Source organism: Deinococcus radiopugnans ATCC 19172 (assembly GCF_006335125.1).
GTDB lineage: Bacteria > Deinococcota > Deinococci > Deinococcales > Deinococcaceae > Deinococcus > Deinococcus radiopugnans.
Window position 1 is genome coordinate 115,344 of record NZ_VDMO01000007.1, and the last position, 81,960, is coordinate 197,303.

Here is an 81,960-nt window from a genome sequence, read left to right on the forward strand (position 1 = left end):
CAGCCGAACAAGAAGCTGGCGATCTATGCCGAGGGCAAGACGCTGCCCGCCGGGACGCTGGAAAGCGATATCGAGGCCTTGCAGAAAAACTGCCAGGGCAAGGGCCGCTGCGACGTGCAGGTCAACACCCAGCACGGCATCATGCGCGGCACGCTGATCGAGAAGAAGCCTTACAAGTTCAGCGGCTGGCACTTCGAGGGGCATCTGGCGTTTCCGCCCAAGGCCTGAACTGCCCTGTCGTGAACGGCGCCGCTCTCCTCCTGATGAACCGGGAAGAGGGCGGCGCTTTCGTATGTCCTTCAGCGTCAGGCAGGCTAGCCGGTGACCAGCTCGCCCCACTGGCCCAGCACCAGGTAGATGATCCAGCCGGTAATGGCGACGTACAGCCACACCGGAACGGTCCAGCGCACCCAGGCGCGGTGCCTGTTGAAGTAGGGCAGGGCGGCGGGCGCGTCGATGTTGTTCAGGTTCCCGGCCCGCTTCAGGCCGTTCCAGGCATTCCACAGCGCCACCAGCGCCAGCGGCAGGTTGGCGGCGGCCAGGATGATGTGGCTGATCAGCAGGATGTAGTACGCCGGTTTCCAGGCTGCCGGCCCGGTGAAGACCTTCTCGTAGCCCAGGCCCAGGCGGGTCAGGTACAGCACCAGAAAGACTGTGGCCAGCGCGCTGGCCGTGAGCATGGCGCGCATGTGCCACACACGCCGGCCCGTGCGAATGAAGTACACGCCCGTACACAGGGCGATCCCGCTCAGAACGATCATGATGACCGCCCACTCGTTGATGATTGGTGCCATATCGCCGGGCAGTCTAGGGCCAGGGTGGGGGGCAGGATGGCCCGGTGTGCAGGGTCAGCAGTGGGGCCAGGGAAGATACGTGGTGCGGGCGTGGCACCGATCCGCCTCCCACTGCCCCTGGTCCGTCCAGCTCTGGCGCCGCCCAATCCCCACCGGGGGACAATCCGCCGCCAGTACAGGCGGGTAGAATGCGAGCTGTCATTCGCCGCCCGGTTTCTGAGCGCTCTATGCGTGGTGGGACCGGGGGGCAAGGGAAGGTGAGGAGTTGAGCAGAACGCTGACTGCCCCGCGCACGCTGCCGGGGGTGTGGTTGCCCCGGCTGGCCTGGGGGGCGCTGGCCTACAACGTATTGGTGATCCTGTGGGGCGCGGTGGTGCGCCTGACCGGGGCCGGGGCCGGTTGCGGGGACCACTGGCCGCTGTGCAACGGCGTGGTGGTGCCGCAGAATCCGACGCTGCATACGGTGATCGAATTCAGCCACCGCCTGACCAGCGGCGCCAGCGGCCTGCTGGCCATCGCCCTGGTCGGGCTGGCCTTTCTGGTCACGCGGCCCGGCCACCCGGCGCGCTTCGGCGCGGTGCTGAGCCTGGGCCTGATCGTTCTGGAAGGGCTGGTGGGCGGCGTGCAGGTGCTGCTGGGCCTGACCGCCCAGAGCACCGATCCGGCGCGCGGCTTCGTGCAGGGCATTCACCTGGCCAACACCTTCTTGTTGCTGGGGGCGCTGCTGCTCACGGCGCTGTGGGCGTCCGGCGCACCCCGGCTGCGGCTGCGCGGGCAGGGGCTGGCCGGCCTGTGGAGCTTCACTGGCCTGGGGCTGGTGCTGGCGCTGGGCATGGCCGGGGCCGTGACGGCACTGGGCGACCTGCTGTTCCTCCCGGCCGACGGCACGCCCATCGACACGGTGCGGCGCGACTTCGCGGCCACGGCGGGCGTGATCGAGAACCTGCGCGTCGTTCATCCCATGCTGGCGGTGCTGACGGCGGCCTTTCTGGTGTGGCTGGGCCTGTTCCTGCGCCGCGAACGGCCCTCGGCCCAGGTCAACCGCTGGAGCGTGACGCTGTGGGGGGTGCTGGCCCTGCAGATGGTGGCGGGCTTCGCCAACGTGGCCTTCAAGGCCCCGGCGTGGATGCAGCTCACGCACCTGCTGCTGGCCTGCGCCCTGTGGCTGGCCGCCGTGCTGCTGACCTACCACGCGCTGACGGCGCTGCGGGCCACGCGTCCGGCCCCGGCGGGGGTGGCGGCGTGACCACCACCGGACTGTCGGGAACGCCGGTGCGGGCCACCTGGCGCGACTATCTGGCGCTGACCAAACCCAAGGTCATCTCGCTGCTGCTGTGGACCACCGTGACGGCCATGTTCATGGCGGCGCGCGGCTGGCCGGGGCTGTGGCTGCTGGTGGTGGTCAGTCTCGCCGGATTCATGTCCGCCGGGTCGGCGGGCGTGTTCAACATGATCATCGACCGCGACATCGATCTCAAGATGGCGCGCACCGCCAAGCGGCCCACCACCAGCGGGCTGATCAGCTCCCGCGACGCGGCCATTTTCGGGACCACCTTGCAGGTGCTGTCGTTCGTTCTGCTGTGGGTCTGGGGCTCTCCGCTGGCCGCCTGGATGAGCCTGGCGGGCTTCGTCACCTACGTGGTGATCTATTCCATGCTGCTCAAGCGGCACACCTGGCACAACATCGTGCTGGGCGGGGCCGCCGGGTGCTTTCCGCCGCTGGTGGGCTGGGCCGCCGTCACCGGGGACCTGAACCTGTTCGCGTGGTTCCTGTTCGCCATCATCTTCTTCTGGACGCCGGTGCATTTCTGGGCGCTGGCCCTGATGATCAAAGACGAGTACCGCGAGGTGGGCATTCCCATGCTGCCGGTGGTGCACGGCGACAAGCTGACCGTGGCGCAGATCGGCCTGTACGCCATCTACACGGTGGTGCTGTCGCTGATGCCCGCGCTGCTGCACGAGGTCGGCGCCATCTACGTGATCAGTGCGGCGGCGCTGGGCGGCTGGCTGCTGGTGCTGTCGTGGCGGCTGTACAAGCACATCTTTGCGGGCCACAAGGTCGAGCGGAAGGTGGCCGTGCCGCTGTACCTGTACTCAATGCTGTATCTGGCGATCCTGTTCGTGATGGGCGCCGTGGACCGGATCGTCTTCGCACATCTGGGCTGATCCGTCCATCCGGGCTCAGGCGCCCGTTACAGGCCGGGCCGCGCGGGCGCCTCACAGGACGGGCAAAAGGGCCTGTTTCTGCGGCGTCGCAAGGACACTTGCCCACCCTGAGGTCTGCTTAGATGGGGGGGGCGCTTGACCGTTCGGTCAGCCTCGCTGGGTTCCGGGGACGTGGGCGCGGCAGCAAACGCCCAATCTGCCGCGTGAGGCGTTAAACTGCCAGGGAATCAAAGTAGACAGCATGGACAAGCACAGGACTCACGGCGTCAGGGTCGCAACACAGGATCCAGGGCAAAGGATAAGGAGCGGAAGTTGAATACCATACACCGTCACAGCGGCCAGTCTCAGGGGGAGCACCCGCCTCACGGGCAGTCAGGGACAGCGGCCAGGGAGAGTCTGCGGCGCAAGCTGAGCATCGGCCTTGTGGCCAGCCTGGGAGCGACGCTGCTCAGCGGCTGCGGCTCGCAACAGCTGGTGACCTTCGGGGATATGGCGTCGGGCTTCAACCGCGAAGTCGCGTTCATGAGCATCTTCGCCATCGCCCTGTCGGTCATTATTTTCGTGGCCGTGTCCTACGCGCTGTTCTTCACCGTCAACAAGTTCCGTGAAGACAAGAATACGGACGCCCCGGCGCAGTTTCACGGCAACAACCGTCTGGAACTGATTCTGGTGGTGGTGCCGGTCGTCATCGTGATGTTCCTGGCCGTGCTGACGGTTCGCAGCATGGCGATCCTCAACCCCGTGGCCGAGCAGACCACCAAGATCGACGTGCTGGGCCGTCAGTTCTGGTGGAATTTCTCGTACCCCGAGACCAAGGCCGACGCGGGCGGCGACGTGACCAACGGCAACGAGATGGTCATGCCGACCAAGCAGCCGGTGGCCCTGACCATCACCAGCGGTGACGTGATCCACGGCTTCTGGGCGCCCAACATCGGGGGACAGCGCGCGGCCATGCCCGGCGCCCTCAAGACCTGGAACGTGGACACCGACCGCGCCGCCGTGTATCAGGGCAACTGCACGCAGCTGTGCGGCGGCAGCCACGCCAACATGCGCTACAAGGTCGTGGCGCTGGACCAGGAGCGGTACACCACCTTCCTGGCCGCCGCCAAGGCCTACCGCGCGCCTGAACCCGCCGAGGGCAGCGCCGAGGCGCGCGGCTACGAGCTGTTCATGAAGGGCAACCCCGCCACCGGCGCGCTGGCGTGCGCCGCCTGTCACCGCGTGCAGGGCACCACGGCGGCCGGAGCGGCTGGCCCTGACCTGAGCTTCTTCGGCACCCGCCGCACGCTGGGCGCGGGCATGTGGGAAGCCATGACCCCCGAGCACTGGGAAGCCCCCGACGCCAAGGCCCACCTGCACGCCTGGATCAAGCACAGCCCCAAGGTCAAGCCCGGCAGCCTGATGCCCACCTACGACGGCAGCGAGTACGAGGTCAACGGCAAGCTGGTCAAGGGCGGCGTCCTGACCGACGAGCAGATCGACGACGTGGCCGCGTACCTGCGCACCCTCAAGTTGCCCGAAGAGGCCGACTACTGGAACAACACGCCCGTCTACGGTTCATCGGACGCGGCTGAGAATGCCCCCACGCCACTGGCCAAGACTTCTAGCCCCACACCGGGAGGTAAGCAGTGACCATTCAGGCTCCACAGCAGGTTCCCAGTCACGCCCCCTCCGCGCGGCCCAGCGCCTGGGAAGTCCTCAAGGACTACATGATGACCACCGATCATAAAAAGATCGGGACCCTGTACATCCTGACCAGCATCATCGGTTTTGCCATTGCGGGCTTTCTGGCCGTCGCCATCCGCATTCAGCTGGCGGTGCCGGACAACACCTTCCTGATCGGCACCACCTACAACCAGGTGCTGACCCTGCACGCCGCGCTGATGCTCTTTTTCTTCCTGATTCCGATTGGCCTGTTCGGCTTCGGCAACTGGTTCCTGCCGCTGCAACTCGGGGTGCGGGACGTGGCGCTGCCGCGCATCAACACCTTTGCGGTGTGGCTGTTCATCTTCTCGCTGATCCTGGTGATCACAGGTCTCGCCAACGGCGGCGCCCCCAGCGTCGGCTGGACGTTCTATTACCCGCTGTCGGTGGACGCCAACCAGCCCGGCGTGTCGGTGCTGATGGTGGCGCTGACCCTCAACGGCATCGCCTCGCTGCTGGGGAGCGCCAACTTCGCGGCCACCATCGTCAACATGCGCGCCCCCGGCATGAGCCTGTGGAAAATGCCCATCTTCGTGTGGGCGATCTTCTCCACCTCGATCCTGCAGCTGATCTCGCTGGGCGGCCTGACGGCGGCGGCGCTGGTCACCTTCCTGGAAATCAAGCTGGGCCTGAGCATGTTCAACCCCGGCATCGGCGGCGTGCCGGTGATGTTCCAGCAGTTCTTCTGGTTCTACTCGCACCCTGCCGTGTACGTGATGCTGCTGCCCTACCTGGGCATCGGTGCGGAAATCGCCTCCACCATGGCCCGCAAGCCGCTTTTCGGCTACCGCGTGATGGTGTACTCGCTGCTGGGCATCGTGCTGGTCTCGCTGCTGGTGTGGGCGCACCACATGTTCGCCGTGGGCCTGCCCGAGTCGTGGCAGATCGCCTTCATGATCGCCACCATGATTGTGGCCGTACCCACCGGGGTCAAGATCTTTAACCTGATCGGCACGCTGTACGGCGGGCGCATCATCATGAAGACGCCCACCTACTGGCTGGTCGGCTTTATCTTCAACTTCCTGATCGGGGGGATCACCGGCGTGTCGCTGGGCATGATTCCCTTCGACTACCACGTCACCATGTCGTACTACGTGGTGGCCCACTTCCACAACGTGATGATGTTCGGCACGGCGTTCCTGGCGATGGGCGGGCTGTACTACTGGTGGCCCAAGATGACCGGGCGCTTCATGGACGAGAAGCTGGGCATGTGGCACTTCTGGCTTTTCATGGTGGGCTCGTGGATGACCTTCCTGCCGCAGTACATCCTGGGCCTGCTGGGCATGCCGCGCCGCTACTACACCTACCCTGCCGGCAACTTCGCCTGGACCGAACTGAACTTCGTCTCCACGCTGGGCGCGCTGACGCTGCTGGCCGGGGGCGCGGTGTGGTTCTGGAACATGTACATCACCGCCAAGAAGCCCGCCACCGCGTCCAACAACCCCTGGGGCGGCTACACGCTGGAATGGACGTCGTCCAGCCCGCCCGCCGCGTACAACTTCGCCCACGAGTTCCCCACCACCTTCCCCACCGAGCGCCCGCTGTACGACTGGGAGAAGAACGGCGACACCCTGACCCCGGTGGACCCCAAGACCATCCACCTGCCACAGGACAGCATCTGGCCCTTCGTGACCGCCGTGGGTCTGCTGCTGATGGGCTACGGCCTGAGCTTCGGCTGGTTCACCAACTACACCCCGGCGGGCGGCCTGCAGCCCTTCTTCGAGGCCGCGCCCAGCCACGTCTTCGCCAGCCTGGTGCTGTACCTCAGCTTCCCGGTGTTCCTGTGGGGCCTGTTCAAGTGGGCCGGAACGCGTGAGTACGCCGTGCCCGTCGCGCACCACCACCTGACCAAGTACGACAACGGCTTCATGGGCATGGCGTGGTTCATCATCTCCGAAATCGGCCTGTTCGGCGTGCTGATCGCCGGGTACGTGTATCTGCGCGTCAGCGGTCTGGCCGAGCCGCCCGCCCTGCGTCCCAACGTGTGGCTGGCCGCGCTGAACACCCTGATTCTGGTGTCGTCCTCGTTCGTGATTCACCGCGCCGAGCAGGACAACCACCACGGCAAGGTCACGCGCTTCCGCCTGGGCCTGTTCGTGACGCTGCTGCTGGGCGCCGCCTTCATGCTGTTCCAGGTCTACGAGTTCTCGCTGTTCGGCTTCGAGAGCGACTGGAAACAGAACCTGTGGCAGTCGTGCTTCTTCATCATCGTCGGCCTGCACGGTCTGCACATCCTGATCGGCGGCACGGGCGTGGCGCTGCCGTACTACCAGGCCATGACCGGCAAGATGGACAAGTACAACCACGGTTCGATCACGCCCGCCAGCCTGTACTGGCACCTGGTGGACGTGGTGTGGCTGCTCATTGTGGCGATCTTCTACGCCTGGTAGTCAGGCGCAAGAAGACTGAAGCTGAGGGGGCGGGAAAGGCAGCAATGCTTTCCCGCCCCCTCTTTTCGTCCCCCACCCTTTCGCTTCTGCTGGGGACACGTCGCCCGCCCGCCGCGCCCTAGCCTGAGCGCATGAAGTGGCTGACGGGCATCTTGTTGGGAATCGCGGTGGTGCTGGGCGGTCTGCTGTTCGCGCGGCAGGCCAATCCCGGCGTGACGGGGGGCACGGCGCTGGATCACCCGGTGCCCCTGCCCGCGCTGAAACTGGTGGACGATCGGGGCGAGGCCACGACGCTGGCCCACGGCGACGGGCGCCTGCGGCTGATCTTCTACGGCTTCGTGCGCTGTCCCGACGTCTGCCCGGCCACGCTGGCGAGTCTGAAGAACAGTTACGAGGAGCTGACGCCGCCGCAGCAGCAAAAGCTCCAGATTCAGTTCATCACGGTGGATCCCACCTTCGACACGCCGGAGGTGGTGCGGGCCTACCTGAACCGTTTCGAGCCGGCCTTTACCGGGCTGACAGGCAAAGCCGACACCATCGACGCGGCGGCCAGGGCCATGTTCGTGGCGAACGTCAAGCCCCAGCCGGCCATGGAGATGGACCACAGCGCTCACCTGGCGGCCCCGGCAGGTTCGGGGGCGGACAATGCCCAGGCCGCCGGCGCGGGAGCCGGTGAAGCGGCCCGCATCCACGGCGATCAGGTCAGCGTGGTGGACCCGCAGGGGCAGTTCGTGCGGGTCTACAGCAATCTGGACGTGATCGGCGGCGCGTTGCAGCAGGATTTGCCGGGACTGATCCGCAAGTACGGCGGGTCTTGAACCCTGCAGGCAGCGTCGCGCGGGCGGCGTCAGGGTGGCGCGGGATCAGGCTCTGCTATGCTGCTCCGCGCGGGGGAATGTTCGGCCGCGCCGCCCGCTCTTTCGGGAGTGGGGGTGAGGAAAGTCCGGGCACCGCAGGGCAGGATGCCAGCTAACGGCTGGTCGGCGAGTCAAGTGCCCGCGTCGCGCGCCTGCGCGTGGGTGGCGGCGAAGCCGAAGGACAGTGCCACAGAAACCAGACCGCCAGCATCCATTCAAGGCCGGGCGTGGGCCGGAAGCTGGTCAGGGTGAAACGGTGCGGTAAGAGCGCACCAGGCCGCAGGGAGACCTCGCGGCGTCTGGTAAACCCCATCCGGTGCAAGACCCGATAGCGCGCGAGGAACGGCCCGTTCCAGTGACCGCCAGGATGGTCGCAACGAGGCGCGGCGGCGACGCCCGCCCCAGAGAGATGGCCGAACAGTCACCCTCAGAAGTGATGGACAGAACCCGGCTTACAGTTCCCCCGCACCACCCGCCGCCCCTTCCTCTGCTGAAGGGGCGGCTTCCTTGGCCGATTTGGGGCCGCCCACCAGCTTCAGCCCGATCAGCGCGGCGATCAGCAGCGCGATCATGATCAGCCGCGCGGGGCTGAGGCTCTCGCCGAACAGCGCCGTGCCCATGAACACCGCCCCCACCGCGCCAATGCCCGTCCAGATGGCGTAGGCGGTGCCCAGCGGAATGGTCTTCAAGGCCCGCGCCAGAAAGTCGAAGCTGAGGTAGGCGCAGACCAGAAACACGTAGAAGAACAGCGGCTGGGTCTGCTCCAGCTTCAGCGCGGTGGCGAAGCCGATTTCCATCAGCCCGCCCAGGATCAGCCAGTGCCAGCCGGTCATGGCAGCACCCGCAGCCCGATGATCAGCGCCACCACCACGCCCAGCAGCCCCAGCCGCAGCGGCGTGGCCGATTCGCGAAAATAGACGATGCCCACCAGCGCCGTGCCCACCGCCCCGATGCCGGTCCACACCGCGTAGACCGTGCCCAGCGGCAGGGTTTCCAGCGCCCGGCTCATCAGCTGGAAGCTGGCGATGGCGAACAGCAGGAAAAATGCGCTGGGCCACTTCTTTTTAAAGCCGTCGCTGAGTTGCAGACAGGTGGTAAAGCCGATCTCACACAGGCCGGCCAGCAGCAGGGCAGTCCATCCCACAGAGGTCTCCTTCGCGTTTTTAGCACAGCTGTGCTAAACGCGTGGACTAGAAATATCATATGGGGGCTGTTATCGCAACAGTGTGCTAAAACGATTCTGTATGCCCCGAATCGTCGACCACGATCAGCGCCGCGCCGAACTGACGGCGGCGGTCTGGAGCCTGATTCGCGAGCAGGGGCTGGCGGGGGTGACCATTCGCAACCTGTCGCAACGCAGCGGCTGGTCCAGCGGGGCCATTCGCCATTACCTGCCCAATCGCGAGGCCATCCTGGGCTTTGCCGCCGGGCAGATCGGCGAGCGGGCCTGGGAGCGCGTGCAGTCGGTGCCGGCCAGCGACGATCCCTTCCAGGACTTCCTGAACCGGCTGGAAGTGACCCTGCCGCTGGACGAGGCCGGCCGCGTGTGGCTGGAGGTGTGGCTGGCCTTCGTGGGCGCGGCGGTCAGCGATCAGGACTTCGCCGATGCCCAGGGCGTGCTGTACCGCGACCTGAACACCATTTTTGTGGAGGCGTTCGAGCAGTTCGCCCGTCACGGCTGGTTGCCCGCGCACACGCCGCAGGCGGCGGCCACCGAGATTCACGCCCTGCTGGACGGCCTGAGCGTGCATCTGCTGCTGCACCAGATCAACCCCGCACAGGCCCGCACGACGCTGGAAGCAGCCCTGTCCCGCATGCTGATCCGGCCGGAACCTTCAGCCTGAGTGCCGGGCGTCCAGCGCCGCCAGCACAAATCCCGCGATCAGCAGCACGCCGCCTATCGGGGTCACCGCGCCCAGCCACTTCACGCCGGTCAGCGCCAGGATGTACAGCGTGCCGCTGAAGATGACGGCCCCGGCCAGCAGCAGCGCGGGCGCGCGGCGTTGCTCGGGGCGGGTGCCCAGCACCAGCAGCGCCAGCGCGGCGTACATCTGGTAACGCACCCCCGTCTCGAAATTGGTCAGCAGCTCCGGCGTCAGCCTGGCTTTCAGCGCGTGGGCGGCGAAGGCCCCCAGGGCCACTCCCAGTGCGGCCAGGATGGCCCCGGTGGGGAAGGCAGGGAGGGAGGCGGCAGAGGGGGCGGAACGGCTCAGGCGCATGGCCCCAGCTTAGGGGGAAAGGTGTGGGGTTTTGTCCTGCGCGGTGGGGCAGGGGGGTGCGGCCCAGATTCTGCCTGCTGACCCCTCTGAAAGTGCTAATTTGCTGTCCGTTACGGGATTCTCTGCCCTGCATTCCGCTGCGTACGCCATCCACCAGAAGACCCACCGGGGGAAGTGGGTGGGAAAAGCGGGCAACATCTGGGGAAATCAGGGGGAATTGGTGGGAACAGGTGGTAATTCGTGGGAGGGCTTGTTACACTCCTGCGTACAACCTGAAGCCTTTCTTTATGTGCCTTTCAGGTTGAAAGGCGGGCGTGCCCTCTACCTGCGTCTTGTGGGAGCGGGTGGGAAAAGCCGCCAAAGGAGAGGAAGAAGATTTGCCGTTCGGAGAGTACCCCTACACCATCGACGACAAGGGCCGCGTGGTCATGCCCCCCGCCTTTCGGGAATTCGTCGAGGACGGCATGATTCTGACGCGCGGGATGGAAGGTTGCCTGTACGTCTTTCCGCTGGCGAGCTGGCGACGGGTGGAAGAACAGCTTGAAGGGCTGCCGCTGACTGACGCCGAATCCCGCGCCTTTGTCCGCTTCTTCTACTCGGGGGCCAGCAAGGCGCGGCTGGACAACCAGAGCCGCGTTTCCGTGCCCCAGCCCCTGCGGACCTTTGCGGCGCTGGACGGCGACGTCGTCGTGGCGGGCGCGCCAGGCCGCCTGGAACTGTGGACCCCGGCCCGCTGGGACGCGGCCATCAGCGCCGTGCAGGACCATCCCCCCAAACCCGACCTCCTCATCAATTTCGTGGCGTGATTCGCATGAACAACACTGCACCCGATTCCTCCAGCGACTCCCCGCCCACCCCTGTGGCCCTGACCCATGTGCCCGTGCTGGCCGCCGAGGTCCTGGACGCCCTGAATCCGGCTCCCGGCAAGATGTTTGTGGACGGCACGCTGGGCGGCGCGGGCCACACCCGGCTGCTGCTCGCGGCGGGGGCCCGCGTGTACGGCATCGATCAGGACCCCTTTGCGCTGGACCGCGCCCGCGAGGCCGGTCTGGACGGACTGACGGTGCTGCAGGGCAATTACCGCGACATGGGGGCGCTGCTTGCCGGGGCAGGCGTGAGCGAGGTGGACGGGGTGCTGCTCGACATCGGCGTCAGCTCGTTTCAGCTGGACGACACGGACCGCGGCTTCTCGTACCACAGCGAGGCCCCGCTGGACATGCGCATGAGCCAGTCCGGGGAAAGTGCCGCCGAGGTGGTCAACACCTATCCCGAAGCCGAGCTGGCCTCGATCATCTACGAGTACGGCGAGGACCGCCTGTCGCGCCGGATCGCGCGCGGCATCGTGTACGCCCGCGAGAAGGCGCCGATTGAAACCACCGTGCAACTGGCCGAGATCGTCAAGCGGGCCTACCCCGGCTTCAGCAAGGGCATCCACCCGGCGCGGCGCACCTTCCAGGCCCTGCGGATCCACGTCAACGATGAACTGGGCGCGCTGCGCGACGGCCTGAGCGCCGCTGAGGCGCTGCTGCGTCCTGGCGGGCGGCTGGCTGTGATCAGCTTCCACTCGCTGGAAGACCGCATCGTGAAGCGTTTTCTGCTGGGCAGCGCGGCCCTGCGCCCGCTGACCAAGCGCCCGGTGATCGCCGCGGAAGACGAGCAGGCCAGCAACCCGCGCGCCCGCAGCGCCAAGCTGCGCAGCGCCGAGAAGCTGGACCCGGAGGTGACGGCGTGAGTGCCCTGCGCCCAAGGGTGCGCAGCCTCGACCTGACCGAGGCCACCTGGCGGGGCCGGGCCGTCCGCTACGTGCTGATCTACCTGGCCCTGGCGCTGGCCCTGGTGGGGGCGCGCTACTTCACCCAGGACATTCGCCCGGCCCTGCGCGCCGTTCAGGAGCGTGAGGCGACGCTGCTGACCCAGCGCAACGATCTGGCGGTGCAGGTTCAGACGCTGGAGAACCCGCAGCGCATTCGGGACTGGGCCTTCGCCAACGGCATGGTCCGCTTCGCCGAGGCCCCCAAGGAATCCCAGGCGATCCTGCCGCTGCCGCCGCCGGGCTTGAAAGACGCGGCGGCTACGCCAAAGCCAGCCGCGCCCGGTTTCGCTCCGCCTGCCCCTACATCCAGCCCGGTTCAGCCGCCCCGTCCCCCAGCCCAGCCCGACAACACCGTGGAGGTGAGAACGCAGTGGAGGTAAAGATTCGCAACCGCTCCCGTCTGATGCAGGTGGTGGCGACCGTGCTGTTCCTGTCACTGGTGTGGGCCTACGCGCAACTGGAGTGGAACGTGCCCAGCAGCGTGGGCCGCAGCCTGGTGCAGTCGCGCGGCACGATCACGTCCAGCGACGGCAAGGTGCTGGCCCAGAGCGTGGACGGCAAGCGCGTGTACCCGCAGGGCCACCTGGCCGGGCAGGTGCTGGGCATGATGGGCACCACCGACGGTCTGGAAGGCCTGGAGTACGCCTATGACCGCAGTCTGGCCTCGGGGCAGGACCTGCGCCTGACCATCAACACCAGCGTTCAGGCCGCCGCCGAATCCGCGCTGCGCAAGGCCATTCCGGAGCACGAGGCCGAGTACGGCTCGGTGGTGGTCATGGAGACCCGCACCGGACGCGTGCTGGCGGCGGCCAGTTACCCGGCCTTCGATCCCAACCACTGGCGCGACTACAGCCTGGATGCCCGGCGCAATCGCCCCTTCCTGGACGTGTACGAGCCGGGTTCGGTGATCAAAGGGCTGGTGGTGGCCGCCGCGATCAACGAGGGCCTGACCACCCCCAAGACTGTCTACGAGACGCCCATGAACCGCCACGTCGGTGGGCGCTGGGGCAGCGTCATCCACGACGCGGTGGACCATCCCAGCACCCTGACCACCAAACAGATCCTGCGTTACAGCAGCAACGTGGGCATGAGCCACATCGTGGAGAAGTTCGGGTCCGACAAGCTGCGCGCCTACTTCACGCAGTACGGCTTCGGCAGCTACCCGGACATGCCGGTGGTGCCCGCTGCCACCGGACAGCTGCAGCCGCTGCGCAAGTGGGACGATCTGGTGCGCGTGACCAACGCCTTCGGCCAGGGCATGAGTGCCACCACGCTGCAACTGGCCTCGGCCTACAACGCGCTGGCCAACGACGGTCTGTACCTCCCGCCCCAGCTGGTGGAGGGCGTGGCCGGCCCGGCCGAAAAGCGCGAGATCGTGCGTCCCGAGGTGGCCCGCACCACCCGCACCATGCTGCAGGCGGTCATTGAGGAGGGGATTCCGCATCAGGCCGGCATCAAGGGCTACGCATTGGGCGGCAAGACCGGCACGGCCCAGGTCGTCGTTGACGGGCGGTACTCCTCGACCATCTACAACAGCGTGTTCACCGGCTTCTATCCGGTAGACGCCCCGCAAATTACGGTGGTGGCGATGGCCCACGGCGCGAAGCTGAGCTATCACGGGTCCATGCTGGCCGCGCCCGTGTTCCGCGAAATCATGAAGGACGTGCTGTCGACCTGGGGTGCGGCCCCCCGCATTGAGGCCCCCAAGGCCGCGGAAAACGAAAAGTAGCAGATCCAGAAGCCCGCAGCGTGTCCTTCCTGAGCCTCTGCTGAGAGCTTGATGCGCTGCGGCGACGCTTTTGTCCGCAAGGCGCAGGGCCGTTCAGTTGCCCGCTCTGTCAACCGTGGCGCAACTCATGTTTCAGCGAGAAAACCTCGGCCCCGCCTCTCGAAATGCCCTGGCACGAGCCTCTCGTCCTCCTAAAGGATGAGGGGAGCGGCGAGGGATTGAACGCTCTCTCATTCTTTGGGCAATTTAGCCAACGGGGTTTTTAGGCCGTTTTGAATTGAGTCAAAAAATTTAATCTGGATTTGTGAGACCAGGGACAGGTCCGGCTCATATCCTGACGATGTTGTCCCTCTAGGCTCACCTCCAAGGTCGGGGGCGTCTTGACGACTGCCCACAGACTTAACCACAAATCATTTCTGAACTGCGCCTGGCCCGGTGGGCCGCGCACTGGACGCGGGCCGCACCACCGCCCATGCCCCAAGGAGAACATATGGTTTCAAAACTCAACCGCTGGACCTTCGGCGTTTTGTTCGGCATTGCGGGCCTGGCCTGCGCGACTCCCGCCCTTCCGGCCAGCTCGGTGGCCAGCGACGCCGTGCGTCAGGCCATGGTGGTGACGCCGCCGCCCGCCCCCGTGGTTCAGCGCGCCGCGGCTCCGGCGGCGCGTCCACAGCCCACCGCGCAGGCCCAGGCGGCGCAGGCCCGGGCCGCCGCCGTCGCTCAGGCCCAGCGGCCCCAGGCTCAGCCCGCGCCCGCCGCTCCCGTGGCCGCCCTCACCGCGCGGGGCCGCTCGGCCATCGTCCGGGCCACGGCCTACAACAGCCTGGCGGGACAGACCGACAGCACGCCGTTTATCACGGCCACCGGCACCCGCACCCGCCCCGGCGTCGTGGCCCTGAGCCGCGACATGCTGCGCCTGTTCCCCTACGGCACCCGCATCACCATCGAGGACCTGAGCGGGCGCTACAACAACCTGCTGCGCGGCCGCACCTTTATCGTCGAGGACACCATGGCCGCCCGCAAGACCGGCAGCCTGGACATCTGGATGAGCACCCGCAGCCAGGCCATCAACTTCGGGGCTCGGCAGGTGCGGATCACGGCGCTTCGCTGAACATCGTCACCGCCTGAGCGTCAGGCGGAACCCACCCGAGTCGTCCATCTGGGCGACTCTTTTTTGGTTGCCGGCCCGTCCTCTGGCGGTTCCGGCCAGGATGCGTCTGCTATCCTCCGCTTCGCATGTCCCGCCCCCAGCCGTCCGCCGCCCTGCCTGCCCAGCCCGGTACGGCGGCGCTGGCGTGGTCCATCGCGCGGGCGCACCTGTCGCGGCGGCGCACCCAGAATCTGCTGACCATCGGGGGAATCGCGGTGGGCGTGATGGCCCTGATCGCCGCCCTGAGCCTGACCAACGGCTTTACCCGCGCGTTGGTGGACGCCACCCTGCGCGCCACCCCGCACCTGAGCCTGAACTCGTTCAGTCCTGGGGGGCGTGACCCCGAACTGGAAAAAGCCATTGAGGCCGACCCACGTGTGGCGGCCTTCACGCCTTTTCTGGCCGACAAGGGACTGCTGACCCGTCCGGCGGGCCTGGGCAACCGCGCGGGCGTGGACTTCGCCACCCTGTTCGGCGTGACGCCGGCCGCGGCCCAGGTGCTGCAACTGCCGCCGGGTCAGAATGAACTGCTGGCCACCCTGGGGCCGGGGGAGATCCTCCTGGGCTCGGCCCTGGCCCGCAGCATCGGCGGCTTTACCGGCGACGAGGTGCGGCTGCTCAACAGCACCCAGCGCCGGGGCAGCTTCACGGTCAAGGGCGTGTTCACCACCGGCAATTACCTGATCGACAGTGCCTACGCCTTTACCAGTCTGGCGACGCTGCAGAAGCTGCAGGACACCACCAACATCACGGGCTACCAGTTGCGCCTGACCGATCCCAATTTGGCCCCGGACGTCGGCGCCGACCTGACCCGGCCCCGTGCCTACAGCCCCCTGCCCTGGCAGAGCGTCTACGGCACGCTGCTGGATCAGCTGGCCCTGCAGAAGAAGGTCATCGGCTTCGTGGTCTTTCTGATCGTGATTGTCGCGGCCTTCGGTATTGCCAACGTTCTGACGCTGGCGGTGTTTGAGAAGACGCAAGAAATCGCCATCCTGCGCGCCATTGGGGCGACCCGCGGGCTGATCACGCGCATTTTCCTGCTGGAAGGGCTGGTGCTGGGACTGGGCGGCCTGCTGCTGGGGAACCTGCTGGGCCTGGGCATCAGCGCGTATTTCACCGTGCGGCCCTTCCAGATTCCCGGTGACCTGTATTTCATCACCTCGCTGCCGGTGGAAGTGCGCTGGACGGATCTGCTGGGCGTCAACGCCGTGGGCCTGATCACCACGCTGCTGGCCGCCCTGATCCCCGCGCGCCGCGCCGCCAGCATCGAACCGGCGCGGATTATTCGCTAGGCGGGGGCGGGGCCGCAGGCCGGAACAGCCTTTACCCCCGCACCTCTGCCGCCAGGTTCAGCGCCGCCTTCTTCAGGGTGACGGCGCCGCCGCCCGACGCCAGAATCTCGCCGGTGTTGCCATCCACCACCCTTGCCACCGCGCGACTCGCGCCGCTGCCATCGGGTTCCACCACCAGTTCCAGCCGCTGCCCCGGCCCCAGGTTCTGCGCGGCGTAGTTCAGCACCCAGTCGCCCCAGTTGACGTTCTCGGGCTTCGGGGCGTTGGCTTTCGCCTCCTGCTTTTCGCGGTAGGCCTGGGTCTTCTGATCGACGTGGGTGCGGATGACCTCGTAACGTTCGGGAGCGCTCAGGGTGCCCATCGGCACCTCACGCCCGTTTTCGGGGTGGTAGACGGTGGCGTCGGCGTCTAATTTCTTCACGACGCTTGCCATGATCCGCACCTCGGCGGCGGGCAGCTCCCACGGTGGGGTGTCGTCACCCTCGGTCGGCTGGGGCATGACGCCTTCCACCAGCTGGGCCACCACGCGCTGCTGTTCCGGCTCCAGCTCGGTAACAATCTTGGCGGCAGCCTTGAAGGTGCGGGCCTGGGCCTCGTTCCTGGGCTGAATGCCCAGCGGATCCAGGACCTTCGCCACGTCCGCCGCCTCCATCAGTCGCCCGGCCTGCGGCGGCGTGAAGCCCCAGCGGTCTTGCAGGTACGCTTCGAAGGAGTCGTACCCGGCGCGGAAGAATTCATTGTCGCGGATCTCGCTCAGCGCCTGTCCGGTGCGGCGGAAATCACGCAGGCCGTCGCGCACAGTGGTTTCCAGGGCGGTCAGGCGGGCTTTCTGGTGGGGTTCAAGCTGTTCAGGCATGGAATGTCCTCTGATGAATGGATTTCGTGTTGTTCCTATCGTAGTGACAGAAGATGAACGCCGTGACTGCGCGGGTGACGCCCGTCTTCTGGCGGTCGCGGCTTATGATAGGGGCAGCGCCCGCGAGGGCAAGGAGGCAATCAACAATGGCTACCGACAAGGCGATGAACCTGTTTGACGCGCGTGACACCCTGACCACCCACAGCGGGCAGAAACTCTACTTCTACAACCTCAACAAGTTTGAGGGGCAGGGCCACGACATTTCCAGGCTGCCCGTGAGCATCAAGGTGCTGCTGGAAAGCGTGCTGCGCGAGGCCAACGACTACGACGTGCGCCGCGAGGACGTGCTGACCGTGGCGGGCTGGAGCCCCACGAACGAGGAGGTGGAAATTCCCTTCAAGCCCGCCCGCGTGATCCTGCAGGACTTCACGGGCGTGCCCGCCGTCGTCGATCTGGCGGCCATGCGCTCGGCGATGGTGGCGATGGGCGGCGATCCCAACAAGATCAACCCCCTGATTCCCGTCGATCTGGTGATTGACCACTCGGTGCAGGTCGACGAGTTCGGCACCGAGTTCGCGCTGGCGAACAACATGGCCATCGAGTTCGAGCGCAACCGCGAGCGCTACGAGTTCCTGCGCTGGGGCCAGCAGGCCTTCGACAACTTCGGCGTGGTGCCTCCGGCCAGCGGCATCGTTCACCAGGTCAACCTGGAATACCTCGCCAAGGGCGTGCAGAGCCGCCCGGAAGACGACGGCGTTGTGGTCTACCCCGACAGCCTCGTCGGCACGGATTCCCACACCACCATGATCAACGGCCTGGGCATCGTGGGCTGGGGCGTCGGCGGCATCGAGGCCGAGGCGGTCATGCTGGGCCAGCCCATCTACATGCTGATGCCCGAAGTGGTGGGCTTCAAGATCACCGGCCGGATGCCGGAAGGGGCCACCGCCACCGATCTGGCGCTGCGCGTGACCGAGATGCTGCGCGAGAAGGGCGTGGTGGGCAAGTTCGTGGAGTTCTACGGCGCAGGCCTGAGCAACATGACCCTGCCCGACCGCGCCACCATTGCCAACATGGCCCCGGAGTACGGCGCGACCATGGGCTTTTTCCCGGTGGACGACGAGGCGCTGCGTTACCTGCGCCGCACCGGCCGCCTGGAAGACGAGATCGAGCTGGTGGAGGCGTACTACAAGGCGCAGAACATGTTCCGCACCGACGAGACGCCGGACCCCGTGTTCACCGACACCATCGAGCTGGATCTGGGCACCATCGTTCCCAGCCTGGCCGGCCCCAAGCGCCCGCAGGACCGCGTGAACCTGAACGACATGCACACGGTGTTCGCCGAGGCGCTGACGGCCCCCGTCAAGGCGCGCGGCTTCGAGCTGCCCGCCGACAAGCTGGACGCGCAGGGCCAGATCACCGGCACTGACATGAAGATCGGCCACGGCGCGGTCACGCTGGCGTCCATCACCTCCTGCACCAACACCAGCAACCCCAGCGTGCTGATCGCCGCCGGGCTGGTGGCCAAGAAGGCCGTGGAGCAGGGCCTGACCGTCAAGCCCTGGGTCAAGACCTCGCTGGCCCCCGGCAGCCGCGTGGTGACCGACTACCTGGAAAACGCGGGCCTGCAGACGTACCTGGATCAGATCGGCTTCAACACCGTCGGCTACGGCTGCATGACCTGCATCGGCAACAGCGGGCCGCTGCCCGAGCCCGTAATCGAGGCCATCAACGGCGGCGATCTGGTGGCGGCCAGCGTCCTGAGCGGCAACCGCAACTTCGAGGGCCGCATCAACCCGCACATCAAGGCCAACTACCTGGCCTCGCCGCCCCTGGTGGTGGCCTACGCGCTGGCCGGCACGGTGGTCAACGACATCGTGAACGAGCCCATCGGCACGGGCAAGGACGGCCAGCCGGTGTATCTGCGCGACGTGTGGCCCAGCAACGCCGAGATTCAGGACATCATGGATCAGGCGATCAACGCCGAGATGTTCAAGAAGGTCTACGACGGCATCGAGAAGAGCAACGCCGAGTGGAACGCCATTCCCGTCTCCGAGGGCGCGCTGTACGACTGGAACCCGGAGAGCACCTACATCCAGAACCCGCCGTTCTTCGACGCGCTGGCGGGCGGCCCCAGCGAGATCGTGTCCATCGAGGGTGCGCGTGTGCTGGTCAAGGTGGGCGACAGCGTGACCACCGATCACATCTCGCCCGCCGGCAGCTTCAAGGCCGATACCCCCGCCGGCAAGTACCTGACCGACCGGGGCATCCGCCCGGTGGACTTCAACAGCTACGGCAGCCGCCGGGGCAATGACCGCATCATGACGCGCGGCACCTTTGCCAACATTCGCCTGAAGAACCAGCTGGCCCCCGGCACCGAGGGCGGCTTTACCACCGACTTCACCACCGGCAACGTGACCAGCATCTACGACGCCGCGCAGAACTACAAGGCCAGCAACATTCCGCTGTTCGTGCTGGCGGGCAAGGACTACGGCATGGGCAGCAGCCGCGACTGGGCCGCCAAGGGCACCATGCTGCTGGGCGTCAAGGCCGTGCTGGCCGAGAGCTTCGAGCGCATCCACCGCAGCAATCTGGTGGGCATGGGCGTGCTGCCGCTGCAATACAAGAATGGCGACACCGCCGAGTCCTTGGGCATCATGGGCGACGAGCTGATCGACGTCGTGTTACCCGCCGACCTCAAGCCGCGCCAGGACGTGACCCTGCGCGTGGACAAGGACGGCGTGACCCGCGAGATCACCGTGCAGTGCCGCATCGATACCCCCGTGGAAATCGACTACTACAAGAACGGCGGCATCCTGCAAACCGTGTTGAGGAGCATTCTGGAGCGGAGCAAGGGCGAAGTTAAGGCGTAAGCACGTAAGAGGGAAAGGTCAGATGCCGTAACGGTTGGCGTCTGACCTTTTCTAATTCTCTAGAGTATTTGTCAAAAGAGCTGTTTCCTTTTGACCGAATGGAGTGAGTGAATTTCAACGAGCAGTCGGGAGAGTGGAGGCATCAGAAGTCTTCTTTTCTGATGCTGCAATTCGGACAACTGCTCTAGAAATCGGCTTATCCCGAATAAGACTCACCGACACAAGACGTAAGGGATTCGAACCCTTTAGTCGCAACCAGCTAGGAGTGCCTGATCCGTAGACACTGTATTCGCGCAGCCCGCGGCCTCAACGGCGACTCCTACATTCAACCACTCTATCAACGTCCGATTTGAAAATATCGGATATGTGGGACAAAAGCCGAAGCTATCCAAGGCCGAAGCCCATGCTTGGGCGCGGTGGGGTCAGAGGCGGGCTGGGGTGTGTGGGGCGGCTGAAGACTCGTCCCCTCATACACGTCGTCCAGTGTCAACTCCACGTCAACACAGGGCAGCCGCAGCACTCCAGCCTCCTCGACGTACTGTTCACCCCAGCCCTCGCCCTGGCGGGTATACAACCGGGCAGCGCGGGTGGCCGTGTCGACCATCAGATACCCCTGAAGACTGGGCAACGCCGTGTACTCGGAGAGTTTCTGGCCCCGGTCTACCACTTGCGTGCTCTGGCTCAACACCTCGACGATAAAGCATGGACTGCTGGCGTCGCGGGCGTCATCGGCCATGTCCTCGCAGGTCAGCACGACATCGGGATAGTCATAGCGCGTGCCTCTGGCCTGGATTCGCACGCGCATATCACTGGCGTAGACCTTGCACCCCTGCCGCAGCGCGGGACGGTGCAGGGCGGCAATCAGGTTGGTGCCGATCAGCCCGTGCCGGCTCAGTGCGCCCGCCTGGGCATTCGGGGTGTCCTTCCCGTGCAGGGCCTAAACGAAGCCGTTCACATCCTCACGCTTGAACGGGCTGTGTTCCTCCGTGCGCAGGTATTCTGCCTCGCTGATCTTCTGGAGGGCCGAGCCGGTCATGGGATGAGTCTCCTTCCTTCCCGAACATGCGAAAGGGCGGCCCGTAATGATGGGGCCGCCCTCTTTCTGGTTACTTGCTCTATCGCGTCTGCGTCTGCCCGGTTGCGGGCGAGTCCACCTGACCGCCCACCGGCAGAGGCATATCCGGCTGCTTGCGAATGCGAATCAGCATGATGATGCTCACGATAATCAGCGGAATGCTGATGATCTGCGTTTCGGTGAACAGGCCGATGCCCGCCTTGTCCAGCCCCTGGCTCAGGTACACGTTGGGCAGCAGGGGGTTGAGGCGGAAGGTTTCTTCCCACCCGGCGCGCAGGATGCTGTACCACAGCCAGAACTGCCAGAAGGTCCAGCCCGGCTTGTGCGAACGCAGCCAGTAGTACGAGGCGACGGCCAGGATGATGCCGATGATCACGCCGTACAGCTGGGTGAAATGCACCGGGGCGGTCATGACCATCTGGCCGCCGATGTTCTGGCAGTACTGCGACAGGTCCAGATCGGGGTTGGGGTTGGGCTGGCACATGCCGTTGTGGAAGGCCCGCGCGCTGTCCGGCCAGCGGTAGCCGACGGCCCAGTTCGTCACGCGGCCCACCGTGTCGGTGCCGTTCATGATGTTGCCCAGCCGCCCGCCGATCACGCCAAAGGCCACTCCCGGCACGCACAGGTCCGCGTACTGGTAGAAGTTGAGCTTGTAGCGCCGGGTGTAGTAGATCAGCACCAGGATGCCGCCGATCAGGCCGCCGTGAATGGAGATGCCGCCCGAGCGCAGGTTGATGATGTCCAGCAGGATGCGCGGAAAGGGCGTGCCCGCGAACTGTCCCCAGGAGGTCAGCACGAAGACCAGCCGCGCGCCGACCAGCCCCCAGATGATCATCCACAGGATCATGTCGCTGAAGAGGTTGGCGTTCAGGCCGCGCTGCCGGGCCATGCGTGTGCCGAGCCACGCGCCGATCACGATGCCCAGCGTGATCAGCACGCCGTACCAGGCAATCGTGAAGGTACCGATTTGAAGGAAGACAGGATTCATAAGACGGCGCTAGTTTAAGCCTTTTGCAGCGTGAGAGATGCCCAGGCGTGGCGCAGACCTCCCAGAAGGGTCAGCGAACAGCCGGTTGACGCGGCCAGAAAAAGCCCTCTCCGCCGGGGAGAGGGTGGGGGAGAGGAACATCACAGGCCCAGCGCGGGGGCTTCTTCCTCTTCGGGCGGTGGCAGGCGGAAGGCCCGCGAGAGCAGCACGCTCAGCTCGAACAGCACGTACAGCGGCACGGCCACCAGCATCATGTTGGTGGGGTCCGGCGTGGGCGTGATGACGGCGGCGGCCACCATGATGGCCACCAGCGCGAAGCGCCAGCCCTTGCGCAGCATCACGTGGTTTACGATGCCGATGCGGGTCAGGATGATCGCCAGGATGGGCATCTCGAAGGCCACCCCAAACGCCACCAGAAAGGTGGTGACCGTGCCGATGTACTGGCCCAGCCCCAGAATCGGCGTCACCGCTCCGGCCAGGAACTCCACCAGAAACGGAACCATGGTGGGCAGCACCAGCTTGTAGCCGAAGATCCCCCCGCCCAGAAAGGACAGCCCCGCCCCGACGATGAAGGGCACGGCCCAGCGCCGCTCGCTGGGATACAAGCCCGGCGCGATAAAGCCCCAGACCTGCCCCAAAATGAAGGGCAGCGCCAGCCCCAGCCCGGCCCAGAACGCTAGGCTCAGGCTCAGCAGCAGCGGCTCGGTCAGGGTGTAGGTCACCACCTGCACCTTGCCGGCGGTGTACAGCTCCGAATATTGCAGCGGCCCCTTGACCCAGTCGATCAGTTGCACGCGGTAGACGAAGGCCACCGACATCCCGATGACCAGGAAAATCACGCTGATGACCAGCCGCTTTCTCAGTTCATCCAGGTGATCGAACAGGGGAGCGCTTTTCAGGTCTGTGCTGGGGGCGGTTTTGGGGGACATGGCGTGACCCCTCCCTTACGCGCGGCGGTTGCCGGCGCTCTCGCGTTCGCGCTCGGTGGGCATCGGTGCGCCGGTCACGGGATCGATCTGGCGCGAGGACACGTCGGTGATGGGGCGGACGACTTCGTCAGCGTCGGTCTTGGCCGTCTCACGCTTGAACTCCTTGATGCCCTGGCCCAGGCCCTTGCCCAGTTGCGGCAGTTTGCTGGCCCCGAAGACCAGGGCGATCACGACGATAATCAGAATAATTTCCAGGGGACCCATAATGCGTACTCCTTTGCGTGCCGGGCGGTGGCCGGGCGTGTCTTGCGGTTGAAGGGGATGGAGGGGCGTGGAGGGGTGGGCGGCAAACACATGGGGCGGACGGTGAACCGGTCCCGCTCTGCTTTGTAGATATGCGGGGCCGGGCCGGGCGGATTGCCTATTAAACCTTAATGACGGGCGAGCAAGTGACGGCCAAGGCGCAATCCAGGCAGCCCAGACGCGCCGGTCAGATGCTCCAGCCGCCGTCCACCCGCAGTTCCTGGCCGGTGATGTAGGCGGCCTCGTTCGTCGCCAGAAAGGCAATCGCCGCCGCCACCTCGTTCGGCTGCCCGAAGCGGCGGGCGGGAATCCGGGCCGTCAGCTTGTCGGCGTCACCGGGATCACGGTTCAGGGCCTTCAGGCGGTCCGTGGCCGTGTAGCCAGGCGCGACGGTGTTGCAGGTCACGCCGTCACTCGCCACCTCCAGCGCCAGCGTCCGCAGGTAATTGGTCACGGCGGCGCGCATGGCGTTGCTCACCGGCAGCGTGGGCGAGGGCCGGCCCACCGTCAGGCTGGTCACGGCGATGATGCGGCCCCACTGACGCCCGCGCATGCCAGCCAGTACCCCATTCGCCAGCCGCACGGTGCTGAGGAAGGTGGTGTCGTAGCCGGCCTGCCACGCCTCTTCACTGACCTCACTGGGTTTCCCCGGAGGGGGGCCGCCGGCGTTGCTGACCAGAATGTCCACCTCGCCCGCGGCCTGCACGGCAGCTGTTACACCCTCCTGGGTGCTGACATCGGCCACCACCCAGCGCGCCCCGAGGGCGTCCGCCGCCGCCTTGAGGGCCTGTTCGTGCCGCGCAGCAATCGTGACCCGCGCGCCCAGCCGGACCAGATCGTGCGCCGCCGCCAGCCCGATGCCCCTGCTGCCGCCCGTCACCAGGGCACGTTTGCCGTCCAGCCTGAACAACGTCATGGGGGCAGGCTACACCTGCGCGGCCCCTGCGAGAGCGGGCGCGGCCCCGCACCAACCCTTACCCTGTTTCCCATGCTGCCTCTGATCGTCGTTGCCACCCCCGCCGAGGCCGAGCGCCTGCTGGACCTGAACGCCCGCGTGGTGGTGTCCGGGGTGGGGGTGGTGGCCGCCGCCCTGGCGACGGCGCGCGCGCTGGCAGAACAGGAGGCCAGGCTGGTGATCAGCGCCGGCATTGGCGGGGCCTACCCAGCGTCGGGGCTGCGGTCCGGCGATCTGGCGGTTTCAGCCGAAATTGTTCAGGCGGACCTGGGGGCCTGGGACGGCGAACGCTTTCTGGACTTCGGCGGGCTGGGCCTGTCCATCCTTCCAGACTCGCCCCATGCCGGACGCTTTGTTACCTGGGCCTCTGCCCCCGAAGTCGCGCGGCGTGCGGAGGCCCACCTGGGACCGATGCTCACGTTGAACAGCGTGACAGGCAGCGCGCAGTCTGCCGCCGCGCTGGAACGCCGTTTCCCCGGCGCCCTCACCGAGGGCATGGAGGGTGCGGGCGTGGCCCACGCCGCGCTGCTGGCCGGCGTGCCCGTGCTGGAGGTGCGCGGCGTGAGCAACGCGGTAGGCCCGCGTGACCGTGCGTCCTGGCGGATTCCACAGGCGCTCGCCGCCACCCGGCGGGGCGTGGCGGCGGCGTTGGAAGTCTGGGAGGAGCGGAAAGGGTAGAGGCCCGCTCTAACTGTTCAGCGAGAGCTTGCCGCTGGTGGAGTTGGCCGCGTTGCCGGGAAAGTTGACCTTCACGTTCACGGTGGTCCCGGCCGGCGTGGCGGGATCGATGTTGATCCAGTGGCTGACCAGCACCGGGGGCGTGGGCTGCGGATCGACGGCGCGCACCAGCACGCGCCCCTGCGCGGGCACGAAGACGCACCAACCTTCAGGGGTGGTGGTAAAGGCGCGCACCGGCAGGATGCTCTGCAGGGTCATGTCGGCGTTGGTGGCCCAGTACTCGACCAGCAGGCTGGCGTGCTCGCGTCCGATATCGGCCTGATCCAGATCCAGCTGGACCTCCACGCTGTCGGGCATGCCCTCGACCAGATTGGTCCAGCCGGGGACGACAAAACGGTTGCTGGCAGCGCTCTTGAACTGTTGAGGGGTGGTCGCGTCGGTCATGGGTCTAGCCTAGCGGATTGGCCGCCCTCCCGGTGCCACCCCCGCATTCATCTCCGGACGATCAGTCGGCGTAGGTGCGAACCGTGCGGATCAGCGCCCGCACCGCCAGATAGCCCACCACGAAGAACAGCAGCGGCGTGACGTTCAGGGTAACCTCGGCGTCCTTTTCGGGTTCCAGGGGATTTTGCTTGCGGTACTTGATCATACGGCCAGGGTACGACACGGGGCTGTGTGGGTGTTGGCAAGGGTGCTTACCCAGTATTCAGGTCAGCCGTCCGGTCCAGGTGAACGCGGTCACGGCGCCGTGGTTCGCGTGAGAGTAGAACGGCTCTGTGACTTCTTCCTCCACCTCCTCCACCATGCGCGCCCTGAGCAAACTGAAGCCCGAACCCGGCATCTGGCTGACTGAAACCGATGTTCCGACGCCCGGCCCCAACGATCTGCTGATCCGCGTCAAGAAGAGCAGCATCTGTGGCACCGACGTCCACATCTACAAGTGGGACGAGTGGGCCAGCCGCACCGTGCCCACGCCGATGGTGGTGGGCCACGAGTACGTGGGCGTGGTGGCCGGCATGGGTTCGGAGGTCAGCGGCTTTCAGATCGGTGACCGGGTGAGCGGCGAGGGCCACATCACCTGCGGACACTGCCGCAACTGCCGCGCGGGCCGCCGCCACCTGTGCCGCAACACCCAGGGCGTGGGCGTCCAGCGTCCCGGCTCGTTTGCCGAGTATCTGGTGCTGCCGGCCTTCAACGCCTTCAAGCTGCCCGACGACATCTCCGACGATCTGGCCGCCATCTTCGATCCCTTCGGCAATGCCGTCCACACCGCCCTGAAGTTCGACCTGGTGGGCGAGGACGTGCTGATCACCGGGGCCGGGCCGATTGGCGTGATGGCCGCCGCCGTCGCCAAGCATGTCGGCGCGCGCCACGTGGTGATCACTGACGTGAACGAGTACCGCCTGGAGCTGGCGCGCCAGATGGGCGTGACCCGCGCCGTGAACGTGGCCGAAGAAGACCTGTGGACGGTGGCGCAGAGTGAACTGGGCATGACCGAGGGCTTCGACGTGGGCCTGGAGATGAGCGGCTCCGGCGCGGCCTTCGCCCAGATGGTCAAGTTGATGAATCACGGCGGCAAGATCGCCCTGCTGGGCATTCCGGCGGGCCGCGTGGACATCGACTGGGACAGCGTGATCTTCAAGATGCTGACGGTGCAGGGCATCTACGGGCGCGAGATGTTCGAGACCTGGTACAAGATGGTGGCGTTGATCCAGTCCGGCCTGGATCTGACCCCGGTCATCACCCACCATTACGGCATCGCCGACTTCCAGCAGGGCTTCGACGCCATGCTGGGCGGCCAAAGCGGCAAGGTCATTCTGGACTGGGGCGTCTGAGGTGACGGTGGGGGACGTTTCCCCTCAAGCGGCGGCTTCGGTGCGCAGGGCAGGCGATCATATTGCTGCGCTCACGCGTTATCCTGCCCCCATGACTTTCCAGCAGGCACAGACTCAGGCATGGTGGCCCGGCAGCTGACCGGGTGACCTTTCCTTTTGTGCCGTGTAACCCACAGGCCGCGCCCGGAGAACCTCCCGGCGCGGCTTTTTTGTTTTCCCTGCTTTTCGGAGGACCGAACCATGACCCTGCAAACACCCAGACAACGCATCCTGACCGGTGACCGCCCCACCGGGCCGCTGCACATCGGCCATCTGGCCGGATCACTCCGCAACCGCGTGGCCCTGCAACACCAGTACGAGACCTACGTGCTGCTGGCCGACGTGCAGGCGCTGACCGACAACTTCGAGAACCCGCAGAAAGTCCGCAGCAACGTCATGGAGGTGGCGCTCGACTACTTGGCGGTAGGCCTAGATCCGGACATCTGCACCTTCGTCATCCAGTCCCAGCTGCCCGAAATTGCCGAATTGACGGTGTTTTACCTGAATCTGGTCACCGTCGCCCACCTGCGCCAGAACCCCACCGTCAAGGCCGAGATCACGCAGAAGGGCTACGGCGAGTCGGTGCCCGCCGGATTCTTCGTGTACCCGGTGTCACAAGCTGCCGACATCACGGCGTTCGGCGCCCATCTGGTGCCGGTGGGCGAGGATCAGCTGCCCATGATCGAGCAGACCCGCGAGATCGTCCGCCGCTTCAATCATCTGTACGCACCCGTCTTGACCGAGCCGCAGGCGCTGGTGGGTCAGGCCGCCCGCCTGCCCGGTCTCGACGGCGGCGGCAAGATGAGCAAGTCGCTGAACAACGCCATCTTCCTCTCGGACAGCGCCGACACGGTGGCCCGCAAGGTGCGCGGCATGTACACCGATCCGGGCCACCTGCGGGCCGAAGACCCCGGACGGGTGGAGGGCAACCCGGTGTTCGCCTATCTGGACGCCTTTGACCCCGATGTCGTGGGCCTGGAGGCCATGAAAGACCACTACCGCCGGGGCGGGCTGGGCGACGTGAAGGTCAAGCGTCACCTGACGGACGTGCTGGAGGCGACGCTGGCCCCCATCCGCGAACGCCGCGCCGACTTTGCCCGTGACCTGCCGCAGGTGCGGGAGGTGGTGCGCCTGGGCACCGAGCGGGGGCGTGAGGTGGCGGCTGAAACGATGAACGCCGTGCGCGGGGCGATGGGGCTGGATTACTTCTGATACGGATTCCGTCTGTTTCGTTGACAAACCGGGAGGGCACCGGTTTGCCAACTCCACGCCCGGAACCCGTCCTGCTCCTTCTCGCTTCGCTCGGATTTCCATCGTTTTTGCAAACGATTCAATCGGAGTACGTATGAGCGCGGGCACCCTGTCCGAGAACCTCCGCCGCCACCCGCACCGCCCGCGTGATCTCGTCCTGCGGCAGGTAGGGAAGGGGCGGGCGGTCTTCCGGCACGGCCAGGGCCACGGCTGGATTGGCCGGCAGGTGCAGAAAGCCGCACGGCACGTCGCCCTGGCCCCGCGCCGTCAGCCAGTGGCGGGCGCGGTACATCACGAAATTGCAGAGGTACAGGCCCGCCGTGTTGCTGATGTGGCCGGGAATGCCTGCCGCCTGCCATGCGCTGAGCAGGGGGCGCAGCGGCAGGGTGGACAGGTACGCCGGGGGTGCGTCGTCGTGCGGATGGGCGGGCGCGTCGCGGTAGGTGTTCCCGGCATTGTCCGGAATGTTGAAGTCCATGACGTTCAGCGCCACCCGCTCCAGCGTGACCTGGGGCCGCCCCGCCGCCAGTCCGGTCAGCAACACCGCGCCGGGTTGGTGCCGCTCCAGCAGCGCCTCCAGCGCCTCGCCCGCCGAGTGCGGCTCTACGGGCAGCAGGGCCGAGACGACGTGCATTCCGCCCACTTCCAGGCCGTCCAAGGCCGCCGCCGCCCGCGCGCTGGGGTTGTCGGGATGCGTGTGGAACGGCTCGAATCCGGTCAGCAGCAACTTGGGCATGGCTGGAATGATAGCCCCGCCGCGTCTTTGAGCGACAATGGCCCATGCCTGCCATTGCCGTTCATGCCGTGATCACCCCCAGACCCGAACACGTCGAGGCCGTGCTGACCGAGATGCGGGGCATGGTGCAGCACAGCCGCCAGGAACCCGGCTGCCTGCGCTATGACCTGCTGCGTCAGGACGACGGCGGCACCGTGCGCCTGCACGTGCAGGAGCGGTACCGCGACATGGCCGCCGTGCAGGCTCACCGTGACTCGGCGCACTACCAGGCGTACCGGGCCAAAGCCGGAGACTGGTTCCAGGCGGCCCCGGTGGTGACCGTGCTGGAAGAGGTGGACGTGGCCTGAGGCTGTCCCGGAGCCTTCGCTACCTTCGCCCGGCGGCCCCACCGCTATGCTTGACCCCTATGCCTGAGCTGCCGGAAGTCGAGACCACGCGCCGCAAGATCGAGCCGCTGCTGCGCGGGCGCGTCATCGCCAACGTCGAACACGACGCGCCGCACAAGTACCGCGACACCCATCTGGCGGTGGGACGGCGGGTCACGGGGCTGTCCCGGCGCGGCAAGTACCTGATGCTGCAACTGGCGGCGGCGGACGCGGCGGAGGCTGACCCCCACGATCTGGAATTCATCGTCCACCTGGGCATGACTGGGGGCTTTCGCCTGGAACGCGGAGGGCACACCCGCGTGACCCTGACCCTGGAGCCGGACGACGGCGGGGACGGCCAGCAACTGTTCTTCAACGATCCGCGCCGTTTCGGCAAGATGGCGGTGGTGCGTCCTGGCGACTACGCGGGCATGCCCACCCTGGCCGCGATGGGGCCGGAGCCGCTCTCCGACGACTTTGGCGAGGCCGACTTCGTGCGGCTGGCCCGTGAGGCGGGCGCGGTCAAGCCGTGGCTGCTCTCGCAGAAGCCGGTCAGCGGCGTGGGCAACATCTACGCCGACGAGAGCCTGTGGCAGGCCCAGATTCACCCGGCCCAGACCCGCCTGACCACCGCAGAGGGGAAACGCCTCTACGCGGCCATCCGCGAGGTTATGGCAAAGGCCGTGGAGGCAGGCGGCAGCAGCCTGGGCAGCGGCGTGGGCAATTATCGCCAGCACGACGGCATCTCGGGGCTGTTCCAGCACGAGCACCACGTCTACGGCAAGGACGGGCAGCCCTGCCCTCGCTGCGGCACGGACATTGCCAAGACCGTGCTGGCGCAGCGGGGAACGCATTTTTGCCCGAAGTGTCAGGTGCTCAGGGAGCGGTCTAAAGGTCAAACCGTCTAACGGTCTAACCGCAAAAAGATTATGTCCTACGTAGTTTTCAGCGGTCAGACGTTTAGACTTTCGACGGTTTGACGCGCCGCAGGCGCACCCCAGGAGCTTCCATGACCGATCTCACTTCCCTGCGAATTTCCTACACCCGCGACGCGCTGCGGCGGGCAGACCTGCAAGATGATCCGCTGGCCCAGTTTCAGGGCTGGTTTGCCGAGGCGCAGCGGGCCGGGTTGCCCGAACCCTACGCCCTGTCCCTGGCGACGGCGGACGCTTCGGGGCGGCCGGGCGTCCGCACGGTGCTGCTGCGCGGCGCGGATGAGCGCGGGCTGACCTTTTACACCAATTTCGAGTCCCACAAGGGCCATGACCTGAGCGCCAACCCGCAGGCGGAACTGCTGTTCTACTGGGCCGAACTGGAGCGGCAGGTGCGGGCCTACGGTTCCATCACCCGCGTGCCGGATGCCGAGGCCGACGACTACTTCCACGTGCGCCCGCGCGACAGTCAACTGGCCGCCCACGCCAGCGATCCGCAGAGCGCGCCGATTGAGAACCGTGAAGCGCTGGAGGCCAAATTTGCCGCCCTGCACGAACGCTTTCCCGAAGGCCAGCCGGTGCCCCGCCCGGAGTTCTGGGGCGGCTACCGCGTGACCGTGCAGGAATGGGAATTCTGGCAGGGCCGCCCCAACCGCATGCATGACCGCTTCCGCTACACGCGGCAGGACGGGGGCTGGAAGATTGAGCGCCTGATGCCGTGACGCCTTCGGCGTGGTCTAAAGGTCTAACCGAAAAAAGAATTGCTGCAACGTGATTCGCTGACCCCTCTCCCCCTGTGGAAGAGGGGCCTGGCGAAGCAAGAGGGTGGGGGGCCACCCAGCACCCTCGAAGCCCACCAAGACCCTTCCAAAAAAGCGGCGCGGGACGCAGCTCTACACCGCCTCCCGCGCACCGCATCCTGCTTCCCGCTTTACCCCGTCTGCCCGAACTGCATCCGGAACACGAACTTGGTCACGTCCGTCTTGAGGTTGTCGATCATGTCGTTGAACATGTTGGTGGCCTCGAACTTGTACTCGGTGAAGGGATCGCGCTGGCCGTAGCCGCGCAGGCCGATGCCCTGCCTCAGCACGTCCATGCCGTGCAGGTGCTCCTTCCAGTGCTGATCCACCGTCTGCAGCAGCACGTAGCGGGCCAAGCTGTTGAGCATGGTGGGGCTCAGCTCGTCCTTGCGGGCGTCGAAGCTGTCGGCCACCGCGCTCAGCATGGTGTTCTGGGCGTCGGCGGGCGACATGCCGCGTAAGGATTCGAAGTCGAAGCCTTCCAGCTGCGGCACGGCGTCCAGAATGGCAGCCTGGAGGCCCTCAATGTCCCAGGTGTCGGCGTTGGCCTCGATGGGCAGGTAGGTGGCGAGCTGCATGTCCACGAAGTCGGCGATCATGCCCTCGGTGGACTCCTCGACGGCCTCGTCCGGCCCCAGCAGCACCTCGCGGCGCTGGGCGTACACGGTGTCGCGCTGCTTGCTCATCACGTTGTCGAATTCCAGCAGCTGCTTGCGCGTGCTGAAATTGCGGTCTTCCACGCGGGCCTGCGCCTTTTCGATGGCCCCCGTGACCATCTTGGCCTCGATGGGCTGGGTGTCGTCCATGCCCAGGCGATCCATCATGGCGACGACGCGCTCGTTGGCGAACAGGCGCATCAGGTCGTCCTCGAACGACACGTAGAAGCGGCTGCTGCCGGGATCGCCCTGCCGCCCGGCGCGGCCGCGCAACTGGTTGTCGATGCGGCGCGACTCGTGGCGCTCGGTGCCGATAATGTGCAGGCCGCCCAGCTGCTGCACGCGCTCGTGGTCCGCCACCGTTTCCGAGTGAAGCTGCTGGGCCTGCCGGATAAAGTCCTCGGTCATGCCGGGAATTCGCATGCCGATTTCCACCGTCTGGGGGTCCTGACGGCTCAGGGCGGTGATGAACGCCTCGACTTCCGGCACGTAGCGGTTCAGTCCCAGGCTCTGCTCGATGCTGGCCCCGATGATCGACTCGGCGTCGCCGCCCAGCTTGATGTCGGTGCCGCGCCCGGCCATGTTGGTGGCAATCGTGACGGTCCCGCTGCGCCCGGCCTGCGCGATGATGCTGGCCTCCTGGGCCTCGAACTTGGCGTTCAGCACCGAATGTTTGACCCCCGCCGCCGTCAGCAGTTCGCTGAGCTGCTCGCTGGTCACGATCGAGGCGGTGCCGATCAGCACCGGGCGGCCCGTGGCGTGCATTTCCTTGACCTCTTCCACCACCGCGTTGTACTTGCCCAGCTTGCTGCGGTACACCAGATCCTCGGCGTCCTTGCGGATCACGTCACGGTTGGTGGGGATCACCAGCACGTCGGAGCCGTAGATGTCCAGGAATTCCTTTTCCTCGGTCTTGGCGGTGCCGGTCATGCCGGAAAATTTGTTGTACAGGCGGAAGAAATTCTGGTAGGTAATCGTGGCCAGCGTCTGGTTCTCGTTCTCGATCTTGACGCCTTCCTTGGCCTCGATGGCCTGGTGCAGCCCCTCGCCGTAGCGGCGGCCCGGCATGCTGCGCCCGGTGAACTCGTCGATGATGATGACCTCGCCCTCGGCGTTGACGATGTAATCCTTCTCGCGGTGGTACAGCTCATGGGCGCGCACCGCCTGGGTGATCATGTGCGCCTTGTCCATGTTCTCGGGGCTGAACAGGTCGGGGATGCTCAGCAACCGCTCGATCTTGGCGATGCCGCTCTCGTTCATGTGAACCTGCTTGGTCTTCTCGTCGATGGTGTAGTCGCCCGTCGCCTCGGCACGCTCGCCGGGCACGGCCGGTTCACCCTTCTGCAGGCGGCGGATCAGCTTGGCGTAGACGTAATACAGGTCGGTGGCCTTCTCGGCGGCCCCCGAGATGATCAGCGGCGTGCGGGCCTCGTCGATCAGGATCGAGTCCACCTCGTCCACGATGGCGAAGTTCAGCGGGTGTTCGGCGCGCAGCGACAGCGCCTCGCGGCTCTGGGCCATGTTGTCGCGCAGGTAGTCGAAGCCCAGTTCGCTGTTGGTGACGTAGGTGATGTCGCAGGCGTAGGCGGCCTGCTTCTGGGCGGGCTGCAGCTCACGGCTCGCCAGCCCCACGGTCAGGCCCAGGGTGCGGTACAGCAGGCCCATCTCGTCGGCACCGACGCGCGCCAGGTAATCGTTGACCGTGACCAGGTGGCAGCCGCGCCCCTCCAGCGCGTTCAGCGCCAGCGCCAGCGTAGCCACCAGCGTCTTGCCCTCGCCGGTGCGCATCTCGGCGATGCGGCCCTTGTGCAGCGCGTAGCCGCCGATCAACTGCACGTCGTAGTGGCGCTTGCCGATGGAGCGGCGTCCGGCCTCGCGGATCAGGGCGAAGGCGGGCACCACCACGTCGTCCAGGGACTCGCCGCCCTCCTGCACCCGGCGGCGCAGCTCACTGAAGGCGGCGGCGAGGTCTTCCACCCCCATCATCTCTTCTTCCAGCGCGTTGACCGGCTGCACGATGGTTTTCACGATCTGCTGCACGTCGCGTTGGTTGTTATCGAATAGTTTATTGAGGACACGGAACATGACGAGCAAGTATACCGCCCCGAGACTGACCGTGAGCTCACAAGTTCACAGAAGGGCGCGTAAGCAACCTGAGCGCGGCAGACTCACGGTTCAGGGGTGATGCTGCCGGGCGGCGGGGGCCGGGTAAACCTCCTCTAAAGGCCGCGCTCTCCGCCTCTGTCGGCCACCATGCAAAGCTGTCGGGTGAAGTCGGTCACAGTGGGCTCAGGCATGGGGCCGCCGCTGTGGGTTCGGCGCAGCCCCCACCATCCAGGAGGGAACACGTATGTCCAACCGCAGCATTTCCAACTTTCTGACCATCGCGGGCCTGTCGTCCATTCTGGCCTCCATCGCCATCTGGGCCACCCAGGGCGGCACCGACAAGACCCACGAGGAAAAGTCGCACGGCGAGCGCTTCGGCATCTTTGTGGGCTTGTGGGCGCCCACCTTCTTCGTGCTGGCGAACAAGTACAACGAAGCCGCCGTGCAGGAAGGCGAGTAAACGCTCACCCGATGGGCTGAGCCGCTGGACGTCAGCCCACACGTTCACTTGAGGCCCGCCAGATGCAGCTCCGTCTGTTGGCGGGCCTCATCCTATGGGTCAGGGGTTCATGCCCCTCCGGGAAACAGGCAGGGAACAGATGGCCCCGAGTGTGCTGGGACTGGCCACGCTCCGCCCCGCCCGGCAGCCGGAGCGGTTCAGGCCAGTGCCGGGCGCCGCTGGAAACCCAGTTGAATCTCGGTGGGGCGAAAGCCGACGCGTTCGTACAGGTGCTGGGCGTGGTAACCGGGATCGGCCACGATGACCAGCGTGCGCGTGCCCAGCGTCTGTCTCGCCCACTCGCCTGCCGTGTGCACCAGCGTGCCGGCCAGCCCGCGTGACCGGGCCTCCGGGTGTGTTTCCACGCTCTGATACCGGGCCACGCCCTGCCCGGCGTCAAATATGCCCAGCCCTGAGAGCATCCTTCCCGAGTCGTCGAAAGCCCCCCAGACCGCGCCCCGTCCGGCAGCCTGCGCGGCGCGGTAGGCGGCCAGTTTGCGGGTGGCGAAATCGCGGTAGCTGTCGTGTGCCAGCGGCGCGGGATCGGCGGCGTTGACGGCCAGCCGCAGGGTCAGGGCGGCCTCCCAGTCGGCGTCGCCCTCCAGTGGGCGCAGGTGGGCATCGTGGTTGAGGCGGCGCGGCGGTACGGTTTGCGTGGTGGTCAGCACGGTGTCCCGGTGAACCTCGAAGCCCGCCGCCTCGAACGCCTCGGCATTTCCTGCTTCGCCGTCCGCCGTATCTACCCCAAAGGCGCGGTGCGTGGCGCCGGGAAACTCGGCCTCGAACGCCGCAAGCCACCGTTCCAGATCGCCCGATGCGGGCGGACGCGGCATCAGCAGGAAGTTGCCCCACCAGAACGTCGGGTTGTTCGGCGAGCGGATCACGGTGCGTTGGGGCGTGCGCGAGATAGCCGCGCCCTCCTGACGGCGCAGCGCCAGATCGGTGTGGTAGGCCAGGGAGGGGGACATGCCGCGAGGCTAGCGCCAGTCGCCGCCCCAGGGCCATCGGCCGGACGGCCTAGCGCCGGTCAGTTGCGGCAATCCCGCCCGGTGATGCCGCAGGGCTCGCGTGGGGTCCACGGAGCGTCCAGCACGCGCTCTGCCAACTGCATGGCGAAGTCGGCGGTGTCCTGCACCAGCGCCGGATCGAGCGTCCGGTCGCCGGGGGCATGGTAGTGGTCGTCCAGCCCCCGGTGAAAGAAGACGCCGCGGACACCCCAGCGCAGGAATGAAACATGGTCGCTGCTGCCCCCCAGCTCACGGGTGCGCCCGAAGGTCTCGCGGCTGGGCAGCGGATCGTCCTCGAACACGCGCACGCCGGGCCGCAGTTGGCGGGCCAGCGCCAGCACTTCGGCGTTGCCCGCCAGACCCAGCGGCTCGGCGGCCACCCCCACCATGTCGAGGTTGAACATGGCGCGGGTCTCGCGGATGGGGTAGGCCGGGTCACGCGCGAAGGCGCGGCTGCCGTACAGCCCGTCTTCCTCGGCGTCGAACAGCACGAACCAGGCCTGTTCTGCCAGCGGCAGGGTGGCCGCCCGACGTGCCGTCGCCAAAACGGCCAGCACGCCGCTGGCGTTGTCGTTGGCCCCTGGCGAGCCGTTCACGCTGTCCAGATGCGCCCCGAAGACGATCTGTGGCGCGGCGTTCACACGGGCGGCAATCAGGTTGTGGCCGGTGACGCGGCGAAACTCGACGCTGGAGGTGACGGTGGCCGTCTGTCCGGCCCGCGCCAGCACCCGCTTTCCGTCCGCAGCGCTGAGCTGCACGATGGGCAGGGGGGTGGCGGGCACCCGCTGCACCTGCAGGGTGTCGCAGTCCTGGACCAGCACCAGACCCAGTGCCCCGGCTCTCAGGGCCCGGTCCACCAGATCGCTCCAGGTCACGTCGTCTCCGGCCCAGCCGGTGCAGGTGGCCAGCGCGATCTGAGCGCGCAGGCCCAGCGCCTCCATGCGCTCGGTGGACGTCCCCGCAGGAACGCGCACCAGACGGCCGGTCTGCTCGCCGCCGCCCGCCCCGTACAGGGCGGCGGCGGGGACCACCAGCTGGCCAACCTGCACGGTGCCGCCTCCATCGAAAGGGCGATCCAGCGTCACGGGTTGCCGGGTCACGCGGTAGCCCAGGGCGTTGAACTGTGCGGTCAGCCACTCGGCTGCAGCGTCATGGGGGGGCGTGCCCACGGGGCGTGGGCCGAAGCCTTGCAGGGTGGCCCAGTCCTGCGTCACGGTGCGCGCCGTGGCCGCCGGCTGCGCTGCCGGGTTGCGGGGTCGGGTCACGGCCCACCACCCTCCGCCGATCAGCAGGGCGGCCAGCGACAGCAACAGCGCCCACTTCCACGGCGGCGCGGCAGGTTTGGTGGGCAGGCGGCGACGTCGGGCGTACATATGGGCAAAATACGAGAGCGGAACTACGGAAGTTTCCCCTGGAGATACAAACGGTCGGCCCCTGAAATCGGGTAGAAATCTAATCGTCGTTGGAATTTCGAGGCGTCAGCGGGGTGGCAGGAGCGACGCTGACCCGAAGTTGCAGGTCTGGCAGATAGAGCCGGACGTACCGCAGCAGCGCCCCGATAAAAAGCGTGACGCCGAGCATTTCCATCCCTTCTTCGATAACAATCAAACCTTGATTCAAGAAGTTCTGTGTTCCCGCATTACTTACGACTTTTGCTTCGAGAACTTCCATTCCTAAAGCACCCACTATATAAATCGCTCCAGCCAAGATGATACGGTTTCGGATCGTGGCTGGAAGCTGCCGCATAAACTGCAGGAATGCTAAACCCACAACCAGAGTCAGGGTGCCGTAAGGTATCACCCACGCATAAAACAGAATGCCGTCTGTTTTCACTATACTATTCACAATATTCGCGGTACGCTCATGTAGACCAGCTGCCTCGTCTAGGGCCAAGAAGCCAAAGATGAGTGTCAATGCCCTCCAGGCTGAAGCGTCAGCACTTTTGATTTGTCTTCTAGCCCCGGAGATGACGCCTAAGATTAGGGTAGCTAACATCAGAAGCAGGGCCGAAAAAGCGGCTGGAATATTGCTTTCGCCATTTAGATTGAAAAGCCCCCAAAACATATCCCGTCCTAAAAACTTTGGTAGGTAAAGCATGCTCATCTGAAATATAAATCCCATCAAAATCAGAAAAACAGAGACGCTTAACAATGTGCCAATTACACGACGCTCACACAGTATCCAGTTTAATGAGGCCGGAGAAGATGCATTATCAGTATACCTACGAATTTTCCCGGCCTGCATCTCTCGAGTAGTCGGATTTTCAATCATGCGGCGCCTCTTTTTCAGAATGTCTTTCTGACATTTAATTGGACAAGAATCATAAAAAATAAGATTCTTGAATGAATGGCGGAAAACGCTCCCAGAGAAACACCAATCGTATGTGAGATAGTCAACACCGTACCACCCACCGTAAGACAGAGTTGTGCTCACAGATTATTATTCCTTCATGAGCCAGCAATAGCGGGGGCTTCCCGCAGCCAGAGCCTGCCCTGTGCCCCCTGCCGCTGTCATTTGCGCCGCGCCCGGCTACACTGCAGGGTGATGAGTGCCAGGCCCCCCGCAGCAACCCGTAATTTTTCGATCATCGCCCATGTGGATCACGGCAAATCCACGCTGGCCGACCGCATTTTGGAGCGGCTGGGCGCGATGGGGGAGCGCGACAAGCGCGACCAGACCCTGGACACGCTGGAGCTGGAGCGCGAGCGCGGCATCACCATCAAGTCCACCCCGATCCGGCTGGAATACACCCGTCCCCTGCTCGAGGATGGTACGGGCGGCGAAACCTACGTGCTGAACCTGATCGACACTCCCGGCCACGTGGATTTCAACTACGAGGTCTCCCGCTCCCTGGCCGCCTGCGAGGGCGTGCTGCTGCTGGTGGACGCCTCGCAGGGCGTGGAGGCCCAGACCATCGTCAACGCGTACCTCGCCATCGACAACAACCTGGAAATCGTGCCGGTGATCAACAAGATCGACCTGCCCGCCGCCGATCCGGAAGGTGCTGCGAAAGAGCTGGAAGAGGTTATCGGCATTCCAGCGGGAGACGCTGTGTTCGCCTCGGCCAAGGCGGGCATCGGCATCGACGAGATTCTGGAAGCGGTGGTGGCGCGCATTCCGCCGCCGCCCGGCGATCCCGAGGCCCCGCTCAAGGCCCTGATCTTCGACTCGTTCTTCGATGCCTACCAGGGGGTGATCCTGTTCGTGCGCGTGCTGGAAGGCCGCATCAGCGCCAAGGACCAGATCACGCTAATGAACGCGGGCAAGTCCTTCGACGTGGACAAGGTGGGCACCTTCACGCCGGGACTGGTGGTGGGCGAGGAACTTCAGGCCGGGGCCGTGGGCTGGGTGGCCGCAGGCATCAAGGACATTCAGGACGCGCAGGTGGGCGACACCCTGACCGGCCGGGACCGCCGGACGCCCGAGGCCTTCCCCGGCTTCAAGCCCGCGCAGCCGGTGGTGTTCTCGGGCCTGTACCCCACCGACACCGAGGACTACCGCAAATTGCGCGACGCGCTGGAAAAGCTCAAACTCAACGACGCGGCCTTTTCCTTCGATCCTGAAACGTCCGAGGCGCTGGGCTTCGGCTTCCGCTGCGGGTTCCTGGGCCTGCTGCACGCCGAGATCATTCAAGAACGCCTGGAACGCGAGTACGATCTCGACCTCATCGCCACCGCGCCTGCCGTGGTGTACCGCGTCACCCTGACCAACGGCGACGTGTTCGAGACCCAGAACCCGGCAGAGTTTCCCACCCGTGACCGGATCACGACGGTGGAGGAACCGTACATCAAGCTCTCGGTGATGCTGCCCGAGGATTACGTGGGGGCGGTGATGGGCCTGTTGCAGGAGCGGCGCGGCTCGATGGTGACCATGAACTACCTGGGCAAACGCGTGGAGCTGGTGTACGAGGTGCCCTTCGCCGAGATCCTGTACGACTTCCACGACCGCCTCAAGAGCATCTCGCGCGGCTACGCCAGCATGGATTACGAGCAGCTGGGCTACCGCGAGGGCGACCTGCGCAAGGTGGACATTCTGGTCAACAACGAGGTCATCGACGCGCTGGCCGTGATCGTCCACGAGAGCCGGGCCTACGCGCTGGGGCGCAAGATCGTGGACAAGATGGCCGAAGTCATTCCGCGCCAGATGTTCCCGGTGCCGGTGCAGGCCACCATCGGCGCCAAGATCATCGCCCGCGCCACCGTCAAGGCGTACCGCAAGGACGTGCTGGCCAAGTGCTACGGCGGCGACATCTCGCGCAAGAAGAAGCTGCTGAACAAGCAGAAGAAGGGCCGCGCCCGCATGAAGCAGATCGGCACGGTGGAGGTGCCGCAGGAGGCCTTCCTGGCGGTGCTGAGCACCGACGAGTAGCGCTGAACCGCCGGTCACGGCTCAACCCCCAGACGCCAGGCCCAGGTGCTGGCGTTTGTGCTGCCTACACCCCGCACCCCGTTTCCAGCGGTGTGGCCGTCAGCCCTCTGGCGGGCGTCCACTCGTTGACGGTGTAGGACGAGCCCTCGTAGTACGCGCCGTACAGGATCAGTTCCATGCGTCCGTCGCCGTTCAGGTCGGCGATGCCCGCGAGGCGGGACAGGGTGGCCAGCGGGCGCGTCTCCATGCTGTCATTCGCCTTCACAGGCGTCTGCGGCGCGACGTCCGCGCCCAGCGTCACGGTCAGCACCTGCCCGCGTACCACGTGCCGCAGCAGCACGATGCTGTAGTCGCCCGGCTGGCCGATGGGCGGGGGGAAGATGCCCTCCCGACCGGCATAGGAGGTGGCCTCAATAATCACTTCCTGCGTACCGTCGCCGTCGAGGTCGCTGCGGGTCAGGCCCACAACCTGCACATTGGGATTCTTCAGGCCGCGCCGCAGCAGTTCCGTGCGGACGATCTGCCGGTAGGTCTCGTTGCCGACCGGCAGCGCGGTGACGGGCCGGGGCCGGGCGTTCAGGGCCGCCGCGGTGAACAGTTGAAACTGACCCGAGGTCCGCGCGGGGTTGACCGGCACGGCGGAGGCATCCGCGCACGGCTCCCCGAAAGATGCGGGTCTGCCGCCTACGACGGCGACGGCAGGGCCGCCCAGACTGCGGCGCAGGTATTTTTCCTTTCCCTTCAGGTTTGGCAGCGTTCCGGCCACCGTCCGCCAGCGCCCGCCCGCCGCCGCGCCCAGCAGCTGCGGCGTGTCGTCGCCCGGCGCCTGGACCAGCACCGGGAAAAAGCCGCTGGGCGCAGCGGCCTGACCTCCCGCGCCGGTGGCCACCAGCGCGCCGCCCAGCAGCAGGGTCCGCAGGAAAGAACGCATCATGCTTCAGCGTATCCCTCTGGGGCCAAGGGCGGAAAGCGCGGCGTGTCCCGGAAGCTCAGAGCTGCAACGCGGCGTCCAGCGCGGCGCGGGTGCGGCCCAGGTAGCCGCTGCCGAACATGTTGACGTGGGCCAGCAGCGGATACAGGTTCCATAGGTCGGTGCGCCGTTGCCAGCCGGGGGCCAGCGGAAAGGCCTCGGCGTAGGCGTCGAAGACCCGCTCGGCCACCCCGCCGAACAGCGTCATGGCGGCCAGATCAACTTCACGGTGGCTGTGGGCGGCGGCCGGGTCGATCAGGGCTGGCCCCGCCGAGGTGTACAGCAGGTTGCCGTGCCACAGGTCTCCATGCACCAGGCTGGGCGGCTCTGGCGGAATCAGCCTGGGCAGCCGTACCCTCAGCGCCTCGAACCTGTCCGCATCGGCCTCCGACAGGTGTTCAGCGGCCAGCCGCACCTGGGGCCGCAGGCGGGCCTCCCAGAAGAAGTCGGCGGCACTCTGGGCCGGCGGATTGAACTGCGGCAGCGCCCCGAAATAGTTGTCGGCCGTGCCCCCGAAGCCAGGCACCGTGACGCTGTGCAGGGCGGCCAGCCCCCGGCCCAGCGCCTCCTGGGCCTGCGGCGTCTCGTCGCCGGGAGGCAGGTAACTCTGCAGCAGGTATTGCCAGCCGCCCGGCGCGTCGCCGTAGGCCAGCACCTCGGGCACCAGCAGGCCCGCCGGACGCCGGGACGCCGCCCCGCGCAGCCGCCCCAGCCCCTGCGCCTCCGCGAAAAACAGGTGCGGCAGGGCGCGGCGGCTGGCCTTCAGCACCACCTCGCCCTGCCCGGTCATCAGCCGGTACACGTCGTTGATGTCCCCGCCGCTCAGGGCCGTGGCCTTCAGGACGGGGCCGCCCAGATGGTGGTGCAGCAGCGGCAGCAGCACCGGCGAGATGGAACGGGACATGCCCGCAGTGTGTCACGCGCCTGCAAACCGGGCGCCCCCTTTTGGACGTGGTCCCTCCATCTAAAGGCGGACGCTTCCCGCAGTGATGAGGTATTGACTCAGATGAGTACACGCCACAACTCATCCTGATCAATTCACCGTATGTGTCGCTGGAGGTTGACCCATGGTTCAGTCCGCCGTTCAATCGTTGAAAAGTGCGCTGGAAGGGCTGCTGGGGCTGGCCCTGCCTGCCGGGATCGTGGTGGGGGCGCTGCTGCTGGCCCTGTTGCTTGTCGGGCTGCTGGACCGCGCCCGCTTGGGGGCCGGGCTGGGCTGGGCGGCCTCGCATCTCGCTGGGCTGGGCCGCTGGGCGCTGGCAGCGCTGGCCCTGGGGGCTGGGCTGCTGGCCCTGGACGTGACGCGGCGGGCGGTAGATGTCCGGCTGGGCACCCAGCACAATGCCCGCTACGCCAATGCCGCTGACCCGGACGGCGGCCAGACCGTGCAGAGCGCGCCGCGCGTGTCCCTCCTCGGGGCCACCACCTTCACCCGCAGCCTGTCCCTGCCGCCCGAGGTCTTCGCGCGCATCAACGTGCAGGGCGGCCTGGAACCGCTGCTGCCGTACTTCGGCTCTCCCGATTCCGCCGGGATCCGGGACTTTCGCGAGAACTTCGTGCGGCGCGGCAACACGCTGGTCTACACCCGTGAGGTCACCTTGCAGACCGAGCAGCCGGTCAACGTGGACACCACCGCCATCACCACGGACCTGAAATTTGTCGATCCGGCGGGGGGGCGCGGTTCGTATTACAACGCCGTCTTCAACGCGGACTACACCTTTACCAACCCGCTGACGGCGGCGGCCACCCTGCGCTTCGATTTTCCCCTGCCGGTAGGCAGCGGCACCCTCAGCAACTTCCGCCTGACGGTGGACGGCCGGGCCTTCCGCGCGGGCGATCTGACGAATGGCAGCCGGTGGGAGGGCGAGGTGGCGGCGGGGAAGACGGTCAAGGTCAACGTGACCTACCGCAATCAGGGCGCCCGGAGCTGGAGTTACGCGCTGGGCGGGCGGCGCGAGGCGGTGGGGGCGTTCGACCTGAGCGTGAATGCGGACCGTCCGGCCAAATTCGGGCGCTACACGCTGTTTCCCACCTCGCAGACACGCGGTGTGCTGGGCGGACAGCAGACGCTGAAATGGCAGCTTCAGGACGTGATCACCGCGCAGGACGTGCAGGTCATCTTTACCGGCGGCAACCTGCGTGAGACGCTGGGCAAGGTGGGCCACGCCGCGCCCGTTGCCGTGGGGCTGGCCGCAGTGCTGGTCCTGGCCTGGGCCGCCACGCGCCGCCTGCGTCTGCCGCCCCTGACGCTGGCCGCCGCATTGATCGGCCTGAGCCTGGGGCTGGTGCTGGGCGGCGTGCTGACCGCGTATCTGCCCGCCCTGCTGGCCGAGAGTCTGGGCGCCGTGGCCGGGGTGGTCCTGGGCACGCTGGCGCTGGGCCGCGCCTTCGCCCTGCCGTTGACGCTGGCGGGCGTGGTTCCGCTGGCTTTCCTGAGCGGCGGGAATGCGGGGCTGCTGTTGACGCTGCTGGCCGCACTGACGCTGGTGCTGCTGCTGCGCCCCCGACTGGGGCAGGGCGGCGGGCGTTTCAGGCGGGCCGCCTCCTGAACGCTGCCCCTCCCACCGGCCCGGCGGCTGGCGTAGGCTGAGGCGATGTCTGTCACGCAGTTGGATCATGTTGCCGTCGCCACCCCCGATCTTGACACTGGAAGCGCCCCGTATCTGGCGCTGGGCCTGCACCCCGAGGGGCCGGACGAGGACGTGGACAGCCAGGGCGTGCGGGTGCGCGCCTTTGTGGTGGGAGAAACTTTAATCGAGTTGCTGATGCCCACCCGCCCCGATAGCCCAATTGCCGCCTACCTGGACAAACGCGGGCCGGGCCTGCACCACACCGCCTACCGCGTGGCCGATCTGGACGCCGAGATGACCCGCCTGCGCGGCGAGGGCGCACGCTTCCTGGCGGACGCGCCCACGCCGGGCCGCGCCGGAACGCGGGTGGCCTTTCTGCATCCCAAATGGGGAGCGGGAACGCTGATCGAACTGGTGGAACATCCCCGCGATCCGGACTGGGTTTGACCCCTCCGGCAACGTCTTCGCGCTTCCGGGCGGTGTGGTGGCTGATCTCGCTGGGCATCATGGGGACGATCTGGTGGCTGAGCAGCAGCGCCGACACGCCGGGACCGCCGCTGGTGCATCCGCTGGACTGGATCGCCCATTTCACCGCGTACTTCGCGCTGGCCTACGCGCTAGGCCGGGCGACAGGGCGGCGGGACGTGGCGCTGCTGATCGCGGTGTGGTGGGGCGCGCTGGACGAGGTGCATCAGGCCTTCGTGCCGGGCCGCGACGCGGGCGTCACCGACTGGCTGTTCGATCTGGCCGGGGCATGGATCGGCTCGCGCTGGGCGACGCGGCGCAGGGGCGCGCGGCAGGATAGGGAAGGGGAGGCAGAGACGGTTCGGAATCAGACGTGGTGATGCTCTGAAGAACATCGTGCCACTGGGCTGGCTGAGTTGGGCTGTCGAGTTCAGAGAGGCCCTTCGATCCGCCCGTCTGCCCCGTCGCAGTTCTGTCAGACCCGGCCCGCTAGGCTGAGACCCAGATGATGCGCGCCGTGACCTCTGCCCCTCCGTCCCTCCTGCACGCGGAACCCCTGAAGGCCGCGCTGGCGCAGCTCGACGGCGTGATTCTGGGCAAGCCGGGGCAGATCCGGCTGGCGGTGGCGTGCCTGCTGGCGCGCGGACACCTGCTGATCGAGGACCAGCCGGGGGTGGGCAAGACCACGCTGGCGGGGGCGCTGGCCCGCACCTTCGGACTGGATTTCCGGCGCGTGCAGTTCACCGCCGATCTGCTGCCCGCCGACCTGACCGGGGTCAGCGTGTGGGACGCCCCCAACTCTACCTTCCGCTTTCACCAGGGACCGGTGTTCAGCGAGGTGCTGCTGGCCGACGAGATCAACCGCGCCACCCCCCGCACCCAGGGCGCGCTTCTGGAGGCGATGGAGGAGCGGCAGGTCAGCGAGGGCGGCGTGACCCGGCCCCTGCCCGATCCATTTTTCGTGATCGCCACCCAGAACCCGGCGGCCTTCGTGGGCACCTCGCCGCTGCCCGAGGCGCAACTCGACCGCTTTCTGATGACTGTGACCCTGGGCTACCCGGACCCGCGCGCCGAGCGCACCCTGCTGGAAACGGGGGGCCGCAGCCTCAGCGTGCGGGGTCTCGGGGCCGTGCTGGACGCCCCCACGTTGCTCCAGATGCAGCGCGAGGTGGACGGCATTCACGCGGCCCCTCCGCTGCTGGACTACCTGCAACTGCTGGCCCGCGCCACCCGCGAACATCCGGCGCTCTCGGTGGGCCTCAGCCCCCGCGCGTTGCTGGCCCTGCTGTCCGCCGCCCGCGCCTGGGCGTATCTGGCCGGCCGCCCGATGGCCCTGCCCGAGGACGTGCAGGCCGTGTTTCCGGCGCTGGCCGCCCACCGCCTGACCCTGCGCGGTCCGGGTGTGAGCGTGCCGGACCTGCTGGCCCGCATCCTGGCCGACACGCCGATTCCGTGAAGGGGTTCGCGGGGAACATTGGGTTGGATCAGCCCGTCATTCGTTCATGACCACCCACCACGCCGGGAATCCTGACCGTCCGGGCTCGTCGGCCCAGCGCACTCCCCGCCTGACCCCCACCCGCTTTGGTCTGGCGTTTCTGCTGCTGGTCACGCTGACCCTGGTGGGCTGCATCAACTACGGCCTGAGCCTGGGCTACGGCCTGACCTTCCTGCTGGGCGGGGTGTGGGTCATGGCCTCCACCGGCGTGGCCCGCGCCGCGCGGCAGATTCGCCTGGACCTGAGCGCCCCCACCGGGGCCAGCGCTGGGGGAGAGGCGGTGTTCACGCTGTCGGTCACCTCGACGGTTGGGGGCGCGGTGACCGTGATCCTGAACAGCAGCGCGGGCGACACCCGCACCGTGACCCTGCGCGTCTCGGCGGGCGAGGTCCGCACGCTGGCCGTGCCCTTTCCCGCCCGCACGCGCGGCCCGCTGACCGTCACGCCGCGCGGCGCCGCCGCCCTGGATTTCCTGGGCTTGTGGGCCGCCAGCCTGGCTGCGCCCGCCCCGGTGACCGTGAACGTCGCCCCTGCCCCGGAAGGCAGCGCGCCCCTGGCTCCCAGTCGTACCGTACCGGGGCAGGGCGACGGCCACGCCCGCACGCGCGGCGACGAGGAGTTTGCCGGACTGCGGCCCTACACCCCCGGCGACTCGCCCCGGCAGATTTCCTGGCGGCACGTGGCCCGCACCGGCACCCTGCTGACCCGCGAAACCGACGCCGCGCAGGGTCAGGTGCGTCTGCTGGACTGGGCCGATACGGCGGGCGAGACAGAGGCCCGCCTGTCCCGGCTGGCTGCGTGGGTGGAGGAGATGGACCGCGCGGGCCTGCCCTTCGCCCTCAGGTTGCCCGGCACTGCGCTGGCGGGGGAGAGGGGCGAGGCGCAGCGCCTGGCCGCCCTGAAGCTGCTGGCGGGTGTGGCCCCCTGTCCTGCGGCCACACCTCCCGCCCGTCTCAGGCTGCGGGCGGCCACCGACGCCGACGCCCTGCGGGCCACGCTGCTGGCGCTGGCCTTCACCCTCGCGCCGGGGGTGCTGCGGCAGCCGCTGTGGGACTCGGCGCTGGTGGCAGGGCTGCTGGTCTACGGGGCCGTCCGCACGCGCGGCAAGCGGCCCAGCCTTCCCACCTGGGCGCTGGGCGTGGTGGCTGGGCTGGCGGCCGTGGGCCTGAACGCCACGTACGGCACGCTGCTGGGCCGCGAGGCCGGGACCGCGCTGCTGGGGCTGCTGGTGGCGCTCAAGACCGCCGAGAGCCACGGGCGGCGCGACGGGCACCTGCTGGTGCTGCTGGGGCTGTTTGTCGCCAGCACGCACTTCTTTCACGGCCAGGGACCGCTGACCGCCCTGCACGCTGTCCTCAGCGCGGCGCTGCTGCTGGCCGCCGCCTCGCGCTGGACCGCGCCCACCCGGACAGACCGGGAGGAAGAGGCGGACCTGCCCTCCACCCTGATTCGCAGCGGGGGACTGCTCGCGCTGGCCGCGCCGCTGGCGCTGACGCTGTTCGTGCTGTTCCCGCGCCCGGAAAGTCCGTTGTGGCAACTGCCGGTTCAGGGTGGGGCGAGTACCGGGCTGTCGAATGAAATTCGCGCCGGGGAGTACAGCAACCTGGCCCAGAACCGCGCGGTGGCCTTTCGCGCCGACTTCACGGGTGAGCTGCCCCCACCGGACAAGCGTTACTGGCGCGGCCCGGTCTACGAGGCCTATGACGGCCAGTCGTGGAAACAGGTGCGGATCGGCGGCCCGTCGCCCAGCGTCGAACCGCTGGCTTCAGCTCCCGCCTGGAACTACACCCTGACGCTGGAGCCGTCCGGCAATCCCTGGCTGCTGGCGCTGGACGCCCCGCTGGAGGTGCCGCAGGGAGCTGTGCTGACCACCGCGTTTCAGGCGGTGACCTTCCGGCCCGTCAATGCCCGCCGCCGCGTGACGCTGGAAAGCCGCCCGGCCCGCCTGGGCGTCAGCGAGAACCCGCAGCGGCTGCAATTTGACCTGTCGCTCCCCACCGGGCAGAGTCCGCGCGCCGCCGCGCTGGGCGAACGCTGGCGCGGGCTGCCGCCCCAGGGACGCATCGAGGCGGGACTGGATTACCTGCGCCGGGGCGGCTTCTCCTACACCCTCTCGCCGCCGCTGCTGCCGGCGCAGGACCGGGTCGACGCCTTCCTGTTCGGCACCAGACAGGGCTTCTGCGAACACTACGCGCAGTCCTTCGTCTTTTTGATGCGCGCCGCTGGCCTGCCCGCGCGCATCGTGGGCGGCTACCTGGGCGGCGAACAGAATCCAGACGGCGGCTACCTGATCGTGCGCCAGCAGGACGCCCACGCCTGGGCCGAGGTCTGGGTGGGGGGGCAGGGCTGGCAGCGCGTGGACCCCACCGCTGTGGTGGCGCCTGCGCGCGTCAATGCCGGGCTGTCCACCGCGTTGACCCGCCCGCAGGCTGGCGCCGCTGCCCCGCCCACCTCCCTGGGGCGTCTGGGGCTGCGCCTCGACGCATGGCAGAACCGCTGGAACGATCTGGTGGTGGGCTACGACGGTGGGCAGCAACAGGCGCTGCTGGCCCGCGCAGGCCTGGGCGGCGTCGGCACGGTTCCGTATCTGGCGGTGCTGCCGCTGCTGATCGTGCTGGCGCTGCTGCCCGCGCGGTGGTGGTGGCGCCGGGCGGCCCGCCCACGGGACCCTGCCGTCCGCGCCCTGCATGACCTGACCGTGCGTCTGGGGTTGCCGCGCAGGCCGGGCGAGACCCCCAGCGCCTACGCCGCCCGCGCCGCTGCGGCCCATCCCCAGCTGGCCCCCGCCCTGGACGAGGTGGTGCGCGCTTACCACACCGCCCGCTACGCGCCGGACGCCCCGGCAGAGGCCTTGAAAAGGCTGGCGGCGGCGGTGCGGCGGATCAGACGGTAGGTCCACGCGCGCTCATGTCTGAATGCGGGGAGAAACAGCAGCAACGCAACCATCACCCGGCTGGCCTGCGTGCGGCGGGCGCGGAGAGAAAGGTGGGTGAATGGAGCACGACGCGAGCGGCTCACCCCGTGCTTCCTCGCCCTCAGACACCGGGGGTCAGGCAGTCGGCTGCATAACTTGACGCCTCCTGCATTCCGCGCTATGTTTAAGAAATCAAGGCGGCCTTCGGGCCGCTTTTTTTGTTGTTTTTAAGGCATACCGGACGTCGCTGCCAGGGACAGGCCAGCGGTGCCAAGGTGTGCTCGGGCGGGCCGTGTGACAGCGTGGGGATAGCCTGCGCCCCGGAGTCGCCTGCGTTGCGACGGTGGGCTGGGACGCGCTCCAGCAGGCCGATGGAGCCTGTCGCGGGCAGACGGCGTTGGCGGTGGCATACACTGGTCCCCACCCCCCTTGCTCTGCCCATTCGCGACCCCCCAGCCAACCAGTCCCCATCCAGAGCGCCCAGCGCCGCAGGAGACGGCCATGACCCTGACTGACCCTGTTTCTCAGCCTGACGAACGCGAGATGACCGCCGTGATCCGTGATTTCGACTGGGCGGCCACCCCGCTGGGGCCGCGCCCCGGCTGGCCGGCGGGCCTGCGCGTCCTGACCGAGATGCTGCTGGCCCATCCCCTGGGCATGCTGGTGCTGTGGGGTCCCGAACTGATCCAGCTCTACAACGATCCTTACCGGGCCATTCTGGGTGACCGGCATCCGGCGGGCCTGGGCCGGCCCGCCCGGGAGTGCTGGCCGGACATCTGGCATCTCGACGCCGTCACCTACGAGGGGGTCATGACGCGCGGAGAGACGTTCACGTTCATCGACCAACCCCTGACCGTCCAGCGGCACGGCCAGGAGGAGGAGCAGGCGCACTTCACCCTGACACTCAGCCCGGTGTGCGGCGACGACGGCGCGGTGGGCGGGGTGCTGGTCACCGTGATCGAGACCAGCCGCCGGGTCCGGGCCGAGCAGCAGGCCCACCTTGACCGCGCCCGCGTGGAGCGGCGCAGCGCCACCCTGGAGGCGTTCGCGGTCCTCACGCGCGATCTGGCCCTGGACACCGATCCGCTGGCCCTGATCCGCCGCGTCCAGGAAGCGGTGCTGCCGCTGCTGGGCGCGGAGTTCTCGCAGTATTACGAGCCGGAGGGCGGCCTGTGGCGCATCCGGACCCGGGTGGGCCGGGTCCAGACGCCCGCCTTGAAAGCTGCGCTGGAGGCCGGGCTGCCCTTCACCACCACCGCCACCCTGCTGACCCCCTGGCTGACCGGCGAGGCGAACTACAAGGACACCTATGACCCGGTGGCAGACGGGTTGCCTCCCAGTGACTTTTCCACCTTCGCCACCGCAGCGTTGCCCGTACGGGTGGGCGGCCAGATGCAGGGCGTGCTGGTCTTCGCGCTGCCCCGCACCCAGCCGTGGGGCGTGGTGGACCGGACGGTGCTGACCACCGTGGAACGCAGCCTGACCCTGGCGCTGGAACGCGCCGAGCAGACCCGGCAGGTCGGGCAACAGCGGGAGGTGTTGCAGGAGGCCAACGAGGAACTGGAGGCCTTCACGTACAGCGTGTCGCATGACCTGCGGACCCCGGTACGGCACATCAAGGGGTTCAGCGAATTGCTGCGCCAGGGGGCCGGGGCAACGCTGGACCTCAAGTCCACGCACTACCTGACGGTGATCGACGAGGCCGCCGCGCGCATGAACGTGCTGATCGACGCGATGCTGGACCTGTCGCGCACCGCCCGGCTGCCGCTGCGCGTGGGGCCGGTGGACCTGGACGCCCTGGTGCTGCACGTCCAGCAGGAACTGGAAACCGACACGCAGGGCCGTGAAGTCCAGTGGCGGGTCTCTCCGCTGCCGCTGGTGAACGGCGATCACGACACCCTGCGGCAGGTGCTCACCAACCTGCTGGGCAACGCCCTGAAGTACACCCGGCCCCGCACCCCGGCCGTGATCGAGGTGTGGGCCGAGGAACGCAAAGAGGAGTGGGCGGTGTTCGTGCGGGACAACGGGGTGGGCTTTGACCCCCGGTACCAGGACCGGCTGTTCGGGGCCTTTCAGCGCCTGCATCTGGAACGTGAGTTTGAGGGCACCGGCGTGGGGCTGGCGAACGTGCGGCGGATCGTGACCCGGCATGGCGGCACGGTCAGCGCCTCGGGCCGGGAGGGTCAGGGCGCGACGTTCGGCTTCACGCTGCCGCGCTGAGGGTCTGAGACGGCTTCCGTTCGTAACGTGACAGGAATCGGGACAGCGCTGGTCCCTCCATCCCACGTCCGGAACCCGTTTTTCTCCGTCTCCCTCTACGCCGCCGTAGCGGTCCAGTCGGGCGACCCAGTGGTGTGACTATGGCTCAGTTGACACCCTGACGACGCAATCGTCACCACCTACTCAGGTCCGGACTCCACTCTTCTTCCTCTCGCGGTCCTGGGCAAAACAGCGGCCACGGGCAGCTCTGGACACCTGCAAGGGGGACTGCGAGGCTTCTGCACCTGACTTCCAATACCTCACTTGCAACACTGTTCGGAATTGGGGCTGGGCCGGAGAAACCCAGCGGTCAGGGCGTCACCCTGGGCAGGATCAAGCCGAAGGTGGCTCCCGCGCCCGGCTGGCCCTGGGCCGTCATGGTGCCGCCGTGCCGGGTCACGATCCGCCGCGCGTTCGCCAGGCTCACGGCGGCCCCCCCGAAGTCTTCCTGCCGGTGCAACCGCTGGAAGATGGTGAACAGCTTGTCCGCGTACTGCGGATTGAAGCCCACCCCGTTGTCCCGCACCAGCACGGCCCAGTCTGCTCCCCGGTCTTCCGCCCATACCTCGATCACTGCCCGCTCACGGTCACGGGTGTACTTCACCGCGTTGTCTACCAGGGCCGTCACCACCCGGCGCAACAGCCCCGCGTCCCCCCTCACGCTGGGCAGGGCGCCGATCTGCCAGTCGATCTGACGCTGCGGCTGCTCCACACTGACCTGCTGACGGGCCGCCTGAAAGACCCGGTCCAGGTCCACCTGCTCGGCCTTCAGCGGCTGGCGTGAGGCGCGCGAGACGTCCAGCATGCCGTCGATCAGGGTGTTGAGCGTCGCCGCCGCGCTGGACACGATGCCGAAGTACCGCTGCGTCCGGTCCTCCAGCGGCTCGGGCAACGAGCGCCGCAGCAGATCGCCGAAGCTGATGATGTGCCGCACCGGGGTCCGCAGGTCATGCGACACGCTGTACGTGAAGGCCTCCAGTTCCTCGTTCGAGGCCTGCAACAGGTCGCGCTGGGCGGTCAGCTGCCGCGCCTGTTCGGCACGTTCCAGCGCCAGGCCCAGGCTGTGGACCGTCGTCTTGAGGACCGCCTGATCGGCGGCGCTCCACCGGCGCGGCCCGAACAGCGGGGCGTTGAAGATGCCGCTGACCTGACCGTTGACCAGCACCGGCAGGGTGGCCACCGTCGAGACGTGCTCGACAAGTTCCGGGGCGACGTCGCGTGCGGGATCGTAGTGGTCCTGAAACAGCGGTTCGCGGGTCTGGTACGGCAGGTCCAGGCTGGGCAGCTGGCCCACAGGAAAGCCGCCCTCGATGGCCGCCTGCAAGTCGGGGTTGCCTACATCACCCAGCTGCGCGGCGGCCTGCCACCGGCCCTGGACGATCTGCCAGAAGATGACATACCCCGGTGGCAGCAGGGAGCGCACCAGGGCCATCGCCCGGCCGATCAGGATTTCAGGCTCGGTGGTCAGCCCCAGTTCCTGGGTCAGCTCGGCGAAGCCCTCCAGCGCCTGCGTGCGGGCCAGCAATTCGGCGTTCTGGGCCGCGAGTTGCCGGGCGGTCTCGGTGCGTTCCAGGGCCAGCCGGAGACTGCGGCCCACCGAGCGGAACACGGCCCTGGAATGGGCGGACCAGCGCGGGACGTCCTTGAGGCCCAGCGCGAAGATGGCCTGAATGGTGCCGTTCACCATCAGCGGAAAGGTGGCGACAGTCTGGTAGCGTTCAGAGTGGGCAAACTGCTCTTTTTCGGGGTCCCAGCCGTCGACGAAGACCGGTTCACCCGTCTGCATCGGCTGGGCGAAAACCGGGGTGTTCAGCGGCATGCCGGCCTTGAGACTGGCCAGCAGTTCCGGCTGGGCCTCCAGATCACGGGTGTAGACCTTGACCCGCCACAGACTGCCTTCCAGGGTGTAGTACACGCCGGTGCAGCCGGGAAACAGCACGCCCAGCACGTCGACAGCCCGCTCGGCCAGGGCCAGCACGTCGGTCTCACCGTCCGCCGCCTCGGTGAACCGCACAAAGGCCTCGAGTTCGGCGGTGCGGTCCTGAACCTGCCGTTCCAGATCGCCGGAGAGCCGCAGGCGGTCCAGGGCCACGGCGCACTGGGCGGCCAGCGTCCGCAGGAAGTGCCGTTCGTCCGGCGTGAAGTCGTGCGGCTCCCGGAAGTCCAAGACAATCACGCCCAGCGGCTGACCGCCTTCCACCATGGGCAGCACCGCGCTGGCCACTGCGGCCTTCCCGCCGGTCCGGGTTTCCAGGTCCGGGTAAGCCGAGGCCAGCGCGCCTGCGTGGTCAAAGTACAGGGGGGTGTTCGAACGCAGCGCGTCGGCACAGGGGTCACCGCCGGTCAGGTCCCCTGCCTGCCAGACACTGCCGTCGGTCTGGCCCCGCCTCGCGGCGACGTGCAGGTGCGCGTCCCGGACCAGCAGGACCGTCCCGCCGATCCCCCACAGGATGTCCAGGGCGTCGCGCAGAACGATGTCGCAGACCTCATCCTGCTGGCGGGCGGTGGTCAGGGCCTGCGTCACGCCCTGCAGGTGGGTGAGCAGGTGGGTGGCCTGCACCGGCTGAGACGGGGGCGGCACGGGGGTGTCAGTCATGGGGTGTGGTCAGTGTAGACGCTCGGCGCGCTTCTCTCGGCTTGGCCCGCTTCTGGCAGGAGACCTGCGCCCAGAGCCGCTTCCAGCGGAGCCCGTCACCCTGAGCGTCTCCTTTGTGGGAGCCGACGGGCGGGGTTCCGGAGCAAACGACCACTCCTCGTCAACCCGCGGTACTGTATCCGGTCCAAAACAAAAACCCCCGTACTGGACGGGGTGTTCTGTCGTTGGTGGCGATGCGCGGACTTGAACCGCGGACCTAACGATTATGAGTCGTTCGCTCTAACCAGCTGAGCTACATCGCCTTGGGGTCCTCCAGGAAAAAAGCAGCCCCGCACACTGGCGGGGGCTTTTGGTGGTGGAGCTGAGGGGATTCGAACCCCTGACCTTCTGAATGCCATTCAGACGCGCTCCCAACTGCGCCACAGCCCCGCTTTTGTCGCTCGCCTCTTTCAAGGCTCAGCAAGATTAACAGTGCGTTCCCGGCTTGTCAACGGTCAGGGGGCGCCGCCTGCCGGGAGACTCAGATGGACCCCGCCTGCCGCGACGCCAGATTCACGTAGCCCTCGATCAGGTGGATGATCACCGGGTTGTGGGTGTGAACGCCGTGGGCCTGCCCCACCCCGTCCTCGTCGATAAAATGGGCCACCAGGGCGGCCTCGCCGTCGCGGGCCAGCAGAAAGGCGCGCTGGCCCTCGGCGGCGATGCTGGGCAGGCCGGTCAGGTGGGTGCGCCGCAGTTCGACGCCGCGCGGGGTCAGGCGTTCCAGTTCTGCGGCAAAACTGGCCTCCCCGGCCATGAACAGGCTGCGGCGGGCGTTCAGGGTCAGGTCCTCGCACAGGCTGCGGATGGCGGCCTCGCCGTACAGGTGGTACACCGCCTCGGGGGCCGGATCGGGGGCCAGACGCGACAGGTCCCGGTCCAGGGCGCCCAGCCGGTCGTCGAAGCTGCGGCGCGCGCGCGCCAGATACTCGCGGGCACTCAGGGGCGCGTATTCCAGCGGGTTCTGGCCCATCTTGGCGGCCAGCCCCCGGCCTTCAAGCCGCTCCAGGGTCTCGTAGATCTTGGGCCTGGGAATGCCGGCCTGCCGCGCCACACGGGCCGGCACGGCGCGGCCCAGCGCCAGCAGGGCGGTGTACGCGCGGGCCTCGTACTCGGTCAGGCCCAGCGCTTGCAGGTGAATCACGGCGCTCATCTGCGAATCAGCATACGGGAAAAGCCCCGTTCACGCTTGTTTTCTCAGCAGAATGCTCTTGAGGTACAGGCTCTCGGGCACGCTCAGCAGGTGCGGATGGTCGGCGGGCTGGTACGTCACCGCCACCACCTCGGCGTCGCACTCGGCCTCGGCGGCAGCCACGCGGGCGGCGTCCAGCAGGTCATCCACCCGGATGTAGTGGGCGCAGGTGCTGATCATCAGGTGGCCGCCACCCACCAGCATCCGCAGGGCGTGGGCCGCGCCGTCGGTGAAGATGCGCTTGGCACGCGGCACGTCGTCGCGCCGCTTGGCGAGGGTGGGCGGGTCCAGCACGGCGGCCCCGAAGGTGCGCTTCTCGCGCTCCAGGGCGGCCAGCACCTCTAGCGCGTCACCCCAGCGCACGCCCACGTTGCCGTTCACGCCGTTGCTGCGGGCGGCCCCCTCCAGCGCGGCCAGCGCCACCTGATCCTTGTCCAACGCCACACTTTTCGCCCCGGCCTTGGCCGCGTGCAGGCTGAAGCCCCCGGTGTACGAGTACACGTCCAGAAACCCCGCGCCGGGCCGCACCAGGGAACGCATCAGGCGGCGGTTGTCGCGCTGGTCCAGAAAGAAGCCAGTCTTCTGCGCGTCCATCGGCGCGAAGTGCAGCGTCAGGTCGTCCTCGTGGAAGTCCACGCGTTCCGGCACCTCGCCCCACAGCGGCCCGGCCACCATGCCCAGCCCCTCACGGCGGCGCTCGCCCGTGTCGCTGCGCTCGTAGGCGCTGGCGGCCCCAGTGACTTCCTTCAGGGCCTTGAGAATCAGGTCACGGTGACGTTCGGCCCCGGCGTTGCGAAGCTGGACGGCCAGCACAGCCCCGAACTGATCGGCCACCACCCCCGGCAGCCCATCGGCCTCGGCGTACACGGCACGCACGGCATCGGTGTTCAGGATGCGGCCCTCGCGGCGTTTCAGAGCGGCCTTCACGCGGGCGCGGTAGAACTTGAGATCCACCTCTTCCCGTTCCCAGGTCAGCAATCTCAGCGGCGTCGCGCCGTCCGGGTTGAAATAGCCGCGCGCAATCACCTTGCCGCCGGGGGCCTTGACGTCCACCACCTCGCCGGGCGCGATTCCGGCGTCGGCGTCGGCAATGTCGCCTGTGTGTCCAAAAGGGTAGCGGCCTGCAATACGCCGGACGGCGGCGGGCTGGAGGGTGACGGAGGCGGACTTCTTCATGGGGATCAGGCTAACGGATGCGGGCCGGGGCCAATGGGAGGCGTGGCGGGCAGTCCGTGGTAGGGCTGGGTGGGGCCAGGGGACCCCGGCCTCTTGCCCACACGATTCCCCGCGGCGCATCCTGTTTCCATGTCCGATCCCGCCGTGACCTTCCCCGCGCCCCGGCGCATTCCCTATCCGGGCGGCTGCGTGCTGGAACCCGGCCCCTACGCGCTGGATTATCTGCTGAGCTGGCCCGCCGTGCTGACCGTGAACGGGAAGCCCTACCCGGAACAGCCGGTCTACCCGTTGATCCGCGAGTTGCTGGCCGATCCGGCGGCGCATGGGCTGACGCTGACTGAGGCTCAGGCCGCGCGGGACCGTTTTCTGGAGCTGGCGGGGCAGGCGCTGGAGGCCGAGGGAGGGGATCGCCGCTGGCTGGAACGGGAGTTCGGGCGCTGAAGACGGGAGCGCTGCGGACAGGGACGTTGGGCAGGCGCGCTGCGTCCGGGGAATGGGATGAGCTGGCCCTGGCCGCACCTCTGCCCGGCGAGGCGCTGCATGCCCGCGTGGCCCGGACCCTGCGCGGCGCCGTGACGGGCGGCCTGCTGCCGGAGGGCACCCGCCTGCCCGGTCACCGCCGCCTGGCCGGGGCGCTGGGCGTGTCGCGCAATACGCTGGTGGACGCGCTGGCGGGGCTGGAAGCCGAAGGCTACCTGCGGGTGCAGGGCCGCAGCGGGACGGTGGTGTGTGTGCCCGCCCCCGAGGCCGCTGGTCCGCTCACGGCGGCGCAGGACCTGCCCCTGAGTGCCTGGGCCAGCCGCGCCCTGTCGGGCGGTGTGGACGACGCGGGAGGCGAATACGCCGTGGATTTCCGCGTGGGCCAGCCGGTCCCGGAGCTGTACCCGGAGGCGGCCTGGACGGCGGCGCTGGCGCGTCAGGCGGGGCGGCTGGGCAGGCGCACAGAGGAGGGAAAGTTCTCTGACCCGCTGGGACCACTGGAAACCCGCCGCGCCCTGTCGGCCTACCTGAACGCGGCGCGTGGCGCACGGGTCACGCCCGAGATGGTGATGCTCACGGGGGGCACGCAGTCGGCGCTGGACGCCCTGGCCCGCGTGTTTCTGGAGCCGGGCCGGGTGGCGGCGGTGGAGGACCCCACCTACCCCGGCGCGCGGGCGGCGCTTGCGGCCACCGGGGCGGCGGTGGTCCCGGTGGCCGTGGACGCGGGCGGTCTCCAGCCCACACACCTGCCCCCGCAGGCCACGCTGCTGTACCTGACCCCCGGCTGCCAGTACCCCACTGGCGTGACGCTGGGCGCCGCCCGCCGCGCCGAACTCGTTGCCTGGGCGCGGCGCGGCAACGCTTTCATTCTCGAAGACGACTACGCCGCCGATCTGCACCACACGGGCCGCCCGCTGCCGGTGATGCAGGGCCTGGCCCCGGACCGCGTGATTCTGCTGGGCAGCTTCAGCAAGAGCCTGGCCCCGGCCACCCGCAGCGGCTTTCTGGTGGCCCCGCCCCCGGTGCTGCGCGTGCTGGCCCGCACCCGCCCGCTGACGGACCGCGCCCCCGGCACGCTGGACGCCCTGGCGCTGGCCGACGTGCTGGATTCGGGGGCCTACGGGCGGCATCTGCGGCGGGCGCGGCAGGTGCTGGCCCACCGGCAGGAGGTGCTGCTCGCGGCCCTGAGCGATGGGCTGCCCGGTTGGGCGGTTCAGGGTGCGGCTTCCGGACTGCACGTGTACGTGCGCCTGCCGGCCGGGCTGGAGGAAGCGCAGGCGGTGGCGGCGGCGGCCCGGCGCGGTGTGGCGCTCTCGCCTGTGGCCCCCCTCTCGGCCACCGGGGGGCCGGCCGCCGTGCTGCTGGCCTTTGCCCACCTGCCCCCCGAGGCCATCCGTCACGGCGTTCGGCGGCTGGCTTCTTCATAACGCCCCCCCCAGCCTCTTCCCCCGACAGAGTGTGACTTCCCTTTCAAAGACCGTGGGTTCGCGTTACACTGGGCCAATGCGTTTGCTCGTCGTGGTGCTGCTTCTCGCGCTGACCGCCCTGTATCTCACCTTCGGTCTGCGGCTGGGCTACGTCACGCTGACGCCCACCTACATGGTCAACGCGACCGGCGAGAACAGGTACACCTTCCGCGTCTACGACCAGAATCAGGAGGTGGGCGTGCGCGGCACTTGCAGCGTCCGCAGCGGCCGGGCCACCTTCCGGCTGACCGATCCCAGGGGAACCCAGATCGCCGGTCAGGTCTGCCCGCAGGGGCAGTGGGGACTGAACGTGCTGGGCACCGGCGACGTGGGCAACTACACGCTGACCATCGATCTGCAGAAGTTCACCGGCACCATCGACATCAAGGAAGCGCGCAAGTAGCGCCGCCTGAACACAGAAGACCGGCAGGCCACATTGAATGGCCTGCCGGTCTTGAAGGTGGTGACTCAGCTCTGGGGCTGTGCGGCGCTCTGGGTCTGCGCGGCGCTGTCCTGCGCGGCCTTGGCCTTGTTGATGGCCTTCGCCAGCCGGCTCTTCTTGCGCGCGGCGGTGTTCTTGTGCAGGGTGCTGCCCTTGGCGGCCTTGTCGATCAGACTTTCGGCCTTGCTCTGGGCGGCGTTCAGGTCCTCACCGTTGGTGATGGCGGCCAGCGCCTTCTTGGTAAAGGTCTTGATGGTGCTCTTGCGGCTGCGGTTGATCATGCGGCGCTTGAGGCTCTGGCGGTGGCGCTTCTGGGCGGACTTGTGACGTAATGCCATGGTTCTTCTCCTTGTTCTCCCGCCTGCGCGGGGCGGTTCCCTGTGGGAGGGAACTCGTGGCGTTCAGCCGTTCTATATCTGCTGCACGCGCCGGGGCGGGGCCACGCTGGACCGCTGCCGCCGGGCTGCCTCCTGGTGAAGACAACCTCGTGACTATACGCGCTTTGACGGCGCTGGGCAAGCCATACACTGGCGTCATGCGAAGCCGCCGTGCCCACTCCCCCGAAGGCGATCAGCCCCCGCGCGAGGTCCGGCCCAAAACCCCCGAGGAGCGGCGCGACGCCCTGCTGGCCTACGCCTTCCGCGCCCTGGGCGCCCGCGCGCTGACCGAGGCCGAGTTGCGCGGCAAGCTGGAGCGCCGCAGCGACGATCCCACGCTGATTGAAGAGGTTCTGAAGCGCGTGCAGGAACTGGGCTATCAGGATGACGAACAGGTGGCCCAGATCGAGGGCAAGCGGCGCGGCGTGGGCACCTTCCGGGTGCGCCAGACCCTCAAGCGCCGGGGCGTGCCCGAGGACCTGATTCAGGACACCCTGGAGGCCCGTGATCCCGATCAGGAGCGGGCCGGGGCGCTGGAAGTGCTGGAGCGGCGCTGGCCCGCGCTGGCCCGCAAGAAGGACCCGAAGGCCAGCGCCTACGCCTTTCTGGCCCGCCGGGGCTACGGCGGGGACGCCATCTGGCCCGCCATCCGCGAACTCAGCGAGCGGGCACTGGAAGACGAGGCGGCGCAGGAGCAGTAACCCGCCGCCTGCACCGCCGTGCCTTGACTGTGCCTTGACACCCCACAGGGCGGCGGATAAACTGCCGGACGCACTTGAAATGCTGCGCGGCTGTCCTCTGGCCCCAGCACGACAGGAGCCGTGGCGGGGCGTAGCGCAGCCTGGTAGCGCACGTCGTTCGGGACGACGGGGTCGAAGGTTCGAATCCTTTCGCCCCGACCACGCAGGAATGAACCTCCCCGCTGCGGGAGGTTTTCTTTTGGCCCGCCGCCCCCTCCCTGGAGTCAGCCCATGCGCGTCTTTGCCATCGCCGATCTGCATCTGGCCTACGTGACCCCCAAACCCATGACGGTCTTCGGGCCGCAGTGGGCCGGGCATCCGGAGGCCATCTACGAGCGCTGGCAGGGGGCCGTGCGCCCCGGCGATCTGGTCTTGTTGCCCGGTGACCTGTCGTGGGCCATGCGCCTGCCCGACGCGATGACGGATCTGGCCGGGATTGCCGAATTGCCCGGCACCAAGGTGTTGCTGCGCGGCAACCACGACTACTGGTGGCCTACACCGTCCAAACTGCGCGCGTCGTTGCCCCCCGGCATGCTGGCCGTTCACAACGATGCTGTGCGAGTCGAAAACGTTGTCGTCTGCGGCACGCGCGGCTGGAACACGCCGGGACACGTGCCGCTGGGCGACGAGGACGAACGCCTGCTCAGCCGCGAGGCCCAGCGCCTGAGCCTCAGCGTGGCGGCGGCGGAGCGGCTGCGGCAGCCGGGCGATCATTTCTTGATGATGCTGCACTACCCGCCCGCCTCGGCCCCCTACCCGCCCAACCCGCTGACCGAGGTGATCGAGGCGGCGCGGCCCGACTTGATCGTCTACGGCCACCTGCACGGCGTTCCGGTTGAAAAATCCATGCGGCATGTGAATGGCATTCCCGCGCATCTGGTGGCGGCGGACGGGCTGAAATTCACGCCGAAGCTGCTGCTGGATACCGGGGACTAGCCCTCCACCCACTCGGCGGCCAACCAGCGGGCGTGGGGCATGCCAGAGGCGAGAATGCCCTCTTTCAGCGGGGCCAGAGGGTAGGGAACGCGGCGGAAGGTCACCGCCCAATCCCCCTCCGTCCAGTCCAGAAGCAGGGATTCGGCGCGGGCCGGATTGACGTATTTCCCGCCCCGTTTCTCGAAGGGCAGGCCCACGCTGCCGGGGTTGAGCAGGCGCCAGCCGTTCAGGCTCCGCAGCAGCGGCTGGTGCGTGTGGCCGCCGATCCAGATGGACTGCTGACCGTACTCGGCGCGCAACTCTTCCAGGCGTTCCGCAGGTGTCCCGGCGTCCAGCACCTCGTCGTCCCTCGCGGGGCTGCCGTGGAAGCACAGCAGGTCTTCCCGTTCCACGCTCGGCACAAAGCTGCGGAGGGTGTCGCGCTCGGTTTCGGTCAACTGCGCCGCGCTCCACTGGCCGATATCGTGAATCTCCTGCTCATCGGGAAAGCTGCGCGGCTGGAGAGGCTGTGGAGCTTCCAGCGTCTGACGGTCTGCGTTGCCGCTGACCACCGGGCAGCCCAGTGCGGACACCACCTGATACGGACTCCGATTGAAAGGTGTTGAAAACACCTGGAAATCCGAGCGAAGCGAGCAGGAGAAAAACGGATTCCGGACGTGGAGTGTGGAAATCGGCGCTGTCCCGATTTCCACACAAAACAAACGGAATCCGTATGAAGGCACTCGCGCGGCCACGCCCCGCCCATGGTCACGTCGCCCAGGCAGACCCGCACGTCGGGCGAATGCGCGTCCATGTCAGCCAGCGCCGCCGTCAGCGCGGGAAGGTTGCCGTGGACGTCGCCGAAGACTGCAACTCGCATGGCCGCAGCATACGCAGGGCAGGCGTAGAGTTGGGCCTGTCCAATTTGCCGTCCCACCCCGTTTCAATCCCATCCCGTTTCAAGAAGGAGACCGCATGACCCCATCCACTGACCTGCCCGCCCGCCAGCTTCGCGATCTGACCGTGTCCGCCCTGGGCCTGGGCTGCATGGGCATGAGCGAGTTCTACGGCGACACCGACGAGGCCGAGAGCCTGCGCACGCTGAACCGCGCCCTGGATCTGGGCGTCACCTTCTACGACACCGCCGACATCTACGGCCCCCACACCAACGAGGAACTGCTGGGCCGCTGGCTGAAGGGGAAGCGGGACCGCGTGGTGCTGGCCACCAAGTTCGGCATCGTGCGCGAGCCGGGCTACCCGATGCAGCGCAGCCTGTCGGGGCGGCCCGAGTACGTGCGCCAGTCCATCGAGGCCAGCCTCAGGCGCCTGAAGACCGATCACGTCGATCTGTACTACCTGCACCGCCCCGATCCGCAGACGCCCATCGAGGACACCGTGGGCGCGATGGGCGAGCTGGTGGAACGCGGGCTGGTGCGCTTCCTGGGCCTCTCGGAGGTGGACGCCGCAACGCTGCGCCGCGCCGACGCCACCCACCCGATCACCGCCCTGCAAAGCGAATACTCGCTGTGGACGCGTGACCCGGAGAATGCCCCCCACCCCGAGGATGGCCAGCCGGGTGAAAGTGTGCTGGCGGCCTGCCGTGGCCTGGGCGTGGGGCTGGTGCCGTACAGCCCGCTGGGACGCGGCTTCCTGACCGGGCAGCTCAAGTCCCCGGAGGATTTTGGCCCCGACGATTTCCGCAGCACCAGCCCGCGCTTTCAGGGCGAGAACTTCCAGAAGAACCTGGATCTGGTGGCCGAGGTGCAGGGTCTGGCCGGGGAAAAAGGCTGCACGCCCGCGCAACTGGCGCTGGCCTGGGTGCTGGCGCAGGGAAAAGACATCGTGCCCATCCCCGGCACCAAGCGTGTGAAGTACCTGGAAGAAAACCTGGGCGCGCTGGACGTGACGCTGACCCCCGACGATCTGGCGCGCATCGACGCGGCCTTCCCGCCCGGCGTGGCGACGGGAGCGCGCTACGGGCAGATTCAGGCGGTCAAGCGGTAGGCCGCGCGCCATCTGACGCTGCCCTACACGCTGACCAGCCCCAGCCCAATCCCGCGCGCCACCGCCCCGGCGCGGCTCTGGACGCCCAGCTTGGAATACAGCGAGGCGACGTGGAACTTGACCGTGCTTTCCGACACGCCCAGGTCACGGGCGGCGCGCTTGTTGCTCAGGCCCAGGGCCAGCAGGTTCAGCACGTCCCGTTCGCGCGGTGTCAGGGTCACACCGGTCAGGGGGCCTTCGGCGTCCTCGTCCGGATCGTCGGGCAGGCCCACCTGACCCGGCAGCAGCACCGCCAGCCCCGCCGCCGCGCCCAGCACGCCGGCCAGCACCTCGGCGGGGGTGGCGTCGGCGGGCAGGGCGGCCCAGCCTCCAGTCAGGAGTTCGGACAGCCGCGCGGCCCAGGTGGGTGAGCCCAGCGCCACCACGGCGGGCGCGTCGGCCAGCGCCCCGCTGTCGGTCAGCCAGGCATCGTCCACCAGCAGCACGTCCGCTTCGGCCTCCTGCTCTTGGGCCTCCTGCACCACCGGAAAGCCCGCCGAGGACAGGAGGGCGGCCAGCCCCGCCGCCATCACCGCGCTGCCCACCGCGATCCGCACGCTGGGCAGCAGGGTCAGGGGCGCGGTCATGCCCCATGCTAAGGGGGCTGGCGGCCCCGCGAGACCAGCTGCCCTGGCTGCCTCGCCCTGACCTGTCTGGCCTCGCGCCGGCTGACCCGCCTGCGTCTGGCCCATGCTCAGCGCTCGCCGATCACCAGCGTCACGTCGTGTTCCTGGCCGCCGCGCAGGATGCGGGCGCTGACGCTCTGCCCGGCCCGCTCGCGGACGCGCCCCAGCAGTTCCGGCGGACGGCGCACCGGCTGGCCGTCCAGCGACAGCAGCACGTCGCCCACCAGCAGTCCAGCCTGGGCGGCGGGGCTGCCGTCCTCGACACTGACCACGGTCAGGCCCACCCTGCCGCCCTGGCCCCAGCGCCCCCGGCCACCCCAGGGGCCACGCTCCCAGTTCCCGCGCTCCCAGCCGCCGCGTCCACGGCCGCCGCCCCAGCCCTCGCGGCCCTGGCCCCACTCGCCCCGGCCTCTGCCGGGGCCACGGTTGGGAGGCCCGTTGTCGGCGCCGATCTGCGGTTCCGGCCCATCCGTCTGTGGAAACATCACCGGCTGGGTGGCAATGCCCAGATAGCCGCGTGGCACGCGCCCAGTGCTGCCCAGCAGCCCGGCCACCTTCAGGGCGCGGTCAGCGGGAACGGACAGCAGTTCGCCGCGCGCGACGCCTGCGTTCAGCACGCCCACCAGACCGCCGCGTGCGTCCACCAGCGCGCCGCCGCTGACCCCCCGGAAGGGCGCCGCGCCGCTGGGCAGCCAGCCCCGGGCGCGGCCCTCCCCGGTGGGCTGCCACTCCAGCAGGCCCAGCGTCGCCTGGACGCCGTGCGGGGGACGGCCCACCGCCAGCAACAACTCGCCCACGCGCACGCCCCCACTGGCCCCCAGGGCCGGCAGGTTCAGCCCTTCTACCCGCAGCAGCGCCAGATCGCTGGCCGGGTCACGGCCCGCCACCGCAGCGCTCAGCTCACGCCCGTCGTGGGTGACCACGCTGACCTCCTCGCCGTGCAGGACATGCGCCACGGTCAGCACCAGCCCGTCGCCGATCACCGTGCCGCTGATGGGCCGCTCGGCGCGGACAGAAACGATACTCGTAGACACGGCTTCTACCGCGTCGGCCACTAAGTTCGATAGCTCAGAAAAATTTGTCATGCCCCCATGGTGCGCTTCGGGCCAAAAAGGCGCGCCGGGCGAATGGTGGGGGCGTGCCCCTGGCCGAATGGGGGAGGGAAGCGCTCCGCATCCGGCTCAGATAGCATCTGCGACATGCCCCTGACCCTCTCCGTGCTGAGCGGCACCTACGCCGTGTGCCAGCTTCCCGCCGACGCCGCCCCGCCCGCCTGGGCTTACGCGGGCGAGTTCTGGAGCGTGACCCGCGTGCCCGGCGAACTGTCGGTGGTCTGCGCTGCGGAGGGCGTGCCAGCGGGGGTGCGGGCCGAGCGGGGCTGGGCGGCGCTGCGGCTGCACGGCCCCTTCGAGTTCACGCTGACCGGCATCCTGGCCGGCGTGCTGAACCCGCTGCGGGACGCGGGCGTGGGCATTTTCGCCCTGTCCACTTTCGACACCGATTACGTGTTGGTGGCGCAGCCGCGTCTGACCGAGGCGGTGACGGCCCTGCGCGCGGCAGGCCATACGGTTACCGACTGAAGAGGTTCCGCCGCAGCACGAACTGAATCACCGGCACCAGCGCGCCCCGGTATTCCTGCGGGCTGCCCTGCCCAATTTCCGTGAAGCCCAGCCGCCGCATCAGCGCCCGCGAACGCAGGTTGGGCGCGTGAACCTCGGCGGTGACCGTCTGCAGGCCCAGGTCAGCGAAGGCGTGTGCCAGCGTCAGCCGTCCGGCCTGGAGGCCCAGGCCCTGACCCCACAGCGCCCGCTCCCCGATGGCAATGCCGAACTCGGCGCTGTCTCCGGTAAACCCCGCCAGATCGGTGTAACCCACCAGCACGCCGTCCACCGTGATGCCGTGGCGCAGCAATTCCGGCGGCGTCAGCGTCAGCAGGCCCCGCCAGTGCTGGCGGATGTGCTCGGCGGGCAAGCCCACCGGCCAGTCGATGGCGAGGCAGAACTCTTCGTCCGCGCCCCAGCGCACCGCGCTTTCCTCGTCGCCGGGCCGCAACGGGCGCAGGCGCACGTCGGCTATGGCCACAGCCCGTCCAGAATTTGGGCCGCCGAACCCTCCTGACCCTGGGCCACGCCTTCCCCGGCCCACAGGCTCAGCACGTCCGCGCGGCCGGCTGCGGCCCCCGCTGCACGCATGGGACGGGTCAACGCGTTCTGAAAAGGATAGGGCAGAGGCTGCCCAATTCCCTCCGTGACGGCGTTTCTCAGGCCCCGCGCCGTTCTTCCGCTGAAGGCGCGGGTCAGGACGGTGTCGCCTGCCTTCGCCGCTGCCAGCGCGGCCCGGTACGGCGCGGACGTCCCGGCCTCCGTCGCCCGCAGAAACGCCGTGCCGCACTGTGCGAGGCTGGCCCCGGCCTCCAGCACGGCGCGCACATCTCCCGCTGTCATCAGCCCGCCCGCCGCGATCAGGGGCGTGCGGACGCTCCCGGCTGCCGCACGGGTCAGCGCCAGCGTGTCGGCCAGCTCATCTTCCAGCCAGCCGCCCCGGTGGCCGCCCGCCGCGCCGCCCTGCACCACGGTGGCGTCCACCCCGTCGGCCTCCAGCTGCCGCGCCTCCTCCAGCCCCGTCGCCGTGCCGATCACCAGAATCCCGCGTTCCCGTAGCGCCTCCATTTGACGCGCCGTCAGCCGCCCGAAGGTGAAGGAGAGAACGGCGGGGCGAAGCTCCAGGACGGCGTCCAGCTGTGCGCCGAAGTCTATGTCCGCCTGGGTGGTCAGGGCAGGCGGCGGCAGGCCCAGATCACTGTGGAAAGGGGCCAGTTCGGCGGTGGCCTGCTCCACTTCCAGCTCTGTGGGCTGCACGCTGGGCTGCGGCGCGAACAGGTTGACGGCGAACGGCCCCCGCGTCAGCCGCCGCACCGCCGCCCCTGCTTCCAGAATCTGTGCGGGCGTCAGGTACGCCGCGCCCAGGCTGCCCAGCCCGCCCGCGTGGCTGACGGCGGCGGCCAGTTCCGGGGTGCCCGGCCCGCCCGCCATCGGGGCCAGGACGATGGGCCGCAGGTTCAGCCGCTGCATGATGGAAGGCATGCCCAGACTGTAGCCTGCCCGGACTGTGGTCGCCGCCTCCCACCCGTTCCGCGCCCTGACCGCCTACCGCCGCGCCGCCTATGCCGGGCAGCCCGCACCCCGGCGGCAGTTCATGGCGCGTGAGTTCATGCTGGACCTGCTGGAGCGGGTCGGCGAACGGCTGCCGCTGGAGGACGCCCCGGATCTGCCCTGGGCGCTGGCCGAGCGGGTGCATGACCCGGCGTATCTGGCCCGCTGGCGGGGCGGCGAGGTCACCCGCGCCGAGGAACGCGCGCTGGGCTTTCCCTGGACGCCCGCCGTCGTGGAGCGCGGCCTGGGCAGCAGCGGGGCCACCCTGGCGGCCACCCGCGACGCGCTGCGGGTGGGGCTGGGCCTCAACTTCGGCGGCGGCACCCACCACGCCTACGCCGATCACGCCGAGGGTTTTTCCTTCCTGAACGACGTGGTGATCAGCGCCCGCTGGCTGTTGGACAGCGGACACGCCCGCCGCATCCTGATCCTGGATCTGGACGTGCATCAGGGCAACGGCACGGCGTCCATGCTGGCGCAGGAGGCGCGGACGCTGACCGTCAGCCTGCACGGCGCGAACAACTACCCGTTCACCAAGGAAACGGCAGGCCTGAACGTCGCCCTGCCCGACGGCACCGGGGACGCGGCGTACCTGGCGGCGCTGGACGATCAGGTGGCCCCTGCCGTGGCCGCCTTTCGCCCCGATTTCGTCTTCTATCTGGCGGGAGCGGACGTGCTCGCGGGCGATCAGCTGGGCAAGCTGGCCCTGAGCGTGGACGGCGTGCGCCAGCGGGACGAACGGGTGTTTGCCTGGGCCGCCCGCGCCCGCCTGCCGCTGGTCACGGTGATGGCCGGAGGCTACAACCGCGATCCGCAGCGGCTCATCGCGGCACGGCTGGGGACGGTGGAGGCGGCGCTGGGGGCGTTCAGCAGGGCGAAAGGCCGTGACGCTGTGGGATTTCTACACCAGTCTTAGCGCATTTGTCCAAATTACGGCATCAGAGGAGAAGACTTTTGCTGCCTCCATTCTCTGCTCCGCAGCTTTGCAAGTCCCAACTGCTCGTCGAAATTCACTCACTCTCTGCGAGCTGTGCCAGTCCGTTCGGTCAAAAGTGAACAGCTCTTTTGACAAATGCTCTAGAACCGCAGTTCCACGCCCACGCCCGCGCCAAATCCGCTGGCGGTGCCGCTTCTCACGTAGGCCCGCCACCCGGCTGGCCCCAGCAGCGGCCCGCGCACGCCACCCTCGGCGTAGACCCCGAAGCGGTTCACATATTCCCCTCCAGCCGTGGCGAAGGCGTCCACCCGCGTGATGGGCAGGTTGATGTCCCGCATCGTGGCGCCCAGCGCGTACCGGTTGGCGTTGGTGTTTTTCCAGGCTTTCTCGGCCGCCCCCTCGATGCCCAGCGTGCCCAGGATCGGCACCCGGAACACCGAGCCGCCCGCGTGCAGGCCGTAACCGCGCGTCGTGGCGTCCACCCCGGCCCACGCGGTGGCCGCCGAGGCACTGGCAGGAAGGGCGAGGGCGGCGGCCAACAGCAGGGGGCGCAGGTTCATGCGCTCAGGGTAACGGGTGGGCATGAGGGGGGTGGGCGCGGCGCTCTCACCGTGTTCCTCTTTCCAGCTGACCTCTTACCCGTTCAGCCGCACGCCCGCCACCGTCGCCAGCATGCGGAAGGTCTGGAACAGGTGGTAGGCGTTCTCACTGCTCCAGCCCACGGTCACGGCGTCCACCCGCGTCACGCCCGGCACGCGGGCACAGGCGTCGGCGCGGGCCTGGTGGTCAAAGGACAGCTGACACGGCGCGGGCCAGCGGGTGGTGTAGGGCTGGGCATTTTGGGCCGCCCGCACCGCCTGTTCGGCCCCCTCGCGGATGCGCCGCTGCGCTTCGGCAGGGTGCAGGTGAATGGCGGCGTAGGTGCTCAGCCCCTCCTTGACGGCCACGGTGACCACCCCTTCCCCCAGTTCGGCCGTGATCTCGGCCATCGCCACGTCGTCGCCGCAGGCAAAGACCACGGGTACGTCGTAATGCCCGGCCACCAGCGCGTTCAGGCCGTACTCGCCGGTGTCGATGCCGCCCACCCGGACGTTGCGGATAAAGCCGTTCCAGGTGTGCGCCAGCGGGCCGCGCGGGCTGCCGGCGCGGGCGTGGTAGCCCACGAACAGCAAGGCGCCCACGCCGTCCTCCTGCACGCCCTGCACCATGCTCAGAGGTTTGTCGTTGCCGCTGGTGAAGCGCACCCCCTGGGGCAGCAGTTCGGGAATCAGGTTCCGCATGGTGTCGTGGCTGTCGTTGACCAGCACGTCCGTCGCGCCGCCCATCAGGGCGCCCTCGGCGGCGGCGGCGGCTTCCAGGGTCATGCGCTCGCGGGCCGCCTGGTACTCGGTGCCGTTCACCAGACCGCCGAACTCCGGCGGGCTGACCTGCACCCACGACGCCACGCCGCACACGCCCTCCATATCCACGCTGATCACGACTTTCATGCGGGTCAGTGTAGGGGGTTGCAGCGGCAAACGTGTGGGCGGTGGTCGGCGCGCGCAGTGGGGCAGACGCGGCGCGGGGAAGCGGACATCCCGGCCCGGCAACCATCGACGGACAACCATTAATCCCTGTCGGGGGCGTGCTAGCCTCATATGTTATGAGCCGCGTTTCCCTGAAATCCGCCCGCGAAATCGAGGCCATGCGCCGTGCGGGGGCGCTGGTCGCCGAAACCTTCCGAGTCCTGGATCCCTTCGTCAAACCCGGCGTGACCCTGGCCGAGCTGGACCGCATCGCCGAGGAACACATCCGCAAGGCCGGGGCCACACCCGCCTACCTGGGCTACGGCCCGCGCAACAATCCCTTTCCCGCCACCATCTGCGCCAGCGTCAACGAGGTAATCTGCCACGGCATTCCCGACGGGCGCGAATTGAAAGAGGGCGACATCATCGGCGTCGACATCGGCGTGCTGATGGACGGGGTCTACGGCGACGCCTGCTACACCTACACGGTGGGGCGCGTGACCCCCGAGATTCAGGCGCTGGTGGACACCACCCGCGAGGCGTTGACCGCCGGACTGGGCGTGGTGCGGCCCAATGCCCGCACCGGCGACATCGGCCACGCCATCCAGACGCTGGCCGAGGGGCGCGGCTACGGCGTGGTGCGCGAGTACACCGGCCACGGCATCGGCAAGCGCCTGCACGAGGAACCCACCATCTACCACCACGGGGCGCGCTACACCGGCCTGAAACTGCAGCCCGGCATGGTCTTTACCATCGAGCCGATGATCAACCTGGGCCGCCCCGAAACCCGCCTGCTGGACGACCGCTGGACCGTGATCACCGCCGACAAGCTGCCCAGCGCCCAGTTCGAGCACACGCTGGTGGTCACGCCCAGGGGCCACGAAATCCTGACCCTGTGACGCCCGCCCCGCAAACGAAGCCCCCCAGCCCGCCGAAGTTCCCACGCGGCGGCCTGCGGACCCTCACCCCGGCCGAGCTGGAGGACGAATCGGTCTTTCGGGGCGGCGTCATGGAGGGCGGTTCGCTGGATGCGGGCACGCTGCAGACCGTCTCCTTCGAGGGCTGCGTCTTCCGCGAGGTCAACCTGAGCGGCGTGGCGTGGAACCTGATCCGCCTGAAGGACGTGCGTTTCGAGGGCTGTGACCTGAGCGGCGCACGCTGGACCGAGGCAGCGCTGGAGCGCGTGCAGTTCACCGACTGCCGCCTGACCGGCCTGCAACTGCCAGGGGCGGTGCTGCGCCATGTCCGCCTGACCCGCGCGCTGGCCCCGCTGTCGCTGTGGCCGGAAGTGGACTCCAAACACCTGTGGCTGGAAGACTGTGATCTGACCGAGGCGGTGTTCATGGACGCCAAACTGCCCGGCGCGGTGTTCCGGGCCTGTGTTCTGGGCAAGACCGAGTTTCACGGCGCGGGGCTGGAGGGGGCCGATCTGCGCGGCTCAGACCTTCAGGGCGTCCGCGTGGGCCTGCGGGAACTGGCGGGGGTGAGCGTCGAACCTGTTCAGCTGCTGGAACTGGCCCACCTGCTGGGCGTGCGGGTGCAGGAGTTGCCGGAGAACGCCTGAGCCTAGGCCCGCACCCGCGCGCCCACCGTCTCGAAGCGTTCGCCCAGAAAATGCCCCTGCGTCAGCAGCCGGTCCGCCGAGGCGTGGTGCTGGCCCAGTGCCCCCGCCACGCCGGCGTTGATCAGCTCCAGCTGTTCGCGCAGCAGGGCCTCGGCGCTCTGCCCGCGCTCGTTCAGGCGGGCGCGGGCGGCGGCGGTCAGGTTCAGGTACGCCCGCAGGGTGGCGGGCAGATACTCGGCGTGGGCCTGCCGGATCAGATAGGTGGTGTGGGCATCCAGCGGCCCGGCGTCCAGCGCGTCCTGCAGGCGGCACAGCAGCGCCAGGGCGTACAGGCGGTGCGGTTCGGGCAGCCTCAGGGCCAGGTCGGCGGCGCTGTCGCCCTGGGCGGCGGGGGCGCTGCCTTCCGGCTGCCGCCGGTCCGGCTGGCGCAACACTTCCAGCCGGTGACGGTGGATCATCTGGCGGCGCAGCAGGGGAAAGGCGAAGATGCTGCCAAAGAAAAAAAGAGGAACCAGGACTTCTTCCACGGATGTAACCTCCTGTCGGTTGAGGCTGACGCTACCGGTCCCCGGAGATGCTGGCGTCCCTCCAAAGGCGGAGGCACCTGCGCCACCCCAGGGGGCGTCCACTGGGGGAATTGCCCGCTGGACCGCCGTCGCCTAGACTCTGGGCGATTCAGTTCCTGGAGGAACCCCAGCCTTGGAAACCCTGCGCGTCTCTGCTACATCCCGTCCCAACGCCATCGCCGGGGCGATTGCCGCTCTGCTGCGGTCCCAGGGCGGCGTGGAAATTCAGGCCATCGGCCCGGCGGCCGTCAACCAGACGGTCAAGGCGCTGGCGATTGCGCGCGGCTACCTGGTGAACGACGGGCTCGACCTGTGCGCCCAGCCGGAATTCGTCAAGCTGGACGTGCAGCACGAGGAACGCACCGCCCTGAAGTTCATGGTGCGGGCGCAGCCCAAGGCCGCCGGCTGACCGCGCCTCAGACCCCGCAGCGGGGCGGCGGACGTGAATCCGGCCCCGCCCCGTTCTCATAAAACCTGAGTGTGGGACGCTAAGATATTGGTGGCGAAAGCTCTGGTCTCACCGGGGTGCACGCCGCGTTTGTCTCTCTGTCACTGGCTGGCCCCGTTTCAGGGCCGCGCCTCACTTCCCGGAGGAAGTTTCCCTATGTTTCTTGGCCCCTACACCCCTCTGATTCTGATCGTGTTCGTGGCTTCGCTGCTGATCCAGGGCTATCTGAGCAGCACCTACAAAAAGTGGGGCAAGGTCCGCAACGCCCGTGGCCTGACCGGCGCGGAAGTGGCCCGCATGATGCTCGACGAGAACGGCCTGCAGGGCGTGCCGGTGCAGGCGGTGCGCGGCAACCTGACCGATCACTACGATCCCGGCAAGAAGACCGTCAACCTGAGCGAAAGTGTGTTCGGCGTCGCCAGCGTCGGCGCGATGGCGGTGGCCGCCCACGAGGTCGGTCACGCCCTGCAGGACAAGGTCCGGATGCCCGCGCTGGTGCTGCGCGGCAAAATGGCCGTGCCGCTGAGCCTGGGCATGAACCTGGCCCCGTGGCTGCTGCTGGCGGGCATCTTCTTGCAACTGTCCGGTCTGTTGTGGCTGGGCGTGATCCTGTTCGGCGCAGCCCTGATCTTTCATGTGGTGACGCTGCCGGTGGAATTTGACGCCAGCCGCCGGGCGCTGGCCTACCTGGACAGCCGGGGCCTCAACGGCACAGTGCAGGGCCAGAACGGCGCGAAGAACGTGCTGACCGCCGCCGCCCTGACCTACGTGGCCGGCTTCGCGATGGCGCTGGTGCAGTTCCTGAACATCCTGGGCATTGCCCGCAACAGCGACTGACACCCGGCACTCCGAACACCGATTCAAAACGAAACAGGCGGCCTCCATATGGGGCCGCCCGTTCTATATGGGGGGTGCGGGTTAAACGTTGAAGCCGAACATCCGCATCTGGCGCTTGCCGTCCTCGGTCATCTTGTCCGGTCCCCACGGCGGGGTCCACACGAATTCCACGTTCACGTCGTTCACGCCGTCCAGGCGGCCCACGGCCATCTCGGCGTCGGCGCGGATCAGGTCCTGCACCGGGCAGCCCACGCTGGTCAGGGTCATGGTGATGTCCACCAGTCCGCCTTCCTGCACGTCCACGCCGTAGATCAGGCCCAGATCCACCACGTTCACCGGAATCTCGGGGTCCTTGACGATCTTCAGGGCCTCGCGGACCTGTTCCTCGGTGGGCAGGGCGCCCGCCGGGGCGGCAGAGGCCTGCACGTTCTGTTCAGTGTCCATCAGTTCGCTTCTCCTTTGACTGCGGTGCCCTCGGTGGGCAGACCGGCCTCGGCCCAGGCCAGCGTGCCGCCGCCCAGGTTGACCACGCGGTCATAGCCGTGTTGCGTCAGGTACTCGCCGGCACGGGCGCTGCGGGCGCCGCTGCGGCAGATCATCACCAGTTCGCGGTCTTTGGGCAGTTCCGAGAACCGGCTTTCCAGCTCGCTCAGCGGCAGCAGCGTGGCCCCCTCGGCGCGCAGTTCGTCGTACTCGTTCTGCTCGCGGACGTCAACCAGCATGGCGCCCTGCTTGACGCGGTCCTGACCTTCTTGCGGGGTGATGTCTTCCATACCAGCAGCATAACCGAGTCCTCCGGGCGGAATGTGCCCGCGGTCCGCCGGCGCTGGCCTATGCTGCGCCCATGCCCCTGCCCGAAGGCGTGACCGTCATCGACCTGCGCCCCGCCGAGCTGCGCTTTGCCCAGCCGCTGGAACCGCTGCTGAGCGGCCGGCCTGTCCTGGCCCTCTCGCTGGACCAGATCGAGGACGGCGCGCACGGCCTGACCCCGGCCAGCGGGCCGCTGCTGGTGATCTGCGAGCGGGGCGTGCGCTCCGGGCTGGCGGCGCGGTACCTGCGGGCCGACGGGCTGGAGGCCGAGGCCTATCCGGGCGGGGTTCCGGCCCTGCTGCGCGAGACCCGGTAGCCGGGCTGCCGGGCACCACCTTTGCGCGCCCCCGGTCCTGTCTTCTCCCTGACCTTCCCCTACACTGACCCCCATGTCTGCGCCTGTCTCCACACTGCCCTCCGGCTTTATTTCGGCCGACGATGTCTTGCACGACCGCCTCGGCGCCTCCGAAGTCCGCCGTCTGGAACTGCACTACGGCAACGCCGAGCTGCTGTACGGGCTGGAATTGCTGGGCGTGGCCGGACCTTTTTCGCGCGTGACGCCGTGGGAACTGGAAGACGAGAACGGCGTGCGGCGCATCAATGCCAGCGGCTACGCCGCCACCCCGTTCGGCGAGATGCCCCCGGTGCTGACCGACTTTCTGCACGGGTTTCTGGACCACAACCGCTCGATGGGCCTGCCGCAGCAGTCCAGCGCCCCATGGCGCGCGGCGCTGGAAGCCAACCTGATCCGGCTGCTGGCCCGCGAACTGCCCAGCCACGCCGACTCGCAGGTCTTCTTCTGCTCCAGCGGCACCGAGGCGGTGGAGGGGGCGCTGAAGTTCGCCAAGGCGTTCCGGCCCGATTCCAAGTTCCAGATCTCCTTCGGCAGCGGCTACCACGGCAAGACGCTGGGCAGCCTGAGCCTGACGCCCAACCCGGAATACCAGGACATCTTCCGCCCGCTGGTGCCGGGGGCGCTGACCGTGCCGTACGGCGACCTCGACGCCCTCAAGGCGCTGATCCGGCGCGTCGGCCCCGACAAGATCACCTGCGTCATCGTGGAACCCATCCAGGGCGAGGGCGGCGTGAACATTCCGCCGCCGGGCTTCCTGAGCGGGCTGGGCGAGTACTGCCGCAAACACGGCATCGTGGTGATCGCCGACGAGATCCAGACCGGGCTGGGGCGCACCGGCCACTGGTTCGAGTCGGCGGCGCAGGGGCTGGACCCCGACATCATCACCCTCGCCAAGCCGCTGGGCGGCGGCATGACGGCGGTGGGCGCCACCATCGCCCGCCACGACATCTACAAGAAGATGCTGGGCGGCCTGAGCAGCAAGCGCCACAGCAACACTTTCGGCGGCGGCGCGCTGGCAATGGCGGTGGGCCTCAAGTCGCTGGAGTACCTGATCGAGAACGATCTGCCTGCCCGCAGCCTGGAACTGGGGCGCGTGGGTCTGGAGCGCTTGCGGGCCACCCAGCAGAACTACCCCCGCCTGCTGGAAAACGTGCGCGGCCAGGGCCTGCTGCTGGCGATGCAGTTTCAGCCGATGCTGGGGGTGCCGCTGCCCGGCGTCCTCAAGGAACTGGTGTTCGAGGCCACCGCCCTGCTGGCCCTGCGAGAGCTGCATGAGTCCGGCGTGATGGCCAACCTGAGCCTGAGCAGCAAGCGCACCGTGCGCCTGACTCCCGCGCTGGACATGCCGCGCGACGTGTTCGACACCCTGTTTGACCGGGTAGACGACTTTGCGAAGCGACGCCCCGTCTCGCGCGACCTGCTGACCGGAACGCCGCCAGTGCTGACTGCCCGACTGGCGAAATTTGCCGCCAGCAAGCCCAAGAAGCGCACCCCCAGCGACGGCTGATACAACCTCCGATTGACTCATTGGTGGGCCGGGAAGACGCTGGTTTGCCAACGAAACAGACAGCATCCGGATGAGGCGCTTCAGGGGCACGGAAGCCGCGCTGGCCCGCGCAGGGCATGCACCTGAGGCTGGACCCTGAACAATCCTTTACAGACGTATGTTTCCTCACAATTTGCCCTGGTGTTGGGGTACGCTCCAGCCATGTGGCCTTTCGGAAAAAGTACAGCGGATAGAGTCAAGGACGCCCTGAACGAGCAGCCCCGCCTGAAAGACCTGGGGTTGCAGGTGCAGGAAAAGGGCGGCAACGTTACCGTGACCGGCATGGTGCCCAATGACCGCTACGGCAACCTGGTCAAGGTGGTGGCCGAGGGCATCAACGGGGTCAAGAGCGTGGACACCAGCGGCCTGATCGCCCAGGAAGCGCCCCAGCAGGCCCAGGCGGCAGCGCCGCAGGACGCGGGTCCCAGCGCCTCGGACAATTCGTTCACCTCCGGCCCGGCCAGCGGCGGCACCGAGATTCCGGCCACCTCCAGCGCCAAGCCCGCCCCCGCCGCGCCCAGCATGGAGGCGGAGGTCAAGGAGATGGAGGAGCGCAGCAAGATTGCCAAGGCCGTGCATCAGGCCATCCGCAACAACGGCGAGCTGAAGGACGATCCCATCGACGTGTTGCAGAGCGGCAAGAGCGTGATCCTGCGCGGCGTGGTGGACAGTGACCACGAGCAGCGTCTGGCCGAGAAACTGGCCCGTGAGGTCGACGGCGTGTCCGGGGTGGACATCAGCGGCCTGCGCGTGGCCGCCGGGGCCAAGGAACTGAGCAAGGAAAAGGACACCCAGACCGGCGACACCGTGTACACCGTCCAGTCCGGCGATACGCTGGGCGCGATTGCCCAGAAGTACTATGGCAACGCGGCCGAGTACAAGAAGATCGCCCACTACAACAACATCAGCAACCCTGACCTGATCAAGGTGGGCCAGCAGATTCGCATTCCCGGCTGAACTTCGCCGGAACAGCAGGCCGCCTCAGCACTGGGGCGGCCACTTTTCTTCCCACCATTATCACACTCTGATATCGGACACTGACCGTGGAGATGGAGGTCTGCTGATGGATGTGAATCTCTTCAAGGGCAATCTCGATCTGATCCTGCTGAGCGTACTCGAGCAGGAAGGCGGCTATGGACAGGACATTGCCAAGCGGGTGGACGCGCTGACGCAGGGGCAGATCACGCTGAATGCCGGAAGCCTGTACCCGGCCCTGCACCGTCTGGAGCGCGCTGGATTTCTGAGCGCGTCCCTGACTCAGCCCGCGCGTGGGGGGCCGCCGGTCAAGACCTACCTGCTGACCGCGTCGGGCCGCACCGAACTGCGCCGCCGCCGCGAGGGCTACGCCGCCTTTGATCAGGCGCTGCGGAGCCTGTGGTGAGCGCCGACGCGCTGGAACGCTACCTGGGCCGCGCGACACGGTTCTTGCCGTCCCGAATACGCCGTGAGGTCCGGGCTGAACTGCACGCGAACCTGTATCAGGCCATGCTGGACGCCCGCCTGCAGGGCCTGAACGAGGCTGATGCCTGGGCCGCTGCCGTGCGCGAGTCCGGTTCAGCGTGGCGGCTGGCCCTGCAACTGGCGCGGGTGCACACGCTGGGTCTGGCGCCACGTGTGTTGCTTGCGGGCATGGTGCTGGGTGGGGCGGCCTACGCGGTGCGGGCAGAGGTCCACAGTGCGCCCACAGGCCAGGAGGCGCGGCCATGAACATGCGGCTGCGGAGCCTGTGGCGTGAATGGGCCTCGCCCATCGTCTTTGCGCTGCTCCTGACCCAGTTCGGTGCGACGGCGGTGGGGGTGGACGGGGCCAGCATGATGCCCGCCCTGCGCCACGGCGAACACCTGTTGCTGCCCACCGCCGAGGGCTGGGCGCATCGGCTGGGGATGGGTGGGTATCAGCGGGGCGACATCGTGGTTTTCAAGCCGCCGCGAGGGGCGGAATATGAATGGCGCAGCGATTACCGGGGTGTGCCGTTGCCGTGGCGCTACCGCCCTTATCTGGTCAAGCGTGTCGTGGGGGTGCCGGGCGACACCATCCGCATTCGCGCTGGGCAGGTCAGCGTGAACGGCCAGCCGCTGCCAGAGAAAGAAACGCAAGCTTACTGGAATACGTTTTGCGCCGATACCACCAGCGCCCCTGCCAACAGCGTCGCGGCCTCGCCCTCGCGAATGAATTTACCCAGTGTCACAGTGCCGCCCCACTCCTACTTCGTGATGGGCGACAACCGCAGTCCCGGTGGCAGTCTGGACAGCCGCGCGTTTGGGCCGGTGGACGTGCGGGACATCTCGGCCCGGGCCGTGGTCAGTGTGTGGCCGCTGGTCCGCAAGGCGTCGGCCATTCCGCCCTGTGACGGCGGCCCACAGCCCGAAGAGCGCGTGACGTTCAGCGGCCATGAGGAGTGGAATCCGCGCCTGCTGCTGCCCTGACCCGCGTCTGCATCTGACCTCTCTATGCCGGGCAGCGTCCACGCGGGCGGCCCGGCACACCTCACAACCAGGCGCCTGAGGTGGGGCGGGCGCCGTGACACATCGTCAAGTCCCAGCCTTCTCCCCGGCCGTTTGTCGGGAATGAGACTGTATTGGGCACTTTCCTGGCGCTCTCCCTTACCTCTCGTCTGCATCGGGACATTCATACCTCATTATTCCGACAAGTTTACTTAGGATTTACCCCATGCGAAACGCAACCCTCACCACCATCGCCCTGCTGCTGACCGGCACCACCCTGGCCCAGTCGGGTCAGTCCCTCACCTTGTACTCCGGGCGCGGCAAGACCTTCGTGGAACCCATCGTGCAGCAGTTCGAGAAGCAGACCGGCATCAAGGTCAACGTGCGCTACGGCAACGACGCGCAGCTGGTGGCCGCCCTGCGCGAGGAGGGCAGCCGCAGCCCCGCCGACGTGTTCTGGGGCAACTCGCTGGGCGCGCTGGGCGAACTGGCGTCCGAGGGCAAGTTCGTCAAGCTGGGCACCTCGCTGACCCGCAATGTGTCGCCCGACTACCTGCCTGCCGACCGCAGCTGGCTGCCCACCACCGTGCGCTTCCGCACCCTGGCCTACAACACCGAGAAGATCAAGCCTGAGACGCTGCCCGCCAGCGTGCTGGACCTGCCCAAGATGACCTCCCTGAAGGGCCGCATCGGCTGGACAGTGTCGTACCCCAGCTTCCAGGACTTCCTGGCGGGCATGATCGCCCAGCACGGCGAGGCCACCACCAAACAGTGGCTGGAGGGCATGAAGGCGCTGCAGCCCAAGGACTACAAGACCAGCAACGTGGGCATGCTGGAAGCCATGCGCTCCGGCGAGATCGACGTGGGCCTGACCAACCACTACTACATCCAGCGCGTCAACCGCCTGAACTATCCCATCGACACGTACTTTTTCAAAAACGGCGACATCGGCAACCTGGGCAACGCCACCGGCGCGGCCATCCTGAAGACGGGCAAGAACACGGCGGCCGCCTCGCGCTTCCTGAGCTATCTGGTGAGCAAGGACGCGCAGACCTTCTTCCTGAGCGTGAACTTCGAGTACCCGGTGATCGGCAACATCCTGCAGCCCACTACCATGCGCCCCTTCAGCGACGTGAGCAAGCGCGGCCCCAAGATCGAGCCGTCCGCCCTGCCCAAGAACATCGAGAAGGCCCAGAAACTGCTGCGCGACGCCGGCCTGCTGTAAGCCCCGGCGTCCCAGTTCAACCCCGTCCCGGTTTGTGCCGGTGCGGGGCTTTTTCATGGTTCACTGCGTCATGGGCATCCTGGGGCTGCTGCTGGGGGCGGGCATATCGGCGGGCGTGTTGACGGTGGTGACGGGCCTGCCGCTGGCGTGGGCGCGTGGGGTGGCGGCGCTGGCTTTCGTGGCGCTGCTGGCCGTGCTGGGCAGCGTGCTGTTTGCGGGCGGCAGTAGTTTGGAACGCAGTTTTGGGGCCGTATATCTGGTGATGGGCCTGCTGGCCGGGGCGCTGCTGGCCCTGCCCCGGCTGCTGCGCGGGGCGGGTCACGAACCCCTGTGGGTCAGCCTGGGCCTGGGCGTGGCCGCCGTCCTGCTGCTGATCGCCGCCGGCGTGGGCGTGGACGCGCTGCTGGGAGCAGTGTTGCCCGCGCCTGACCCACAGACGGGCGAGTCGGTCAAGGCCCAGATCTCGCAGGGCCTGAGCAACGGCCTGCTGATCGCATCCCCCGTCGTCCTGATCCTGCTGTCGTGGCGGGCCTGGCGCGGGCGCACGCCGTAACGGTGGCGGCCCCACGCACTGGATCCCTGCTGCGGGACAATCCCGACTAATCCGGTCTGTTACAGTCAGACTGCTGGCCCAGTGCTGCTTTTTTTATGACCCGACGACTGCCCCCCTTTCTGCTGCTGCCCGCCGTGCTGACCGTGCTGGGGGTGCTGGTGCCGCTGTCGTACCTGGTGCTGCGGGCGCTGGGGGCCGAGCCGGGCGCCCTGCGCGAGATCGTCTTTCGTTCACGCAACCTCGTGCTGGCGGGCAACACGCTGCTGCTGGGCGCGTCGGTGCTGCTAACCACCACGCTGGTGGCGCTGCCGCTGGCCTTTCTGGCGGCGCGCACGGATCTGCGCCCGCGCCGATTGCTGACGCTGCTGGGGGTGCTGCCGCTGGCGGTGCCAGGGTACGTGGGGGCCTACGCCTTCATCGCGGCGGGCGGCGCGGGCGGGGCCATCGACACCCTGACCGGGCTGCGGGTGCCGGGGCCGAGCGGCTTCTGGGGCGCGCTGCTGGTGCTGACGCTGTTTACCTTTCCGTACCTGTTCCTGAACCTGCACGCCGCGCTGCGCACCCAGGATCCCGCGCTGGAGGACGCAGCCCGATTGCTGGGCCGCACCCGCTGGCAAACGTTCTGGGGGGTTACGGTGCCGCACCTGCGCCCGGCGTGGCTGTCGGGCAGCCTGCTCATCGGCCTGCACACCCTGGGCGACTTCAGCGTGGTCAGCCTGATGCGCTACCCCACCTTCAGCGCGGCCATTTACCAGCAGTACACGGCGGCGTATGACCGGGTGTACTCGGCGTGGCTGGCGCTGGGGCTGCTGGTGCTGACCGGGGCGGCGCTGTGGCTGGAGGCGCGGTTCATGCGCGGCGTCTTTCTGTCGCGGGTGTCGCCCGCCACCGCCCGGAAGCCCGGCGTGGTGAGGCTGGGCCGCCTGCGCCCGCTGGCCTGGGGGTTCGTGGCGGCGCTGGCGGTCCTGACGCTGGTGCTGCCGCTGGGGACGATGCTGTACTGGCTGGGCCTGGAGAACAACCCGTTCGCCTGGGCCGGCTTGCTGGACGCCCTGAAATCCGCGCTGGGGGCGGCGGCGCTGGCGGCCCTGACCACCACCGCACTGGCCCTGCCGCTGGCCGTGATCGGCAGCCGGTTTACCGGACGCTGGCCGCGCGTCATCGAGCGGGCCGCGTACCTGGGTTACGCCACGCCGCCGCTGGCCTTCGCGCTGGCGCTGATCTTCTTCGTGCTGCGCGTGGTGCCGCCGCTGTACCAGACGCTGCCCCTGCTGATCATCGCCTACACCCTGCACTTTGTCGCCGAGGCCATCGGCCCCATTCGCAGCGGGCTGGTGCGCGCCACGCCCCGGCTGGAGGAAGCGGCCCGCGTGCTGGGCGTGTCGCGGGCGGGGGCGCTGCGGCGGGTCACGCTGCCGCTGCTGGGGCCGGGGCTGGGGGTCAGCGCGGCCTTCGTGTTCCTGAGTGTCCTGAAGGAACTGCCGCTGACGCTGTTGCTGGCGCCCATCGGCTTCGAGACGCTGGCCCGCAACGTCTGGTCTTACACCGAGGAGGCCCAGTACGCCAGCGCCGCCCCCTACGCGCTGGCGCTGGCGGCGGTGGGTGCTGTCCTGACCGGGCTGATCCTGCGGCGGGAGCGGGAATAAGGAGGGGTATATGACCGTCATCGAAAAGCCCAGGCCGGAGGCAGGTACGGCTGATCCCCTGGCCTCCGTCCCACCCGCGCTGGAACTGCAGGGGCTGGTCAAGTATTTTCACCCGCAGGGCCGCCCGGCCACGAACCTGCCCCCGGCGGTGGACGGCCTGAGCTTGCAGGTGGCGCCGGGCGAACTGCTCACGCTGCTGGGGCCGAGTGGCTGCGGCAAGACCACCACCCTGCGCCTGATCGCCGGGCTGGAGGAACCCGACGGCGGCGCGGTGTGGATCGGCGGGCACAACATGACGAACCCGCCGCAACCCCCCGAACGCCGGGGCGTGGGGCTGGTGTTTCAGGATTACGCGCTGTTTCCGCACCTGAGCGTGCTGGGCAACGTGCTGTTCGGGTTGAACCGTTTGCCCCGCGCCGAACGGCTGGCCCGCGCCCGCGAGACACTCTCGCTGGTGGGCCTGACCGTCTTCGAGACGCGCATGCCGCACCAGCTCTCGGGCGGGCAGCAGCAGCGCGTCGCCCTGGCCCGCGCGCTGGCCCCGCGCCCCCGGCTGCTGCTGCTGGACGAGCCGTTTTCCAACCTGGACGCGCAGCTGCGCCACTCCACCCGTCAGGAGGTGCGCGCCATCCTGCGCCGCAGCGGCGTGGCGGCCATCCTGGTCACGCACGATCAGGAAGAAGCGCTGGCCTTCAGCGACCGCATCGCCCTGATGCGTGCCGGGGTGGTGGTGCAGATCGGCACCCCACAGGATGTGTACGCCCGCCCGCGCACGGCCTTCGTGGCCTCCTTCCTGGGCCGCAGCAACCTGCTGTCGGGCACCGTACAGGCCGGGGTGGCGCGCACGGTGCTGGGCCAGATTGCGCTGGAGGGTGAGGCCCCCCCAGACGGCCCGGTGATGGTCAGCGTGCGCCCCGAGCATCTGGCGTTCGCCGCCGAAGGTGCCGGGGCCGAGGCGGTGGTGCTGGCCCGCGAGTTCAGGGGCCACGCCGTGACCTACACGCTGGCGCTGGGGCAGCAGGAAGTGCAGCTTCACGACACGGGTCAGGCACTGCACGCCGAGGGTCAGCGGGTGTGGGTGTGCGCGGTGCGGGCGGGGCGCGTGGTGCGCTGAGCGCGGCCTGACCCCCTTGCCTAAAGAACGGGTCAGCCCTCTGGCGGGGCGTGCAGCCTACAATGCAGCTTGCATGACAGCGTCATAGGGCCGCCCCGGTGCTGGCCCGGTACCCAAGGAGACACGACTATGGACTGGAAAAATCTGCCCGGCGGTGGCGGCGGCATTGAGGACAGGCGGGGCAGCGGCGGTATTCCTGGCGGCGGCATTGCCGTGGGCGGCGTGGGCGGGCTGATCATCGCCCTGATCGCCATGTTCTTCGGCATCGATCCCGGCGCAATCCTGGGCGACGGCAGCCAGCCACAGACGCAAAGTCAGAGCCAGACCCAGAATCAGTCACAGGGCGGCCCGGCCACCGATGAGGACTACCAGTTCGTAGACCGCATTCTGACCAGCGCCAACGGGGTCTGGGGCGGCATTTTCAAGCAGGCCGGGCGCACCTACACCCCGGCGCGGTTGGTGCTGTACACGCGCGGCACGCAGGGCGGCTGCGGCGTGGCGAACAGCGCCGTGGGACCTTTTTACTGCCCACTGGACAATAAGGTGTACATCGACACCGCCTTTTTTGCCACCATGCAGCGGCAACTGGGCGGCGGCGGCGACTTCGCCTACTCCTACGTGCTCGCCCACGAGATCGGCCACCACGTCCAGAACGAGCTGGGCATCGCCGATCAGGTCGAGCGCGAGCAGCGTTCCGCCCGCAGCGAGGCCCAGGCCAATCAGGCCAGCGTCCGGCTGGAGTTGCAGGCCGACTGCTTCGCGGGCGTGTGGGGCAACCGTGTGGGCGATCAGGCCAAGATCACGCAGGCCGACGTGCAGGAGGCCATCCGCACGGCCCAGGCCATCGGCGACGACAACCTGCAGCGGCAGGCGGCGGGCCGGGTGGTGCCCGATTCCTTTACGCACGGCAGCAGCCAGCAGCGCATCAAGTGGTTTACTACAGGATTCCAGACCGGCGATCCCAACAAGTGCGACACCTTCAACCAGAACTACAACCAGTTGTAATACGGACTCCGATTGAAAGGTGTTGGAAACACCTGGAAATCCGAGCGGAGCGAGAAAGAGAAAAACGGGTTCCGGACGTGGAGTGTAGGAACCGGCGCTCTCCCGGTTCCTACACGAAACAAACGG

The 81,960-nt window shown here is 67.9% G+C and carries 84 protein-coding genes, 3 tRNA genes, 1 other RNA gene and 2 pseudogenes (1 of these 90 cut by a window edge); 54 read left to right on the plus strand and 36 right to left on the minus strand.

From position 1 onward, the window contains the following. Positions 1-228 carry the 3' portion of a hypothetical protein gene (locus FHR04_RS08115; RefSeq protein ID WP_039684969.1) on the plus strand. 30 nt of this gene lie to the left of the window's left edge, so 228 of the gene's 258 nt are visible here — the last part of the coding sequence; the start codon falls outside the window, past its left edge; the stop codon is at positions 226-228. Positions 229-314: 86 nt separating this feature from the next. On the opposite strand, the gene FHR04_RS08120 is transcribed toward FHR04_RS08115, so the two are convergent. Then, positions 315-794 (minus strand): DUF420 domain-containing protein, encoded by a 480-nt coding sequence (locus tag FHR04_RS08120; RefSeq protein ID WP_139402340.1) that lies wholly within the window; start codon positions 792-794, stop codon positions 315-317. Positions 795-1,059: 265 nt separating this feature from the next. On the opposite strand from FHR04_RS08120, the gene FHR04_RS08125 reads away from it, so the two are divergent. The 7 genes from FHR04_RS08125 to FHR04_RS21370 all read left to right on the plus strand — a co-directional run bounded on the left by FHR04_RS08125 (position 1,060) and on the right by FHR04_RS21370 (position 8,574). Then, entirely contained in the window at positions 1,060-2,040 is a 981-nt protein-coding gene (locus FHR04_RS08125; protein WP_139402342.1) for a COX15/CtaA family protein, read from the plus strand. Next, positions 2,037-2,960 (plus strand): heme o synthase, encoded by a 924-nt coding sequence (locus FHR04_RS08130; RefSeq protein WP_139402344.1) that lies wholly within the window; start codon positions 2,037-2,039, stop codon positions 2,958-2,960. Before FHR04_RS08125 ends, FHR04_RS08130 begins: the two co-directional genes overlap by 4 nt. A 423-nt stretch (positions 2,961-3,383) precedes the next feature. Next, complete coding sequence (gene coxB, locus FHR04_RS08135) at positions 3,384-4,592, plus strand: cytochrome c oxidase subunit II (RefSeq protein WP_311734708.1); 1,209 nt, start codon at positions 3,384-3,386, stop codon at positions 4,590-4,592. Then, complete coding sequence (locus FHR04_RS08140) at positions 4,589-7,054, plus strand: cbb3-type cytochrome c oxidase subunit I (RefSeq protein WP_039684963.1); 2,466 nt, start codon at positions 4,589-4,591, stop codon at positions 7,052-7,054. The genes coxB and FHR04_RS08140 overlap by 4 nt, the downstream gene beginning before the upstream one ends. A 131-nt stretch (positions 7,055-7,185) precedes the next feature. Further along, positions 7,186-7,872 carry an SCO family protein gene (locus tag FHR04_RS08145; RefSeq protein ID WP_139402346.1) on the plus strand — a complete coding sequence of 229 codons (687 nt, stop codon included), beginning with the start codon at positions 7,186-7,188 and terminating at the stop codon, positions 7,870-7,872. A 69-nt stretch (positions 7,873-7,941) separates the two neighbouring features. After that, an RNA gene (gene rnpB, locus FHR04_RS08150) (RNase P RNA component class A) lies at positions 7,942-8,382 on the plus strand. A gap of 36 nt (positions 8,383-8,418) precedes the next feature. Further along, complete coding sequence (locus FHR04_RS21370; RefSeq protein WP_249039033.1) at positions 8,419-8,574, plus strand: hypothetical protein; 156 nt, start codon at positions 8,419-8,421, stop codon at positions 8,572-8,574. Here the strand turns inward: FHR04_RS21370 and FHR04_RS21375 are convergent. Together FHR04_RS21375 and FHR04_RS08160 are read right to left on the minus strand one after the other, a co-directional pair. After that, a pseudogene (locus tag FHR04_RS21375) lies at positions 8,529-8,744 on the minus strand (DMT family transporter); the annotation flags it as partial. The gene FHR04_RS21370 and the pseudogene FHR04_RS21375 sit on opposite strands and share 46 nt — an antisense overlap. Then, positions 8,741-9,055, minus strand: a complete 315-nt coding sequence (locus FHR04_RS08160; protein WP_039684960.1) for a DMT family transporter — start codon at positions 9,053-9,055, stop codon at positions 8,741-8,743. The gene FHR04_RS08160 and the pseudogene FHR04_RS21375, both read right to left, overlap by 4 nt. Positions 9,056-9,155: 100 nt before the next feature. On the opposite strand from FHR04_RS08160, the gene FHR04_RS08165 reads away from it, so the two are divergent. Beyond that, positions 9,156-9,755 carry a TetR/AcrR family transcriptional regulator gene (locus FHR04_RS08165; protein WP_139402348.1) on the plus strand — a complete coding sequence of 200 codons (600 nt, stop codon included), beginning with the start codon at positions 9,156-9,158 and terminating at the stop codon, positions 9,753-9,755. Here the strand turns inward: FHR04_RS08165 and FHR04_RS08170 are convergent. Then, positions 9,747-10,130, minus strand: coding sequence for a DUF423 domain-containing protein (locus tag FHR04_RS08170; RefSeq protein ID WP_139402350.1), 384 nt, complete (start codon positions 10,128-10,130; stop codon positions 9,747-9,749). The two genes, FHR04_RS08165 and FHR04_RS08170, sit on opposite strands and share 9 nt — an antisense overlap. Before the next feature lie 377 nt (positions 10,131-10,507). Between FHR04_RS08170 and mraZ the strand changes: the two genes are divergently transcribed. The 6 genes from mraZ (at position 10,508) to FHR04_RS08200 (ending at position 16,114) form a co-directional block, all read left to right on the plus strand. Next, positions 10,508-10,936 carry a division/cell wall cluster transcriptional repressor MraZ gene (gene mraZ, locus FHR04_RS08175; RefSeq protein ID WP_039687341.1) on the plus strand — a complete coding sequence of 143 codons (429 nt, stop codon included), beginning with the start codon at positions 10,508-10,510 and terminating at the stop codon, positions 10,934-10,936. 5 nt (positions 10,937-10,941) lie between these two features. After that, positions 10,942-11,862: a 16S rRNA (cytosine(1402)-N(4))-methyltransferase RsmH gene (gene rsmH / locus FHR04_RS08180; protein WP_139402352.1), complete on the plus strand. Its 921-nt coding sequence runs from the start codon at positions 10,942-10,944 to the stop codon at positions 11,860-11,862. Next, positions 11,859-12,323 carry a hypothetical protein gene (locus tag FHR04_RS21380; RefSeq protein WP_249039034.1) on the plus strand — a complete coding sequence of 155 codons (465 nt, stop codon included), beginning with the start codon at positions 11,859-11,861 and terminating at the stop codon, positions 12,321-12,323. Before rsmH ends, FHR04_RS21380 begins: the two co-directional genes overlap by 4 nt. Beyond that, on the plus strand, positions 12,314-13,672 hold the full coding sequence (locus FHR04_RS08190) for a peptidoglycan D,D-transpeptidase FtsI family protein (RefSeq protein WP_039684953.1): 1,359 nt from the start codon (positions 12,314-12,316) through the stop codon (positions 13,670-13,672). Before FHR04_RS21380 ends, FHR04_RS08190 begins: the two co-directional genes overlap by 10 nt. Positions 13,673-14,162: 490 nt before the next feature. Beyond that, complete coding sequence (locus FHR04_RS20950; protein ID WP_170213899.1) at positions 14,163-14,783, plus strand: 3D domain-containing protein; 621 nt, start codon at positions 14,163-14,165, stop codon at positions 14,781-14,783. A gap of 125 nt (positions 14,784-14,908) precedes the next feature. Further along, positions 14,909-16,114 (plus strand): ABC transporter permease, encoded by a 1,206-nt coding sequence (locus FHR04_RS08200; protein ID WP_139402353.1) that lies wholly within the window; start codon positions 14,909-14,911, stop codon positions 16,112-16,114. A gap of 31 nt (positions 16,115-16,145) precedes the next feature. Here the strand turns inward: FHR04_RS08200 and FHR04_RS08205 are convergent, their stop codons facing one another. After that, positions 16,146-16,970, minus strand: coding sequence for a hypothetical protein (locus tag FHR04_RS08205; RefSeq protein WP_139402355.1), 825 nt, complete (start codon positions 16,968-16,970; stop codon positions 16,146-16,148). Between the two features lie 146 nt (positions 16,971-17,116). Here FHR04_RS08205 and acnA point away from each other — a divergent pair, with 146 nt between their 5' ends. Next, the gene (gene acnA, locus FHR04_RS08210) at positions 17,117-19,840 is read left to right on the plus strand and encodes an aconitate hydratase AcnA (protein WP_039684945.1); all 2,724 of its coding nucleotides are present in this window, start codon (positions 17,117-17,119) and stop codon (positions 19,838-19,840) included. Positions 19,841-20,177: 337 nt separating this feature from the next. On the opposite strand, the gene FHR04_RS08215 is transcribed toward acnA, so the two are convergent. The 5 genes from FHR04_RS08215 to FHR04_RS08235 form a co-directional block, all read right to left on the minus strand. After that, complete coding sequence (locus tag FHR04_RS08215; protein WP_139402357.1) at positions 20,178-20,774, minus strand: Uma2 family endonuclease; 597 nt, start codon at positions 20,772-20,774, stop codon at positions 20,178-20,180. A 181-nt stretch (positions 20,775-20,955) separates the two neighbouring features. Continuing rightward, the gene (gene lgt / locus FHR04_RS08220; RefSeq protein WP_139402359.1) at positions 20,956-21,903 is read right to left on the minus strand and encodes a prolipoprotein diacylglyceryl transferase; all 948 of its coding nucleotides are present in this window, start codon (positions 21,901-21,903) and stop codon (positions 20,956-20,958) included. A gap of 140 nt (positions 21,904-22,043) precedes the next feature. Further along, positions 22,044-22,832 carry a twin-arginine translocase subunit TatC gene (tatC, locus tag FHR04_RS08225; protein ID WP_039684939.1) on the minus strand — a complete coding sequence of 263 codons (789 nt, stop codon included), beginning with the start codon at positions 22,830-22,832 and terminating at the stop codon, positions 22,044-22,046. Positions 22,833-22,847: 15 nt separating this feature from the next. After that, the gene (locus FHR04_RS08230; protein WP_039684937.1) at positions 22,848-23,096 is read right to left on the minus strand and encodes a twin-arginine translocase TatA/TatE family subunit; all 249 of its coding nucleotides are present in this window, start codon (positions 23,094-23,096) and stop codon (positions 22,848-22,850) included. A gap of 226 nt (positions 23,097-23,322) precedes the next feature. Next, positions 23,323-24,051 carry an SDR family oxidoreductase gene (locus tag FHR04_RS08235; RefSeq protein WP_139402361.1) on the minus strand — a complete coding sequence of 243 codons (729 nt, stop codon included), beginning with the start codon at positions 24,049-24,051 and terminating at the stop codon, positions 23,323-23,325. A 72-nt stretch (positions 24,052-24,123) separates the two neighbouring features. On the opposite strand from FHR04_RS08235, the gene mqnB reads away from it, so the two are divergent. After that, positions 24,124-24,768, plus strand: a complete 645-nt coding sequence (mqnB, locus tag FHR04_RS08240) for a futalosine hydrolase (RefSeq protein ID WP_139402363.1) — start codon at positions 24,124-24,126, stop codon at positions 24,766-24,768. Between the two features lie 9 nt (positions 24,769-24,777). Here the strand turns inward: mqnB and FHR04_RS08245 are convergent, their stop codons facing one another. Together FHR04_RS08245 and FHR04_RS20955 are read right to left on the minus strand one after the other, a co-directional pair. Continuing rightward, positions 24,778-25,212, minus strand: coding sequence for a hypothetical protein (locus tag FHR04_RS08245; RefSeq protein ID WP_039684931.1), 435 nt, complete (start codon positions 25,210-25,212; stop codon positions 24,778-24,780). 61 nt (positions 25,213-25,273) lie between these two features. After that, on the minus strand, positions 25,274-25,417 hold the full coding sequence (locus tag FHR04_RS20955; RefSeq protein ID WP_169745418.1) for a hypothetical protein: 144 nt from the start codon (positions 25,415-25,417) through the stop codon (positions 25,274-25,276). Between the two features lie 154 nt (positions 25,418-25,571). On the opposite strand from FHR04_RS20955, the gene tdh reads away from it, so the two are divergent. Together tdh and trpS are read left to right on the plus strand one after the other, a co-directional pair. Beyond that, on the plus strand, positions 25,572-26,603 hold the full coding sequence (tdh, locus tag FHR04_RS08250; RefSeq protein WP_139402465.1) for an L-threonine 3-dehydrogenase: 1,032 nt from the start codon (positions 25,572-25,574) through the stop codon (positions 26,601-26,603). Positions 26,604-26,843: 240 nt separating this feature from the next. Further along, on the plus strand, positions 26,844-27,854 hold the full coding sequence (trpS, locus tag FHR04_RS08255; protein ID WP_139402365.1) for a tryptophan--tRNA ligase: 1,011 nt from the start codon (positions 26,844-26,846) through the stop codon (positions 27,852-27,854). A 118-nt stretch (positions 27,855-27,972) separates the two neighbouring features. Here the strand turns inward: trpS and FHR04_RS08260 are convergent, their stop codons facing one another. Continuing rightward, complete coding sequence (locus FHR04_RS08260) at positions 27,973-28,629, minus strand: pyroglutamyl-peptidase I (protein ID WP_139402367.1); 657 nt, start codon at positions 28,627-28,629, stop codon at positions 27,973-27,975. Between the two features lie 44 nt (positions 28,630-28,673). On the opposite strand from FHR04_RS08260, the gene FHR04_RS08265 reads away from it, so the two are divergent. The 3 genes from FHR04_RS08265 (at position 28,674) to pdxH (ending at position 30,648) form a co-directional block, all read left to right on the plus strand. Continuing rightward, on the plus strand, positions 28,674-28,976 hold the full coding sequence (locus FHR04_RS08265) for a putative quinol monooxygenase (protein WP_139402369.1): 303 nt from the start codon (positions 28,674-28,676) through the stop codon (positions 28,974-28,976). Positions 28,977-29,035: 59 nt separating this feature from the next. Then, complete coding sequence (locus FHR04_RS08270) at positions 29,036-29,902, plus strand: DNA-formamidopyrimidine glycosylase (RefSeq protein WP_139402371.1); 867 nt, start codon at positions 29,036-29,038, stop codon at positions 29,900-29,902. Positions 29,903-30,003: 101 nt separating this feature from the next. Further along, entirely contained in the window at positions 30,004-30,648 is a 645-nt protein-coding gene (gene pdxH / locus FHR04_RS08275) for a pyridoxamine 5'-phosphate oxidase (protein ID WP_139402373.1), read from the plus strand. A gap of 209 nt (positions 30,649-30,857) precedes the next feature. On the opposite strand, the gene secA is transcribed toward pdxH, so the two are convergent. Further along, the gene (gene secA / locus FHR04_RS08280; protein WP_139402375.1) at positions 30,858-33,467 is read right to left on the minus strand and encodes a preprotein translocase subunit SecA; all 2,610 of its coding nucleotides are present in this window, start codon (positions 33,465-33,467) and stop codon (positions 30,858-30,860) included. Between the two features lie 265 nt (positions 33,468-33,732). Here secA and FHR04_RS08285 point away from each other — a divergent pair, with 265 nt between their 5' ends. Further along, positions 33,733-33,948, plus strand: a complete 216-nt coding sequence (locus FHR04_RS08285; protein WP_039684913.1) for a hypothetical protein — start codon at positions 33,733-33,735, stop codon at positions 33,946-33,948. A 197-nt stretch (positions 33,949-34,145) separates the two neighbouring features. On the opposite strand, the gene FHR04_RS08290 is transcribed toward FHR04_RS08285, so the two are convergent. The 3 genes from FHR04_RS08290 to FHR04_RS08300 all read right to left on the minus strand — a co-directional run bounded on the left by FHR04_RS08290 (position 34,146) and on the right by FHR04_RS08300 (position 37,265). Further along, positions 34,146-34,955 (minus strand): GNAT family N-acetyltransferase, encoded by an 810-nt coding sequence (locus FHR04_RS08290; protein WP_139402377.1) that lies wholly within the window; start codon positions 34,953-34,955, stop codon positions 34,146-34,148. Positions 34,956-35,014: 59 nt separating this feature from the next. Next, positions 35,015-36,367: a M28 family metallopeptidase gene (locus tag FHR04_RS08295; RefSeq protein WP_139402379.1), complete on the minus strand. Its 1,353-nt coding sequence runs from the start codon at positions 36,365-36,367 to the stop codon at positions 35,015-35,017. Between the two features lie 79 nt (positions 36,368-36,446). Continuing rightward, entirely contained in the window at positions 36,447-37,265 is an 819-nt protein-coding gene (locus FHR04_RS08300; RefSeq protein ID WP_139402381.1) for a hypothetical protein, read from the minus strand. A gap of 273 nt (positions 37,266-37,538) precedes the next feature. Between FHR04_RS08300 and lepA the strand changes: the two genes are divergently transcribed. Then, the gene (lepA, locus tag FHR04_RS08305) at positions 37,539-39,362 is read left to right on the plus strand and encodes a translation elongation factor 4 (RefSeq protein WP_139402383.1); all 1,824 of its coding nucleotides are present in this window, start codon (positions 37,539-37,541) and stop codon (positions 39,360-39,362) included. A gap of 64 nt (positions 39,363-39,426) precedes the next feature. On the opposite strand, the gene FHR04_RS08310 is transcribed toward lepA, so the two are convergent. Together FHR04_RS08310 and FHR04_RS08315 are read right to left on the minus strand one after the other, a co-directional pair. Next, on the minus strand, positions 39,427-40,296 hold the full coding sequence (locus tag FHR04_RS08310; protein WP_139402385.1) for a hypothetical protein: 870 nt from the start codon (positions 40,294-40,296) through the stop codon (positions 39,427-39,429). A 55-nt stretch (positions 40,297-40,351) separates the two neighbouring features. Next, the gene (locus FHR04_RS08315) at positions 40,352-41,236 is read right to left on the minus strand and encodes a fructosamine kinase family protein (protein ID WP_139402387.1); all 885 of its coding nucleotides are present in this window, start codon (positions 41,234-41,236) and stop codon (positions 40,352-40,354) included. Between the two features lie 163 nt (positions 41,237-41,399). Here FHR04_RS08315 and FHR04_RS08320 point away from each other — a divergent pair, with 163 nt between their 5' ends. The 6 genes from FHR04_RS08320 (at position 41,400) to FHR04_RS08345 (ending at position 49,996) form a co-directional block, all read left to right on the plus strand. Then, positions 41,400-42,881, plus strand: a complete 1,482-nt coding sequence (locus FHR04_RS08320) for a hypothetical protein (protein WP_139402389.1) — start codon at positions 41,400-41,402, stop codon at positions 42,879-42,881. Between the two features lie 45 nt (positions 42,882-42,926). Further along, the gene (locus FHR04_RS08325) at positions 42,927-43,349 is read left to right on the plus strand and encodes a VOC family protein (protein ID WP_139402391.1); all 423 of its coding nucleotides are present in this window, start codon (positions 42,927-42,929) and stop codon (positions 43,347-43,349) included. Then, positions 43,346-43,747 carry a VanZ family protein gene (locus FHR04_RS08330; RefSeq protein WP_375782572.1) on the plus strand — a complete coding sequence of 134 codons (402 nt, stop codon included), beginning with the start codon at positions 43,346-43,348 and terminating at the stop codon, positions 43,745-43,747. The genes FHR04_RS08325 and FHR04_RS08330 overlap by 4 nt, the downstream gene beginning before the upstream one ends. 128 nt (positions 43,748-43,875) lie before the next feature. Then, positions 43,876-44,823, plus strand: a complete 948-nt coding sequence (locus FHR04_RS08335; RefSeq protein WP_375782574.1) for an AAA family ATPase — start codon at positions 43,876-43,878, stop codon at positions 44,821-44,823. A 46-nt stretch (positions 44,824-44,869) separates the two neighbouring features. Then, a complete protein-coding gene (locus tag FHR04_RS08340; RefSeq protein ID WP_139402395.1) occupies positions 44,870-47,755 on the plus strand; it encodes a transglutaminaseTgpA domain-containing protein in 2,886 nt (961 codons plus the stop codon). A 522-nt stretch (positions 47,756-48,277) separates the two neighbouring features. Beyond that, positions 48,278-49,996, plus strand: coding sequence for a PAS domain-containing sensor histidine kinase (locus FHR04_RS08345; RefSeq protein ID WP_139402397.1), 1,719 nt, complete (start codon positions 48,278-48,280; stop codon positions 49,994-49,996). Between the two features lie 349 nt (positions 49,997-50,345). Here FHR04_RS08345 and FHR04_RS08350 read toward each other — a convergent pair whose 3' ends face one another. The 5 genes from FHR04_RS08350 to FHR04_RS08370 form a co-directional block, all read right to left on the minus strand. Further along, on the minus strand, positions 50,346-52,631 hold the full coding sequence (locus FHR04_RS08350) for a GAF domain-containing protein (protein WP_139402399.1): 2,286 nt from the start codon (positions 52,629-52,631) through the stop codon (positions 50,346-50,348). 225 nt (positions 52,632-52,856) lie between these two features. Next, positions 52,857-52,933 (minus strand) — tRNA-Met (locus tag FHR04_RS08355). Between the two features lie 51 nt (positions 52,934-52,984). Beyond that, positions 52,985-53,060, minus strand: a tRNA-Ala gene (locus tag FHR04_RS08360). Between the two features lie 91 nt (positions 53,061-53,151). Then, positions 53,152-53,823, minus strand: coding sequence for a TrmB family transcriptional regulator (locus FHR04_RS08365; protein ID WP_139402401.1), 672 nt, complete (start codon positions 53,821-53,823; stop codon positions 53,152-53,154). Between the two features lie 30 nt (positions 53,824-53,853). Continuing rightward, positions 53,854-55,038 carry a class I SAM-dependent rRNA methyltransferase gene (locus FHR04_RS08370; RefSeq protein ID WP_139402403.1) on the minus strand — a complete coding sequence of 395 codons (1,185 nt, stop codon included), beginning with the start codon at positions 55,036-55,038 and terminating at the stop codon, positions 53,854-53,856. Between the two features lie 129 nt (positions 55,039-55,167). Here FHR04_RS08370 and FHR04_RS08375 point away from each other — a divergent pair, with 129 nt between their 5' ends. The 3 genes from FHR04_RS08375 to FHR04_RS08385 all read left to right on the plus strand — a co-directional run bounded on the left by FHR04_RS08375 (position 55,168) and on the right by FHR04_RS08385 (position 57,387). Further along, entirely contained in the window at positions 55,168-55,479 is a 312-nt protein-coding gene (locus FHR04_RS08375; protein ID WP_139402405.1) for a hypothetical protein, read from the plus strand. A gap of 26 nt (positions 55,480-55,505) precedes the next feature. Continuing rightward, a complete protein-coding gene (gene pdxR / locus FHR04_RS08380) occupies positions 55,506-56,945 on the plus strand; it encodes a MocR-like pyridoxine biosynthesis transcription factor PdxR (RefSeq protein WP_139402407.1) in 1,440 nt (479 codons plus the stop codon). Positions 56,946-57,021: 76 nt separating this feature from the next. Continuing rightward, positions 57,022-57,387, plus strand: coding sequence for a hypothetical protein (locus FHR04_RS08385; protein WP_039684884.1), 366 nt, complete (start codon positions 57,022-57,024; stop codon positions 57,385-57,387). Positions 57,388-57,452: 65 nt separating this feature from the next. Here the strand turns inward: FHR04_RS08385 and rpsT are convergent, their stop codons facing one another. After that, positions 57,453-57,764: a 30S ribosomal protein S20 gene (gene rpsT / locus FHR04_RS08390; RefSeq protein WP_052195468.1), complete on the minus strand. Its 312-nt coding sequence runs from the start codon at positions 57,762-57,764 to the stop codon at positions 57,453-57,455. 197 nt (positions 57,765-57,961) lie between these two features. Between rpsT and FHR04_RS08395 the strand changes: the two genes are divergently transcribed. From FHR04_RS08395 to FHR04_RS08405, 3 genes are all read left to right on the plus strand, one after another. Then, the gene (locus FHR04_RS08395; protein WP_039687326.1) at positions 57,962-58,504 is read left to right on the plus strand and encodes a regulatory protein RecX; all 543 of its coding nucleotides are present in this window, start codon (positions 57,962-57,964) and stop codon (positions 58,502-58,504) included. Positions 58,505-58,628: 124 nt separating this feature from the next. Next, positions 58,629-58,705 (plus strand) — tRNA-Pro (locus FHR04_RS08400). A gap of 69 nt (positions 58,706-58,774) precedes the next feature. Beyond that, positions 58,775-59,479 carry a metallophosphoesterase gene (locus FHR04_RS08405; protein ID WP_139402409.1) on the plus strand — a complete coding sequence of 235 codons (705 nt, stop codon included), beginning with the start codon at positions 58,775-58,777 and terminating at the stop codon, positions 59,477-59,479. Here FHR04_RS08405 and FHR04_RS08410 read toward each other — a convergent pair. Together FHR04_RS08410 and FHR04_RS21675 are read right to left on the minus strand one after the other, a co-directional pair. Beyond that, positions 59,476-60,054: a metallophosphoesterase family protein gene (locus tag FHR04_RS08410; RefSeq protein WP_375782573.1), complete on the minus strand. Its 579-nt coding sequence runs from the start codon at positions 60,052-60,054 to the stop codon at positions 59,476-59,478. The two genes, FHR04_RS08405 and FHR04_RS08410, sit on opposite strands and share 4 nt — an antisense overlap. Before the next feature lie 152 nt (positions 60,055-60,206). After that, positions 60,207-60,338: pseudogene (locus tag FHR04_RS21675) on the minus strand (metallophosphoesterase family protein); the annotation flags it as partial. Between the two features lie 95 nt (positions 60,339-60,433). Between FHR04_RS21675 and FHR04_RS08420 the strand changes: the two are divergent. Next, positions 60,434-61,462: an aldo/keto reductase gene (locus tag FHR04_RS08420; RefSeq protein WP_052195466.1), complete on the plus strand. Its 1,029-nt coding sequence runs from the start codon at positions 60,434-60,436 to the stop codon at positions 61,460-61,462. A 23-nt stretch (positions 61,463-61,485) separates the two neighbouring features. On the opposite strand, the gene FHR04_RS08425 is transcribed toward FHR04_RS08420, so the two are convergent. Both FHR04_RS08425 and FHR04_RS08430 read right to left on the minus strand, forming a co-directional pair. Beyond that, positions 61,486-62,088, minus strand: a complete 603-nt coding sequence (locus FHR04_RS08425) for a helix-turn-helix transcriptional regulator (RefSeq protein WP_139402413.1) — start codon at positions 62,086-62,088, stop codon at positions 61,486-61,488. Positions 62,089-62,195: 107 nt separating this feature from the next. Beyond that, a complete protein-coding gene (locus FHR04_RS08430; protein WP_139402415.1) occupies positions 62,196-63,212 on the minus strand; it encodes a S1C family serine protease in 1,017 nt (338 codons plus the stop codon). Between the two features lie 114 nt (positions 63,213-63,326). Here FHR04_RS08430 and FHR04_RS08435 point away from each other — a divergent pair, with 114 nt between their 5' ends. Next, a complete protein-coding gene (locus tag FHR04_RS08435; protein ID WP_139402417.1) occupies positions 63,327-63,707 on the plus strand; it encodes an ACT domain-containing protein in 381 nt (126 codons plus the stop codon). Here the strand turns inward: FHR04_RS08435 and FHR04_RS08440 are convergent. Beyond that, complete coding sequence (locus FHR04_RS08440) at positions 63,697-64,209, minus strand: GNAT family N-acetyltransferase (RefSeq protein ID WP_249039036.1); 513 nt, start codon at positions 64,207-64,209, stop codon at positions 63,697-63,699. The genes FHR04_RS08435 and FHR04_RS08440 overlap by 11 nt on opposite strands. Continuing rightward, entirely contained in the window at positions 64,200-65,210 is a 1,011-nt protein-coding gene (locus tag FHR04_RS08445) for an NAD(P)H-dependent flavin oxidoreductase (RefSeq protein ID WP_139402419.1), read from the minus strand. The genes FHR04_RS08440 and FHR04_RS08445 overlap by 10 nt, the downstream gene beginning before the upstream one ends. A gap of 25 nt (positions 65,211-65,235) precedes the next feature. On the opposite strand from FHR04_RS08445, the gene FHR04_RS08450 reads away from it, so the two are divergent. Continuing rightward, the gene (locus FHR04_RS08450; RefSeq protein WP_249039037.1) at positions 65,236-66,195 is read left to right on the plus strand and encodes a histone deacetylase family protein; all 960 of its coding nucleotides are present in this window, start codon (positions 65,236-65,238) and stop codon (positions 66,193-66,195) included. A 161-nt stretch (positions 66,196-66,356) separates the two neighbouring features. On the opposite strand, the gene FHR04_RS08455 is transcribed toward FHR04_RS08450, so the two are convergent. Together FHR04_RS08455 and FHR04_RS08460 are read right to left on the minus strand one after the other, a co-directional pair. Continuing rightward, positions 66,357-66,776 carry a hypothetical protein gene (locus FHR04_RS08455; RefSeq protein ID WP_139402421.1) on the minus strand — a complete coding sequence of 140 codons (420 nt, stop codon included), beginning with the start codon at positions 66,774-66,776 and terminating at the stop codon, positions 66,357-66,359. Positions 66,777-66,851: 75 nt separating this feature from the next. Beyond that, positions 66,852-67,703, minus strand: coding sequence for a M55 family metallopeptidase (locus FHR04_RS08460; RefSeq protein ID WP_139402423.1), 852 nt, complete (start codon positions 67,701-67,703; stop codon positions 66,852-66,854). Between the two features lie 155 nt (positions 67,704-67,858). Here FHR04_RS08460 and map point away from each other — a divergent pair, with 155 nt between their 5' ends. Together map and FHR04_RS08470 are read left to right on the plus strand one after the other, a co-directional pair. Continuing rightward, positions 67,859-68,620: a type I methionyl aminopeptidase gene (gene map / locus FHR04_RS08465; RefSeq protein ID WP_170213900.1), complete on the plus strand. Its 762-nt coding sequence runs from the start codon at positions 67,859-67,861 to the stop codon at positions 68,618-68,620. Continuing rightward, complete coding sequence (locus FHR04_RS08470; protein WP_139402427.1) at positions 68,617-69,285, plus strand: pentapeptide repeat-containing protein; 669 nt, start codon at positions 68,617-68,619, stop codon at positions 69,283-69,285. Before map ends, FHR04_RS08470 begins: the two co-directional genes overlap by 4 nt. Positions 69,286-69,287: 2 nt before the next feature. Here FHR04_RS08470 and FHR04_RS08475 read toward each other — a convergent pair whose 3' ends face one another. Beyond that, positions 69,288-69,812 (minus strand): hypothetical protein, encoded by a 525-nt coding sequence (locus FHR04_RS08475; protein WP_139402429.1) that lies wholly within the window; start codon positions 69,810-69,812, stop codon positions 69,288-69,290. A 172-nt stretch (positions 69,813-69,984) separates the two neighbouring features. On the opposite strand from FHR04_RS08475, the gene FHR04_RS08480 reads away from it, so the two are divergent. Both FHR04_RS08480 and FHR04_RS08485 read left to right on the plus strand, forming a co-directional pair. After that, positions 69,985-70,260 (plus strand): stage V sporulation protein S, encoded by a 276-nt coding sequence (locus tag FHR04_RS08480; RefSeq protein WP_039684868.1) that lies wholly within the window; start codon positions 69,985-69,987, stop codon positions 70,258-70,260. Positions 70,261-70,455: 195 nt separating this feature from the next. Further along, positions 70,456-71,136: a zinc metallopeptidase gene (locus tag FHR04_RS08485; RefSeq protein ID WP_139402431.1), complete on the plus strand. Its 681-nt coding sequence runs from the start codon at positions 70,456-70,458 to the stop codon at positions 71,134-71,136. Positions 71,137-71,217: 81 nt separating this feature from the next. Here the strand turns inward: FHR04_RS08485 and FHR04_RS08490 are convergent, their stop codons facing one another. Together FHR04_RS08490 and FHR04_RS08495 are read right to left on the minus strand one after the other, a co-directional pair. Further along, positions 71,218-71,580, minus strand: coding sequence for a metal-sulfur cluster assembly factor (locus tag FHR04_RS08490; RefSeq protein ID WP_052195463.1), 363 nt, complete (start codon positions 71,578-71,580; stop codon positions 71,218-71,220). Further along, positions 71,580-71,909, minus strand: a complete 330-nt coding sequence (locus FHR04_RS08495) for a rhodanese-like domain-containing protein (RefSeq protein WP_039684864.1) — start codon at positions 71,907-71,909, stop codon at positions 71,580-71,582. Before FHR04_RS08495 ends, FHR04_RS08490 begins: the two co-directional genes overlap by 1 nt. 71 nt (positions 71,910-71,980) lie before the next feature. On the opposite strand from FHR04_RS08495, the gene FHR04_RS08500 reads away from it, so the two are divergent. The 11 genes from FHR04_RS08500 (at position 71,981) to ypfJ (ending at position 81,834) form a co-directional block, all read left to right on the plus strand. After that, positions 71,981-72,262, plus strand: a complete 282-nt coding sequence (locus FHR04_RS08500; protein WP_139402433.1) for a rhodanese-like domain-containing protein — start codon at positions 71,981-71,983, stop codon at positions 72,260-72,262. Between the two features lie 73 nt (positions 72,263-72,335). Beyond that, positions 72,336-73,808, plus strand: coding sequence for a class-III pyridoxal-phosphate-dependent aminotransferase (locus FHR04_RS08505; RefSeq protein ID WP_139402435.1), 1,473 nt, complete (start codon positions 72,336-72,338; stop codon positions 73,806-73,808). 201 nt (positions 73,809-74,009) lie between these two features. Beyond that, positions 74,010-74,804, plus strand: coding sequence for a BON domain-containing protein (locus FHR04_RS08510; RefSeq protein ID WP_139402437.1), 795 nt, complete (start codon positions 74,010-74,012; stop codon positions 74,802-74,804). A 106-nt stretch (positions 74,805-74,910) separates the two neighbouring features. Beyond that, a complete protein-coding gene (locus tag FHR04_RS08515; protein ID WP_039684855.1) occupies positions 74,911-75,228 on the plus strand; it encodes a PadR family transcriptional regulator in 318 nt (105 codons plus the stop codon). Continuing rightward, a complete protein-coding gene (locus tag FHR04_RS08520) occupies positions 75,225-75,554 on the plus strand; it encodes a hypothetical protein (protein WP_039684853.1) in 330 nt (109 codons plus the stop codon). Before FHR04_RS08515 ends, FHR04_RS08520 begins: the two co-directional genes overlap by 4 nt. Next, on the plus strand, positions 75,551-76,273 hold the full coding sequence (gene lepB, locus FHR04_RS08525) for a signal peptidase I (RefSeq protein WP_139402441.1): 723 nt from the start codon (positions 75,551-75,553) through the stop codon (positions 76,271-76,273). Before FHR04_RS08520 ends, lepB begins: the two co-directional genes overlap by 4 nt. A gap of 244 nt (positions 76,274-76,517) precedes the next feature. Beyond that, positions 76,518-77,516 (plus strand): iron ABC transporter substrate-binding protein, encoded by a 999-nt coding sequence (locus tag FHR04_RS08530; RefSeq protein WP_139402443.1) that lies wholly within the window; start codon positions 76,518-76,520, stop codon positions 77,514-77,516. A gap of 55 nt (positions 77,517-77,571) precedes the next feature. Next, positions 77,572-78,069, plus strand: coding sequence for a hypothetical protein (locus FHR04_RS08535; protein WP_139402445.1), 498 nt, complete (start codon positions 77,572-77,574; stop codon positions 78,067-78,069). Between the two features lie 95 nt (positions 78,070-78,164). Then, a complete protein-coding gene (locus FHR04_RS08540; RefSeq protein ID WP_139402447.1) occupies positions 78,165-79,715 on the plus strand; it encodes an ABC transporter permease in 1,551 nt (516 codons plus the stop codon). Positions 79,716-79,725: 10 nt separating this feature from the next. Then, positions 79,726-80,829 carry an ABC transporter ATP-binding protein gene (locus tag FHR04_RS08545; RefSeq protein WP_139402449.1) on the plus strand — a complete coding sequence of 368 codons (1,104 nt, stop codon included), beginning with the start codon at positions 79,726-79,728 and terminating at the stop codon, positions 80,827-80,829. A gap of 129 nt (positions 80,830-80,958) precedes the next feature. Continuing rightward, positions 80,959-81,834, plus strand: coding sequence for a KPN_02809 family neutral zinc metallopeptidase (gene ypfJ / locus FHR04_RS08550; RefSeq protein WP_139402451.1), 876 nt, complete (start codon positions 80,959-80,961; stop codon positions 81,832-81,834). The last annotated feature ends 126 nt before the right edge of the window (positions 81,835-81,960 follow it).

What these genes read in the sequence shown, in the direction of transcription:
- FHR04_RS08455 (WP_139402421.1), bottom strand. Translation starts at nt 66,776, where the DNA reads ATGAACCTGCGCCCCCTGCTGTTGGCCGCCGCCCTCGCCCTTCCTGCC.
- FHR04_RS08385 (WP_039684884.1), top strand. Translation starts at nt 57,022, where the DNA reads ATGCGTTTGCTCGTCGTGGTGCTGCTTCTCGCGCTGACCGCCCTGTAT.
- FHR04_RS08340 (WP_139402395.1), top strand. Translation starts at nt 44,870, where the DNA reads ATGACCACCCACCACGCCGGGAATCCTGACCGTCCGGGCTCGTCGGCC.
- FHR04_RS08320 (WP_139402389.1), top strand. Translation starts at nt 41,400, where the DNA reads ATGGTTCAGTCCGCCGTTCAATCGTTGAAAAGTGCGCTGGAAGGGCTG.
- FHR04_RS08420 (WP_052195466.1), top strand. Translation starts at nt 60,434, where the DNA reads ATGACCCCATCCACTGACCTGCCCGCCCGCCAGCTTCGCGATCTGACC.
- FHR04_RS08545 (WP_139402449.1), top strand. Translation starts at nt 79,726, where the DNA reads ATGACCGTCATCGAAAAGCCCAGGCCGGAGGCAGGTACGGCTGATCCC.
- ypfJ (WP_139402451.1), top strand. Translation starts at nt 80,959, where the DNA reads ATGGACTGGAAAAATCTGCCCGGCGGTGGCGGCGGCATTGAGGACAGG.
- FHR04_RS08245 (WP_039684931.1), bottom strand. Translation starts at nt 25,212, where the DNA reads ATGACCGACGCGACCACCCCTCAACAGTTCAAGAGCGCTGCCAGCAAC.
- FHR04_RS08445 (WP_139402419.1), bottom strand. Translation starts at nt 65,210, where the DNA reads ATGCCTTCCATCATGCAGCGGCTGAACCTGCGGCCCATCGTCCTGGCC.
- FHR04_RS08500 (WP_139402433.1), top strand. Translation starts at nt 71,981, where the DNA reads ATGCCCCTGCCCGAAGGCGTGACCGTCATCGACCTGCGCCCCGCCGAG.
- FHR04_RS08435 (WP_139402417.1), top strand. Translation starts at nt 63,327, where the DNA reads ATGCCCCTGACCCTCTCCGTGCTGAGCGGCACCTACGCCGTGTGCCAG.
- FHR04_RS08430 (WP_139402415.1), bottom strand. Translation starts at nt 63,212, where the DNA reads ATGACAAATTTTTCTGAGCTATCGAACTTAGTGGCCGACGCGGTAGAA.
- FHR04_RS08335 (WP_375782574.1), top strand. Translation starts at nt 43,876, where the DNA reads ATGCGCGCCGTGACCTCTGCCCCTCCGTCCCTCCTGCACGCGGAACCC.
- FHR04_RS08365 (WP_139402401.1), bottom strand. Translation starts at nt 53,823, where the DNA reads ATGAGCGCCGTGATTCACCTGCAAGCGCTGGGCCTGACCGAGTACGAG.
- FHR04_RS08235 (WP_139402361.1), bottom strand. Translation starts at nt 24,051, where the DNA reads ATGACGTTGTTCAGGCTGGACGGCAAACGTGCCCTGGTGACGGGCGGC.
- rpsT (WP_052195468.1), bottom strand. Translation starts at nt 57,764, where the DNA reads ATGGCATTACGTCACAAGTCCGCCCAGAAGCGCCACCGCCAGAGCCTC.
- map (WP_170213900.1), top strand. Translation starts at nt 67,859, where the DNA reads ATGAGCCGCGTTTCCCTGAAATCCGCCCGCGAAATCGAGGCCATGCGC.
- FHR04_RS20955 (WP_169745418.1), bottom strand. Translation starts at nt 25,417, where the DNA reads ATGATCAAGTACCGCAAGCAAAATCCCCTGGAACCCGAAAAGGACGCC.
- FHR04_RS20950 (WP_170213899.1), top strand. Translation starts at nt 14,163, where the DNA reads ATGGTTTCAAAACTCAACCGCTGGACCTTCGGCGTTTTGTTCGGCATT.
- FHR04_RS08460 (WP_139402423.1), bottom strand. Translation starts at nt 67,703, where the DNA reads ATGAAAGTCGTGATCAGCGTGGATATGGAGGGCGTGTGCGGCGTGGCG.
- lepA (WP_139402383.1), top strand. Translation starts at nt 37,539, where the DNA reads ATGAGTGCCAGGCCCCCCGCAGCAACCCGTAATTTTTCGATCATCGCC.
- FHR04_RS08205 (WP_139402355.1), bottom strand. Translation starts at nt 16,970, where the DNA reads ATGCCTGAACAGCTTGAACCCCACCAGAAAGCCCGCCTGACCGCCCTG.
- FHR04_RS08395 (WP_039687326.1), top strand. Translation starts at nt 57,962, where the DNA reads ATGCGAAGCCGCCGTGCCCACTCCCCCGAAGGCGATCAGCCCCCGCGC.
- FHR04_RS08165 (WP_139402348.1), top strand. Translation starts at nt 9,156, where the DNA reads ATGCCCCGAATCGTCGACCACGATCAGCGCCGCGCCGAACTGACGGCG.
- lgt (WP_139402359.1), bottom strand. Translation starts at nt 21,903, where the DNA reads ATGAATCCTGTCTTCCTTCAAATCGGTACCTTCACGATTGCCTGGTAC.
- FHR04_RS08325 (WP_139402391.1), top strand. Translation starts at nt 42,927, where the DNA reads ATGTCTGTCACGCAGTTGGATCATGTTGCCGTCGCCACCCCCGATCTT.
- FHR04_RS08145 (WP_139402346.1), top strand. Translation starts at nt 7,186, where the DNA reads ATGAAGTGGCTGACGGGCATCTTGTTGGGAATCGCGGTGGTGCTGGGC.
- FHR04_RS08300 (WP_139402381.1), bottom strand. Translation starts at nt 37,265, where the DNA reads ATGATTGAAAATCCGACTACTCGAGAGATGCAGGCCGGGAAAATTCGT.
- FHR04_RS08495 (WP_039684864.1), bottom strand. Translation starts at nt 71,909, where the DNA reads ATGGAAGACATCACCCCGCAAGAAGGTCAGGACCGCGTCAAGCAGGGC.
- FHR04_RS08505 (WP_139402435.1), top strand. Translation starts at nt 72,336, where the DNA reads ATGTCTGCGCCTGTCTCCACACTGCCCTCCGGCTTTATTTCGGCCGAC.
- FHR04_RS08375 (WP_139402405.1), top strand. Translation starts at nt 55,168, where the DNA reads ATGTCCGATCCCGCCGTGACCTTCCCCGCGCCCCGGCGCATTCCCTAT.
- FHR04_RS08370 (WP_139402403.1), bottom strand. Translation starts at nt 55,038, where the DNA reads ATGAAGAAGTCCGCCTCCGTCACCCTCCAGCCCGCCGCCGTCCGGCGT.
- acnA (WP_039684945.1), top strand. Translation starts at nt 17,117, where the DNA reads ATGGCTACCGACAAGGCGATGAACCTGTTTGACGCGCGTGACACCCTG.
- FHR04_RS08350 (WP_139402399.1), bottom strand. Translation starts at nt 52,631, where the DNA reads ATGACTGACACCCCCGTGCCGCCCCCGTCTCAGCCGGTGCAGGCCACC.
- FHR04_RS08290 (WP_139402377.1), bottom strand. Translation starts at nt 34,955, where the DNA reads ATGTCCCCCTCCCTGGCCTACCACACCGATCTGGCGCTGCGCCGTCAG.
- pdxH (WP_139402373.1), top strand. Translation starts at nt 30,004, where the DNA reads ATGACCGATCTCACTTCCCTGCGAATTTCCTACACCCGCGACGCGCTG.
- tatC (WP_039684939.1), bottom strand. Translation starts at nt 22,832, where the DNA reads ATGTCCCCCAAAACCGCCCCCAGCACAGACCTGAAAAGCGCTCCCCTG.
- FHR04_RS08535 (WP_139402445.1), top strand. Translation starts at nt 77,572, where the DNA reads ATGGTTCACTGCGTCATGGGCATCCTGGGGCTGCTGCTGGGGGCGGGC.
- FHR04_RS08485 (WP_139402431.1), top strand. Translation starts at nt 70,456, where the DNA reads ATGTTTCTTGGCCCCTACACCCCTCTGATTCTGATCGTGTTCGTGGCT.
- FHR04_RS08515 (WP_039684855.1), top strand. Translation starts at nt 74,911, where the DNA reads ATGGATGTGAATCTCTTCAAGGGCAATCTCGATCTGATCCTGCTGAGC.
- FHR04_RS08510 (WP_139402437.1), top strand. Translation starts at nt 74,010, where the DNA reads ATGTGGCCTTTCGGAAAAAGTACAGCGGATAGAGTCAAGGACGCCCTG.
- rsmH (WP_139402352.1), top strand. Translation starts at nt 10,942, where the DNA reads ATGAACAACACTGCACCCGATTCCTCCAGCGACTCCCCGCCCACCCCT.
- FHR04_RS08540 (WP_139402447.1), top strand. Translation starts at nt 78,165, where the DNA reads ATGACCCGACGACTGCCCCCCTTTCTGCTGCTGCCCGCCGTGCTGACC.
- FHR04_RS08260 (WP_139402367.1), bottom strand. Translation starts at nt 28,629, where the DNA reads ATGCCCAAGTTGCTGCTGACCGGATTCGAGCCGTTCCACACGCATCCC.
- lepB (WP_139402441.1), top strand. Translation starts at nt 75,551, where the DNA reads ATGAACATGCGGCTGCGGAGCCTGTGGCGTGAATGGGCCTCGCCCATC.
- FHR04_RS08345 (WP_139402397.1), top strand. Translation starts at nt 48,278, where the DNA reads ATGACCCTGACTGACCCTGTTTCTCAGCCTGACGAACGCGAGATGACC.
- FHR04_RS08285 (WP_039684913.1), top strand. Translation starts at nt 33,733, where the DNA reads ATGTCCAACCGCAGCATTTCCAACTTTCTGACCATCGCGGGCCTGTCG.
- FHR04_RS08315 (WP_139402387.1), bottom strand. Translation starts at nt 41,236, where the DNA reads ATGTCCCGTTCCATCTCGCCGGTGCTGCTGCCGCTGCTGCACCACCAT.
- secA (WP_139402375.1), bottom strand. Translation starts at nt 33,467, where the DNA reads ATGTTCCGTGTCCTCAATAAACTATTCGATAACAACCAACGCGACGTG.
- FHR04_RS08490 (WP_052195463.1), bottom strand. Translation starts at nt 71,580, where the DNA reads ATGGACACTGAACAGAACGTGCAGGCCTCTGCCGCCCCGGCGGGCGCC.
- trpS (WP_139402365.1), top strand. Translation starts at nt 26,844, where the DNA reads ATGACCCTGCAAACACCCAGACAACGCATCCTGACCGGTGACCGCCCC.
- mqnB (WP_139402363.1), top strand. Translation starts at nt 24,124, where the DNA reads ATGCTGCCTCTGATCGTCGTTGCCACCCCCGCCGAGGCCGAGCGCCTG.
- FHR04_RS08270 (WP_139402371.1), top strand. Translation starts at nt 29,036, where the DNA reads ATGCCTGAGCTGCCGGAAGTCGAGACCACGCGCCGCAAGATCGAGCCG.
- FHR04_RS08230 (WP_039684937.1), bottom strand. Translation starts at nt 23,096, where the DNA reads ATGGGTCCCCTGGAAATTATTCTGATTATCGTCGTGATCGCCCTGGTC.
- FHR04_RS08200 (WP_139402353.1), top strand. Translation starts at nt 14,909, where the DNA reads ATGTCCCGCCCCCAGCCGTCCGCCGCCCTGCCTGCCCAGCCCGGTACG.
- FHR04_RS08265 (WP_139402369.1), top strand. Translation starts at nt 28,674, where the DNA reads ATGCCTGCCATTGCCGTTCATGCCGTGATCACCCCCAGACCCGAACAC.
- FHR04_RS08405 (WP_139402409.1), top strand. Translation starts at nt 58,775, where the DNA reads ATGCGCGTCTTTGCCATCGCCGATCTGCATCTGGCCTACGTGACCCCC.
- FHR04_RS08425 (WP_139402413.1), bottom strand. Translation starts at nt 62,088, where the DNA reads ATGACCGCGCCCCTGACCCTGCTGCCCAGCGTGCGGATCGCGGTGGGC.
- FHR04_RS08310 (WP_139402385.1), bottom strand. Translation starts at nt 40,296, where the DNA reads ATGATGCGTTCTTTCCTGCGGACCCTGCTGCTGGGCGGCGCGCTGGTG.
- FHR04_RS08170 (WP_139402350.1), bottom strand. Translation starts at nt 10,130, where the DNA reads ATGCGCCTGAGCCGTTCCGCCCCCTCTGCCGCCTCCCTCCCTGCCTTC.
- FHR04_RS08295 (WP_139402379.1), bottom strand. Translation starts at nt 36,367, where the DNA reads ATGTACGCCCGACGTCGCCGCCTGCCCACCAAACCTGCCGCGCCGCCG.
- FHR04_RS08530 (WP_139402443.1), top strand. Translation starts at nt 76,518, where the DNA reads ATGCGAAACGCAACCCTCACCACCATCGCCCTGCTGCTGACCGGCACC.
- FHR04_RS08120 (WP_139402340.1), bottom strand. Translation starts at nt 794, where the DNA reads ATGGCACCAATCATCAACGAGTGGGCGGTCATCATGATCGTTCTGAGC.
- tdh (WP_139402465.1), top strand. Translation starts at nt 25,572, where the DNA reads ATGCGCGCCCTGAGCAAACTGAAGCCCGAACCCGGCATCTGGCTGACT.